Below are 115,343 nucleotides of genomic sequence, written 5' to 3'. Positions count from 1 at the left end.
CTTCTTTCGCATTATTTTCTTTATCATCTAAAATTTCAATTTCTAAAACAATTTTTTGTTGAATATCTATAGGCGGAAGTGGTATTTTAATATCTTTCAATACACTTACCGATGCAACGTTTTGAAGTCCGGCACCATGACTGTTTTCAACAAAGCTATTGGTTATTCCTTCAAGTAAAATTTTTAAAAACGGTGTAGAAATATTATTTAGAGGACGTAACCTTAATAAAGCTTGATTTATAATTCCCTTTTCTCCTTGTGGCGGGAAAATTGCAATCTTTCCAATTGTACCCGAACAACTCATTATTATATCGTTGGGCAAAAGTTCGAATCCTTTCATTTCATTAAATTTTTCTTCATTTATGAAATATCGACCTAAAGAAAAATCATTTTTAATTGCATGTTGTTGTTCGTAAACTTTAAATCCACTTTCAACAAAAATTTCTTTTTTTAATGAGCCTCCAAAAGGACCTCTTTTGAATTCAGCAACATCTTGAAGCGTTTTTATTTCATGTTTAGAATTAGAAATATCAATTGGATTTACTTTTTTTTTTGTAGAAAGTGAAATGTTTTTTTCAAAATCTACACGGTCAAACGTTAACATATCTACCAAATCGTGTCTGGTAACATTTTTTTGCATCGCTTCATCAATTTCAAAATCAAAATCGCCTGCAAAGGCTTTGTAAATATAAGTACTTGCTTTTTCGGGGTTATCAAAAACATCAGCATCAAACATTTGGGTGCAGTCTTCTATGTTTTTGCTTCTTTGTACGGGATGTATGCCTTCGCTTCCTCTACGGTTGCTAAACTCATAACCTAAAAAGCGTTTTTCAGCATTTTTTTCGCCACTTTTAATAAGTACTACTTTTTGTGAGTAAGCAATTATAAAGTAATATAATTTTTCTGTTTCTTTTTCTAAAACTAAAGACCAAAATTCCTTTTCGTTTTTTACTTTTAGTTTCTTGCGGTATTCTTTATAAATTTCGTGTTCAGTAATAACCTTATTAGGTTCTTTTTTTAATAAAGAAACATAATCATCAAACGAAATAGTTTCCCAAACGTGGTTTACATATTTAGTAACTGGTTTTTCAATGCCGTTAAGTGTTACATCTTGATAACTGGTAAAGAATTTTTCTACGGCAATTTTAAGATTAATGCTTTCGTAATTATTTCTTCTTCGTAAAAACAACGTAACGGTGTTTGTCCCTGTTGCCATAAAGGTATTAGAACCTAATTCGGTAATTCCTATAATATCAAAATACTGTAATATAATTTCGCGTGATTTTGAGTAAATACCAGTATTACTTAATATGGAACTAGGTAAAATAATGCCTGCAACACCACCATCTTTTAATAATTGTTTGGTGCGTTCTATAAACAAACATTCAATTTCGGAGCTGTTTTCGGTTAGTTTGTCGTAAAGTTCAAAATCTTTAGTTGTATAGTAATCGGTTGTGGTTCTTTTAAATGAAGATACCGAATACGGCGGGTTTGAAACTATGATGTCAAATTGTCCATTGTCTTGAGGAAAATCTTCTTTAGTTTCTTTTAATAATCCTTTGTATTCTTTGGTGTTTTTAAAACTTCCTAAACCATCACTTAATAAAACATTGGCTAATCCATCTCCATGCAAATAACACCCAACTTTGCCTACTTTAACTAGACGATAATCTTTCTCGATACCATATACAAATTGGGTTGCCCAATCAAAATGGCTACTTTGCCATTTAATAATTTTTTCTTGAGCAATTGGTGTAAACTCATTGTTGGTTTTGGAATTGATTATTTTTTGAATTTCATGCATGCTTTCTGTTAAAAAATGTCCGCTTCCTGCTGCATAATCTATAATATAAGGCAAACTACCTTTAACTAATTTTTCATTAACAATAGAATCTATTGGCAAACTTTTAATGATAAATTGAGCAACTGGAACCGGTGTGAAAAATTGTCCAGATTCCTGTTTTAAACCAGTAGTTAAAAGCAACTCAAAGAAATTTGATAAATATTGCTGCCTTTTGTTATACCTTATTCTAAAACCTTGTAATAATTCAACAACTTCTTTTACAATTTTACCGTTTTCTAAAAAAGATTGTTTGTCAAAAACTTCTTTTATGGCGAATTCATTATTTTTTTCTAATCGGATTTTATTGAATTCTTTTAGTAAATCTTTTTTTATAGAATCGTCCAAATGCTTGTATTTTCTTTCAAAATCAACTTCAGAAAAATCTGTTATTTCTTTTTCTAGAAATTCAAGCATTCCATTTTTGTATAAATCAGAAAGTCTAATTAAAAAACTAACATAAGCATCTTCGCCTTTCAAAGTATCTTTGCCTTCAATCCATTGAAATTTTAATTCGTCATTTGGGCGCGTTGTTTTTTCATCATAAACTTTACACAAAAACAATGTAAATATTTTATTAAAAGCATTAGGCTTATCAGAGACAACATTATGTCTAAGTATTTCTAAAAATTGATTAAAAATTAAACTACTATCAATTTCTTCAATAGGCTTTAATAATTTGGGGGTAAGTGCTTTACTTTCAAAATTATAAGGTTTAACCCAAGTTTCTAAAACACCATTATCTTTCGTTAATTTATTCCATTTTTGATAAAAATCTTTAACATCACCAGTTTTATAATCTTCTTCAATTTTTATAATTTCATTTCGATAAACAATTTCATTTCCTTTTAATTCAGAAGCATAAAGCATGATAATATCTGCTTTATTGCTAAATTTAAAATAGGTAAACAATTGCCCACCGTCTTTTTTTAAACGGGTAAACGCTTTATCGAATTCTTTTCCGTAAGTTTTGCATTCTATTAATAAATATTCGGAGCCATCATCATGGGTTACACAAATGTCTAATCTCCCAGAAAAACCATGTCCGGCTGGATAAACTTTTTCTAATGAAATATTTTCAGGTTTATAGCCTTTTTCCAGTAATTTGTCAACACATTCTAAAACCACCCAATCTTCTGATTTTGTAATGTTTTGAGATTCTTTTTCGCCAACTTTTGTTTTACCTCCAAAATAAAAAGTTTCCTTTTCTAAATCTACTTCAATAGCGTATCCGTTAGAATATTTTTTAATAAATATTCCTGATGCATTTTCTTTAGCGGAAAATTCAAGGATTGAAAGTAGCTTTTTATGAGGCATTAGTTAGGTTTTTGCGAAATTACAAAATACTTAAAATATTTGGCATAAGTTACTGTTTTATTAAAAGTGTTTTTAATTGCTAAATTATGGTTTTTTAACAAAGAAACTAACATTTTGAAATTTACTGGATTTGCGTTAGGGATAGCAGTGAAAATCCTTTTGGTTTTCTTTGATAAGGAACCAGCCTTAAAGAAGATACCTTTAACTTGGATTGTGGATTACTGCCTTTGTAGAAATGACAAAAAACCAAAAGATTGTAATGGATAGCCCGACCCGAAGGGTAACGCCCAAATAGTATTTAAAATACCCGAGTGGCTTATTTTAATTGTGTGAAAACAAAAAAGCATCCCAAATTACTAAGGGATGCTTTTGGTATTTGTTAAGAATGTTATTTATTCTTGGGTAGCTTCTACTTCTAGTCCTGCTTCTGCTGCTGCATCGGCCGCTGCTTCTGCTGCTGCTTCTTCTTCTTCCTCTTCAAATGCGTCAACGGATGCTCTTGAACGTCTTACTAAACAAACCACGGTATTGTCTGGGTGCATAAACTTGAATGCCTTATTCTCCAATGTTGTAATGTACAGTTTATCGCCAATTTTAAGTGGTGAAATGTTTGCCTCAATAAAATCCGGCAAGTTGGCTGGTAATGCTTTTACACGTAAACTACGTCTGTTTTTACGTAAAACACCACCATTTTTAACCCCTTTGGAGCTTCCAACAAAAACAAGTGGAATTTCCATAGAAATTTCTTTGTCTTCAAATAACTGATAAAAATCCACGTGTAAAATTTTATCGGTAACTGGGTGAAATTGAATGTCTTGTAAAATGGCATTGAATTTTTTACCGTTTTCCAGTGCAATCACAACTGTATGCGCATTTGGAGTGTAAACAAGTGATGAGAACGCTAATTCTTCTGCATTGAAATGAACTGGGGTATCTCCTCCGTATAATACGCAAGGAACCTGACCAGCATTACGTAAGGCTTTTGTTGCTTTTTTGCCCACGCTTTCTCTTTGAGATCCGTTGATTGTAATTGATTTCATTTAAAATTATTTATTTATTATTAACTATTATTTATTTTTCACTCCTCTCTTTTGTGAGTCCCGATAGCTATCGGGAGGGAGGGGCTTTTACATTACAAATTTTGAACTTATTGACTTGTTGTTGTGTACTTTTTCCATAACATCGGCAAATAAATTGGCACAACTCAACACTTTAATTTTATCGCTTAAAGGTTTAATGGGAATGGAATCGGTTACTATAAGCTCTTCTAATTTTGAATTGTTTAAATTATCATACGCATTTCCAGATAATATGGGGTGTGTACAAATGGCTCTCACACTTAGGGCGCCACGTTCCATCATTAAATCGGCTGCTTTTGTTAAGGTGCCTGCGGTATCCACCATATCATCAACCAAGACGACATTTTTACCGGTAACATCGCCAATTAATTCCATGTGCGAAATAATATTGGCTTTAGCGCGCTGTTTATAACAAATTACCACATCGCATTCCAATGCTTTTGAATAGGCATAGGCGCGTTTTGAGCCACCCATATCTGGCGATGCGATGGTTAAATTATCCAAATTTAATTTTTGCAGATACGGCAGAAAAATAGTAGAAGCAAATAAATGGTCTACAGGTTTTTCAAAAAAGCCTTGTATTTGGTCTGCGTGCAAGTCCATCGTGATGATTCGGGTTGCACCAGCTGCTTCCAGCATTTTAGCCACTAATTTGGCTGCAATGGGTACTCTCGGTTTATCTTTTCTGTCTTGTCTTGCCCATCCAAAATAAGGTAATACTGCTGTAATATGTCTTGCCGAAGCACGTTTGGCAGCATCAATCATTAACAACATTTCCATTAAATTCTCTGGCCCTGGATTGGTAGAGCCGATAAGGAAAATACGCGTACCTCTAATGGATTCTTCATACGAGGGTTGAAACTCGCCATCGCTATAGGTAGAGGTAATCACATTGCCCAATTCTGCCCCAAAAGCTTTAGCAATTTTCTCTCCCAACACTTTACTTTGGGTACATGCAAAAATTTTTGCTTCGGTAATCACAATGGGCATAGTTAACGTGTTGTTTTATAGTGCAAAAGCACCCCTCATTTTAAATGAGGTGCAAATTTATACATTTATTTTAAGCAAAAAAGCATATTGCCCAGTATTTTTATGAATAATATGGAAAAAATATATATTTTTGCTGTACTGTTTCGGCTCAAGTGGCAATCTTGATAGTTATCGAGAGCCAGAGTCTTAAATTGCTCAAGTGGCGGAATTGGTAGACGCGCCGGATTCAAAATCCGGTTCTTCGGAGTGCGGGTTCGATTCCCGCCTTGAGTACTTTTTTATCATCAAATTATCATAAAAACCTGTAAATTAAATGTTTACAGGTTTTTTAATTTTGTTTCCATTAAAAGGTGGGAAGCCTGACCCCTGGTGGTAACGCCCAAATACTTTTTAAGTGTTTGGGTTTTTGTCGCGAATGTTTTTATAGATTTTAAAACCCAACATAATTAAAACACCTAAAACAAGAATGCCAACAACGCCCCAAACCCAATTGATGGCACTTTTTAAAACCACTAAAAATACGACTGCGAATAGGATAAAGGTGGCACCTTCATTCCAAATACGCATAAAACTGGATGTTTTTTTAACCACATCGTTTTGAAGTTGGGTGTAGTATTGATGGGTTTTTAAGTGATAGATAATAAGCAAACCAACGAATGCCAACTTAACGTGCATCCACGGTTGTTGTAACCAAAAGGGTTGTAAAATGAGAAGCCAAATGGCGAAAATGGTTGCCAATATAGCCGATGGCCATGTGATGATGAACCACAGGCGCTTGGCCATAAGTTTTAATTGTTTCCCCAGAATTTCTTTATCGGGCGATGGTTTTTGAAACGCTTCTATTTGGTAAACAAACAAACGCGGAACGTAAAATAATCCTGCAAACCAAGTAATTACAAAAATAAGATGAAACGCTTTTATATAATTGTAAAATTCCATAACTAAATGGGTTGATTTATTAAAGTTGCCTTCACTTCTCTATTTAAAAAATAAGCGGTTACGATGGTTGAAAGCACATCGGAAATTGGGAAGGAAATCCAAACGCCTAATTCACCATAAAATTTTGGGAGTATTAATATTAACGGAATAAAGAAAAACCCTTGGCGAGTTAAAGTCAATAACAAGGCTGGAAATGCTTTCCCAACAGACTGAAAATAGGCTGCGCCAATAAGTTGGACCGCAATAATGGGGGTTGCCGCAAATACCCAACGCATAGCGCTTGGTGTTTCTTGAATAACCTGCACATTGGTGGTGAACATACGGGTAATAGCTTCAGGAAATACCATTAAAATAATGAATATCCCTGTGGAAAGTACGGCGGCATATTTTATAGCGATGTTGATGGATTGCCGAACCCGTTCGTAATTTTGGGCGCCATAATTAAACCCTGCGATGGGTAAAAATCCTTGCGTAATACCCAATACAGGAAACATGGCGAACATGAGCATTCGCCCAACAATGGCGTACGCCGTTACTGAGGTTTCTCCGCCTAAATCAAACAAAATATTATTCATAAATAAATAGGTAACACTTACCACAGCTTGTCTTGCTAGGGTTACAAACCCTAATGAACCGATTTCTGAAACTATGGAAGTATTCAATCCAAAATGCGTTAAATCTATTTTCAGTTCTGAATTTTTTGATAGAAAAAACCAGTATATATAAATAAAACACAAGATGTATGACAACGACGTAGCCCAAGCAGCACCTTCCATTCCATAGTCCAGCACATTGATGAAAATGTAATCTAAAAGTAAATTACTTACCGATGGAATCATCATGGCATACATGGCGAACTTAGGCTTCCCTTCTGCCCTAATAACGGTATTCCCCATCATGCTCAATGCCAAAAATGGCACTCCATATAACACGATGGTATAGTAAATTTTAGCAGGTTCGAAAATAGCGCCTTTACCTCCAAAAGCTAAAATTATAGCATCGCTATAAATTAACCCAACAACTGCTAAAGTGACTGCAAGCAATATGGTCAGCGTAATTTGATTGCCGAATGTTTTAAGTGCTTTATCGGGACTATCGGCACCCAACGCCCGTGAAATAATGGAAGACCCACCAATACCAATCGCCATACCTAAAGCGGCAATAAAGAATGATACGGGCAGTACCACGTTTATGGCAGCAATGGCTGTGGAACCTATCCAATGTCCAACAAAAATGGTGTCCACCAAAATATTTAAGGACATCACTAAAATACCAATGGAAGCAGGAACCGCCTGTCTAATTAAAATTTTTCCGATGGGCTGTGAACCTAAATCGTGGGAAGATACTCTGGCCATTATAAACTCATAGTTTCAACGGTTGCCCATTCGTTAATCCATTTAGAAAGTAACGTTACCCAAGCATCATCATCATTCAAACAGGGAACTGTTGTAAACTCTTTTCCTCCCATTTCATGGAAAATTTCTTGACCTTCCATGGCAATTTCTTCAAGGGTTTCCAAACAATCGCTCACAAAAGCTGGCGTTACAATCGCCATATTTTTAACGCCTTTTTTTCCTAAGCGCTCAATAGTTCTATCGGTATAAGGTTGCAACCAAGGGTCGAAGCCTAATCTGGATTGAAATGATGTTGAATAGGTTCCTTCTGTAAATTGAAGTTTTTCAGCAACCAATCTTGTAACTTCCAAACACTGGTGGCGGTAGCAAAACTCGTGAGCCTTACTGGGTGTTACACAACAACTACCATCTATTTTACAATGCGATTTGGTAATATCACTTTTACGAATGTGGCGTTCGGGAACTCCATGATAGGAAAACAACAAGTGTTCATAATGATTACCTTCTAAATGTTTTTTTATGGCATTTGAAAGCACTTCAATATAATCAGGTTTATTATAAAATGCCGGAACCGATTCAATTTTTAAGTTTGGAAAGTGTTGTTGACGAAGCTCTTCGGCCAACACCGTAATGGTTTCTGTGGTTGCCATAGCAAATTGTGGGTATAACGGAAACAGCAACACCTCATCAACACCTTTATCAACCAATTCTTGAAGTCCTTTTTTAATAGTCATGCTACCATAACGCATCGCCAAAGCTACTGGAAATTCTACTTGTTTTTGTAGTTTGTTTTGAAGTCTTTCGGACAATACAATTAATGGCGACCCTTCATCCCACCATATTTTTTTATAAGCAGCCGCCGATTGCTTTGGTCGTGTTTTTAATATAATACCTTTTACGAGTGCAGCTCTGGCAATAAAAGGGATGTCTATAACGCGTTCATCCATTAAAAATTCGCCTAAATATTTTTTTACGTCTTTTGGCGTGGGACTATCTGGAGAGCCGAGGTTTACGAGTAATATTCCTTTTTTCATTACAATTTTATTTTTATAAAACACTAATTATGATTTTTCATAATCAATAAATTAGGTTTTCCAAATCAATTTTATGCAATATTATGATAGTTTTTTCGCCAAGTAATTTGCAAAAAACAGAATTGTCTTCGGTGTCTAGAGCAAAAAGCAACTCAAATTTCCCTTTAAATATTTTATCATTTGAGTTAATTACAAGTGTGTCAATTCCTTTATACTGAATTATATCCCATTCCGCATTAATTTCATTTGTAGAATGAATCATAATATTCTTTTCGTCAATCTTAACAATTTTATATGAAATACTATCTAAATAGTCTTTATCCTCATAATATATTTCTTCTAGAATCCAAAGACCATTCATCTTCTCTTTTAATGATTCATTACAGCTTATTAAGGAAATCATTATTAAAAAAAGCAAAGAAATCTTTTTAATCATATTTAGACAATTATTCATATAATAAAAATCAGCTTTTGTTCTCTTCAATTTTTTGTTGATGATATAACTTAGGTCGTTCTTCATTATAGTCGCAATCTTGAAAAATACCGCAAGACGTGCTAGAACGTGCCAACGATTTTGTGTTTGCATTTTTAGATAAGGCTTCAATTTCCGGAGTTAGATATTTCATAATAATAATTTTCTGTTCGAAGTAATTTAAATACATGGCACATCACAAAGATACGATACTACTGGAAATTAATCTACACATTATGGCAACAACGAATCAAACCAAATGCACTAAATTACATCCTTTTAACTGACTTTAAAACCAATAAAATTAAGAAAGCTTAAACGAGTTCATTCAAACCTCGCATTATTTAGTAATTTTGCTTAAAATACATACGCCTTTTATTATGAGAACATTAAAGAATATAATTATAGTATCGTTATTTGCATTAGTTGTAATGAATTGTAAAAACGAAGCAAAACCTGAAGTTAAAACGGTTGAAGTTGCTACAGAAGCTTCCAATTCCATAGACCCAAATGCGCATTATGCCAAAGCAGAATTTACTATAGATGGGATGACCTGCGCTATGGGTTGTGCTAAAACCATTGAAAACAAAATTGCAAAAATGGACGGTGTAAAATCTGCTACGGTAGATTTTGATAGAAAATTGGCCATGGTTGAATATAATGATGCTAAAGTAACCCCTACTTTATTAGAAGAAACCGTTACCAAGGTTTCGGACACCTACAAAGTAAGCAACATGAAAACAGCAAGTGAACTTTCTGGGAACTAAGCATGCAATAAAGATTGCACCGAAGCTTATTTTGCTGAAAAAGATTAAAAACTTCTAAACTATTTAATTTTAACTAGACCCGTCAGTCCCGACGATTCGGGATTAAAAACCTGACGGGTCTTTTAGTTTTTTTATTTCCAATTAAGGGTTTCCATAATGTGCACCATGTCTTTTTGCAAGTAATTTGCTGCTGGTAATATGGAATCGTAATTAGGTTTCGCATTGAAGTATAAAGACCCGATTAAAAAGTGATTCACACTATCGGTTACATAAAACTGAGCTGGAGACGCTACATTTCCCTTAACTTCAGAAAACACACCATATACTTTTCTTTCTTTATTCTCATAAGGAAATACAGGAATTTCTTCTGCTTTAATGGTATGTTCTAAAGTGAATTTTTGGGCATCACGCAAATAATCGATGAGATTTTTTTGGTCGCCATTAATAGCTTTATATGTTAAAAAAACAGTGCCTTTTAAGGTTGGATATTCTATATTGATACCATAACTTTCAGTTGGAGCTGCCAACTTTTTATATTTAATCTTGGTTGCCAACATATTGGTCTCAAAAGAAAAAGGAACATCCACTTTTATATTTTTGTATTGTGGTTGCGGATACTCCAACCTTAAATATCCTTTGGGTTTAGGTATATAATCTTGTCCACATGAACAAAAAATGATGATTATGGACAAAATATAATATGTATGCTTCATTAAGTAATTGTGAATTTTACGAGTTTAATGCGTTTTTTGTCTAAAGCCTCAATAGTGAAAACGTAATTTTTAAAATTTATTTTACTGTTCAGTTTTGGAAAACTGCCAGATATCTCTAAAACAAAACCCGCAATGGTTTCAGCTTCTCCTTTACTATTTTCAAAGACTTCCTCATCTTCAATTTTAATAATTTTATAAAAATCCTTTAAAGCTGTTTTTCCTTCAAATACATAATTATGTTCATCTAATTTTGAATAGGTTAAATCTTCATCATCAAATTCATCACTAATATCGCCCACAATTTCCTCAATAATATCTTCCAAGGAAATAAGCCCCGAAGTACCCCCGTATTCATCTACCACCACGGCTAAGTGTACTTTTTTCTCTTGGAATTCCGCCATTAAATCGTCCAGCTTTTTGTTTTCAGGCACAAAAAAAGGTTCTCTAATTAAAGTCGCCCAATCAAATTGTTTTCGTTCTATATAAGGCAATAAGTCTTTCACATAAAGAATCCCTTTAATGTTATCGATATTATCTTTATAAACTGGGATTCTGGAATACCCATTTTTTGTTATTTCGGGTAAAATCTCGATGTATTTTAAATCGATGTTCAACGCAAAAATATCAATTCGAGGGCGCATAACCTGCTTGGTATCGGTATTGCCAAAAGAGACAATACCTTGTAATATTTTATGCTCCTCTCTGGTAGTATCTTCTTCGCTGGTAAGCTCCAATGCTTGCGAGAGTTGATCGACACTCAAATTCGATTTTTGTTTCCCTAATTTATTGTGTATCGAAATGGTAACACTGCGCATTGGCAAACTTAATGGCGACAGCAGCACATCTAAAACCCGCAACGGGTACGCCATAAAGGTTGCGAACTTTAAATTATTTCTGCTGGCATATATTTTTGGAAGAATCTCACCAAACAACAAAATCAAAAAGGTAATAACAACAACCTCAATTATAAATTTTAATATGGCAGAAGCGATGCCTGAAAATAGACTTTCACTTAAATAAGCGAACAAAATAACAATCCCGATATTTATAAAATTGTTGGCAACCAAAACCGTAGCCAATAATTTTTTTGGACGTTGAAGCAACAATGAAATAATTTGGATACGCTTTGATTTTTCTTCCAATCCCTTTTCAATATCGGTTCTGGAAAGTGAAAACAGCGCCACTTCGGCACCAGAAATAAGCGCAGAACATGCCAACAACAAAAACAATAACACAAAACCAAAAACAATCGATACGTCAATTGCTATCATTAAACTTTTAAAACTCGCAGGGTCAGGATCCAAGTACTTTTGTATTAGTTACACATAGAATTCCCATGGTTTATGGGAACTTTTTTAATTAAAATGGCAAATCGTCCTCTTCCTCTCCAATAGGCTCGGGGGCATCTGGTTGTTTCGCCGCTGGTTTTGCCGGTGTTGGCGTATTTGCCGCATTGCTTTCGCTTTCTTTTTTGGTGGTTAAAAACGTGAAATCGGTACACTGTATTTCGGTTGAATACCTTTCGTTTCCACTTTCATCTTGCCATTTTCTGGTTTTCAATCGGCCTTCCACGTACACTTTGTCGCCTTTGCTTAAATACTTTTCGCAAATTTCGGCAGCTTTATTTCTAACTACAATAGTATGCCATTCTGTATTTGTAACGCGTTCATTGGTTTGCTTGCTGGTGTAGGTTTCATTGGTTGCCAAAGGGAAACGCCCTATGCAATTGCCCCCTTCAAAATAATGCATTTTAACTTCGTCGCCCAAATGCCCAATAAGCATCACTTTATTTAATGTTCCAGACATGATTTTTATTTTTTATAGGATAGCAAAAATACAGAATTGCTTTGCTTTTCTAAGCTTTTCTAAGACTTGCTTTCCGTTTTTTTAAAATTAATAAAAATTTCGATTGCCACCATGTATCTAATCAAAATTAAAACTTTCAATAAAATTTCCAATAAGTATGGGTACTGCATACTCGTGTACCTTATTAATAGAGATTCCGTTTTCCAAATCACCATCCACTTTTACAATCCAAAACTTGGTGTGCAAATGCTGGTGCGATAATTTATGGATGATATCCGCTTCATTATATAAGGACAGTTCAAATAGCTTATCTTTTAATAAAGAATGATTCTTAGCCAGTGTTTTAAAAGCTTCAAAATCATACCCCTTGTTTGTTTCTATTAGCGGAAACTGGTATAAATTTTGCCAAATACCTTTGCCCTCGCGTTGTTCCAAAACGGTTTTTTCATCCGAAGAAATCAAAACCAAAAAATTAAAATGTTTTTTTTTCGCGTTAGCGGATTTGATTTTAACGGGCAATTCGTTGATTCTGTTTTCAGCAAAAGCGATACAACTCGTATTAAAAGGGCATATAGAGCAGTCGGGGTTTTGTGGCTTACATTGGGTGGCACCAAACTCCATAATAGCTTGATTAAAGGTAGCGGGGTCTTTTACATCAATAAGTTCCTGCGCTAATTTTTTAAACTCTTTGGCACCTTTTGACGAGTTTATTGGAGTATCAATACCAAAATAGCGAGAAAGCACTCTATACACATTCCCATCAACTACAGCTGTTGCTTCGCTAAAACATATAGAAGCAATGGCACTTGCAGTATAATCGCCAATGCCTTTAAGCTTTATTAAGTCTTTATGAGTATTTGGAAATTCTCCGTTTAATTCGTTGGCAACATATTTTGCCGTGGCATGTAAATTTCTGGCCCTGGAATAATAACCCAACCCCTGCCATAATTTTAAAACGTCACTTTCTTGAGCGTTGGCCAAATGATTCACAGACGGAAATTCTTGTACAAATTCGTGGTAATATGGCAAGCCTTGCCGCACTTGGGTTTGCTGTAAAATAATTTCTGATAGCCAAATAAAATAAGGGTCTTTGGTTTGCCTCCAAGGAAGCTCTCGGTTGTTGTTTGAGTACCAATGGTTTAGTGTTTTTGAAAAAATCATTAATTAAATTAATTGAATCTGTAAAAATAAACGTTTATAATCTTAAATTTTAATGAATTAGGTTTGAAATATTGAATTTTAAATTCCTATATTTGCATCCCTTTTAGAATTTATAGTAACTTAAAAACAATATATTAAAATGACGAAGGCTGATATAGTAGCAAAAATTTCTGATAAATTAGGAATTGAAAAAGGTGATGTTCAAGCAACTGTTGAAACATTCATGGAAGAAGTAAAATCTTCATTGGAAAGTGGTGATAATGTGTACCTTAGAGGATTTGGTAGCTTTATTATTAAAACAAGAGCTGAAAAAACCGGTAGAAACATTTCAAAAAACACTACCATTAAAATACCATCCCACAACATTCCTGCATTTAAGCCAGCAAAAGTTTTTGTTGAAGGCGTTAAAACAAATGTAGACGTTAAATAAAAATACCAAAGTGCTGTCCCGATAGCTATCGGGATTGTTTCAGTATTAAAACGAATTATTAATTTAAAAAGACACTATTTATGCCAAGTGGTAAAAAACGTAAGAGACATAAGGTTGCAACGCACAAGCGTAAAAAACGTAGACGCGCCAACCGTCACAAAAAGAAAAAATAAGCCCTAAAAAGTAGTTATGAAAGCTACTTTTTTCGGTTAAAAACAACAAAGTTCTTTGAAATGAGTTCATTAAATTTTTAGACACTTTTTGGTGTTTTATGAACTCCACGGATTAATCCCGATAGCTATCGGGACCTGTGAAAAATATTGTATAATCCATCCCGATAAATCGGGATAAAAATTAACTAAATGGATAAAGAATTGATTATTCGATCTAGTTCCGAGCACGTTGATTTTGCCTTATTAAAAGATGGAAAACTTATTGAATTACAGAAAGATGAGGATAGTAACAACTTTTCGGTTGGCGATGTGTTTATAGCCAAAATAAGAAAAGCTGTTCCCGGACTAAATGCTGCATTTGTAAATGTAGGGTATGAAAAAGATGCATTTTTGCATTATCAAGATTTAGGGCCAAAACTGCCTTCACTTTTAAAATTCACAAAAAGTGTAAGCACAGGTAAACTAAAAGATTTTTCTTTAAAAAATTTCCCATTTGAAAAAGATATTGATAAAGACGGCAAAATTATTGACGCCTTAAAATCAAATCAATCGCTATTGGTACAAATAGTAAAAGAACCCATATCAACCAAAGGCCCTAGAATAAGCTCCGAGCTTTCTATTGCCGGTAGATATATTGTTTTAGTACCTTTTTCCAGCCGTATCTCTATTTCACAAAAAATAGAGGACAAAGATGAAAAAGACCGACTAAAACGATTGGTAAAAAGCATTACGCCACCAGGGTTTGGCATTATTGTACGCACCGTAGCACAAGGCAAAAAAGTAGCAGAACTAGATAGAGATTTACAAAATTTGCTCAGTCGTTGGACGGCAATGTGTAAAAAACTGCACAGAGCACATCATCCCAGTAAAGTATTAGGAGAAATGAATAAAGCCTCGTCCATTTTACGAGACATATTCAACGACTCCTTTACAAGTATCCATGTTGATGATGAAGCGCTTTACGTTCAAATTAAAGATTACGTGCAAGAAATTGCACCAAACAAAGAATCAATAGTTAAATTGTATCAGTCTAATGTTCCCATTTTTGAAAAATTCGGAATTGAAAGACAAATTAAAACCTCTTTTGGTAAAACCGTTTCCATGTCTAAAGGTGCGTATCTCATTATAGAACACACTGAAGCACTGCACGTTATAGACGTAAACAGCGGAAACCGGTCCAACAAAGCCAATAACCAAGAGGACACCGCACTGGAAGTTAATTTAATAGCTGCTGCCGAAATGGCGCGCCAATTACGCTTGCGTGATATGGGCGGCATCATTGTAGCAGATTTTATTGATATGAAAAGTGCCGACCACAGGCAAAAACTGTTTAACCACCTTCGCGACGAAATGAGCGATGATAGAGCTAAGCACAAAATATTGCCGCCAAGTAAATTTGGTTTGATACAAATTACAAGACAACGCGTTCGCCCAGAAATGAACATTAAAACCCAGGAAGAAAACCCTGATGAAGTAATGAACGGTTCTGAGGTTGAAGCACCCATAGGAATCGTGCCAAAAATTACGCACGACCTAGAACAACTATTTAAAAAAGACTATAAAAAGCTGACCTTAAACACACATCCTTTTATAGCGGCCTTTTTAACAAAAGGTTTTCCATCAACACGTTCAAAATGGTTTTTTGAACACAAAAAATGGGTTAAAGTTTTACCAAGAGATGCTTACACGTATTTAGAATACCATTTTTTTGATAAAGATGGTAAACAAATTAAATAATTTAAAAACCCCTTGCTTTTTAAAAAGTTAAGGGGTTTTTTGCTTTTCCAGTTTTCCGTTCAAATAAAATAGTCCGATTTTAAAAAAATTAAGCTTAAATTTGAACTAAACCAACCTTTTAGTAAAAGCAAAACGACCATGATAAACTCTACTTTTAATGAGCAATCCCAAATTCTTGAAACTGAATTCAAAGCCGATATAAATGCAGAAGAAGTTCTAGACTATATTAAATCTTTTAAAGACAACACAAGTTACCCAAGAAAATTAAAGGGCATCATCGATGCAAGAAATGCCACCTTTAATTTTTCTTTTAGAGATATAGAATTTTTTAATGATGAAAATAATAAAACCTTAGAAAGTTACGAGATTGCTATATTTGCCATTATCATTGATAGTCCGGAAACAGCCGCTCTTAGCACACTCTATGAGACCATAGCGATCAATGAAAAATATGAATTTAAAGTATTTTCTACCTACGAAGCTGCTTTGCTATGGATAAAAGGCTTTAATTTTTAATAGGGATTTTCCAATTATTTTTTATCACATTACCATGATTATTTGGGCAATTGCTAAAGCACCGCGCTTTTATTCGTGGTTTAATATTTTTATAATATGGAACCCATGAATATAAATATTTCACTGTATCTTTTTAAAAACGTCATTGTGCGGACAAAGGAAAAAGCAATCTGCCAATTTTTATCTTTACCCAAAATTATAGCACTATTGTTTTTAAAAAGGATGCCGCTGCAATCGCTATTGCAAGTGTAGTACTAGCCACAAATTACAGAATTGAATTACTTTACACTTACTCATACCGCCACTAAGCAGGAGCTTAGCTGTAGCAGGGATAAAAACAATACTATTTGAAATTCTTATGAAAACCCAGGTATAACCACCTCGTCTTTGGTTTCTTTCCGGGAAACCAAAGCCACTCCTCCTTGAAAAAAAGGAGGAGAGTTATAATAGCAACTATGATTAATAATTAGAACTGAATTTCAAAAGGAATCGCTACACAATTCCTTCCCTTTTTTCAAGGGAAGGTGTCCGAAGGACGGAAGGGTTCAAAAACCTATAAAATTTCTTTGTTACCCCTTCTACCGCTAAGCTCTTCTTAGTTGCGGCAACAGTGTCTCGTCCTGAAAGTTTCTTGCACTAGAATATTTTCAATCCACAGGATTCGTTACAAAACCACGCATCAAATACATTTTGGATTGTAAAAGCTTCTGTTTTTCTTACTCATAACGCCACTAAGCAGAGCCTAGCGGTAGCAGGGATAAGAACAATACTATTTGAAATTCTTATGAAAACCCAGGTATAACCATCTCGTCTTTGGTTTCTTTTCGGGAAACCAAAGCCACTCCTCCTTGAAAAAAAGGAGGAGAGTTATAATAGCAACTATAATTAATAATTAGAACTGAATTTCAAAAGGAATCCCTACACAATTCCTTCCCTTTTTTCAAGGGAAGGTGTCCGAAGGACGGAAGGGTTCAAAAACCTATAAAATTTCTTTGTTACCCCTTCTACCGCTAAGCTCCGCTTAGTGGCGGCACAGCAAGCAAACTCAACACAAACCCCAGCACAATAAATCTTCAGATTTTTAGAAATTATCTCTATAACGAAGTAGCACTAAACGTATCGCCTTGCGATAAATCGCCCGTATCAAATCCTTTTTTAAACCATCGCATGCGCTGTGCAGAAGTGCCATGTGTGAACGAATCAGGAACCACCCTGCCACTCGATTGCTTTTGCAAACGGTCGTCGCCAATGGCATTCGCGGCATTTAAGGCTTCTTCAAGATCGCCAGATTCCATAATACGTGTCATTTCTTGTGAATGATATGCCCAAACACCTGCCAAAAAATCGGCTTGAAGCTCCACCCTCACGGAGTATTTATTGTATTCTACTTCACTAAGTTGTCCCCTTAATCGTTGCATTTTATCTGAAATTCCCGTGATTTTTTGGATATGGTGCCCAACTTCATGAGCAATGACATACGCTTGGGCAAAGTCTCCCGGAGCATTCATCCGACGTTCCATATCATCAAAAAAACTTAAATCCAAATATAATTTTTCATCGCCCGGACAATAAAAAGGCCCTGTAGCACTAGAAGCCGCCCCACAAGCCGAAGCCACCGAACCTGTGAAAAGCACTAAGGTTGGCTCTCTATAATTATTCAAAAGTTTGTTCCAAACATCTTCTGTATTGGCTAAAATAGTAGCAGAAAATTGCGCTAATTCTTCTTCTTTAGCAGTAGGTTGGTAGGCTTCGGTCGATTCGCTTTGTACAGTTCCACCACTTAATAACTGGGTTATTAAAGTGAGTGGGTTTTTTCCCATTATAAGAGACACCACTAAAAAACCTCCTACTATAAAAAGGCCTACTTTTGAAAAAAGAATCTTAAAAAGCGACCCTAACAACATGGGGTTAAACCCTCCAACACCTTGTCTGGGGCCATTTTGACCTCTGCGGTCTTCAACGTTAGAACTTTGTCTTTTGCCTTGCCATTTCATGTGTTTATATTATTGTTTTTAATCGGTCATCCCGATAGCTATCGGGACTTCCATATAATCATTCCGTTGGGCATCAAAAACCCGTTATGGAAGTTTCATGTTGTTATAAATCAAAAATTAATTAGCCGTACTTTACGGTGCTTCAATTTACAAATAATATCAATTAGTCTTTATACTTTAGAAAAAGTAATTTATAAGACCCAAAAAATATCTTAGCTATAAGACCACTTTCTACGGGGCAAACGCATTAAGACCAATGTCCCTGTTGCTAGATACGAATTTCACTAATTGCCACGAATAAAAGGAGTTTAGCTTTTTTAAAAATTCAATTACAAATCCCACAAAACTTATCTAAATAAGTTCTATAATCGATTAAGTGTAAAATAATTACGCTTTTTAACGATTTTATTTCAATTTCTTTTGCACATCTAATAATATTTTAGAAGTTAGTACCACCAAATCCATTAAACCTACTAACCATGAAAAACATTAAGCGTTTAGTAATTTTAATTACTCTCATATTCTGCGCAATTCTAGTATTATTTTCAGATTTCGAAATTTCAAAACCTGAAAACAATTCAACAATAATTGCGCATAAATAGGGATTTATTTCTTTATTTAAGAGTGTCCCCAATCTGAGTAATACATCGATTTTTAAATTAACGGTAGTTAATGGAAAGATTTATTTTGGTTGGTTAGTGCCCGAATTTTTATTCGGGCATTTTTTTATAATTATATTAGCACGGTCTGCAATCTGCATTTGTTATATTTACCGTTATGAAAATTCTCTATATTCTATGCCTATTGATAAGTACCCAAGTATTCTCGCAAGATGATTCCTTCGCGAAAGAATACTTTAAAAACGGGGATTATGAAAAAGCATTGTTTGAATATAAAAAACTGTATGCACAATCGTCTTCAAACATTAATTATATCACACAAATAATAACCACTTACCAACAATTAGAGCAGTACGCTGAAGCCGAAACCTTCATAACAGAGCTTATCCAACGTGTTGATTATCCTTCTTTTTTGGTTGAGTTAGGCTATAATTACCAACTTAAAAAGGATATGGCCCAGGCAAATCTGAGCTACAGGAAAGCACTGGCCAGTATAGATGAAAATCCGAATAACGTGTTTGCCGTTGCCCGAAGTTTCCAAAACCATACGCTTTTAAACGAAGCCATTATCGCCTATGAAAAAGCGATGGTGTTAAAACCCGATTATAATTTCAATCTACAATTGGCGCAATTATATGGAGAGCAGGGAAACATTGAAAAAATGTTTATAAGTTATATTGATTTTGCCGAAGCGAACCCTCTGTCATTAGGAAATATTAAAAGAGCCATCAACGATTTTATAAGTGAAAAAAGTGAGAATGAAAACAACGTCATCTTCCGAAAAATCATACTTAAAAAACTACAGCAAAAACCTAATCTGCTATGGAACGAGTTGTTAAGTTGGTTGTTTATCCAACAAAAAGATTTCAAAAAAGCATTTGCGCAAGAAAAGGCGATTTTTAACAGGCAACCCGAAAGTTTGCTTAGAATTGAAGAATTGGCCGCCATTGCATCCAACGAAAATGAACTTGACATCGCCAAGGAAATTTACACCTTTATTACAGAAACCGCTCAAGATGCCAATACGCTTTTAGAGGCACATTACAACTTGATGCAGCTCGAAACCAAACAAAGTTCCAAAGAAAATTACCAAGCAATTGATGCCACATATCAAGAATTGTTCAAAAAGTTCGGCACTTTTTCCCAAACTTTAAAACTTCAAATAGCGTATGCCCATTTTTTGGCATTCTATAAAAATGATACTAAAAAAGCAACATCGTTTTTAGAAAAAACATTGGGGTTGCCACTATCAGAATTGCAACAAGCTGAAGTAAAACTGGAATTGGGGGACATTTTGGTTTTACAGGAAAAATTCAATGATGCGCTTATTTACTATACCCAAATCCAGCGGAATTTAAAAAACAGTACCATTTCGCAAGAAGCACGCTATAAAGTAGCAAAAGCCAGTTATTACAAAGGCGATTTTAAATGGGCAGAATCACAACTTAAAATTTTAAAGGCATCCACATCGCAACTCATTGCGAATGATGCGCTCGATTTAAAATTATTGATCACCGATAACAAATACGAAGATTCATTGCAAACCGCTTTAAAATTGTATGCGAAAGCAGATTTGTTATCTTTTCAAAATAGAAATGACGAATCTATTGCATTGTTAAGTAAAATATTAAATGAACATAAAACCGAACCCATCATTCCGCAGGCATTGTTTAAACAAGCTCAATTGTATGAAGATAAAATTCAATTTGATAAAGCTGAAGCCAATTACGAAGCTATTATTGCCAATTACAGAGACGGGATTTTAGTAGATGATGCTTATTTTAAGCTTGCCGAACTTTATGAAAACAAGCTTAACCAACCTGAAAAAGCAAAAGCATTGTACGAAAAAATTATTTTTGACCATGCCGATAGTATTTATTTTGTTGATGCCAGAAAAAAATATCGTGCATTACGGGGAGATGCTATAAACTAGTAATCAGTCGCAGTTTTCAGTCGCAGTCGCAGTTTTCAGAACTTAACAACAAACATCTCAACAACAAACATGATAATTTACAACGTAACTTCAAATATAGACGAAAGCATTCAAGAAGAATGGCTAACATGGATAAAGGAACATATTCCACAAGTATTAGCTACCGGAAAGTTTGAAAAAGCCACTTTAGTTAAGGTTTTAGTGGAAGAAGACATGGGTGGTGTTACATACTCAGTACAATACAAAACAAACTCTAGGGAAGCTTTAGAGGCTTATTACAAAGACGATGCCCCGAAATTAAGAAGTGAAGGATTTAAAAAATTTGGAGACAAAGTGCTCTCCTTTAGAACCGAACTCCAAATTATAGATGAGTATTCAGTAAATTTTAATCCCCCGACCCCGAAGGGGAGAAACAGAAAAAAGAAAAAAGAGTAAAGAAAACAGAAAAGAAACCATTAATTCATCCAAATAAGCATCCCCCCTTCGGGGGTTAGGGGGCTTTTAACATACAAAATCCTGTGGTACACAACCCAAACCAACATCAAGTAAAAGCAAAAAAACATTTAGGTCAACATTTTTTAAATGATGAAACCATTGCTCAAAAAATTGCCGATACACTTTCTTTAAATGGTTATAAAACGGTTTTGGAAATTGGCCCGGGCATGGGTATGCTTACCAAATATTTGCTGCAAAAAGAGGTAACCACCTATGTGATTGAGATTGACACAGAATCGGTAGCCTATTTACAAGCAAATTATTTGAATCTGGCATCCAGAATTATTGAAAAAGACTTTTTAAAATATGATCTAAACCACGTTTTTAAAGGAGAGGCTTTTGCCATTATTGGCAATTTTCCTTATAACATCTCCACACAAATTGTTTTTAAAACGTTGGAAATGCGCAATCAAATTCCTGAGTTTTCAGGCATGTTCCAAAAAGAAGTGGCAGAACGTATTTGCTCAAAAGAAGGCAGTAAAGTGTACGGCATTTTATCTGTATTAGTACAAGCATTCTATAATGCCGAGTATGTATTCACCGTACCCCCAAATGTGTTTAATCCTCCACCAAAAGTAGATTCTGGCGTACTGCGACTGACCCGAAAAGCAGATTATTCATTGCCTTGTGATGAAGCCTTATTTTTCAAAGTGGTAAAAACAGCATTTCAACAGCGCAGGAAAACAATTCGTAACAGTTTAAAAACATTGAATTTAAGCGATAATTTAAGAGAAGATAGTATCTTTGACAAACGTCCGGAACAATTAAATGTACAGCAGTTTATACAGCTTACCCAGTTAATTGAAAACGACATGTAAACGCTATATTTTGGCAGAAGAATTAGATAACATACCATTTGAGTTGACTGAAGATTTAATAAATCAGGTTGAACGTCTTATCGAATTAAAACAAGATAAGGCGCTTCAAAAGCTTTTAAATGATTTTCACCACGCCGATATTGCCGATATTTTAGATGAATTGGATTTGGCAGAAGCTGTTTACATCATCAAGCTTCTGGATTCTGAAACGACTGCCGATATTTTAATGGAACTCGATGAAGACAATCGGGAAAAAGTTTTAAGAAATCTGTCCTCCAAAGAAATTGCCGATGAAATTGGCGAGCTGGATACCGATGATGCTGCCGATATCATTTCAGAATTACCCGAGGAACGTAAACGGGAAGTAATCTCGCATATTGAAGACGAAGACCATAAAGCAGAAATTCAAGAATTGCTGGCTTATGATGAAGATACTGCGGGTGGACTGATGGCAAAAGAGCTGGTAAAGGTTTACGAAACCTGGACTGTTGCAGGCTGTTTACGCCGGATAAGGGGGCAAGCCAAAGAAGTAACCCGGGTACACTCCATTTATGTGGTGGATAAGCAAAACAGATTGGTGGGACGCTTATCGTTAAAAGACCTTATTGTTGCTAAAAGCGAACAAAAAATAGCCGATATTTATATTTCAAGTGTAGATAGCGTGAATGTGCACGATGATGCCGAAGACGTTGCCAAAGTAATGCAGAAGTACGATTTGGAAGCCATTCCGGTAGTAGATAACAATCAAAAACTTTTAGGAAGGATCACGATTGACGACATTGTGGACGTCATGAAAGAGGAAGCCGAAAAAGATTATCAGTTAGCAGCAGGTATTACTGCCGATGTTGAAGCAGATGATAGTATTTGGGAACTCACCAAAGCCCGTTTGCCATGGCTGCTTATAGGCATGTTTGGGGGTATTGGGGCAGCAACTATTATAACTAACTTTCAATCGGTATTAAACGATTATAAAATTTTATTAAGTTTTGTGCCACTTATTCAAGCAACCGCAGGAAACGTGGGTGTACAATCCTCCGCCATCATCGTGCAAGGTTTGGCAAACGATTCTATTGATGGCAACCTGTTAAAAAGACTTTTAAAGGAATTTTTGTTAGGCTTGGTCAATGGGCTCGCCATTGCATTTATTGTTTTATTAATCAGTCATTTTGCGTTCCACACCACTTACTTGGAATCGTTGACTATATGTGTCGCATTAATTTCAGTTATTATCATGGCTGCATTAATAGGCACCTTCATCCCCATATTTTTAGACAAACGCGGTATCGATGCCGCAGTAGCCACCGGCCCATTTATCACCACCAGCAATGATATTTTCGGAATCTTATTATACTTTTTAATAGCCAAAGCTATTCTTGGGTTTTGAATGATTTAGGGCTTTGTCACAATTTACCTTTAATAAAGAAAGCAAAGTATTAGCGAAAAATTTCCAGACCTCAACATGAGATTCCCTCCTTTACTTCGACTCCGCTCTGCATAAACTTAGGAATGACAAACCTAGTTAATGTGAATAATGGATAACCCTATTGAGCCGAAAATGTCCCTTCCCCAACCCTAAAGGGTGATACATTTTCTACATTTCAGGAATTTTTCCACCCTTTAGGGAGAGGAAAAAGAAAAATTCAATCTTAATTTTCTTATCCGTTATTCACGTTAGTTATCAAAATACCAATTGAACAAATCGGTCCTGATCCCAAAATTAAACCAAACCGTATTGTTTTTAAATGTGCTGGCTGTTTCGGCTTCGGGGTTAAAATTCCTAACGGTTATATCGGTAAATAGTTTTAAATTGGTTGCCGGATTGATCAAATAACCCGCTTGTATATTGCCATTAAATATTTTGGTTTTTAGCCCTTGCCCAACTTTTACGCCCGTATCAAACGGTCGGTCGTTATAATTTCTATAAATATCGCCTCCATAACTAAAATTATCTGTTCCGTTATTATAATCCAATCCCCTTACTCCAAAAATCAATTTCGCATCTGCAAACCAACGCTTGTAATGGTAACGGCCAATTAAAATGGTTTCGCTAAAATTGGCACCCCAAAGATGCGCCATGGATTGATTGTTATGGGCATAATTTAGCACAATGGTATTATGCGAATACGTATAAGGCCTAACACGGTTATATTCCATTTGCAACAATAAATTTTCAACCTTAAAGGCGTTGTAATACTTTACCCCTAATTGATACCCATATTTGTTTTTCCAGCTTTTTTCTCCACCTTTTATATCACTCAATGAAAATTCATCCAAAATAAACTGGCTGTACATATTAACGTTATCATTAAACTTGTATTTTCCCGATGCACCCAAAAGCGCATTTCCGGCACCTTGCCCAGTTTCAAACTCGATGGCCCTATAAAATATAATGGGGTTTAAATAATTAACATCAAAACCTCTATTGTTACTGTTGGTCCATAACACCGATTCAAACAAACCGATATTTAATTTCTTTGAAACATTCCAACTTAAATAATGGTTGGCAATATATTTTGTTAAAAACGCTTTATCTGCTACCACTTCTGGTCGTACATCTTTTAACCACATCCAGGTATTGGTGTATTTAATTTTCCAAAAAGTGGTATTCAATTTCAAAAATGGATGCGGACTCGCCACATCACTTAATAGCAACGAGCGATAACCATCGCCAATAAAATTTTTGCCATGCCCAAATTGGATGTTTAAAAACTTAGCCGGTGCATACGATAAATAGGCTTCTGCCACAGGATAATCATAAGAATCTGTTTTGAAACGTTTTGCAATTCCACGGCCGGGAATAATAGCAGGATCGGGACCAAACGCTTTTAAGCTTTCTGCATATTGGTTTACATAGTCGGCAAACCGACCTTGGCTTTCAAAAACGGCTGAGTAAAAATTGAACTTCTTGCCCAATCCCCCTTGCACTAAAACCCCGCGTGTATTATTGTATGTGGAGTTAAAATCGGCATCGGTATCTTTCCCAACTTCCAAATCTAAAATCGGGTCTATGGTAAACCAATAATCGGTTCCTTGCAATTGCACCAAATGTTCGTTCCACAACTTTCTTCCTGCCCACGTATCCGTTTCCTTTTGCAATTTTTCTTTTTCAGTTTTAAAATCATAATACTTCGAAACGTCCTCATAAACAAGTGGTTTTGAAGCGGTGTGACTATTGGTTCCGACAAGATTCATGTTTCTATCAAACCTCGAATAATCGCTATGGATAAAGGGAATATTTAACTGACTGCCATAAGCCTTATTATCAAAGATTTTGAGTGATTTGTTTACACTATCAAACTCTGCCTTGGCTTGCTGTTCTTGTTTTGATATGGCATTCTGTTTCGCCAAATTTTGGGTTCCTTCCGTTTGATCGACCAACGGAATTTTTATGGGCAACGTATATTGTTTGTAGGTTTTTCTGCCATTATAGGTTGCTGGTTGTATTTTCGGAAACGCTGAAAACACACGTTTTACTTCGGTTTTCAAGGTATCATACATGGCTTCAATATAAATTATTTTAAATACGCCTGCTGTATCCACTTCAAAAATGACTACTACCTCGCCTTTGTAGTTTTCTTTGATAACATGTTCCGGTACTTTAAAATTATCATAAATAAGGGCATACACATTGGCATCAAAACACTTTTGCAATGCGGTTATTTGCAAACTATCACATTTTGGAAAAACCGGAGGCTTCTCATATAATGCATGATCCTGAGCATAGGAGTTATATTGAACTAAAAGTAGGAGTAGCACCATGTATCTTTTCATGAAAATAGATTAAGTATTTATTTTGGGCTGAAAGATACTATATTTTTTATTAGATTCTTTCTTTGCTGAAAGGCACTAATTCGTTTTTAATCATTGTTGTCCAGTAAAGAATTAAGACCGCTTCGCTGTTAGAATAAAGAATAAAGACTTGGTCGTAACTAACTGATAAACAATCTAATTATTTTTTTTTAATTTTTGAATCCTAAATCTTTATTAGGATTTCAAAACTAGGTCAAAAGCCCGAAAATTGATTGAACCACCTTAAAAAATAGAACAAACTATAGTTTGTAAACATTTTTATCGGACAACACTGGTTTTTAATATTAAAATTGCTCCTTAAATTTAGGAAAAAAACCTTTGTTTTGTAAGTTCAAGTAAGAAGTGATATAGATTAATTCAACATTTTTACGAAAGATCCTAAAATTTGAAACAGGCACGGCCCACCCCTAGCCCCTCCCAAGAGGGGAAGGTTGCGTAGGGCATTTGGATTTACACAATTTATCAAAAGTATGCGTAAACAATAAGTGCCATAGATTAATTCGAAACTGTTACGAACGTTTCTAAAAATTTGAACCATAAACTATAGGTACTCCCCTCCTTGGAGGGGTAAGGGGGTGGGTTTTACTCAACCTGAAAAACTATAGGCAAATTGTAAATAACGCCCACATTTTTATCACGTTGTTTCCCGGGTGTCATTTCTGGAATGCTATTGATAACACGTTCTGCTTCTTTCTCTAAATCAGGATGGGTACCCCTTACCTGAATATCTGTGACATGACCAGTTTTATCAATTTTAAATTGCGTGCGAATGACTTGTTTACCTGAGAGACCTAACTCACTGCCTAAACCTGTATCAAACTTTTTTTGAACCAACTTCGTAATTTTATCGGACATACATTTACGTTTTTCGTCGTTTGACTTCTTGTTTTCGCAACCTGGATAAATTGGTACGTGTTCTATAGCTTCAAAAGGGAAATTTTCGGGATGTGCTGGCTTTTCCACAAGTGTAAAATCTCTTGGATCAAGCGGTTGAGCAACTTGCGTCGTTGGTTTATCTGGCTTTTCGAAAATATCGGGAGTTGTATCAGGACCTTCCTTATATGTATCTGTCGGTTTATTAGGTTTCTGTTTGACTAGCTCGTCTAACACCGCAACTTTTGGTCTAATTATTGGGATATCCACATAAAAGGTTTTTTCTGATTCTACTGTAGGACATCCGTAATTTGGAATTGTAGTTTCAAACCTCATCTCTAACATCCCATAGGCTGCCAGTAAACAGACAATTAACCCTACTTGGAAGTAAAGGGTGGAGTTTTTTCGTAAATTTACATCATGCTTTTGCGATTTTTTCACGATTTGATCATTTTGTCGGATGAGTTCGTGGGTTTTCTTTGGATTGCCCATAATAATTATAGTTTAAATGTTAATATTATGATAAAGTCTCAATAAGCATACCAAAAAAGAAATCCCGTTACAAATTTTGCAACGGGATTTTATATTTTAAAATTCCTTCTTTTATACTAGGAAAAATTAATCTTGTACTTGAAAAACAATTGGTAACGAATAAGGTACAGTTACCGCTTTACCGCGTTGTTTTCCTGGTTGCATTTTTGGAAGTAACCCAATAACACGAGCAGCTTCTTTTTCTAAACCTGGGTGTGGTGCTCTAGCGCGAATACCTACTACTTCACCTGTTTTATCAATTTTAAAAATAACATTAATACGTTGTCTTCCAGATAAACCTAATTCACTGGCCAAATCCGTATTAAATTTTTTATTCACAAATTCTTGAATTTTATCAGACATGCATTTTTTCTTGGCATCGTTGTTACCGCCTTCGCATCCTGGAAACACGGGTACATTTTCAATAACCGCAAAAGGTACTTCAAGATCTTCTTCAACTTCAACCACTTTTACAGCCTCTACCTTTACAATTTTTTGTTCTTGATTAGATTCGGTAGATTCGATAACAGTCTCTTTCACTTCTTTCTCATCTTCTACAATCTGAATCACTTCAGGAGCAGCTGGTGGAGGTGGTGGAGGTGGAGGTGTTTGTAATTGTTCCGTAATGGGGATTTCCTCTTCCAATTCTTGGTCCATATTCAACTGGCCAATATCGATGGCTTCTTTATCGTAAGTTTTGTAATTGATAGCGAAATTGGTTAAAAATAACATTAATGCTAAACCAATGGCGAAGTAAAGTGAGCTGTTGCGCCCAACATTTGCTTGAGGATTTTTTTTAGGTTCCATAATTTAAACGTGTTTCAAGATTGCTAAAATAACTATTTATTTATCAAATACGCAAGCGTTTATCGCTTTTTAATATTTTTTGGATTTTTAACTGCCAAAATCAATACAGTGAATAATACACCGCTGGTATTTGCTATAACATCATACATGTCGGATGACCGATAGGATGTTAGTGCTCCCTGTAATACCTCAATAACTATACCAAATACCACAGAAAAAAGTGCTGCATATAATAATGCCCGCCGTTTTTTGAATTTGAATGTATGCAAAAGTGTGTTAAACCATAACATGGCCAGCACTGAATACGATAAAAAATGGAATATTTTATCCCCGTAAGATAGACCTACATTGGGCAATTTATTAAGCTTAACTAAGCATACTGTTGCTAAAGTTAAGGTATACAGTATACTTAAAAAGAATATTGATTTTTTAAGCACCGATGAGTGTTTTATAGGCATCGGCAGACAAAAGATGTTCTACTTCTGAAAGGTCTGAGCATTTCAACTTTATCATCCAACCATCGCCGTAAGGATCGGTGTTCACTTTTTCTGGCTCATCCTCTAAAGCCTCATTGAATTCTATGATTTTACCTGTTAACGGCAAAAATAAATCTGATACGGTTTTTACGGCTTCTACCGTTCCAAAAATAGCCTCGGCATCCAAGGTTTCATCCACGGTTTCAACTTCTACATATACAATATCGCCCAATTCGCTTTGTGCAAAATCTGTAATGCCTATGGCAGCAATGTCGCCGTCCATACGGATCCACTCGTGGTCTTTGGTGTATTTTAATTCTGATGGGATGTTCATGTTATTGTTTTAAATTCGTTTATTCCACAAATGTATTTATTCAAATTCTAAATTCAAATAGATTGGCTGTTAATTACCAAAATTATATCTGATGGTAAATCCAGACCTGATGGTTGTTTGAGGGAACGCCGTTGATATGGCATATTCTGAAAAGGTATAATCAAAATAAAAGATACCTGTCAGGTTTTTACTAAACGCATAATCTGCCGAATATTTTAAACCCCAAATGGTTTGGCCCGAGGTAATTTGATTGTTATCTAAATCTAAATACCTGATTATGGTTTTGTTGTCCCTTACTGAAATATCGGCTTTCATGTTCAAATCGCTGATGATCCGTTTACTTGGTCCTGCCAAATTGGAATTGATGCGCAAATCCTTAATTCTATAGCCTAAGCCCAATACATATTCCATACCTTGAACTTCGGTCATTAAATTATTGTCGAAGCTTAATGATAACAAGCGGTCCTTTTGAACTTCGAGCAAAATTTTAACGGAGTTCTTCATTTCAAAATCTATTCGCACTAACGGACTGAACATTTCAGTTAAGTTAATGTTACTGAGCAAAGTCTGGTTTTTATAATTACCTGATTGGTTTTTAACTTCGGCAGGTTGGTTATCATAATCGATACTAAAATCTGGCTGCACATAATCTAAATTAGACTGAAATTGGTTGATGGTGTACGTTGAACGGTAGCCATGGGTTAAAGAGAATCGTTTAAAATTCTTTTTGAACCATTCATACTTCATAAAGCCTGTGTATTTTAAATCCCAGTTCGGAATGGGCACATCTCTAAAAGCACTGGTTTTAACGCTACTGGCGTTTTGACCCGAATAGGCCGCCAAAAATGCCGGCAATAATACGGTCTGACTGTTTTTGCCAAAGCCTTTTGGATAACCATCAGCATCTACATCATTTACATCGGTGCCATTTTGTGCTGCTAATCGTTGTGCAATAATAAGTCTATTGGTTCTAAAATCATTAAACGCTGCAGAGGTTGTTTCATCACTTTTATTAAATGCGGTTGTAATCAGAAGCGTTGAAATATTGAAATTGCCAAAGGTGTTTGGGGTCAATGATTCGTATTCATATTGGCCCCCATTATCGTTCACTCTAAAGTTTTCGGTATAGTTTTCATAATAGGTTCTATTTCCAACGATATCAATCTTCAAGTCTTTTAGGGGTTCCAAACTCGCCGAAACGTCCAATTGCTTGGTATTGGTTGTGGTGTACTGCTGGTTGAAATCTTGGAACAAGGTTAACCAACCGCGTCTTGCCGCTAAATCCCTAATATCGCTCTGGCTTCCAAAAGTGAACCCTAAGGATGGTTTTAATGTGCCTATAAAACCGGGCGTTTGTAAATAGCCCGGTAAAAAGGTGCCATTATTTTCAGAATAATTTACTTGAATTCGTTTGATACTGGTTAAAATATCAATTCCAGCGTTTAATAATTTAGTAGTAGATTGGTCCTTGATTTTTGGTGGTGGGCTGTTTTGTTTTGGCCCAGGGGGTGTACCTTGTGGCGCCGTACGAGCCCGTGCTCTGGAAATAGGTTTTTTAACCAGCCCGATATATTTATACAACCTATTCATATCTAAAGTAGTATTGATATTATGGGTGTTGGCGTTTTGAACGGTGTTACCCAAATCGTAGGTCTGACCATCCAATTCCAACTCACCATACAAATCGGAGCCTTTTTGCCATTGAAAATTACCACTGTATTGATAGGTGGCATTTAAAAAGTTGAAGGTTGGAATTTTATTGATAGGCAACTCGTAAGTGATACCCAAATTTTGTGATTGTCTATTTGGGTCGCCCACATCAAGAAATCCGTCCCAAACATCCAAGGTTTCATCTTGTTCCCCATTTATGATATTATCCTTGAAATAATTACGGACAATATTATTATTGGCTGCAACAAAATTTAATTGTAACGCTTTTGTAATGTTGTAATTAATGGTGTACTGAAAATCGAACGTGTAGTTTCGCCTAAACAATTCTTCAATGCCAATGTTGGACCCCCCAAGGTCTATCTCTCTAAATTTCTGTCTGTTGAACTGTCTGTTTATATCTGAATTGACGGTAAAACTTGTTGGCAGTAAATTTAAATTAAAGTCCTTTAAAATTTTCCAGTATTTACCGGTAAACAGCGAATCATTCTTTTTGAAGGGTTCAATAGTTAAAGGATTAAAATTGTATGCATAATTGGCGCCCATACGTACCGTTTTGTTTACGGCATTTTCAATTTCAAAATTTCGGTGCTCTACTTTATTATAGGAGTAATTGAACGTTACATTCTCAACATCGTAAAAACGTGGTTTGGCTTCGGTGGTTCTGGTTTTTCTAACCCCAATAAAATTGATGCTTTTGCGCTTTGTGTAATCTTCCGATTGTTCTTTTATGGCTTCACGATCTGAATTGGTATTAGCTGCCTCTAAACGGGAATCTAAAGTTAAATCTTTATAAAACGCATCATATTTTGGGGTTATCAATTCTTCGCTTTGGCCGTAATTGAAAGGCACTTGAATGCCCCATTTTTTAGGCAACAATTGCCCCACATTGATATTGGTAACCACATCATATTGCTTAACATCCTCCAAACGACGTTGGCTGGGGCCCTGCTCAATACTGCCAAAGCCCGAAGTGCTCTGTCTTCCGGTGGCACTGATGTTCATTAAATCGGCAAGGTTGGTGTCTAAGCTTACCACAGCTGCCCAACCCCCTTCGTTATCCATATCGGACAAACGCAGTTCGTTAAACCAAGCTTGGGCACAAACGGGCGATACCGGCGGAGGCCCATCATTTAAACCATTTGGAATACCATTTTTTACTCCGACCATTAACGTTCTAATATCACCAAAATTAGGGTTCCCTTTTATGGTAACGCGATGTTGGCCCATGGTATAGGTTGAAAATTCAGAAACTGGTGTATCCACTAATTTCCCATCAATAACATCATAAAACTTTTGAGGTTCATTGGGCAGCGAGGGATTGGCTATTTCCAACGCTTTAATTTTCCCTAAAACAGCTATGGGCAAGTTAATTTCGTTCTCTTCTGGCCAAAGTCCGGTTCTGGTGGTGGATTCAGAAATCTTCAAAGGCACTTCTATTTCATAATAATTTTCTGTAAGGTCGTTGCCCAAACGGATAAACCCTACCACCGTACTGCTATTTGGTATGCCTGTTCCTTCTTCTTGAAGATGCATAAACATACGCATGCGCTTATATTGGCGCATATCTAAATTGATGTTTTTATAAACCCCTCTAGAGTCTTGTGATTCTAAATTACAGACGTTTACCACCAACGATTGCTCATTTTGCTGAACCACGGTATTATTGTTAAACAATTTCTCAGGTTCAATTCCCGGTGGTCTTTCATAGCTGCCTTCATTTTCAATGGTTCCTATAACGCCCACTGAAAAGTCGGTGTCATCATCGGCAGGATTATCTTTGTTGGGTTGCAGTGTTTGTGTGTAGCGTCTCCATTCACTTCTTACCAAATCCAAGGTGCCAAAACGGAACACGGTAGGTTCAGCAAATTCCTTAAGAAAAACACGTGTAAAACGAACGGATCTTAAATCGCTGATCCCTCCTACAGATTTTCTCAGGCTCCCTTCCACCGGGATTCTAAACAGGTACCATCTAACATTTGGATTCTGCCCGTTGGGAAGCACACGCGGTCTATCTTTAAAATCCACTAAATATTCCTTTAATGGATTATTATTGGGAAGGTTGTCAAAATCCGCTTTTGAAGTCGGTAAATTTTGTCTTGTAATGGGCAACTCATATTCGTAATAGCTATCAATCGTGTTCATGGTATTATCACGGTTAATATCTTCTACATCGGGTTGCGTATTGGCACCTCTATCGGTATTTGAAAAGGTATCAGGGGTATTGCCTTCAACACCATTGTACTTTTTATAGCGATCAAAAATATTTCCGGTAGCATTTAAAAAGTAGGTGTAATTATCTTTTGAGGGGTCGGGCCCAAAACCAGCGCCAAATTTCAATATTTCTTCTGCATCATCATACCCATCGTACCCAACATCTTGATTGGTACGTTCTTGTCCTGTAGAATCAAACACATACACCAAAGATTGGTTTTGAGGCACTACCGTGCCCCAAGCGGTAACGGGAAGCAAATCAATATTTCCGTCTTTTGGCAAACCGTTCTCATACATTTTTTTACCATCTTTTATAATATCTTCTGAAATATTACCAAGGTTGAACACTAATTTACCTCCTGGATTCGATGGGTTTTCTTGAAATGGGTCTTGTAGCCAAAACTCGATATACTCGACATTTTGTTGTTCAAAATCGGTTGATGTCAATTGGCGGGTAATGCCTGCCCAAGAACTATTTGGGTTATTGATAACATCGTTTGTTGTTGAAGGGTCAAAATTATAAGGACCTCTTTCGGTTGGGTAATACGCCAGATCCAAGGTGTTCAATACGGTGTTTTGCCCCTGTACCAAATCCCTGTCGGGAAATAATTCATTTATAAACACACGACTGGTGAATAAGCCTGACAAATCGTTGGCCGAAATGCCATTGGGCCGTTGGCCACTATAAAAGATGGGATCGATACTGTACCAGTTTAACAGCGCCCTTCCATAGCCGTTTTGGATGCCATTATTATCGTCGCCAGGAGATCCTATTAAATCCAAAGGCCTGCTGGAAAGAAACCAAGACTGTTGCGATTTTAAATCGATGGAGTTTTGTGTGCCTTCAAAATCATCAACATAAGACGTTGCTTCACCATTTAAGTTGGTGCCCTTTGGGGCGCCTGGTGCCAAATATGCAAATTCCCCGCGTAATGACAGATTCGATTCCACATCGGTATCAATATTGGGTAACATATTTGCCAATCGTGTTAAAAACGGCACTTTGGTAGAATAGTTGCCATTAAAACCAAAAATAGTGTTGTTTATAGACTCGGTGCCATAATTTGCTTTTTGGGTGATGGGGCGCTCGTTCAAATTTAAAAGGGTTCCGCCCAGCACAAAGTTTTCGTTAAACTTGTGCTCCACATTAATACCGGTGAAACGCCTGGTTTGCTGTCCAAAAACAGCATTGTTTTCTGTTGAAACTTCTATGGGTGTATTGGAAGCTTTTAAAGCTTCATCCAAAATTTGGACACGCCCTAACTGATAGTTTACGGTATAATCAATCCCTTCAACCAACAATCGCCCTCCAGCGGTAACCCGGACAGAGCCTCTTGGCACATTGAAAGCCCCAATAGGAATACCATCGCCACCCGAAGATTTATAACGCCCTTTTAGTTTGAACTTATTTTTTTCAACAGCTTCCAAAGCTTTGGTTTTTGTTTCTTTATACAGCACATCGTACACGTACTTTGCTTGGTTTTCATTGTAAGTGCTTGTGGTATTGTAATCTTCGCTATTGTTAATTGATAGCTTATTAAAAAGATATTCTCCAAAAGGTTCTGCGTTTGGGAAAATTATTTTTCCGCTTTGCGATAATACCGTGATGCCTTCTACATAATCAAAAAAACCATCTCCTTTTGATTGCGGGTCATTGTTAAAGTTCAATTTATCCAAACTAAAAACCCGTAATAGAGGTGTTTCCTGTAAAGGATCTTCATTAGTTCCCGGTGGTGGAAATGGTGTAGAACCTACAGGTTTTATGTAATTTAATGGTGATGCCTCGTTGTAAAAAATATTTAGTTTAAAATCGTCTTGACTTAAATTATACGCACCTGTATCGTAAATGTTTTTCATCATCAAATCCCAAACAGGTTGGTTTACATTGGTGATGCTGCTTTTTAGCATTTTTAATATTAAATTGCTATTGACTACCGATGTTACTTGCCCGGAACCGTTGGTGGTTACATTGGTAGCATCTACACCATCGTTGGCAAACTCACCTACTTGGTACACTTGCCCGCCTAATGTATATTGAAATGCTACAGCTAATACCTCATCGTTGTTCAACCTTTGGTTTAAGGAAATGTATCCCAACTGGGTATTCAAAACATATTCTTGCCCATTTATTAACTTTCTGGCATTTTCTAACTTAGCATAGTCAAACCCTTCGCGCACATTGGGTACGGTGATGCCCGCTTGTACGGTTGCCACATCTCTAATGGCGGTGGTAATTTGCGAACCAGCACCGCCAATATTGGTCGGGTCGAACGCATTGTTCTTATTATTGGGAAATGCTGTAGGTGTGGCAGTAATGGCTACGGCAGATCCCACTTTACTTGGGTCGGACTCCCCAATATCTTGCAATGCCACCAAATTCCTAACATTATCTGTTCTATTGCTTCTGTTGGTTACCCAAACCTCAAGTCGTGTTATTTGTAAACCACCATTATTTATGTATGGATACGTAGATAAGGATTTATCATAAGTGTCCCTAAAATATTGTGCCAAGAAAAAATGACGGTTTTCATCATAATCCCTAATAAAAAGTTCAAACTCTTCCAAAGTGCCACCGCCTTGTGCTACCACGGTATTGGCTTGTGATTTTTGTTCAGAAAACACCCCGGTAACAGTGGTTTTACCAAACTGCAATTGTGCTTTAACACCAAACAAGCTTTGCGCCCCCGTAATTAACGAACTGTTAAGTGGCATGCTTACATTACCGACTTCTATTTTCTGAATGATATCATCCTCGGTTGGCGTATATTCCAGCTTGATAAGGTTTTGAAAATCGAAAGTAGATTGGGTATCGTAATTAGCGGTTACTTGCAGGCGCGTCCCTACTTTGCCCATTAAGCTTAAACTGATGCGTTGGTCAAAATCAAAAGTAAAATTACTCCTGTTTCGTGGTGAAAATGATGGATTATCTTGTTTTGAAAACAGAATTCCTAAATCCATTTCTACGGAACCTTGCGGCACCACTTCAATGGTATTACCTCCAAAAATGGATTCAAAAAAATCTGACTTTACATAAAACTCAGGCAGTAGATTTTTCTGTGCCTCATCTTTATCCCCTTTTTTACCATCAAATGCATCGATCTTTTCTTTATAATAGGCTTTTACACTTTCTTTGGCCACTAAGGCATAATATTCCTTGGGGGTTAAAATAACGGGGTAGTTGATATTAAAACTGCCGATTTTCTCGGTGTATATATAACGATTTGTAAGTGCGTCGTAGGTGTATTTTGACTCTATACTATTAGGGTCGGGCGTTTTGATAGTGCCCAAATCAAACCCCGTTTTAACCGAATCTTGTTCTGTGGGCTGTTGTGCCCAAGCAGCGACCGAAAATAAAAAAACAACAACTAACGTATAGTGCTTTTTAATTGTCCAAATGGGCGTAGGAATATAAAAATCGAGGTTAGTTATATTCAAAATCTATTATAAGTTTTTTAAAGCTTGTTTAATTATAGTTTCAACAGTAGCATCTGGTTGCGCCATCACAATTTTATCTACAACACGTTCTGCCTGCTTTCTAATAAAACCAAGCACTTCTAAAGCAGATAACGCTTCATCTTTATTGGTATTGCCTTTAGAAACAGAAACTTCATCAATATCATAAATCTTTAAAACTTTATCTTTCAAATCGATAATCACGCGTTGTGCGGTTTTTGCCCCAATACCTTTTATTCCCTGAATTAAACCGATATCGTTGGATGCAATACCTTCTATAACCTGTTTTGGTGTTAACGAAGATAACATGGTACGGGCAATACTTGCCCCAATACCACTGACCGAGATCAATAATCTGAATATTTCGCGTTCTGCCAATGATGAAAACCCATAAAGGGTATGCGAATCTTCTTTAACTTGAAGGTGCGTAAATAATTTTAAATAGTCTCCAACCGGAATTTGGGAATAGGTATGAAGCGAAATATGAAGCACATATCCCACCCCATTACAATCAATAACAACATCGGTTGGATTTTTTTCTACAAGTTTTCCTTGAATATGTGTAATCATTTATAGGAATTGGTTAAAAAATCAAATGTAACAAAATTATTCCCAACAGAATTACTTCGCATTTCCCTTTTCTACTTCTTGTTTTTCTTTTTGTTGCGCATCAATTACCGCAATGGCAGTCATATTTACAATTTCATCCACATTGGCTCCAAGTTGCAGGATATGGACCGGTTTGCGCATGCCCATCATAATGGGGCCAATGGATACGGCTTCGTTCAGTTCCTTCAATAATTTATAAGTGATATTTGCCGCATCCAAACTTGGGAATATTAAGGTATTCACTTTTTTACCAACTAATTTTGAAAACGGAAACCGTTCTTGAAGCATTTCTGAGTTTAAAGCAAAATCTGTTTGCAGCTCGCCATCTACTATCATATCAGGATAATATCTGTGCAAATGCGCTACGGCTTCCCGTACTTTTAAAGCACTTTCGTTTGAGGACGATCCAAAATTTGAATACGAGATCATGGCCATAACAGGTTCCATACCAAACATTTTTACCACTTGTGCCGTCATTTGGGCTATTTTGGTAAGGTCTCTGGAAGTAGGATTGATGTTTATGGAAGTGTCGCTTAAAAATATGGGACCACGTTTGGTCATCATTAAATTGGTTGTAGCCACACGCGATGTGCCCTTTGCCATACCTATAAGTTCCAACATAGGTTTTACTACCGATGGATAATTTCGGGAATACCCCGAAATTAGGGCATCTGCATCGCCTTCATTCACCATCATGGCCGCAAAATAGTTACGTTCGCGCATCAAGCGTTGTGCCGAATAATAGGTTACACCCCGTCGTTTACGCTGTTCCCAATATACTTTAGCGTACTTGTTTTTTCTATCGTTTTCTTCTTCGGTTTTTGGGTCAATTATAAGTACATTGGCATCAAATTCAATTTCAGCCATCAATTCTTTAATGGTTTCAATTCTACCCAATAAAATAGGAATCGCAATGCCTTCTTCATAAACTATTTGAGCAGCTTTCATTACCGCTAGTTGGTCAGCTTCAGCAAAAACAACACGTTTAGGATCCGTTTTTGCGCGGTTGAACAACAATCGTATAAGTTTGTTGTCATTGCCCAAACGCTCCCTTAGTTCGTCTTTGTATTTTTCCCAATCTAAAATGGGTTCTTTTGCAACACCGCTTTCCATGGCGGCTTTTGCTACGGCTGGAGGCACTTCAACAATTAAGCGGGGATCGAAAGGTTTCGGGATGATGTAGTCCTTACCAAAAGTTAAACGGGTTTCGCCATAGGCAATGTTAACTTGTTCCGGCACCGATTCTTTAGCTAACCTAGCCAATGCTTTTACGGCGGCCATTTTCATTTCCTCGTTAATTTTTGTGGCTCTAACATCTAAAGCGCCACGGAAAATGAACGGAAATCCAAGGACGTTGTTTACCTGGTTAGGATGGTCCGAACGCCCCGTTGCCATAATAATATCTTTACGGGTGGCGATGGCGATATCGTATTTTATTTCCGGATCTGGATTTGCCATGGCGAACACGATCGGGTTTTTTGCCATAGACAGCAGCATTTCCGGCGATACAATGTTCGCCATGGAAAGACCGATAAAAACATCGGCATCTATCATGGCTTCATCAAGCGTATCAATTTTTCTATGGGTGGCATATTCTGCTTTTTCGGCAGACAGTTGTTCCCTATCGTCTCTAATAACGCCTTTACTATCCAACATCACCATATTTTCGCGCTTTGCACCACAAGCTTGGTATAACCGCGAACAAGAAATAGCGGCAGCGCCCGCGCCACTAATAACAATTTTTACTTCGTCTAGTTTCTTTTTAGCAATTTCAACGGCATTGATCAAAGCGGCAGCCGATATAATAGCGGTTCCATGTTGGTCGTCGTGCATCACAGGGATGTCCAATTCCGCTTTTAAACGTCTTTCAATTTCAAAAGCCTCGGGTGCTTTGATGTCTTCCAAATTAATGCCCCCAAAAGTCGGGGCAATATTTTTTACGGTAGCGATAAATTCCTCTACATTTTCGGTGTCCACTTCAATATCGAACACATCAATATCAGCAAATATTTTAAAAAGCAAACCCTTTCCTTCCATAACGGGTTTTGAAGCTTCCGGACCAATATTCCCCAAACCCAAAACCGCTGTACCGTTTGATATCACAGCCACTAAATTGCCTTTTGCCGTGTATTTATAAGCGTTGTTCTTATCTTTTTCAATTTCTAAACAGGGCGCCGCTACACCGGGCGAATAGGCGAGTGCCAGATCGCGTTGGGTGGCGTATTTTTTGGTTGGAACCACTTTAATTTTACCTGGAGTGGGTTTTGCGTGGTATATAAGGGCTTCTCGTCGTTTGCTTGCTTCGCTCATGGAAATAATTGGTTAACATAACGAACAAAGATAACAATCCTATGATTTTAAGCACTATCCTTTTAATGGAATGTCCTGTTCTTTTTTAGGTGGTGTTTAGCCTTTAAAAATAGTATTTCTTATTGTTTACGAAAATATAAAATCAGTAAGGTTTTAAACACCTATTTTCCAAACGCCTTTTTCTAAAAATGCAGCAATAGTTTGGCGGTTTGCTTTGAATCGTGACATGGTAACACACACAGACTTCCTTTCACGAAATAATCAAAAAAATACCGTGAACAAAGTCAAAATAACCTGATTTGTTCACGATTTATACGCTTTTAAAATCCGATACCTATTTCCGGTATTTATTCATGTCCAAAATAGGTTGGGTAAAAAGGAATAATTTTTTGTTTTACTTTTTGTAACTTTGGATATAAAATTTTAAAAGATGACAACTATAACTATAAAAAGCGGTCTAAAAAAGAGCAATTACACCTTCAACACTCCTTTACAGGCCATCGAGGATATGTTTGCAGAAATGGGAATGGTTATGCTACAACCTATAGAAAACCAAGAGATTTTAGAACGAACTGAAAAACATTTTAAGCAAAACAAAGACAGAGCCATTGATTCTTATGATGACATTTAAGAAAACATGAAAGTTTTTGAAGAAAAAGGCGTAAGACAGTATTTGGGAAAAAGAAATATCTTAACCCAATATCAACAAGCCAAAGAAAATTTTGAAGCAGGACGTTTTCAGCAAATCCAGTTAAAAAAAAGACAACCAAAAAATTTCAAGGATTACAGTTTCGCATTACCAAAAAATACCGAGCTTTCGGCTATTTTAAAACATCCGAACAATTTATAGTTACCGAAATTTCCGATCATCAATGATTTTTGTTTTCAAAACTAAGTACGCTGTACATTTACATAAATGATGGGCTTGCTCTATAAGAAAGACCCTTCTCTATTCCAAATCTTCAACCTAAGCGTACACCATTTGTTTTTCCAATCGAAATATTTAAAAAAAACTGAAACACCTTCTTCAATGAGTTAAAAATCAATTTCATTTAGCTCAAATATAACTCGAAAAGAAACTAAATTTGAACCAAAATCCATAATTGAAACTTCAGATTTAAATGGAAATATCTTTAAAGCCTCATAATTAATGCGTCTAAAATATTTATTTTTAATAGTGTTTATGTGGGGGCTGAGTTTCCCCACTCAAGCACAAGTCATTAAAAAAGACAGCACTCAGATTTATGAGAAAATTAAAACCTATTCCAAACGAAATACATTCACAAAAACCCTTCACAAACTTATTTTTAAATCTTCTGGCAATAAGAATGATAAAAGAACTAATATAAAATCAGACAAACATTATGCGTCATTACAGGGCAAACCCATAAGGCACATCTATATTGAAACTTTAGATCCTTTTGGTTTTTCAGTTGAAGATTCTACCCGAAAACCCGAAAACTGGATGGCTAAATTAGGGAATCGTGCCCACATTAAATCCAAAAATTTTGCCATTGGAAATTTATTGCTCTTTAAAGAAAACACTCCCTTAGACACCCTACTGTTGAACGAGTCTGAAAGACTCATACGTTCCCAAAGTTTTATTAGAAGTGTAAAAATTGATGCAGAGACATCAAATAAAACCTCAGATTCTGTTGATATCAAAATCAGGGTATTGGATTCTTGGAGTTTGATTCCTAAAGGTTCCATTTCGCCATCTAAAATTAATATCCTGCTTAAAGAACGTAATTTTTTAGGACTTGGACATGAATTTAACAATGGCATAGAAAAAAGGTTTGACAACAACAATACGGGCTATCGATTTGAGTACATTGTGCCCACTATAAAAAACACGTATATTAGAACAGAAATCAAGTACCGTGTTGATCTTGAGGGTTTTTACCGAAAAAGCCTGAATATAGAAAGAACTTTTTTCTCGCCATTAACAAGGTGGGCGGGCGGTTTATATTTAGATGAACAGTTTCGCCAAGATTCATTACCAAGTTCCCAAAACAACTTTAGCTATCAAAATTTTAAATATGGAACCAATGATTTGTGGGCAGGACATGCTTTCAATATTTTAGATGGAAAAACCATAGCGGAACGCACCACCAATCTTATAACGTCTTTACGATATGTTCATGTTGATTATAGAGAGTCTCCTAGTACAGCATACGATTCCATTAATTTTTTCTCGAATGAAAATTTTTATTTAGGAAGTATAGGCATTGCCTCCAGACAGTTTATTGAAGACCATTATATTTTTAGGGATGGGATTATTGAGGATGTTCCGATTGGTTTTGTAGCAACATTAACATCGGGATATCAGCGAAAAAATCAAGAAAACCGGTATTATCTTGGAACAAACATTACGGTTTCAAATTATTTAAAATGGGGCTATCTCAGTGGATCCATAGGTTATGAAACTTTTTTTAACCACGCTAAGCCAGAACAATCCGCTATTAACATTGGGGCAACTTATTTTACTAACTTGATGGATTTGGGCACTAAATGGAAAATGAGACAATTTATAAAGCCACAGCTTATTTTAGGGTTTGACAGATTAAACACACTTGGAGATCGTGTCTCTTTAAATGAGAACATACAACCATTAGGATACAATCGAAATTTATTTAGAGGCAATTACAACGCTGGTATTCCTGGTTTTAACGCTGATATTTATGGCACTAAAAAATTACTTTTAGCTATGCAAATCCAATTTTATTCACCGTGGGATCTTTTAGGTTTTAGGCTAAATCCTTACTTAAATTTTACAACTGGCCTACTGGGAAATAAGTCCACTTCAATTTTTGATAGTAAAATTTATTCTTCTTTTGGCATAGGATTTATCATAAGGAACGATTATTTGGTATTTAGTTCTTTTCAATTGTCACTATCTTATTATCCCCAAATTCCAGGGCAAGGAAACAATATTTTTAAAACCAACTCTTTTGAAACGGAGGATTTTGGATTTCAATCGGTTAATATTGGAAAACCTAGCACGCTGTTATATCCTTAGTGATTATTGTTCGGTAAAGAGACACAAGACCGCTGCGCTGATAGAATCAAGAACAAAGACTTGATTGTAACTAACTGATAAGCAGTTTTATTTTTTTAATTTTCGGAAGCTCAAAATTTCTATAGGATTAAAAACTGGCCAAAAAATCAACTAAAGAGTGAAATTCCCTAATGATTGAGCCATTGACAGTGTTTAAACATTTTTATCAGGTAATTAATACGGATTCTTAATCTTTTAAAAAATCTATATTGCGTTTTAAACCAGAAAATTTAGTGCGCTTTACAGCGGAAGCTTTGAATACTTTTTTGAAAGTGCCTTCAGTTATTTCGTCCCAATCTTTTTTGGTGATGGACAATAATTCGGGATGCGGATTGAATAATGGCTCCTTATGCGATTTAGAAAACCGATTCCATGGGCATACATCTTGACATACATCGCAACCGAACATCCAATCGTCCATTTTTCCTTTAAACTCCGTGGGGATATTTTCTTTTAATTCGATGGTAAAGTATGATATACATTTACTTCCATCTACTACATACGGTTCTGCAATGGCTTGGGTTGGGCAAGCATCAATGCAGGTAGTACATGTGCCACAATGGTTGGTTGTGGGTAAATCGTATTCCAACTCTAAATCGACAATCAATTCAGCAATAAAATAAAATGAACCTACTTGTTGCGTTAGTAAATTACTGTGTTTACCAATCCAACCCAAACCTGATTTTGCTGCCCAAGTTTTGTCCAGAACTGGAGCAGAATCTACAAAAGCACGACCATGAACTTCGCCAATTTCTTCTTGAATGAAGTGTAAAAGTAATTTTAATTTATTATTACTGAAGAATTAATACGGATCAATAAAAACATCTATTTCAGATGGTGTTATTTTAGGGTTTGCCCCTTCACTTTGAGCCACCATAGCACCAACGGCACATGCAAAATCTATTGACTCCTGAGGATTCACTTTATTTAGTAATTGACTTATCAAAGATCCTAAAAATGAATCACCAGCGCCAACTGTATCAATCACTTTTATAAGATAACCGCTGTTATAATAAAATTTGTCATCATACAATAAAACAGCACCATGATGCCCTTTGGTTACGCAAATGTGTTTGGTTTTTGTTTTTTCAGAAATGTACCGAATATTCTGCTCCATAGACCGGTATTTAGAATCTAAATATCCACTAACTTCATATAATTCATCATCATTAAACTTAATAAAATCGGCTTTATTCATTAATTGAATTAAAAGCTCTTTGGTGTAATAAGGAGGCCTTAAATTAAGGTCAAATATTTTATATTTTGCAAACTCTATAAGCTTAAACAACGTGTTTCGAGAACTATCGTCTCGAGCTACAAGGCTACCAAAAACAAACGCATCAGAAGTTTTAACAGCCGCTTTATTAATTTCGGTTAATCTTATTTTATCCCAAGCTCTGGGATATTTAATATCGTACGATGCTGAACCCTTTTCATTTAGCATCACTTTTACTTTGCCTGTTTTATATTCATTAAGAACCTGAACACAACTGGTATTAATACCACAGTCTTTAAGATATTGCATAATTTTGGCTCCACTTTCACCTTTCCCAATAGCACTTATCATTGTGACATCATTGTCAAAAGAATTTAATCTATTGGCCACATTTAAAGGCGCGCCACCAATTTTTTTGTGCGTTGGGAATACATCCCATAATACTTCTCCAAAACACGTAACTTTTGCCATGACTTTAATTTTAAAATAATTCCAGAAGAAGTTTAAACCTCTTCTGGAATTAAAACTAACTCAAAAAACTAAACAAAACAATTAATATCCAGGGTTTTGATCATAAAGACCTCCAGTAAAATCTATCTCTCTTTGTGGTATTGGATAATACTCATCACGACCTGCTGTAAATTTCGCATTCGCAAGAAAATCTTTTCTTGTTTTTTCAACAGCTAAATACGCATTAAGTACTGGTTCGGCCATTCCCCATCTAACTAAATCAAAGAATCTAGGTCCTTCCATACCAAATTCTAAACGTCTTTCAAACATTAAAGCCTTCCAAGCATTAGCTTTAGTCATTCCCATAGGGTACATACCTACATTATAAACGTTTGAAGCTCCGGCAGCTATTTGTCTTTGCGTACTTGCGGCTGCACGTGTTCTAATTTGATTAATAATGGTTATACCTGCATCTACTTGATTTAATTGAATTAATGCTTCCGCTTTAAACAATAGCACGTCTGCATAACGAATAAAATCGATATTTTTAGAAGTTCCAACAAATGGACCTTCTTTTACGTAACATGAACAATCTGGTGCTTGTTGCTCTTTCATATTTCCAAAATATCCGTAAACACCTGGGTCTCTTGCCCAACTGAAATTGTAAATCATGTCACCAGTATTATTTACTGTGTTACGATATTTAAATGGACGACCAGGTATTCCAACTGTGTGATCGATTCTTGGATCCAAAGTAATTCCAGCAGCTAATGGTGTTTTTCCACTGCCATCTACAACATTAAAAATGCTTGTATTATTAAAAGTATCTAACAATGGTAGCCCTAATGCATCCGTTTGGAACGCATTTACCATATTTTGGCTAGCCAAATGGAATCCACAACATCCATACAATCCTGTACCATGTGGTGAGTTTAACCCAGTAACAAAACTTGTTCTACCCACAGTTGTACCATCATTTATAGAAAATTGTACTGCCCAAATAGATTCTGGCCCATTATCAAAACCATCTAAAAAATTATTTCCATAATCTGCTTCTAAAGCACCTGTAACATCATCAGCATAATCAATAACTTCTTGTAATTTAGAAGGGTTTATATTAGTTACCTGATGGGTATCATTTTGCTCGTATGCTTGGTACAAACGTAGTTTAGCTAAATAAGCAGCAGCGGCATTTTTATCGGCTCTACCAACTTGATCTTGAGATTGTGACAACGTGTTATAGGCAAACAAGAAATCGTCTGCTATTTTATTCCATAAAGCATCATTATCAATATCATTGGACGTTGATGCTTTCTCCTCAGCGGTCATATCTTCTGTTATATAAGGTATTTTTTTGAAAATCAGTTTTAACATAAAATGACAGTGCGCTCTTAAAAACCTAAGTTCAGCTTGTCTGATAGCTTTGTTTGGATAGTCTCCATCTGGAATGATGTTAATTACAGATAAGGCAAAATTAGCTCTTGAAATGGCTCTATAATAAAGTGTCCAAGTTCTTGGTGTCATCCAGTCGCCCTGATCTGCCGCAGTAAGATTATATTGCTCATATTTATCTACAATATCAACATCACCACGACCTCCGCCGCCTTTATAAGCGTCATCGGAACGCACGCTGCCGTAAACCCATTGAGAGGTTAATGGCCCAACCATATCATCGTTACCGATTGCAGCATAAGCAGCTATAACTAATGCCTCTGCATTATCAGCCGTTGCAACATTTTCACTAGAGAGCACACCCTCTGGTTCGTATTCTAAAAAATCTTTGCTGCATGCAGACAATATTATTGTTGCAATTAAACAGCCAATTATATTTATATTTTTTTTCATGACTTTTTTATTTTAAAAATTAATGTTTAAACCAACAGATAATGTTGTAGGTACTGGGATTCTATTTACATCTATACGTTCTGGATCTGAACCTATATAGCCTTTAGGTGTAAACCAAAATAGATTCTCTCCTTGACAGTAAACACGTAACCCTGTCATTCCTGCCAATTTACTTATAGAACTTTCAGGAAAAGAATATCCTAATTGCATAGTTCGTAATTTAAAATAGGAATTTTTTCTGTAAACATAGTCGTTATCACCACCAATATTATTTACTAACGATAATGAAGGAACATCGGTGCTAGTATTGGTTGGTGTCCATGAATTGAAAACACCAGGGCCAGCATTTTCACGACCTTGCGTGAAATTATTCCAGAAAATATATGGATCGGTTCCTATTCTACCTGCAACTCCTGAACCAAACAATGAAAAGTCAAAGTTTTTGTAGTTTAAATCTATTCTAATTCCATATTCAAGATCAGGTACTGTAGTTCCAATAAAATCTCTATCATCACCATCTATCTTTCCATCATTATTTAGGTCAACAAACTTGACACCTCCTGGTCTCGCATTACTTGTTTGCACGCCGCCGTTTGGATGCGCATCAACTTCAGCCTGACTTTGAAATAATCCATCCGTTTTGTACCCAAATATTGAAAACACAGAATGTCCTAAGATGGAATTATCCGCTGTCCCAGGAAATCCTGCAAGAACATCTGCCGGTAAATAGGTGATTTCATCTTTAAAGGCTCCAAAATTTGTAGAAACCGTAAAACTAAAATCATTATCATAAGATTTAGAATAACTTAAAGCTAATTCCCAACCTTTTGTTGAAGTAGAAGCACCATTTAACACACGTTGTTGACCTTCACCTAATACAGATGGAATAGGTGGTGTAGTTAAAATATCACTCGTTTTTCTAGTAAAATAATCGAAGGAACCACTAACTGCTCTATCAAATAAACTAAAATCAACACCATAGTTGTATTCTTTAGTTGTTTCCCATTTTAAATCTGGATTTTCAGCTTGTGTAGAAACAAATCCAGATGGTAAAGTACCCGTGTTATTACCATTTATGTCATAAGCAGTACCAACATTTTGATAAATTTCGAAAAATCCACCTGAAAGTTGTGCTTGATTTTGTCCATACCTTGACTCATATAATCCAAAACGAGCTATATTACCAATTTCTTGGTTACCTACTTCACCATATCCAACACGAAGTTTTAAATCTGAAATAACATCTGTTTTTGGGAAGAAATCCTCATTGGTAATTTTCCACCCAACTGTAGCCGCTGGAAAAATACCATATCTGTTATTTTTACCAAATCGTGAAGAACCATCTCTACGTAAAGTGAACGTTGCCAAATATTTATCGGCATAAGAATAATTCAATTTTCCAAATTGTGAAAGCAAACTATATGCAGTAGAAATACCATTACTAGTTCGAGCACCAGTAGCTGCATTTAATACAAAATATGATTCTGATTCTACAGCAAAATCATCTGCTTGCAAGAATAATGTATCAAAATTCTCGTTAACGGATTCAACTCCTAAAATAACTCCAAATTTACTTTCTCCAAACTCTAAATTATAATTTAAAACATTAGAAAAAACTAATGAAGAAAATTTATTGGTATCATAAATAAGTCTATTCGTGCCTCTGGTAATAAATCCGTTATTTACCTTTGGCTCAATATTTTTCCTTTTAAAATCACTAAAATCAATACCCAAAGTAGATCGGAATGTTAAATTCTCCATTAATTGCAATTCGGCATAAACGCTTCCAAAGAAATTATTTTTTGTGGCATTATCCCATCTATTTAAATATTGCATTAATACAGGGTTGTTACGGTCAGAATATCCAGCTCCTAATGGTCCAGCAAAATCGCCATTGGCATCATAAACAGGAATTGTTGGTGCCAAAGTAATAGCTAATCCTGGTGTTGGAGCGCTCCCAACATCTGGGGAAGCTAAGGTCTCATCAGATGTTGAAAATTGAGTATTCATACCAAACTTAAGTTTATCATTAAATAACTTGGTAGAACCATTAATCTTAGCTGTATACCTATCATAATTAGTGTTTTTAAGCATGCCAGTGTTTTTTAAATACCCCATATTAATAAGTAAAGCCGATTTTTCACTACTTGCAGAAACCGTTACTTCGTTATTGAATACATAACCTGGTTCATAAGTTGCATCTTGCCAATCGGTATCTCCAACAGGCACGTTAGTATCACCACCAACAAATGGCTTAACGGTAACGCTGTTAAGAACAGGATTGCTAAAATCACCATTCCAATCGAAATTGTAAATTTCTCCATATCCACCATTAGGATCTGCACCATCATTAACAGATGCTTGCCATAATGCCTGACCTCGTTGTTGCGCATTTAACATATCATAACGTTGTTTTTTCTCTGATTGAACAGATACGTTTGAGTTTATACTCACAGTTACTCTTTCTCCTTTTTCCCCAGTTTTTGTTGTAACTACAATAACACCATTTGCAGCTCTTGAACCATAAAGAGAGGAAGCCGATGCATCTTTTAGTATTTGAATAGACTCAATAGCATTCGGGTTTAAACTTGCAAAAACTTCCTGACGCTTCGTAGGTACACCATCTATAACGTACAATGGGTCGTTATTACCTAATGTAGTAACACCACGAATTAATATTCTGCTATTTAACCCCGTTGGGTCTCCAGATTTTTCAACAAATAAACCAGGTACTCGACCTTGAAGTGCTTGCATGGCATTACCAGAGCTTAAACTTTGCCCTTCAACTGGAGCTAAATCTACTACAGTTATAGCGCCAGTAATATCTACTTTACGTTCTTTACCATAACCTGTTACTACAACCGCATCTAGTTCGGCTGCATCTATTTCCATTACAACGTCTATTACAGAACGTCCACTTATTTGTATTTGTTGAGTTTTAAAGCCTATATAACTAAAAACCAATATCGCATTTGTATCAATATTTTCCAACACATAATTACCGTCAAAATCTGTAGCGGCACCTTGAGCTGTGCCAGATACAATAACAGACACTCCGGGTAGTGGCATTCCGTCCTCTTGCGAGGTAACAGTACCTTTTACCTGAGCTTGCGCCAAAATGCTCATAAGAGCAAATACAGGCAGAAATAAAAGTTGTTTTAATTTCATTTTAATTTAATTTAGTTAATATTTAGTTTGTGAATTTCAATGTTGCCAAGAATAAATTCTTGGTCTTTAGGTTCAATACTTAGTTCGCTGAATGGTGAGTTCGGAAAAAATATTTCTGTCATTACTGTTTCTCCATTATCAAAAAACAGTTCTATGGATGTTTTATCAAGAATGATCGTACCCGATATATTGACATTAGTTGAAGTTCTTTTAGCAACAGAAACATGATCTGCAAATTTTTCTGAAAAATCTGTTTTACCAGATTTTCTTCTATCTACAAAAAAGTTTTTGTCACTATGGTTATATCCAAAAGCTAAGGTGTCGCCTTCTTTATTAGTAAGTTTAAAAGCAAAACTTTTATTTTTTATATCTGAAATTTCAAAATTAATTTCGGCACTTGCTAAATTGATAGCTTTAGAATCTATAAGTTTTGTATCAATTTTAATATCTATAGTCTCTTTTTTAAATTTAGTGCTTCTATAATTAGTTAATTCATTTACAGGTTGAAATAGTAATTTATAACTAGCATTTACTTTTTGAAGTTCAATTTGTCTTGCTACTGTCATAGCACTTCTCCATGTTTCAGTAGGTACTACATTGGCGTATTCCCAATTAGACATCCATCCGATAAATAATTTTCTGCCATTGGAATCGGGTATATTAGACCAAGTCACTCCTGCATAATTGTCTCTTCCATAATCTATCCATATAGATTTATGTTCAGAAGTATTTAAGTCATTTTCAAAAGAGGCATCAATCTTAAATTGGTTTCCATCAAAATCGCCAACAAAATATTGGGTGGCGCTTCCACTATTTGGTCCACCGGGATTAATACTAACTAACAACACCCATTTAACCTCATCTGTTCCTTGAACTACCATTGGAAAGAAATCTGGACATTCCCAAACACCTCCGTGTGCTCCTATTCCTGCACCAAAATCAGATTCCAATTTCCAATCTTTTAGATTTGAAGAGCTATAAAATATTATTTTTTGACCAGCAGCCAATACCATAAGCCATTTATCGTGAATAGAATCCCAAATCATTTTTGGGTCTCTAAAATCTTTAATGCCTGGGTTTTTAATTACTGGATTTTCAGAATATTTAGTAAACGTTTGTCCTTCATCTAAAGAATATGCAATGGCTTGAGATTGGTAATTAATTTTACCAGCTTTTTCACCATCCATATCATGATAAGTAAACATGGCTATTATAGGCTCAATACCATTTTTGGAAAACCCTGAGCTATTATTAACATCTACAACCGAACTTCCTGAAAAGATGTACCCCTTTTCATCTGGGTATATGGCTATGGGCATTTCTTTCCATGTTACCATGTCTGTACTTATGGCGTGTCCCCAATGCATAGGTCCCCAAGTATTTCCATCTGGATAATGTTGAAAATATAAATGGTAATAACCATTATAATAAAACATGCCATTAGGATCGTTCATCCAACCAGACTTAGGTGTGAAATGAAAGTTAGGACGATAAAGTTCTTCTTCTGTATAAGATACATAGTCCGTTTCTTCAACATTTTGTTTCTTTTGCCCTTTATCCTTGCATCCCATAAGAAAGGATACAACCATAAGCATTAAAATTAGATTGGATTTTGTTGAGGTTTTCATTTTATTCATCATTATTTAATTAGTTTTTTACTTAATTCCTCTAAGGGAATCCCTTTCGTTTCTGGCATCATAAATATTACAAATAGCAATTGGAATCCCATCATAATGGTAAAGAACAGAAAAACCATACCTGCTCCTATTGTAGAAAATAATACGGGAACTAAAGAAGGTACAACAGCTGCCAATACCCAATGTACGGAGCTGCCAAATGATTGCCCAGATCCTCTTAAATGATTCGGGAAAATTTCTGAAATAAACACCCAAATAACCGTGCCCTGCCCAATGGCGTGTGCCGCAATAAACATGAACAAAAAGATGGGCATAAAACTGCCTTCCCAATTCAAAAAGAATGCAGCCGATACTAAAGACAATGAAATAATATATCCAAAGGAACATATATACATGAGTTGCTTTCTTCCTAATCTATCAATTAGAAAAATTCCTAAAAGTGTAAAAAGCAAGTTTGTAACGCCTACGCCAATACTGCTTAAAAGTGCCGAACTTTCCGCCAATCCTGCTTCTGTTAAAATTCTAGGTGCATAATAAAGCAAGGCGTTGATACCTGATAATTGATTAAAAAAAGCTATTAAAAAAGCGAGCATAAGTGGAAATCTATACTTCTTTAAAAATATATTTTCATTAGGTACCGTGTTTTCCATCTCCTCCTTAATCTCTAGCATAAGTTTTTCAGGATCTTGATCTGGATTGATAATTTTAAGTACACCTATGGCTTCACTATTTCTAAATTTAGTGAGCAGCCACCGTGGACTTTTTGGTATAGTAAATGCAAATACGGTGTAAATTGCGGCAGGAAACGCTTCTACACCTACCATCCATCGCCAAGCGTTTTCACCTATATTATTTAACAAGTAATTAGATAGAAAAGCCACAAGAATACCAAACACAATATTGAACTGGTAAAGCCCTACTAGCTTCCCTCTATCTTTTGCCGGGGCAATTTCTGATATGTAAGCTGGAGCCGCAACAGTGGATGCCCCAACCCCTAAGCCTCCTATAAATCTAAAAAATGCAAAAGTTATGGGATCATTAGCAAAAGCCGACCCAACCGCAGAAATGGTATATAAAACACCAATCCATATTAAAGTATTTTTACGTCCTATTTTATTAGTAGGTATGCCCCCAAAAAAAGCACCCACAACGGTGCCCCATAATGCCATACCTATAACAACTACGCCATGGAACATATCTGAAGACCCCCACAATAACTGTAATTTTTTTTCCGCGCCTGAAATAACAACGGTATCAAATCCAAATAAGAAACCTGCAAGCGCTGCGGTAATGGACCATATAAGTATCTTTCTGTTCATGTGGTGGTGTATTTAGTTTCGTGTTCACAAGGTACTTTTATACACCGATGCCGTATTTCAGATATGTATCAAAACAGTATGAAATTGTTAAGCAATCGTTAAAATTTACACAAACTATTGATTATCAAAGTAATGGTGTGCAATTATTTTTAACACAACATTTAGATATTCAAAATTGTTACATCTTTTGTTCAAAATTGTTACCTATAAGTATTTAAAGCAGGTATCAATTTCTTAAAAAATACCCCTCACAAGTAACAATTAGATTATTTCTTGTTTAAAAAATAATAAAATCATAAAAAGACAGCTGTATTTTTACAATAATAACAATAAAAAGAAAGGCAAAAGCCAACCAATTATTCTCTAAAGGCTTTGGGTGATTTATTGAATTTATTTTTGAAGCTTGTAGAAAAATAATTCGGAGAAGAAAATCCGGTAGCATAGGCTATTTCAGATATTGTTAATGGCGTATTCAGTAGCATTTCTTTTGCTTTTTCCAATCGTGTATTTTGGATATAGTCGCTAATGTTTACGCCCATAATGGCCTTCATTTTTCTGTAAAGCTGAATTCGAGAGATATTTAGATCGCTGGCTAAATTTTCAACAGAAAATTTAGAATTGTCTACATTCTTATTTATTATTTTATTCAGCGTCGAAACAAATTCTTGCTCCATAGATCCAAAATTGCTGGAGGCATCTATATTATGGACGTTATTAACAAAATAGTACCTAAGCTTTTCGCGATTATAAATAAGTGTTTTTATAGATTGGGCCAAAATGGCAAAACTAAATGGTTTAGTAAGATATAAATCTGCTCCAACCTCCAAGCCTTTAATATAAGATTCTTTATTATTTAATGCTGTTAAAATGATGGTAGGGATGTGAGACGTTCTTAAATCTTTCTTCAAAATTTCACAAATATCGAAGCCACTTTTTTCAGGCAAACTAATATCGCATATAATAATATCCGGTATAAGCTCTAAGGCCTTTTCAATAGCGTCCGTACCATCAGATACTTGTACACTATATTCCAAAGATAATTTTCCTTTCAAAAAGTTTACCAAATCGAGGTTGTCTTCAATAATTAAAACAGAATAGTGATCTTCATCATTCAAAACCAATGGTTCGCTGATAATGTCGTCTTCATAATCTAAATGCGAACTTAAAAGCGAACTATCAACAATATCAATCTCATTAATAATTTCATCGGGATCTAAATGCACATGATCTTTATATAGGGTAATTATAAATTCGGCGCCATGCTTAGAAATAACTTCAATGGTTCCTTTATGCATTTCGACAAATTCTTTAGACAGATGCAACCCGATTCCCGAACTTGCATTATTATTATTGGACCCTTGAAAGAAGGTGCGAAACACTTTATCCATTTCTTTTTTTGGTATGCCGATCCCAGAATCTTTAAAATGTATTTTTACAAAATTACTATCAAATACATCTTTTATATCTATAGAAATCGTACCGTTGTTAGGTGTGAATTTAAAGGCGTTCGATAGTAAGTTAAAATACACTTTATCCATTAAATTTCTATCCACATAAACCTCTAAATCTTCATTATTCGTGTTAATCGTAAAATTAATGTTTCGCTTTTGTGCTTCGCGTTTAAAATCTTTAAAAATGACATTTGAAAATTGATATAAATTTGTTTTTGAAGCTCTTAATACAAACTTACGGTCTTCAACCTTTCTAAAATCAAGAAGTTGATTAATCAATCGTAACAATCGTTTCGAGTTATTATATATTAAACCGACCTCATTTAAAAGTTTGTTATCCCTTATTACTTTGTTTTCTGTTAATGCTTCTGTTGAAGATAAAATAAGTGTAATAGGTGTTTTAAATTCATGGGACAATCCTGTAAAAAAATTAACCCTGGCCTCATTACTGATTTTAACCTCTTCTGCTATTTTCTTAATTTGGTTCCGCTGAATGGTAATTTTCTTGTTTTGCAATTCCAATTTCCTTTTTTTCTTTCTAATGCTTTTTGCTGAATAAATGCTATATGCCGCTAAAAGAAGACTGGTTATTAATAGACCCAAAAGAACTTTTAAGATGTTGCTTTGTGTGGAATAAGTTTTTTCTTGTAATTTAATTCTATCTTGTTGGCTTTCTATGTCATTTTGTTGCTTCGTAATTTTATCGAATTGGTTCTTCAAAATGCTAGCATTTCTTGAATCAATAACCGTTGTTCCAAGTATGTTTTTTTTAGCTACTGCTTTGCCATTCAGTATCTCAATGGCAAGCTTAATCGCTTCATCTCCGCCGGTGGGGTATAATAGAGTTGCCATTAAAACTTCATCTTGAACAAGTTCAACACCGCCGTTTGGACCGTTTAAACCATCAACCCCAATTATTTTGATAGTTTTTTCGAGACGTTTTTCTTTTAAAACTTCCCATGCGCCTAAAGCCATTCTATCATTATGAGCAAATATGTAATCGACATTCTTAATGCTATCTAAAATTTTAGATAAGCTATCTTTTATTGAATAACTTTCCCAGTTTCCTTGGATTGTTTTCACTACACTTAAATTAGGGATATCGTTAATAATATTATTGAATCCGGAACTGCGTTCTGATGCGGGCGAAGAACCCAATAGCCCTTTAATTTCAATAATATTTTTAGGTTCTGTAGTTAAAGAAGCCAAATAATTTGCGGCATTAGTACCAATTTGATAATTATCCGCACCCAAATAAGCTGTATAATTTTCACCATTGATTTTTCTATCGACTATTAAAACTGGAATGCCTTTTTTAAAAGCTTTTTCCACTATAGGTGTTATAGGCGCTGCTTGTACAGGTGAAACAATCAAAATATCAACATTTTCAGCTATTAATGCTTCAATATCTTTAATTTGATCTGTAATATCATCTTGTCCTTCTAAAATTTTCAATTCAATCTCTGGATAAAAAGCAGCTTGAATTTTCATGGCTTGATTCATTGATTTTCGCCATTCATCATTAATACCTGTTTGAGAAAACCCTATAGTATATTTTTGGGTTTCGGTATTACTACATGACAAGGAAAATAAAAGAATTGATACTAAAATAAATTTAAATAAAAGATGGAACCAGTTTGCTTTCATTACAAGTAAAGTAGTGTTGATATTATGAAATAACATTGAAGATAATCATTTCTTTCATAAAAAAAATACCAGACAATACATTCATTCGGATTTAATCATTTAAAAGACTGCCTAAAAATTTATTTCAAGAAATCAATATTCCTCTTTAAACCAGAAAATTTAGTGCGCTTTACTGCAGACTTTTGAAACACTTTTTTGAAGGTGTCCTCGGTAATGTCCAGCCAATCTTTTTTGGTCATGGATAATAATTCTGGATGTGCATTAAATAACGGTTCACTATGTGATTTTGAGAATTTATTCCATGGGCATACATCTTGACACACATCGCAACCAAATACCCAATCATCAAATTTACCTTTAAATTCTGATGGTATATTCTCTTTTAATTCTATAGTGAAATAGGAAATACATTTACTACCATCAACCACATACGGCTCTGTAATGGCTTGTGTTGGGCAAGCGTCCATACAGGCGGTACAGGTGCCACAATGGTCGGTTGTTACAGAATCGTATTCCAATTCCAAATCGACAATCAATTCGGCAATAAAATAGAAAGATCCGACTTGCTGTGTCAACAAATTACTGTGTTTACCAATCCATCCCAAACCTGATTTGGCTGCCCAAGCTTTGTCCAGAACGGGAGCAGAATCTACAAAGGCACGTCCATGAACGTCGCCAATTTCCTCTTGAATAAAGCGTAAAAGTGATTTTAATTTATCTTTAATAATGAAATGATAATCGGTTCCATAGGCGTATTTGGACAACTTAAAGGTGTTTTCTACTTGCCTTTCTTCTGGGTAATAATTCAATAATAATGAAATGACCGATTTGGAATCTTCAACCAGTTTTGTGGGATCTAAACGCTTGTCAAAATGGTTTTCCATGTACTGCATTTCCCCATGCATGTTATTATTTAACCATTTTTCCAACCTTGGTGCTTCTACTTCTAAAAACTGTGCCTTACTGATACCACAAGACAAAAAACCGAGGCGTTTGGCTTCGGTTTTGATGAGATTTGTATGTGCAGATATATTTGTCAATATTAAAAAGTTATTTCACAGAGGTTCACAGAGAAAATACAAAGATTCACAGAGGTTCGCAACAGTTTCTCCCCTTTGGGGAGATTAAGAGGGGCTTTTTAAAACAACCCACCTTGAACTGCCCCTTTAATTTTTCCTAAGTGTTTATACGCTAACTCGGTTACTTCGCGCCCACGCGGGGTTCGCATGATAAAACCTTGCTGTATTAAAAAAGGTTCGTAAACCTCCTCAATGGTTTCGGCGCTTTCGCTTACTGCGGTTGCCAAAGTAGAAATACCAACAGGACCGCCTTTAAATTTTTCTATGATGGTCGTTAAAATTTTATTATCCATTTCATCCAACCCAAAAGCATCTACATGCAATGCTTCCAAGGCATATTTTGCAATTTTAATATCAATGCTTCCATTGCCTTTTATTTGGGCAAAATCCCGAACACGACGTAATAAGGCATTGGCAATACGTGGTGTGCCTCGGCTTCTGCCAGCAATTTCTATGGCTGCCTCCATGGTGATGGCTACATTTAATATGGAAGCACTACGTTGAACAATAGTGGTTAAAAGTTCGGTATTGTAATATTGCAATCTGCTTTGAATCCCGAAACGTGCTCGCATGGGCGCCGTCAATAAGCCCGAACGCGTGGTAGCACCAACCAAGGTAAACGGATTCAAATTGATTTGGACCGAACGCGCATTAGGCCCTGATTCTATCATGATATCAATCTTGTAATCTTCCATCGCAGAATATAAATATTCTTCCACAATAGGGCTCAATCGATGGATTTCATCAATAAAAAGCACATCACGTTCATCAAGATTGGTAAGCAACCCCGCTAAATCTCCTGGTTTATCCAATACAGGGCCCGATGTTATTTTTATGCCAACATTCAACTCATTAGCTAAAATATATGCCAATGTTGTTTTCCCCAGTCCCGGAGGGCCGTGAAATAAGGTGTGGTCCAATGCTTCGTTGCGTAAATTGGCTGCCTGAACAAATATTTGAAGATTCTCCAACACTTGGTCCTGACCCGTAAAATCATCAAAAGATAAGGGTCTTAACTTTTTTTCGACGTCCAGTTCTTCTGGAGTGAAGTTTTCGTTTGTTGGGTCTAGGTTTTCGTTCATACACATTCCTTTGAAAACAGGAATCTTTTTAATTATTAGATCAATATATCTACTTTACCAATAGTGGTGTAAACCAACAAGGTTTTGAAAACCTTGCAGGTTAATCACGCAAATATAAAGAAAAAGACCTTTGTAATAGATGTTTCACTACAAAGGTCTTAGGGTTAATTATTAAAGTCTGAAATTGGCGGGACATTCTGCGAAAGCAGGAATCTTTTCAGTGATAGGAGTGGATTCCTGCCTACGCAGGAATGACAAACGTAAAGAAAAAGCCTTTCGCAGAAGGAAAGGCTTTTAATTATGTTTATGGGTTCTCGAGAATGAGATTCCTGCTTTCGCAGGAATTTGTTTAATTCAAAATCGTAAACTCACAACGACGGTTAATATCATATTCCGCTTCTGTACAAATTCCTTCTTTAACACATCTGTTAAGTGGTTGGGTTTCGCCGTAACCGATACTTTTTAAGCGGTTTCGGTTGATGCCTTGGCTTACCAAATATTCCAAAGTGGAAGCTGCACGACGTTTGGACAGATCCAAGTTATATTGATCAACACCTCTGGCATCGGTGTGTGCCGACACTTCTATTTCCATGGACGGGTATTTTTTCATTAAATCTACCAGCACATTTAAAGTAGTGGCCGCATCGGCGCGGATATTCGATTTATCAAAATCAAAATAGATTTTATCCAATTCTACTTGTACAATATCGTTTTCCTTTTGTTTAACGGGTTCTTCCGCATCTACAAACGACTCCAATATTAAATAAATATTGTGCTGCACTTTTCCTTGGCTATCGGTTGAAAACTCCACTTGCTGCGGAATATACGCTTTACGAGTGCCTTTGATTATATATTTTTTGTTGGGTTCAATTTTGAACAAATAATCTGCCTGGTCGCCCACAATGGAATCTTGAAGTACATTTCCAGCATCATCAGACAACGTTACCAAGGTACCCGGAAGCAAAGCATTTGTGTTTTTAGCCCGAACAAGACCTTCAACCAAATACTTGGTCAACATGTTTTCTTCCCTTCCAAAGCCGTACAACCTATCGAACCCGCTTCTGTTTGAAGATACATATCCCTTATTTTCATTTTCTTTAACGGCATAGGCAAAATCGTCCAAGCTTGTGTTGATGGAACTTCCTAAGTTTACGGGTTTATCGAAACTTCCGTTAACGGAATTACATCTAAAAACATCCAATCCGCCATAACCCAAATGCCCATCGGATGCAAAATACAGCACATCCAAATCGCTTATAAAAGGAAATTGCTCACGGTGTTTGGTATTGATATTTGCCCCTAAATTTTCGGGCGTTCCAAAAGTTCCATCGTCATTGATAGCCACTTTATAAATATCGAAACCACCAAGAGTTCCTGGCATGTCGCTAGAAAAATAAAGTGTTTTTCCGTCTTTACCAATGCTGGGGTGTTCGCAACTGTATGCGTTGGAGTTGAATGGCAATTCTTTAACATTCGTCCATTTTCCATCTACTAATTCTGCCTTGAAAATTTGAACATGCGCTATTCTTTCATCATCGGTTTTAGTACGTGTCTGGTTGGTTCTGTTAAAATACATGGTTTTACCATCCTTACTGAAGGTTGCACTGCTTTCGTGGGAATCGGTATTGATTTCATCTGAAAAAGGCATCACATTTTCCAACTTTCCGTTAGCGGTTAAATTGCCATAATATAAATCCAAATAAGGTAATTTATTCCAAGAATACGATGGGTTTTCGGTGTTTCTGGTAGAAGCAAAAGCCACTTTATCATCACCATAAAAAGACATGCCAAAATCGCTGTTTGTAGCAGTATCATTTGTAATCTGCTCTAGCTTAAAAGTATGTGGTGTTGTTTTTTCAACCATCTCTATAAAGGCAGGCGTATTGATGCGTTGGTTATAGTATCTGCTTAAATGCGCATCGGCTTCCTTATAATCTTTAACCCCTTTTAAAGCTTGGGCGAACCTAAAATGGAATTCAATATCTATGGAATCGCCATAAGTAACAAACAGCTCTCTATAGGTTTTAATCGCCTTTTGAAGGTTGGTATTGTAGTAATAACTATCGCCTAAATTTTGTAGCACTTCTTGGGTACGGTCTTTGGTTTCGTACATTTCGGCCGCTTCAATATATGCTCTCATTTCAAAAAGTTTATTCGCTCTTTTTAAGTTTCCTTTTTGTGCCAGTGCCATGCCACTAACTAATAAAAGGCTTGCAAGTATGTATATGTGTTTTTTCATTTCTTTGTAGTCTTTATGGTTAGAAGAATCTAGGTGAACGATCGTAGCCGCCTTTTAGTCCGAATAGATCAATGTCAAACAAAATGAACAGTTCGTGAGAACCTGAATTATAATTGCCTAGGTTACTGGTTGTAAAATCGTAAGCATATCCTATTTTTAAATCTGGCAACACTCTAAAACTCACAAGTCCACTAATGGCATCATCCAAACGGTAGCCTAAACCAGCTTCCAATTTTTCATTAATTAAAACATTTGCCGTAATATCCAACGCTAAAGGTGCCCCTTGAACCGCCTTCGCCATAAACGCCGGTTTGAACTTTAGATCTCGGTTGATGTCGAAAACATAACCGCCCGTTACATAATAATGGATACTTTGAACGCCCGTTGCTTTTACGCCGTTTTCGGTTTCGATATGTTTAGAGTTCAACATATTTGGAGCCGATAGGCCGATATAATAATTATCGGTGAAATAAAAGGCACCGATTCCTATATTCGGGAAGGTTTGACTGATGTTTTCGTTAAAAGCCACATCTGTAGAAGTATTACCTGATTGCAGATTAAACCCATCAAAATTTACATTAAAAAATGTGAATCCAGCCTTAAGGCCCAATGACAGCTTACCGCCTTCCAACCCCATGGGCAACACGTAGGCAAAATCGGCATAAATGTTATTTTCCTGGACCACATCACCTATATTATCGTTTGTAAACGAAATTCCCGCCTCTATTTTCTCGTTGATGGGTGTGTGGGCAAAAAAAGTACCTGTTTTGGGTGCGCCTTCCATACCAACCCATTGGGTTCTGTATAGGCCTCCCAAATTCAAAATGGCTTGATCTGCCGTTGCATAAGCAGGGTTTATAACGCTCATATTGTACATATACTGTGTAAATTGAGGGTCTTGCTGCGCAAAACTTTGTAAGGACACTAATGTCAAACTTATAAATGCAGCTATTTTATGATATATATTTAAATTTTTCATCGTTTCTAAATTTTGATTTATCTATAAATTATCTGCTTAAGTATAAACGTCCTTGTGCTGGCTTATTTTTACCATCATTATAATTGAATATATAGAAATAAACACCCACGGGAAGATCCCCTTTAATCAATGTTCTTGCCTGATTGGATGTGCCATCAAAACGCGGACTCGAAGCGTTTCCTTTAAAAACAATGTTTCCATATCTGTTGTAAATTTCCATTTCAAAATTAGGATATATGATATCTAAATTATTGTAATCGAAGGTATCATTAACAGCATCTCCATTTGGCGAAAACCCATCTGGCAAGGCTATTCTACCACATGAGGTAACATTTGGCATAACCTCTAAACGGATGCTACTTTCACAACCTGTAGAGGCATCAAATAATACAGCATAATACGTGGCACCGTAGCTCAATAATGAACTACTTGCCAATGGTGTACCGCCCGTTTGTGTATCGTACCAGATAACATTATCTGTATTGGAATTGTATTGTGAAATGTTTAAGGTTAAGTTTAAAATTGTAGGACCATCATTGATACACAATTCAAGATTTGGATTTATTTGCGTTGGTGTTGCAACATCATTAACAGTGGCAGTAATTTGAACATATTTTGATGACTCGCAGCCAGAAGCCGTAGTTTGTCTTGCAAAATAATCTTCCCCATCCACTAATGCCTCCGTGGCATTTAAAGGCATTGACAAGGAGGCATCTGCATACCAACTTATAGTTCCTGTTACGCTAATTGATGCATCTAAATCTGAAACCTTTGGATTATCAGCTTTACAGAATTCCGGATTTAAATTTAAAGCAACCGGTACAGGGCTATCACTAACAGTTACCGTTATTTGCGCACTCGAATCTAAAGTACATGGAGATGTGGCAGTCACTAAATAAGTATATATTCCTGCGGTATCTACCAAGGGATCAAACGCTCCTGTAGCGCTTGCTAAAGCAGGCGACCAAGTGCCACCCGTTTGCGCGCTAGTACCTAAAAAGGTGAATAAGTCTGTAATTCCCTCTATGACACAAACATTAACGGTGTTATCTGCTCCTGCATTTGCTGCTGGCGTTACCGTTACGGTTACTTGACTCGTATCCGTTCCACAACTATTTGTTAATGAATACGTGTATATTCCAGATGCATCCACCAAAGGATCGAAAACACCTGAACCGCTAGCCATGGCTGGCGACCAAGTGCCTCCTAAATCGGCTGCACCTATTAGCGTGAATAAATCGGTGGTTCCATTCGTGCTGCACACCTCTAAAGTAGTATCTGTTCCTGCATTTAAGGGCGGTTCGATAGTTATTGTAATGGTTGAGCTTGAATCCATACAAGGGGAAGATGCCGTTACTAAATACGTAAATTGATAATCTCCAGGTATTACTCCAATGGCATTCAACGTATTGCCTACTAATATTCCTATACCGTTGTCATTACTCCAAGTACCACCAGTATCTTGTGTGCCATCCAATCCCATAAATAAATCTATGGCATTGTTAGTATTACAAGCTACAATGGCTGTTGCATTTGGATTTCCTGCGTTTGGTGATAGGTAAATTATTGCCGTTACCGGAGTTCTTACAGAAGATTCACAACCTGTTGTGGCATTCGTTTGAGTTGCATAATACAGTTGTCCGTCAACTAATGCTGTAGTTCCCATTAAAGGTGTTCCGCCTGTTGAAACATTATACCATTGAATGGCTGTTCCTGTGGCGACTAACTCTGCAACGGTTGCTGTATCACAAAATTCTTGAGGTGATGCAGCGGGTGGTGCTGGTGAATCGTTTATTACAATAGTTACCATTACATTGACATCATCACAATTTCCTATCGCAGCAACATCATAAGTAAAATTATAAGTATTTGCTGAAAGTCCTTCAATAGTAACTAAATTCCCATTTAAAGCACCTGAAGCATCATCATCACTCCAAGTTCCTGTTTGGTCTTCACCTGTAAGTAAGGAGTACAGATCCACTGTTTGACTTGTTGTGATGTTTGAAATACAAAATTCAGCCAGTGGATTTGCAGTACCCGATTCTGGTGCGTCCACAATTGTTATTGTAACTGTGGTGCTATTTGTACAAGTATTAGCATCCGTAATGTTATAAGTAAAATTATAAACCCCTATTGTTAATAGGGATAAATTAACATTGTTCAGCGTTAAAGCATTAGAGATGCCATCATCTGTCCAAGTGCCTCCTGAATCAACCGGTCCGCTTAATAAAGTAAACAAGTCGAAAGCGGTGTTGTTCAATAGTGGGTCATTTTCACAAAATGGCGGCGGATTATTTGGGGTCCCTGTATTAGGCAATGGATTTATTATGACTTGAACCGTAACCAATTCATCATCGCAACTTCCTATGGCAGCAACATCATAAGTAAAATTATAGGTGTTGGCTGTAAGCGAAGATAAATTTACTGGATTAGGAGTAGTAGCCCCCGTATTATCGGTCCCAATATACCAAGTACCTGTTTGATCCTCGCCTTCTAAAAGTGTAAACAAATCAAAACTTGCAGGTGCCGTTGCTTCACAAAATTCAGCTGCCGGATTTGGCGTTCCAGATTCTGGGGCGTCATCAATAACGATGGTAACCGTGGTGCTGTTTGAGCAACCATTGCCATCTGTTACAGTATAAGTGAAATCAAAAGTTCCTATGGCCAAAGTTGATAGATCAACATTGTTCAGCGTTAAAGCATTAGAGGTACCATCATCTGTCCAAGTGCCTCCTGAATCAACCGGTCCGCTTAATAAAGTAAACAAATCAAAAGCGGTGTTGTTCAATAATGGGTCATTTTCACAAAATGGCGGCGGATTATTTGGGGTCCCTGTATTAGGCAATGGATTTATTATGACTTGAACCGTAACCAATTCATCATCGCAACTTCCTATGGCAGCAACATCATAAGTAAAATTATAGGTGTTGGCTGTAAGCGAAGATAAATTTACTGTATTAGGCGTTTTAGCCCCCGTATTATCGGTCCCAATATACCAAGTACCTGTTTGATCCTCGCCTTCTAAAAGTGTAAACAAATCAAAACTTGCAGGTGCCGTTGCTTCACAAAATTCAGCTGCCGGATTTGGCGTTCCAGATTCTGGGGCAGGTTCAATGGTTATTGTTATGGTTTCATCATCTGTACACGTTCCATTATCAACCGTATAAGTAAAATTATATGGACTTCCTGCTACCGTAAAGCCAGTAATGTCTAAATTCAAAGGATCAGGAACGGTTGTATTGCTTGCATCTGTCCAAGTACCTCCATTATCTTGTGAGCCATCTAAAGCATCAAATAAATCAAAAGGTGAATTAGCTGTTAATTCATTTTCACAAAATGTTTGATTTACTGCAACACCTGCATTGGGGTCTGGCAAAATAATAACTTGCACCGTAGTTGATTCCTCTAGACAAGGGTTTGGCAATCCATTTTGGGTATATGTAAAATTATAGGTGTTTGGAGCGAACCCTGTTAAATCTATTGGACTATTAATAGGAGGATCTGTGCTTAAAGTTCCTTGAGTCCATTGACCACCTGCATCCTGACCACTTAATAAAGCAAACAAATTGAATGCAGCAGGAGCTGTAGACTCACAAAAAGTGACTGGACTTAAATCAGTTCCCGATGAAAACGATTCATAAATAGCAATGGTAACATTAGACGCTGTTTGGGGGCACGCACCATTTGCAGGAACTGTATAAGTGAATGTATAAATATTTGGTGGCGATGTTGAAATATCAATCGTGCCTTGAAAACCATTGGTTGTCGTGATGGGCCCTGTCCAAGTTCCGTTGTTATCTGGAGAGCCTCCTAGTGCATCGAACAAATCGAACGGTGTTGGTGGCAGATTATCTTCACAATAATCCAATGTAGTTGATGTGCCTGGATCATAAGGATCATTTATAGTTACGGTAACTGGCACCGCATTGCTGCTACAATTAATATCATTAACCTGCACATAATAGATTCCATTGACCAAAGGTTCCGATGCTTGTAAAATTGGAGGCACTGGTTTTCCTAAAGCATCAACTTGATCATACCAATTATATGTGCCTGTAGTACCTGGATTTAAATTTCCAATTGTAGGATTAGCATCTGAACAATATTCCTGGGATGGTGGAGGTGTTGGATCTGGAGGTGAAATAGATTGTATTGACTTTCCAAACTTAATCTGACTTGTGCAAGGTGTTGGAGTTGTTCCATCACTAAAAACAATAAATAAATTTACAACACCATTTGTAATAGCATCTGTAGTATTAGCTTGGTTAGTTAACGCAGCGTTGTAATAAACCCTTACTGATCCTCCTACTGGAACATAACCAACTAATGCATCATCAATATAATTTTGAATAGTTGCATTATCATTGCTACAGTAAAACTTATCTAAAGAAGCTCCTATTGGAGGCACAGGATCTACTTGGAAAGTTACCGTAACGGATTGTCTTGTTCCGCAATTACCCGCATTATTACCTGCATAATAGATGCCTTGCGGAACTAATCCGCTTGAACTATACCTAATTCCACCTGTTGCTGCGCTATACCAAACCGCACCTGGCGCATAGTCAGTACTTAAATTCGCAAAAGTATAACCTCCTCCGTTACAAATAGGAGGTGGATTTGAATTTGTTACAGTAGGGCACTGGGCACTAGCCACCATAGTACCCCAAAGAAATACCATGATATAGATTGCAAAAAATTTTGCATACCTAAATGAGAAGTTTTTTTTCATAATGATAGATTAGTTAAATAGCACATTCACAGTAAAATTGATAATAATGGGTTCAAAAAGATCTTATACTTTAAATATTTATGGTGCAATTTAACTGATTTTTTTGTATTTCAACGATTATTTTATAATTATTTTGCATTTCATCGAAAAAAAAAGCTTTTAAACGAAAAAAGCCCACCTTTGAAAGGTGGGCTTTTTCTATTTTACCAATTAAATATTTTAATGCTGAAGTTCTTCTTCGCCTTCTTTTAAGGGAATATTCTGTGGAACGAAATCTACATCATGCCCCGGTTTACTATAATCATAAGCCCAACGGTGCACATGTGGAATATCTCCTGGCCAGTTCCCATGAATATGCTCTACAGGAGCTGTCCATTCCAAAGTAGTTGATTTCCAAGGATTTTGAACGGTTTTTTTACCATAAAACATACTACTGAAAAAGTTATATAGATAGATGATCTGTACCACTCCGCCAATCAAGGCAAAAATTGTAATGATGACATTCACATTTGCTAAATCGTCAAATAATGGAAAGTTGGTGTTTGTATAATAACGACGTGGCAAACCTGCCATTCCTATAAAATGCATGGGGAAAAATACACCGTAAGCACAAACTGCGGTCACCCAAAAATGGATATAGCCTAAGTTTTTGTTCAGCATACGGCCAAACATTTTGGGATACCAATGGTAAATTCCTGCAAACATGCCGTAAAGTGCCGATATACCCATTACTAAATGGAAATGCGCTACCACGAAATAGGTATCATGCACGTTAATATCCAAAGCACTATCGCCTAAAATAATTCCTGTTAAACCACCTGTTATAAATGTGGACACAAATCCTATGGAGAATAACATGGCGGGATTCAACTGTAAATTACCTTTCCAAAGTGTTGTGATCCAGTTGAATGCCTTTACAGCAGACGGAATCGCAATCAATAAGGTTGTGAATGTAAATACCGACCCTAAAAATGGATTCATTCCGGAAATAAACATATGGTGCCCCCAAACAACAGTCGATAAAAAGGCGATGGCCAATATAGAAGCGATCATGGCACGGTAACCAAATATGGGCTTGCGCGAGTTTGATGCCAAAATTTCGGACACTATACCCATGGCGGGTAAGATTACAATATAAACTTCAGGATGTCCTAAAAACCAAAACAAGTGCTCAAATAATACAGGCGAACCACCTTGATAGTGTAATACTTCGCCTTGAATAAATATATCGGATAAGAAAAAGGATGTTCCAAAACTTCTGTCCATGATCAATAATAAAGCAGCCGACAATAATACCGGGAATGATACAACACCTATGATAGCTGTTACAAAAAATGCCCAAATTGTAAGTGGCAATCTTGTCATGGACATGCCTTTGGTACGCAAATTAATAACTGTAACAATATAGTTGAGCGACCCCATTAAAGATGACGCAATAAAGATAGCCATAGAAACCAACCATAAGGTCATGCCCATACCTGACCCTCCTTGTGCCATTGGCAAAGCACTTAATGGTGGATAGATGGTCCATCCAGCTGCAGCAGGGCCTGCTTCAACAAATAATGAGAGCACCATGATTATACTAGATAGGAAGAATAACCAATAAGAAATCATATTCAAGAACCCCGATGCCATATCGCGCGCACCGATTTGCAATGGAATTAACAGGTTACTAAATGTACCGCTCAATCCGGCAGTCAATACAAAGAATACCATGATGGTACCATGTATGGTAACCAATGCTAAATAAATATCTGCATCCATAACGCCCTCAGGAGCCCATTTACCTAATAATGCTTCAAACAATAGATTAGGTTGCTCTGGCCATGCAATTTGCATACGGAACATCATAGACATTAAAACTCCAATAACACCCATAATAGTACCTGTAACCAGGTACTGTTTGGCAATCATTTTATGGTCTTGACTAAATATATATTTAGTAACAAAAGTTTCTTTATGATGATGTCCGTGGTCGTCGTGAGCGTCGTGAGCGTGAATATCTTCGTGTGCTGACATAATCTTATATCGTTTTTATCTTTTAAATTAATTAACTAGAGAATTTTTGAATACCTTTTGCTCCTTTATCCAAGCATCATACTCATCTTGCGTTTCCACTATAATCTTCATTTGCATGTTATAATGCGATTTGCCGCAAATTTTATTACATAATAGTAGGTAATCAAATTCGTAAGGATCTAAAGCCGTTCCACCTTTTTCAACCAGTGCTTTACTTTTCTCAACTCTAATGTTATTAATATGTGCCACTTTTTCAACCATTTCCGGTGTTTGTCTCATTTCTGCCGTAGTAATCGTTGGGGTATAACCAAATTGGGTTATCATACCTGGAACACAGTTCATTTGTGCCCTGAAGTGCGGCATATAGGCAGAATGCAAAACATCTTGCGAACGCATTTTGAATAGCACAGGCTTACCTACGGGCAAATGCAACTCTTTAGTGATAATATCATCTTGTGCATTTGGATCTGCTTCATCCAAACCTAAAACGTTGGCTCTATCAATGTCTATTAAACGCACATTCGCTTTCCCTAATGTATTGTCCTGTCCTGCATAACGTACGGTCCAGTTAAACTGTTGTGCATATAATTCTATTACCAATGGATCATCACTTTCATCAATACTGGTTATGCTAATCCATGTACTTAATCCGTAAATAATCAAGCCTGCCAGAACAATTACGGGAATAATGGTCCAAATAAATTCCAGTTTATTGTTATCGGCAAAGAATAACGCTTTTTTACCTTTTTCCCCTTTATATTTAAAAGCGAAATAGTGCAATAGGAATTGCGTAATGGTTTGCACAAAAAAGATAATAACCAATGAAATAACCATTAAATTATCAATGGTAGGGCCGTGTTCGGATGCCGAATTGGAAAGTAAAGGCAAATCGCCCCATTTAACAAAACACACAATGGTAATGATATAAATGAACGCTAAAAAGCCCATCATTAAATATCCATTTATTGTATTATCCTTGTCGTTGGCAATTTGGGAATTCTCGACTTTAGCCTGTGCCAAATCAAAAATCTTTATCATTTGCCAAATGGCAACCAAAATAAATACTAAAACTATAATTGTTAATAAAGCAGTCATTTGTATCGTTCGTCTTTATTTATATCTTAATTAATAATGGAAATGTTCACTTTCTTTTCTAAAAGGATATCCTTTTACAAGTAACGGCGCTTTTGTGAATGCAGTAAATACTACAAACATGAATAATCCTGCAAACAATAATATAGCACTGATTTCTGGAATACCAATAAACCATCTGTCGCCCACTGTAGCCGGCATAATCATAACAAATATATCTATGTAATGTCCAAACAATATTATTAAACCTGATATGACCACAAACCAAGGGATGCGTTTATAGTCGGCGTTCATCAACATTAAAATTGGGAACACAAAGTTCAACACCACCATCCCTAGGAATAGTAATTGATAATCGCCAAAACGTGTTATAAAATAAGTGACCTCTTCAGGAATATTTGAATACCAGATAAGCATGAACTGTGAAAACCATAAGTAGGTCCAGAAAATACTGAAAGCGAACATGTATTTAGCAACATCGTGCAAATGGTTTTCGTTAACAAATTCTAAATAGTTTCTGGATTTTAGGTAGATGGTAACAAGAGCAATAACCGTAATGCCACTTACAAACATACTTGCAAACACATACCAACCAAACAATGTTGAGAACCAATGTGGATCTACACTCATGATCCAATCCCAAGACATCATGGATTCTGTATATATAAAGAATACCAAGAAACCTGCCGCTATTCTAAATGACTTTTTAAAGTTCTTGGTATCTTCAGCAGTATCTTGTGCTATGGAGAATTTACGAGCAAAGTGACGGTATAAGCTCCACCCTGTAATAAATATTAACCCACGAATAACAAACCAAGGCAAGTTTAAAAAGCCCGATTTTCCTGCTATTAGCTTATCGTGAGCTACAACTTCAGGGTCCATCCAAACAAATAAATTATAGTGTCCAATGGTTCCAGATGCAATAGCGATTCCTAATACAATTAAAGTTCCGGGCAATACATAGGCTGTAATACCTTCCATGACCCTAAACAATACGGGAGACCATCCTGCTTGTGATGCGATTTGAATGGCATAAAAAGCCAAAACCCCTAAAGCAATCATCATAAAGAAAAAGGCCGCCACATAAAGTGCAGACCATGGCCTGTTTGCTATTTGATGCTGAACATGTTCTGCATGCTCATCGCCATGGTGCGCATCTGCCGTTTGATGGCCAACATCAGCCAACGCATCATGGGCGTTAGGCTCATGTGCATCATCAGAATGATCTTCTACAGCAGCAGCAGCATGCGCTTTAGTAGGTGCTTTATGGCCACCACCATGGTGCGCAACTTCTTCTGCAAGCATTTCTTTTACTTCTTCCAAAGATTTATGGGATGTCATAAAACCATATCCCAAACCTAATGCGCCTAATATCATTAGAATGAAAGAAAATGTCTTTAACTTATTTGAAAATGTATACATATCTATATAATAATCTTATCTATCTTACTTTTCTAATTGAGCCTTTAATTCCAAAACATAAGCAACTACTTGCCAACGCTCTTCCTCTTTCAACTGGTTCGCATAACTGCCCATTGCATTTTTCCCATAATAAATAGTATGGTAAATACTCCCTTCGTTTATGGCTCTACCAACATCATCATAACTTGGAATTCCCAATATTTTTTCACGCTTAACTAAGTTTCCTTGTCCATCACCCTTACCGCCATGGCAAATGGCGCAATAGATATCAAATAATACTTTCCCTTTTTCTAAATCTACCGCAGTGGAATCCAATGGGCTTTTTAAGGTTTCTTTTGCCACCATGTAGCCTTGGGTGGAATTTTCAATATCAAAAGGCACATTTCCTCTAGCTATAGAGCCTTCAGCAGGCAACTGTGCTTCCATGCCATTTTCAAATGCTGCTTCGCCGTATGTTTCATATCCTGCAGATTCATACATATTAGGCATATATTGATAGTTTGGCGCTGAATCTTTTTTACACGACACAGCTACCAAAGCCACTGCCAATACTAATGTTTTAATTAAGCTTTTCATCATCATTAATGCGCTTTATTAATTAAATTGATCTCAACTGCTCCCGTTTCTTTAAGCAAACTTGTTAGTTCGTTTTCATTACCGTCAACGGCAATTTCCATTAAAAAATGATCGTCGGTTGTTCTTGGATCTGGATTTTCGGCTTTTTTAAATGGCCACATCCTGCTGCGCATGTAAAAGGTCATGACCATTAAATGCGCCGCAAAAAACACCGTTAACTCAAACATGATAGGTACAAAGGCCGGACAATTTTCCAAATAGCTAAAACTTGGTTTGCCCCCAATGTCTTGAGGCCAATCTTCAATCATCATATAGTTCATCATCACTATTGCAACGGTTAAACCAATTAAACCATATATGAATGCTGTAATGGCAATGCGCGTAGGCTCCAATCCCATCGCTTTGTCTAGTCCGTGAACCGGAAACGGCGTATATATTTCTTCGATGTGATATCTTTCTGCCTTAACCTTTTTAACAGCCGACATTAATATATCATCATCTGTATAAATAGCGTGAATAACTTTTGAAGCTTCCATGGACTATGTTTAGTTTATTAGTTTTTTAGCTTGTCCAGACCAATCATCACGTTCTGCCCTTCCTGGGAAAGAACCTGTAATATCATCCAACAAGTCATATTCTCTTTTGGTCATCTTACTTACTTGGGCATAGGTAAAAATACCAATGCTGTTAAGCACTTTTTCCATTTTTGGGCCAATGCCGCTGATAACCTTTAAATCATCAGGAGTTTGTAATGTTGGGTCAAATTTACCAACGCCCTGCAATAAATTATCCAATTTCTCCGCTTTATCTTGATTTGGCCTTGCAGTTGTGGTCTGTTCTGGAATTTTAAAATTTGATGTTCTGGCATCCACTCCTGCACCCACTAAACTTCCACCTGATTCTCTAATCCGTTTGTAACGTTCGCCAGAAGATTTTAAAATGGTTTTAACCTCTGCCTGTGCTATTACCGGGAATGTTCTTGAGTACAATAAGAACAATACGAAGAAGAAGCCAATGGTTCCAATAAAAATTCCTATGTCTACAAATGTTGGCGAGAACATGGTCCATGACGATGGTAAGTAATCTCGGTGCAATGAGGTTACTATAATTACAAAACGCTCAAACCACATCCCTATATTCACTATAATAGAGATGAAAAATGAGAACATAATACTGGTTCTTAATTTTTTGAACCACATAAACTGCGGCGAGAACACGTTAAAGGTCATCATGGACCAGTAAGCCCACCAGTAAGGGCCGGTTGCCCTGTTTAAGAAAGCGTATTGTTCATATTCAACACCCGAATACCAAGCAATGAACAACTCCGTGATATATGCCACACCAACAATGGAACCCGTAATCATGATGACGATGTTCATTAATTCGATGTGCTGTACGGTAATATAATCTTCAAGGTTACACACTTTTCTCATAATAATAAGAAGCGTATTTACCATGGCGAATCCTGAGAATACCGCTCCTGCAACGAAGTACGGAGGGAATATGGTGGTGTGCCAACCTGGAATGACCGAGGTAGCAAAGTCAAATGATACAATAGTATGCACAGAAAGTACCAGAGGAGTTGCCAAACCTGCAAGTACCAAAGATACTTCTTCAAAACGTTGCCAATCTTTAGCACGACCAGACCATCCAAAACTTAATAATGAATAGATTTTCTTTTGGAAGGGTTTGATGGCCCTATCGCGCAACATGGCGAAATCCGGTAACAATCCGGTCCACCAGAACACCATTGATACGGATAAATAGGTTGAAATGGCAAACACGTCCCAGAGCAATGGCGAGTTAAAGTTTACCCATAGCGAACCGAATTGATTTGGAATAGGCAATACCCAATATGCCAACCATGGGCGACCCATGTGAATGATTGGGAACAGGCCAGCTTGAATTACCGAAAAGATGGTCATCGCTTCCGCAGAACGGTTAATGGCCATCCGCCATTTTTGACGGAACAGTAAAAGTACCGCAGAAATAAGTGTTCCTGCGTGCCCGATACCAACCCACCAAACGAAGTTAGTAATATCCCAAGCCCAGCCTACGGTTTTATTTAAACCCCACGTTCCAATTCCTGTAGAAACGGTATAAATAATACAACCTATTCCCCAAAGGAAAGCTGCTAGTGCTATAGAAAATACTATCCACCATTGTTTATTGGCTTTTCCTTCAACAGGTCTTGCCACATCCACAGATACATCGTGGTATGATTTTTCGCCTGTAACTAAAGGTCTTCTAATAGGTGCTTCGTAATGAGACGCCATAATTATATAATTGATTCTTTAATTAGATTTATGCTTCATTTGTATTTCTCACTTTGGTTTGATACATCACGTTTGGTTTAACCCCGACGCTTTCTAACAAGTGATACATACGATTATCTTCTTTAAGTTTTACAACTTTACTTTCCTTATCGTTGATGTCTCCAAAAACCATGGCACCATTGCCACAGGCTGCAGAACATGCTGTTTGGAATTCGCCATCTTTAATTTCACGTCCATCGCGTTTTGCATCCAGGATTGTTTTTTGTGTTTTTTGGATACACATAGAACATTTTTCCATTACCCCACGAGAACGCACCACCACATCTGGATTCAATACCATACGCCCTAAATCATCATTCATATGGTAGTCGAACTCATCATTGCCATTATACAAGAACCAGTTAAAACGGCGCACTTTATAAGGACAATTGTTAGCACAATATCTAGTGCCCACACAACGGTTATATATCATTTGACTTTGGCCTTGACGCCCATGCACAGGTGCGCCAACTGGACAAACCGTCTCGCAGGGCGCATGGTTGCAATGCTGGCACATAACGGGTTGGAAAGCTACTTGTGGATTCACAGATGCATGTTCCATTTCTCTAAATTCACTTAATGAGTTTCCTAAACCAGAAATATTTTCTTTCTTTTCATTGTCTCCAATAAATGATTCTTCAGAAGAGTAATATCTGTCAATCCTCAACCAGTGCATATCACGGCTACGGCGTACTTCGGTTTTACCAACCACAGGCACGTTGTTTTCAGCATGGCAAGCAATAACGCACGCACCACATCCGGTACACGCATTTAAATCGATTGACAAATTGAAATGATGCCCAATGGAACGATCAAAAGAATCCCACAAATCAACATCTGGCGATGTTACGGGAGTTTCAACATGATTTAAAGAAACTTTGGCAACTTTATTCCAACCGTGTTCATGATCTTCTTTATCGTAAGTGTTAAATATCTCTAAAGTCGTTTCCTTTATAATGTCGCCACGCCCCATTAATGTGTTTTGCAACTGCACACAAGCAAATTCATGTTCTCCGGCCACAGGCTCAATAGTTACATTTTGCACACTATTAAAACCATGGTACACTGTGTATGCATTAACGCCTGTTTGCATCTCTTCTTTTAAGCCAGCAGTTCTACCATAACCAAATGATAAACCAACAGACCCTTTGGCCTGTCCTGGTTGAATGATAACCGGTACTGTGATACTTGTACCGTTTACAGTTATTTTGGCATAACTTCCATTTAACGCGCCATTGGCAACATGCCTGTTAGTTAAACCAACCGCATCAGCATCGGCTTTTGAGATGGTTAAATAGTTTTCCCAAGATGTTCTTGTAATGGGGTCTGGAAACTCTTGCAACCATGGGTTGTTGGCTTGTTGCCCATCACCCATACCTACTTTGGTATATAATGATAATTCTAAACCGGATTTTTTTGCTGAGGCAGCCAAAGCATTCGCAGCATTTCCTCCTGAAGTAACTGATAATGCAGAAGTGCCAACAATATTTGTTGTTGTTTTAGGAGATGTGGTGGTGGTGTTTCCACTCTTATCTTCATCTTTAATTCCAACACCAACGGCAACATCATGAATGATACCTCCAACAAAAGTCTTGTTTTTCTTATCGTTTAATGCCGTCGAAGTAGTTTCCACTGTTTTGCTTGAAGAACCATTTAATACGCCCATGGAAGATCCATGAACAAACACCCCATCATGTAAAGCTTGGTTGAATGGATTCCCTCCTAAAATGCTTGAATTCCAAGTATCTTTGATGTAATCGTGGTAAGAAACATTGTTCCCTGTCCATTTTAACAAGCTCTCTTGAAATTGTCTGGTATTAAATAATGGACGGATAGTAGGTTGTATTAACGCATAATGTCCTTTTTTCAATTCAGCATCGCCCCAAGATTCTAAATAATGGGGCGCTGCTGCAATGTATTGTACTTTTGTAGACGTTTCATCAACTTTCATTGAGAACGCTATCGATAATTCTGTTTTTTTCAATCCTTCAGCAAAATCTGAAGCATTTGGTAAGCTGTACATTGGATTAACACCACTCATAATAATGGCGCCCACCTTACCTGCCTTCATATCGGCAACTAAAGTTAAAACAGCCTCATCGCTGCCTTGCCTTGTTTTTATAGGTGTTTTAGCATCAAAAGCTTCACTAGCTAAAAAAACATTGATTTCCAATGCAACGGTTTGTGCATTGACATCATTGATTCCTGTAACCACAACCCCTTTACTACCAGCTTTCTTTAAATGGGCTGCCGTATTTTTAACAGCATCCTCTACACTTGCGGGTAAACTACCTGAAACAGAACCACCAACTACATAACTATATAATTTAGCTAATGCTATTTTTTGTTCGCTAGGTGTTAATGGCACACGCTTATCGGCATTCGCACCTGTTAACGACATATTAGATTCAAACTGGATGTGACGAGACATTTTTCCTTCTTGAGGAATACGTCCTTTTGCATATCCAGCATCAAATCCGCCACCTTGCCAATCGCCCAAAAAGTCGGCACCAACAGATACAATGGTCATCGCTTTAGAGAAATCGTAATTAGCTAAAGCACGTTCTCCATATTTGGCTTGGTAAGCATCCAAGGCAGCCGATTCTGAAATGGCATCGTAAACGACATGACGAACATTACCGTATTTTTCTTTAAATTCTGAAATCAACTTAGATGTAGAAGGGCTCGCAAAAGTTTGTGTCAATAACACAATTTCTTTTCCATCGGCCTTTAAGTCGGTTAATTTTTGATTGGTTTCTATATCAAATGTACTCCAAGAGATAGAAGCACCTTCTTTTTTGGGCACTTGCACCCTTAGGCTGTCATACAAGCCTAAAACCGAAGCATTCACTCTAGCATTCGCATTACCGCCAGTAGCTGCCAAAGTGTTGTTTTCAATTTTAATTGGACGGCCTTCACGCGTTTTTACCAATACACTAGCAAAATCGAATCCATCTGCAATGGTGGTTGCGTAATAGTTGGCAACACCAGGAATAATTTCTTGAGGCTGCACTACATAAGGAATAGATTTAACAACAGGGCCTTCACAAGCCGCCAAGGAAGCCGCCGCGGTACTAAACCCTACATATTTTAAGAAATCGCGACGTGTTGTAGAGGTTGATTCCAATGTGTTTTTATCTCCTAAAAATGCATCAGTAGGAATTTGTTCTACAAACTCGTTTTGTTTTAGCGTCTCAACAATAGAGCTAGTCTCGTTTAGCTCTTCAACACTTTTCCAGTATTTCTTGTTTGATGACATAATTATTTACGATTTTTAATTTTGATTTACGATTTGATTTACGATTTTTGATTTACGATTTACGATTCCTATTCTTGGTGTTTGATTTTTTCAATCGTAATTCCGCAATCGTAATTCTTAAATTTAATAATGGCATTTACCACATTCTAAGCCACCCATTTCAGCCTCGGTTACTTCTTTAACTCCATATTTCTTAGCCAATTGCTCATGTATTTTTTCATAATAAGCATTGTCTTTCAAATTAACATTGGTGGTTCTATGGCAATCAATACACCATCCCATGGTTAACGGTGCAAATTGTGAAACCACTTCCATTTCTTGGATAGGCCCATGGCAAGTTTGACACTCTACACCCGCCACTGTAACGTGTTGTGAGTGATTAAAGTAAACAAAATCCGGTAAATTATGAATGCGGATCCATTTTACAGGTTGTGAATTTCCTGTATATTTTTGTTCGGCATCATCCCATCCCGCAGCTTTGTATAGTTTTTTGATTTCGCCATCGTAGAAATCTTTAGAATACTCGGGAGTGGTTTCCCCTTTGTATTCATATATGGATTTATGGCAGTTCATACACACATTTAAAGATGGAATCCCTGAAGTTTTGCTAACTCTAGCAGAAGAGTGGCAGTATTTACAATCAATACCATTATCGCCGGCATGGATTTTATGTGAAAAATGGATAGGCTGTACAGGTTGGTATCCTTGGTCTATGCCAATTTGCATAAAAAACCCGTAAACAAAATAAGCACTTGCCAATAAAAAGAAAATAGCGGTAACCAACATTAAAAATTGGTTTTTTACGAAAGCTTGCCAAAGTGGTGTTCTTTTGGTTTCTTCTGGCAACTCTATATTTTGGGCAGAAGCAAAACGACGTAATGTTTTGTTTACTACATATAATCCTGCTGCCAATAATATAAAAAGGATTGCTAAAGCACCTAATATAAGTTCGTTTGAAATACCTCCTTTGTTTGCCGTATTATTTGTTGCGCCTGCACCACCTGTAGAAGCAGGAGCTTCAGCTTTAACTTCAGCGGTATAGGCAAGTATATTATCAATATCTTCATTGGACAATTGCGGAAACGCTGTCATGGCAGCACCACCAAACTCGTTATACACTTTGTTTGCGTAAGCGTCGCCCGATTTAATAACTCCAGAGCTATTATGGATCCAATTGTAAATCCAATCTTTATCCAAACCTTGCTCATCAGCTAAACGTGCCTCTACATTACGCAACGCTGGGCCTGTCATTTTTTTGTCCAATTGATGACAAGCAGCACAATTGGCATTAAATAATGATTTTCCTTTTGCTGGATCTCCCCCTTGAGCAGAAAGAGCGGTTGTAAACGCTAATAAAATAATTAAGCCTAAACTAAGAATGCTTTTACCTAATTTACGGTGAATCACCTTTCTCATATTGTTGGTTATATTAACTTCTATACTTTGGTATGACTTTTGTCATTTAATAAATGAAAAAAATACAGTTAAAAAAATCTCTCGCAAAAGTAATACTTAAAGTCGATTTGAGAAATCTTAGATAAGTGATATTGATAATTTAGAGAGATTCTAAATAATAAAAACGGCTTGATTTAAGTTTATAACGTATACATTTGTATAAATATATTTGAAAATGAAATCATTGAATTTAAAAATAAGTGTTTTAAGCCTTTTCGCTTGTGTCCTAGCGTCAAATTATGGGCGTGCCCAACAAGGCAATGTGACCATAAATCAGGACAAAAAAATAGCCACTTTGTTGGATATTAAGAAAGAAATGAATAAAAACGATACCGATTCTGACAGATATAAAATACAAATATATAATGGCAACAGGTCTGGAGCCGGCACTGCAATAAAGGAATTTGGTGACTCATTTTCTGATTGGCGTGCAACCGATACTTATGAACCTCCAAATTTTAAAGTTTGGGTAGGTAATTTTAGAACGCGTTTAGAAGCCGATAGAGCCTTGAAGAAAATTAAAAGCAAATTTCCTGCGGCATTTATTTTTAGACCGAAGAAATGATGGATGTTAAGATGTTTAGATGTTTAGATGTTTAGATGTTTAGATCTTTAGATGTTTAGAAAAATACAAAAGCCATTATTAACTATTTGAATTAACTATTTGATTTTTGTCCCCGCTAGCCCCCGCTAGCGCTCGTTTGTAACGAGTGCCGTAACTGTTGTGCAATTTAGGAAAGCACTCGTTGCATACGAGCGCCAACAGGGGGGCTTAATATGGGTAGCTTAATACCAAGAGATAAAATCGTGCCTTTAGGTACGAAATAGGATATCTACCAAAGATTGACATTTTTAATGTATGTTTTATATCCTGTACCTAATAAAGGCACAGAAAACAATGTTTTAATATGATGCTGCCCATATTTAAGTCCCTAATGGAACTAGTTAAATGGGTTCAATATTGATTTTTTCCATGATAAGAGATGGCTTTAGCCGAAAACACAAAACGAAGAAAGCGACCATTTTGGTCGCTTTCTTCGTTTTGTGAATGTTGATTTTTTATTTAAGTTTCTTTTTAACCTCAACTTGGTGGAAAGCTTCAATAATATCGCCTTCTTGAATATCGTTGTAGTTTTTAATTTGCATACCGCAATCAAAACCTTTGGTTACTTCTTTAGCATCATCTTTAAATCGTTTTAACGACGCCAGTTCACCCGTAAACACAACCACGCCATCCCTAATCAAACGAATGCCCGCGTTTCTAACAATTTTTCCGCTGGTTACCATACAACCGGCAATGCTGCCAATTTTGGTCACTTTAAATATCTCTCTTATTTCTGCCGTACCTAAAATCTCTTCTTTAAACTCTGGCGATAACATGCCTTCCATGGCATCTTTAAGATCGTTGATGGCATCATAGATAATCGAGTATGTTCTGATATCGATTTCTTCTTTATCGGCAATGGATCTTGCATTCCCTACGGGCCTTACATTAAACCCAATAATAATGGCATCGGAAGCTGAGGCCAACAACACATCACTTTCGGTAATGGCACCCACACCTTTGTGTAGGATATTCACTTGAATTTCTTCAGTCGATAATTTTTGGAATGAATCGGTCAATGCTTCCACAGAACCATCCACATCACCTTTAAGGATGATATTCAATTCTTGGAAATCGCCCAATGCAATACGACGGCCAATTTCATCCAACGTAATATGACGTTGCGTTCTAACGGATTGTTCGCGTTGTAATTGTGCGCGTTTGGAAGCTATTTGTTTCGCTTCACGTTCGTCTTCAAATACATTGAATTTATCTCCCGCTTGTGGTGCACCATCCAATCCTAATATAGAAACTGGCGTTGAAGGACCCGCAGTAACCACGTTATTACCACGTTCATCGTGCATGGCTTTTACCTTACCACTATTTTTTCCAGCCAATACATAATCACCAACTTTCAGCATACCTGCTTGCACTAAAATAGTAGCAACATATCCACGTCCTTTATCTAAAAACGCTTCAACAACAGTACCTAGCGCTGGTTTATTAGGGTTTGCTTTCAGCTCTAATAATTCGGCTTCAAGCAATACTTTTTCCAATAATTCCTTAACGCCTGTACCTACTTTTGCTGAAATATCGTGCGATTGGATTTTACCTCCCCAATCTTCCACCAATAAATTCATTTGTGCCAATCCTTCTTTTATTTTTTCAGGATTTGCCGCAGGTTTATCGATTTTATTGATAGCAAAAACAATAGGGACCCCAGCGGCTTGCGCATGGGCAATGGCCTCTTTTGTTTGTGGCATGATGTCATCATCTGCCGCCGCCACAATAATGGCAATATCGGTTACTTGGGCACCACGGGCACGCATGGCGGTAAACGCTTCATGACCCGGTGTATCTAAAAACGCGATTTTTTGCCCATTGTCCAATTCCACACCGTAGGCGCCTATATGCTGTGTAATACCACCCGATTCTCCAGCAATTACATTTTCTTTACGTATGTAATCCAGAAGTGATGTTTTACCATGGTCTACATGGCCCATTACGGTTACAATGGGCGCTCTTGGTTTTAAATCTTCTTCTTTATCTTTATAGATCTCAATAGATTCTTCTATGTTGGCAGTTACAAACTCTACCTCATATCCAAATTCTTCGGCAACAATAGATAAGGTTTCAGCATCTAAACGCTGATTCATGGTTACCATCATTCCAAGTGACATACAAGCCGAAATAATTTGGGTAACCGGTACATCCATCATGGTTGCAACCTCGCTAGCTGTAACAAACTCCGTTACTTTCAGGATTTTGCTTTCTGCTGCTTCTTGCTCTAAATTCCGTTCGGTTTGATCTCTGTGCTGGTCTCTTTTATCCCGTCTATATTTGGCACCTTTTCCTTTTGAGGATTTTCCTTGAAGCTTTTCAAGTGTTTCGCGCACTTGCTTTTTTACATCCTCATCACTGGGATCTTCTTTAACGATTGGACGTCTTGCTTGGCCTGGTTTCCCTTTAAAGCGGTCGTTGCTCCCCCTGTTGTCTCCGCCTTTGTTATCATTGGATTGATTTGGCCCACCAACTTTACTGATGCGGCGGCGTTTCTTCTTATTGGCTGAGGCTGCGGCATCACCAGGTTTAGCCTCCGGTTTTTTGTCTTCTTTCTTCTTCTTGGGCTTGTTAAACTGCGATAAATCTATTTTATCTCCCGCTATTTTTGGCCCACTAAGTACTTGATATTTGGTTTTTACCCTTTCTTCAGGGATTAATTCCCCGTTGGAATTGGTTACCTGCTTTTTAGGTTCAACATCTTTTTTAGCTTCTGGCACCGCTTGCTGTTTGGTTTCAGTGCTATCTGCTTTAACTTCTTCTTTAGCTTTCTGAACAATTTTTTGTTTTACGGCCTCTTCTTGAACATCTGGTTTTTCAGTAGCCTTTTCTTCGTCTGCCACAGGGGTTTGTAGTGCAGGCTCCTTTTGCTTAGTAGGTACTGCTACCTCAGGCTTTTTTGGGTTTAAATCAATTTTACCAACTTGTTTGGGTCCAGAAAGTGTTTTGGTGGCTTTAATTACTTCTTCTCTTCTGGCTGATTCTTTTTGTTTTTCTTCAATTTCACGTTCCCGTTGCTCACGCAGTACCTCTTTCTCTTTCAATTTAGCCTCCCCAACTTCTTTGGATGCCACTTTTTTATTGGCATCCGTTTGGAATTCATTTGAAAGGATGGTATGTACTTCCTCTGATATTTTGGTGTTAGGGCTTTTCTCAATATCAACGCCCTTTGATTCTAAAAAATCAACGGCACGGTCAATAGAAATATTGAGTTCTCGTAATACTTTATTTAATCTAACTGTTTCAGCCATAAATTGCCTTTAAAATACTCAAATATAGTTATTCTTCAAATTCTTCCCTAAGAATTCTAATAACCTCTTTAATTGTTTCTTCTTCTAAATCTGTTCTTTTAACCAAATCCACTACATCTTGCTCTAAAATGCTTTTTGCAGTATCCAATCCAGCCTTACTAAATTCTTCAATAATCCATCCTTCTATTTCGTCTGAGAACTCCCTTAGCTCTACATCTTCTTCCGCACCTTCCCTAAACACATCAATATCATAACCAGTAAGTTGACCCGCCAAACGGATGTTGTGCCCACCTCTACCAATGGCTTTACTTACCTCTTCTGGTTTTAAAATAACCTCGGCGCGTTTTGTTTCTTCATTAATTTTTATTGAAGTTACGCGAGCAGGACTCAACGCCCTGGTAATATATAGTTGTAAATTATTGGTATAATTGATAACATCGATATTTTCATTGCCCAATTCACGTACAATACCGTGAATTCTAGAGCCTTTCATACCCACACAAGCTCCAACAGGGTCAATTCTATCATCATAGGAGTCTACAGCAACTTTTGCTTTCTCGCCTGGTATTCTCACCACATTTTTAATGGTAATCAAACCATCGAAGACTTCTGGTATTTCTTGTTCAAAAAGTTTCTCTAAAAATGCAGGGGAACTTCTAGACATAATAATGGTCGGTTTTGCACCTTTTAACTCCACACTATCTATAACTCCTCGTACGTTATCGCCTTTTCTAAAGAAATCCGAAGGGATTTGTTTTTCTTTTGGAAGTACAATTTCGTTACCTTCATCATCCAATAAAATAACCGCTCTGTGACGAATATGGTGCACCTCGGCCGTATAAATTTCGCCTATTAAATCTTTAAATTGCTTGAAAATGATGGTATTATCATGTTCATGTATTTTAGAGATCAGGTTTTGGCGCAATGCCAAAATAGCGCGTCTTCCTAAATGGATCAGTTTCACCTCTTCAGACACTTCTTCGCCAACCTCAAAATCCGGCTCAATTTTACGTGCTTCAGAAAGCGAAACCTCTTGGTTTGGTTCTTCCACCTCGCCATCGGCAACCACCACTCTATTTCTCCAAATTTCCAAATCGCCTTTATCAGGATTTACAATAATGTCGAAATTATCATCATCGCCATATTTCTTTTTTAAGGCGCTTCTAAACACATCTTCTAAAATGGCCATTAACGTGACTCTGTCAATTAGCTTATCGTCCTTGAATTCTGAAAAAGATTCTATTAACGCGATATTCTCCATAACTCTTTTTGAATTAAAATTTTATCATAACTTTTGCTTCTACAATATCTTCGTAAGCGATAGTCGCTTGCTTTTTTACCGTTACTTTCCCTTTGCCAACTGGTTTAGGTTCCCTAACTTTCCATTCCAATGTAATATCTGTTTCGGTGGCTTTTGCAAGCGTGCCTTCCAGTTTTTCTGAAGTTGTTCTTACAGTTAGCTCTCTTTTCAGATTTTTTTTGTACTGTCTTTTATTTACCAATGGCGTTGTGGCACCGGCGGACATGACTTCTAAAGAAAAATCATGTTCTTCTCTATCAATATTATGTTCAATGGCTCTGCTGATAAACATACAGTCTTCAACCAAAACACCTTTATCGCCATCTATGACTATGTTAATATGGTTATCGCCTTGAATCGAAAAATCAATTAAAAACAAATCCGGTCTTTCAACCAAAGCTGCATCCAATAAATCTTTAACGGTGTTTTTAAACATTTTTTATTATAAAAAGAGGGGACTTTCCGTCCCCTCTTAACTTAATTTCGCCTTTCAACGGTGCAAATATATAATATTTTATTGATTTTTAAAGTAATATTTTATAAATTTAGAATCAACTTACCTTATAAACCATAAGTTAAGCCGCATTAAAAACTTCCTATTTTTTGGAAATTATTCATGTAAATTGCATCAAAAAATTATTATAAAAGCCAAACCCGAACCTATGAAAAAAATTCTTGTCCCAACCGACTTTTCCAATCAAGCCGAAAATGCTTTAAAAGTGGCGGCCCAATTAGCTAAAAAGCATGCATCTGATATTCATTTGTTGCATATTCTTGAAATACCATTGCACAAAGTGGATGCATTGAGTACTTACAACAACTTGCCCGAAGCGGTGTACTTTATGAAGTTGGCACACAAACAATTTGAAGATTTAAAGGATAAAGACTACTTACAGGGCATAAAAATATTCGAGCATGTGGAATTTGATGAAATATTTAAGGGAGTTTTCCATGTTTGCAAAAAGCAACATATCGATTTGGTAATTATGGGGTCCAACGGTGCCAGCGGGTTAAAAGAAATGCTGATTGGAAGCAATACCGAAAAAGTGGTTCGCACCTGTGAAACACCCGTTATGGTTATTAAAAAAGGGCATGGCATTTTTAACCCTAAAAACTTTGTGTTTGCCTCAGATTTTAGGGACGAGTGCAAGCCAACGTTTGAAAAAGCTATTAAATTTGCTGATATGTTTGGTTCTAAAATACATTTGCTAATGGTAAATACCCCTACTAATTTTATGAGCTCCAACGATGCCGAAAATAGAATGAAAAGCTTTATTAAATCGTTTGATTTCCCCAATTATACCAGTAATATTTACAATGATATTAGCATTGAACAAGGCATTATGAATTTTTCGCAATCCATTGGTGCCGACTTAATTGGCATGAGCACCCATGGCAGACAAGGCATTTCGCATTTCTTTAATGGCAGTATTAGCGAAGATTTGGTAAACCACGCCAAACGACCTGTGATTACTTTTAAGATTTAAATGTTTATCCCGCAAAGGGCGTTGGGTTAAGAAACGTCAGTACCTGTTTTTGTGTAGTAAAGCGGAACAAAACTTCTCGATATACTTCGTTATTGGGTGTACGCCAAATTTCCCTTTTTTGGGAATTCGTCCGGTAACAAATATGGTTTCCATTAACGATCGTGAATAAAGTTGAAAACCTGCGAGGTAAGGTGCTAAATATTGGAGAATTCATAAAAAATAGTTCGTTCTGTTTTTTGTTGACATTTTAGTTCCGCCAAGGTTCAAAACCCTCGCAGAGATAGTAAAATAAGACTTTCTGTTATTGAACTCATTTTAAAAATTCATTATTGAATACAAAAAAACGATGTTCTAAATTTTAAACATCATTATAATCTACCACAATTGTAGAGGTAATAGGTTGTGCTTGACAGGTTAAAATTAAACCTTCGTCAATATCACTATCGGTTAAAATATTGTTATGAAGCATATTGGCCTCACCTTCAGTAAGTCTAGCAATACAGCTACTACAAATACCTCCTTGGCAAGAGTAAGGGGCATCAATACCTTCATCTAAGGCAGCTTCCAGTACGGTGCTTTTTTGAGACATTGTAAAGAGAAACTCTTTCTTTTTTATTATAACGGTTATTTTTGTACTGCCATCTACTGTGTTTTTTATAGTATCAGTAGGGGCTGAAACTTTAAATAGTTCAAAATGAATATTGTTTTTATTTATATCATATTCTTGTAAAACTTCTGAAACAGCAGTTATCATAGCTTCTTGCCCACATAAGTAAAATGCATCGACAATAATACCTTTATATTTATTTTCGATAAAGAATTTTACTGTGTTTTTTTCAATTCGACCAAATAAAGCATTCTCCTCCTCACTTTGGCTAAAGACAAATTCAAAATTAAACTGATTTGGATATTTTAGATTAAGATCTAGTAATTCTGCATAAAAAATAGTGTCTTTAGGTGTTTTATTACCATAAATTAAAATAAATTTGCTTAAAGGCTCTTCTTCTAAAACGGTCTTTATAATGCTCATGATTGGAGTAATACCACTACCAGCAGCAAAACCTACAATAATTCTTGCTGTTGATTTAATTGGCTCGAAAACAAAACGTCCTTTTGGTGGAGCTACCTCCAAAACATCATTAGCTTTTAACAGGGTATTTGCATAAACTGAAAATAATCCGTTTTCAACTTTTTTAATAGCGACTTTTAGTTCATTGCTTTTTGGAGAAACACATAACGAATAATCTCTACGAATTTCCTTTCCTTCCATTTTGGTTTTAAGCGTGATGTACTGCCCTGCTTTAAAGGCAAAAATTTCATCTAAATTTGGAGGCACATTAAAACTAACGATTACAGCGTTATCAGTATCTTTAATAACTTTCTTTATTGTTAGTTGGTGAAATTGTGACATAATTTTCATTTAACATTCATGTGCTTCCGAGTTAAGAAGTAAGGCTTATCTTAATACTCTTAATCATTATTGTCCGACTTAAGATTAAAGACCGCTTCGCTAGTCCCGATAGCTATCGGGAAAAGAACATAGACTTGATTCTAACTAACTGACAAACAACAAAAAATACATTATTGATTTTTTAAACAACGTAATTTTTATATTCCCAATAAAGCAAGGCATCTTAATATAAAAACCATGTAAATACAAAGAAACCAATACTTTAAGAAAGTAAAAACTGTTTTTAATCGGACAACACTGACTCTTAATAAATAAACTTCTTATTATTCATGGGAAACCATTAAAATGATCTCAATACTTTATTTCTTCTTTGCCTTTTTATTAAATGGGTTCAATAGCTTTCTAACGGAAGGAGATGAGATGTACCACAGTAAAAAACCACTCAAAACCGTTATTAACCCTAAAACAGAAAATATCCTTAAAAGGGTATTGTTAAAGTTATCTCTTCCTTCATAATCCATTGTATGTGTCATCCATAAAAAATCAAAAATACGCCAGTTGCGATGTCTTACAGTTTGAAATTTGCCATCATTAATAGATATATATGCTTTTAGCGCTTCATCATTTGAATAAGAAACTACATACGCTGGCAATTTCCCTATATCCTTTCTTTGGCGAAATTCATGATGGTTATCGGTCTCAGTCAATACGTCAATTGATGCCACTTTTAAATCATCCCTCATTCTTTTTTTAGCAATATATAATGCTTCATCCTTAGTAATTCCATTTTTTGGATTACCTGTTTTAGCATCAAAGAGTTTACTTTCGTTCAACCAATAATAGGGCTTGTCCGCAATATTTAACAATTCCAATGAAGTAATAGCTTCGTTTGATTGTAATTCGGTTGGGCCAATCAAATTACCAAATGATGTTTTTAACATCGATTCCTTCATAAATTGGTCGCCATGGATTTCATCAATATCAGTCCAACTAAAATATAAACCACTTATTGTCCACATAAGGAATTGTATGCCCAAAAACAGGCCCAAATAGCGATGGACCTTTCTTATTTTTGATGCTGTATGTCTATTTACCATAATTGTTTTTGTTTTTTTGTAAATAAAAGAACATAGCACTACTTCCAATAAAGTAGCGCTATGGAACTTTGGTTAAATTAGTATCCTCCTTGTGTTTGTACCATCCCTGATGCGTTAATTTCTTCAATTGGAATGGGGTAAATAGTTTGATAATTATCAAACTTAATCGTTATTTTGTCTAATGGTATATTTTCATGATCTGATGCAACACGAGTAATGTCCTTACCTCTTCTAATATAATCATATACACCATGACCTTCTACTGCTAGCTCTTTTCTTCTTTCAATAGCGATTTCATCTACAAGGGCATCTCCAGTTAACGTTGATAAAGTATAGGATGCGCTTCTTCGTTGTGTAAGTTCAAATAGGTAGCTTGCTCCGTCCCCGTTACTTCTCGCTGCGGCTTCGGCAGCAATCAGAAAAACTTCTGATAAACGAATGACAACAACATTATGAGACCCCTCTTGGGCAACATCTAAATACTTTGCATAGCTTAATGCGTCAGTAGTTTCTCTATCCTCTTGGAAAAATTGGCCTCGTGGGTCATCAGCAAATTGGGTCAATAAGGTTTTAAATGAAAGTGTTGCCAAAATATCTTCTTGTCCTCCATTATCGTCTGTTAATTGGGCGCTTATAGCACTACTTCCTACAGAGTTATTTATATGAATTAAATCTAGTTCAAATAAAGATTCTGAATTAAAAGGATCTCTTGTAAAATTAGATATATTCATTAAGCTACCAGTTCCCATTGTTGAGATAACTTTTTCTGCATAGATGAGCGAATTGGCCCAATCTTCTTGATATAAATAAGTTCTTGCCAATAATGCTTGCACAGCTGTTTTATTAATGAATCTTGAATTTTCGACAGGACTCAATAAAGCTTCAGCAGCTTTATAATCGGTAATTACTTGCGCATATACATCTGCAACAGTACCTCTTTCTATTATTGCTTCCCCGGTAACTTCAACAACCAAAGGAATTCCTTGAGACGACCCATTACCTATTATCCATGGATAGGAAAATGTTCTTACCAAATCAAAGTGAATCATAGCTCTTAAGGCCAATGCTTCTCCTTTTATTCTGTTACGCTCACCATCATCTCCAGGTACTTCATCAATTTTTGCTAAGAGAATATTAAGATTATTCAATGCCTTATAGCAAGAACTCCACATGTTAAAAGCATTTCCATTTAATATGGCAGTTTCACTATATTCATATTCTATCCTTAAAGGATTTCTCTCATTTAAACTAGGCTTGATGGCTCTAAAATCAGTGCCTTTCATGTCAGCGCGTAAATAAAGTCCTGCACCCAAATAGCTTGTTCCAGCAATCTCGTTATATACTCCCATTAAAACACCATTTGCCTTTTTTACATTAGAGAATACTATTGTTTCATTTATTTGATCGTCAGGAAATTTTTCCAATACATTCTCACAAGAGCTAAGCAATATACTCATTACCAACAAGCACACTATTGTTTTTATATTTTTCATCATTTTTCTCCTTTTATTTTGTTAATAATTATTATTAAAAATCAAGCTTTAAACCCAAAGTAAAACTTCTAGCTGTTGGGATCTGATAAAAATTCACTCCATTTATCGAAGATTCTGGGTCATAACCGTCTAGCTCTGTTGATAGAAATACATTATTTATTAAAGCATACAAGTTTATAGACTGTATATACTTACTAGTAATAGGTACGTTATATCCAAGACGTATGTTTTTAAGTTTTAAATAATCTGCACTATACAAATATCTTGTTGATATAGAGTTGGATCCGTTAGTGGCACCATTTATTCTTACAGGAACATTTGTATTGTTATTTGTTGGAGTCCATCTATTTAATTGATTTGTTGTTACGGTATATTGAGGTCTCGCCCCATCATCATCTCTTTTATACGAGGTTAAATCATATACACTACCCCCTATTCCATAAGTGAATAAAAAATTAAAGCTCCAGTTCTTATATGTGATTTCATTGGAAAAACCACCTTGAACGTCCTGTGTTGCTTGACCAAAAATACCGTAACCAGCTTCTTGATAGTTCTCTGTAATTGATCCTGTTCTATTTCCATTATCATCTAAAACATACCATTGGGCACTACCGGTTTCTGGATTCACTCCTTTATAATCTCTTAGATAAAAAGAATTAAAATCTTCTCCTTCTCGACGAATAATAGGGTATTCATCATAGTTTCTAGAAGTAATAATAATATCGCTAGGCAATTGAGTAATCTTATTTTTTAAAGTACTCGTATTGATAGTAGTATTCCATGTAAAATCTTCTTGTTCTATAATATTAGCTCCTAATGAAAACTCAAGCCCACTATTCTCCATACTACCATAATTTCTTAACGCAGTATTAAACCCACTAATAGAAGATATTGGTACGTCTAATAATATATTATCGGTTTTTTTATTAAAATACTCCACAGTTATCGCATACTTATCAAACAACTGAAAATCAAATCCTATATTGAAGTTTTTACTTGTTTCCCAAGATAAATTTTCGTTGGCAACTTGAGATAGTTGTACTCCTGCATCTTCTCCATAGCCATTTCCTCCACTAAAAAAAGGAAGATGTGCATATAGTTGAGATGGTAAGTTCCCATTTGTACCATAACTCGCTCTTAATTTCATATCTTGAAAAACACCGTCCTTTCCCTCCATAAAATTCTCTTGACTTATTCTCCAAGCACCAGAAATTGCCCAAAAATTACCCCATCTTGAATTAATTCCAAACCTTGAAGAACCATCTCGTCGAAAACTTCCACTTAAATAATACTTTTTATCTAAGTCATAGTTAACCTGTGAAAGAAAAGAAACTAAACCATAACCTGTCTCATTACCTGAAAAACCCCAATTTCCGTTAACTCCATTTGGCGCTAGTAAATTGTCATCCAATACATCATATCCATCTATTCCAATCCACTTAGCCTTAGTGTCTTCTATTTCAAAACCAGCTAAGGCGCTAACCGTGTGTTTTTCATTAAATACTTTATCATAATTTACAATATTGGAACTTGTTATTTTGAATCCTTCTTGTTTATATTGCCCCGTTGCTCCATTCCATTGTCCTGCACCTGAGCCAAATTGGCTATTGTCATAACTAACTTCATCTGTTGAGTAATGTTCTATGCCAAATGTGGATTTGAATGATAAATTTTCATTAAAATCCAATTTTCCCCAAAAAGTTCCTCTGGTTCTAAATTCATCATTTGTAAACACTCCTAATGCCAATAAAGCAGAGGGATTGGAATTTGCGTCCAATTGGTTTGGCAAATCGGCGTACGAACCATCATCGTTTCTTATACGGGCTACTGGTGGAACCATACGTGCCATATAATAAGGGTTTAATGAGAATGCCCTCTCATAAGTTGCTCCCCTTTTTCTTAAAGCCATCGATAAATTAGCACCGAAACTCACATAGTCATTTGCCTTGTTTTCCAAATTAATTCTACCTGAATAACGTTTCAAATCAGACCCTACAAATGTTCCTTCTTGGTCTAAATATTCACCTGAAACAAAAAATTTGAACGTATCTGAACCCCCACTGGCAGTAAGGTTGTATTTTTGAGTTACACCATTTCTTGAAATATCTCCAATCCAATCACTATTATATGCCGTAGTTCCATATAACTGTTCGTAGTTTGTAGTAGCTTCAGCAACATAAGAGTTATAAAGGGTTGAATTAGCATAAACACCTTTAAAATCGCTATTATCATTATTCACAATTAGCCTGTTCACATCACCTTCCAACCATAATTCTTTATATTGCTCTCCGTTAACTAGGTTTTCCATGCTTAAGTTATTGGCAAAACCTAATTGAGAAGTAAATGAAAATTTAGTTTTTCCACTTTGCCCTCGTTTTGTTGTGATGATAATTACACCGTTAGCTGCTCGAGAACCGTATAAGGAAGCTGCCGCTGCATCTTTTAATACGGTAAGAGTTGCGATATCGTTGGGGTTGATACTGGTTAAAGGGTTCTCTGCTTGAATACTTCCATTACTTTCTCCTCCCCAAGCTCTTAAAGTGGCATCCGAGTTAATCACCACACCATCAACTACGTATAAAGGTTGAGATGACCCATTTACCGAACCAACCCCTCTAATCCGAATATTTGATGGTCCTCCTGGTTGTCCGGTAGTAGCAATCTGGACTCCAGCAACATTACCCTGTAATCCCTCCTCAAAACTACTAGTAGCTTCTCTAACAATTGCTTCAGTTTTAACAGTTTGTGCAGATCCTGTAAAACTGCTTTTTTTAGAGGTTCCATAAGCAGTTACCACAACTTCGTCTAATTGGTTATCTACTTCCATTGTCACATTAAGAATGTTTGATTCTCCTACTGTAAATTCTAATGATTTGAATCCTACATAAGAAAAAATCAAAACCTTACCCTTACTAACATCGATAGTGTAGTTACCGTCAAAATCTGATTGTGCTCCTTTAGTTGTTCCTTTTACAATAATATTTACTCCAGGTAAAGGTATCCCTGAATTGTCGGTAACAGTTCCTGTAATTGTTTTTTCTTGAATGTTAATTATGGTATCTGTATACATTGAATTTGCATAAACAGAGCTGAAATTTATATTGATCACTACAAGAAACGTAATCAATATATAATCTCTAAAATTCCTTTTTTTCTTAAAAACGGAATTGATGTTGTTAATTTTATTCATAAGCTTGTGTTTTATAGTTAGTTATTATTGCTGTAAGGTATAGTAGTTCTTTTTATAACAATTTTTAGTTTATCCTCTTATTTAATTGTCCATTTCATGTGTTTATATTTATTGTTTTTTAATTGTCACATGCTGTTCGCTATTAATCATTTCGTTGGGTGATAATACTTTTAACATGCTCGTTTCATGTGTTTATATTTATTGTTTTTTGACGGTCACATGGTGCTTCCATATAATCATTCACTTGGGTATCGAGAGTTCGTTATGGAAGTTTCATATATTGTATTAATTAACATAAATTTTACTCTGAATTAAACTCCTTTCCATAAGAAAATTATGAGTGAAATCAAAAATGAACTTTCATTTGTCCAAATTTATTCTTATTTTTAATACCTAACAAGACTAAGTAAGTAAGTTATTGATGTTTATGGGTAATCAAATAGAATTAAGACATATTCGATATTTTTTAGCTGTAGCTGAAGAATTGCACTTTAGAAAAGCTGCGGAGCGATTATACATTTCCCAACCAGGGTTGAGCAGGCAAATAAAACAAATGGAAGATGATTTGGGAATTAAATTATTTGAACGAAATAACAGAAAAGTAAACTTGACCAAGGTCGGACTGTATCTTCAAACTGAACTTTCAAGAAAATTAAAAAATTTAGATCATATTTTCAACCACGCTAAATTACTTCATGAAGGAAAGAATGGTATTTTAAATCTAGGCTATGTAGGCTCTGCCATGCATAAAATTATCCCCGATTTACTATTGAAGTTTAAGAAAGACCACCCAAATGTTCTATTCAATTTAAAAGAAATGGACAATAATAAACAAATAGAAAATTTATTTTTGCAAAATATTGATGTAAGCTTCACAAGGTTAGAAAGGGTTTCAAGAGATCTAAATATTCAGCAAGTTTTAAAAGAACCGTTTTGTTTAGTTCTTCCAAAAGATTATCCAATAGATAGTACAAATTTTAAAGACATTTCTCAATTTAAAAATGAATCTTTTATTCTGTTTGACCAAGAATTCAGTCCGTCTTATTACAAAAAGGTAATGCAAATTTTTGACGATAGTGGGTTTACCCCTCAAATTTCCCATAATACCATCCATGCAAGCACCATTTACAAATTAGTTGAAAATAAATTAGGCATTGCTATAGTTCCAAAATCTTTACAACTTAAATTTTATAAAAACGTGAAGTTTATTGAATTGGATAAAATACCTCAACGAACAATTTTATCCATTGTATGGGATGATAACAATACAAATCCCATTTTAGAAATTTTATTGAACTATTTTAAATGAAAAAGTTTAAATGGGTTCAATTTCCAATCCTTTAAAAAAAACTTTCTCTATTTGATTTATACCAAAAGAATAAGGGATGAATGCATAGGAACTAATTGGTTTTGTGAGTATTATATTGGCATATTTACCAATTGTTATTGAACCCACTTTATTTTCCAATCCCATGGCATAAGCACCGTTAATTGTCGCAGCATTTATTGCTTCCTCAGGAGTCATTTTCATTTTAATACATGCCGTAGAAACTACAAAATTCATGTTTCCTGAAGGTGCAGACCCAGGATTGAAATCGGTTGCTAAAGCTAGTGGCAAACCCATATCTATCATTTTGCGGGCAGGTGTATATGGAATACTCAAAAAATACGAACAACCTGGTAATGCTACGGGCATAGTATTGGTTCCCATTAAGGCTTCAATATCCTCATCACGCATTACTTCTAAATGATCAACAGATAGCGCATTATATGCTATTCCTATTTGAACCCCTCCAATAGCAGTAAATTGATTGACATGGATTTTAGGTCTCAAATCATAACTCTTTGCTGCTTTTAAAATTAATTCAGTGTCTGCAACATTAAAATAGCCCGTTTCGCAAAAAACATCAACATAATCAGCCAGTCTGTTCTCGGCTATCTTTGGCATTATTTCATCAATAAGCAGTTTCAAATAGCCTTGTTTATTTCCTTTGTATTGTAAAGGAACGGCGTGTGCTCCTAAAAAAGTTGCCTTTATTTCAATAGGATAAGTATCTTTTAACCGTTTAATAACATGAAGCATTTTTAACTCAGCATGTATTGTTAGCCCATATCCAGATTTAATTTCCACGGCACCTGTACCCATTTTCATGAGTTCTTCTAAACGAATTTTACTTTGCCGATAAAGTTCCGCCTCAGATGTTTCTTGAAGTTTCTTTGCAGAATTTAAAATTCCACCACCGCGATTAGCGATTTTTTCATAACTCATGCCTTTAATCCTATCTACAAACTCACCTTCACGATTACCAGCGTAAACCAAATGTGTATGTGAATCGCACCAAGATGGGAGCATGATCTTTCCGGTAGCATCAATTATTTTGAATGTTTGCAAAATTGGGCAAGAAGCCATAGTACCAAAATCATAAATTAAACCATCCTTAACTACCAAATAAGCATTCTTAATACTAGGTAGTTCATTCATTTGCTTTCCAGAAACAAAGGTAATTGGATCTTTACGTACTTGCAGTAATTCCTTAATATTTATAAAAAGTAAGTCCACTAAAAAAGAGTCTTAAGTATTTCATTTTCTACCAAATAGGGAATGGTAACTTTTAAACTTGGGGTGCGCTCCATTTCTCTTTTTATAGCAAATATGGCTTCGCTATTTCTTGCCCAGCTACGCCTAGCAATCCCATTATTTACATCATAAAACAACATGTTTTTTAAACGCTTACTAGCTTCTTTTGTTCCGTCCAATACCATTCCAAAGCCTCCGTTTATTACTTCACCCCAACCAACACCACCGCCATTATGGATGGAAACCCAAGTTGCGCCTCTAAAACTATCCCCTATTACATTGTGAATAGCCATATCTGCTGTAAATTTACTCCCATCATAAATATTTGATGTTTCTCTGTACGGTGAATCTGTACCACTTACATCATGATGATCTCTACCCAAAACAACATGTCCAATTTTTTCTTGCGAAATAGCATGGTTAAAAGCATCAGCTATTTTAGCGCGCCCTTCAGCATCAGCATATAAAATCCGTGCTTGTGAGCCTACTACCATTTTATTCTTTTTAGCATCTTTTATCCAAGTAATATTGTCTTGCATCTGTAATTTAATTTCTTCTGGAGAATTGTCCATGATTTCCTGTAATACTTCTATTGCAATCTGGTCTGTATGGTCTAAATCTTCTGGTTTTCCTGAGGCACAAACCCAACGGAAGGGCCCAAACCCATAATCAAAACACATGGGGCCCAAAATATCCTGAACATAGGATGGGTATTTAAAGTCGATATTATTATCGGCCATCACAACAGCACCTGCACGGGATGCTTCTAATAAAAAGGCGTTTCCATAATCGAAAAAATAAGTACCTCTAGCTGTATGCTTATTTATAGCATGTACGTGTCGGCGTAAGCTGCTCTGTACTTTTTCCTTAAATACATCTGGTTCTTCTCGAATTAAACGGTTGGCTTCATCAAAAGAAACATCTACAGGATAATAGCCTCCTGTCCAAGGAATATGTAAAGAGGTTTGATCAGACCCTAGATGAATAAATATATTTTCTACATAAAAGCGCTCCCAAACATCTATGATATTTCCAATAAAGGCAATGGATACAACCTCACTGTTTTCTTGAGCTTGTTTAACTCGACTTACAAGATTTTCTAAATTATCTACCAAAACATCCACCCAACCTTGTTTGTGGCGTTTAATTGCTGCTTTTGAATTTACTTCTGCACAAATAGTTATACATTTTGCTATGTTTCCTGCTTTAGGTTGTGCGCCACTCATCCCCCCTAATCCAGATGTTAAGAATATTTTTCCTAAAGGCGATTCTCCTTTAGGCAATATTTTACGAAAGGCATTCATTATTGTTATGGTTGTACCGTGTACAATACCCTGAGGGCCAATATACATAAATGAGCCCGCTGTCATTTGCCCATATTGTGTAACTCCAAGCGCATTGAATTTCTCCCAATCATCGGGTTGTGAATAATTAGGAATCATCATTCCGTTGGTTACAATTACTCTAGGAGCCTCTTTAGATGAAGGAAATAAGCCCATGGGGTGACCAGAATACAGATGTAATGTTTGTGTATTGCTCATTGTTGCTAAATATTTCATTGTAAGCAAATACTGCGCCCAGTTTTGAAACACGGCTCCGTTACCTCCATAAGTAATTAATTCTTCTGGATGTTGGGCTACTGCAGGGTCCAAGTTATTTTGGATCATGAGCATAATAGCCGCTGCTTGGGAAGACTTTGCAGGATATTCTGAAACTGCTCTTGCATATATTTTGTAGTCAGGCTTGAATCTGTACATGTAAATTCTACCATATTCTGTTAACTCTTCTGCAAACTCAACAGCCAACTCTTTATGCCATTCAGTAGGAAAATAACGCAATGCATTTCTTATTGCTAATTGTTTTTCTTCTTTTGATAAAATATCTTTTCGCTTGGGCGCTCTATTCACATCTGCAGGATATTCTCTTTTCGCAGGGAGTCCAGATGGGATTCCTTGTAATATGAGTTCTTTAAAGTTCATGTTTTTCTATTTAACTATTAAAGATTTATTTTTCACTAATTTGATCATGGCGTAGATGTCGTCTTTCAATATACGATCATCTTCTAATTTTACTACTTTTTCTCTGATGATTTTGAAATTTTCTTCAATGATATCAGAGAATTTATTTGGTCTTCTAAATTCCATTGCTTGCGCAGCATACATCAATTCAATAGCCAAAATCTTTTCAATATTCTCTAAAATTTGATTGAATTTACGCCCAGAAATACTTCCCATGGACACATGGTCCTCTTGTCCTAATGAAGTTGGAATACTATCTGCCGAAGGCGGAAAACATAATGATTTATTTTCTGCAACCAAAGCAGCGGTTGTGTATTGTGGTATCATAAACCCTGAATTTAATCCACCACCGGATGTTAATAATCTTGGTAATCCATATTTACCTTCCAACAACAAATAACACCGTCTGTCAGATATATTTCCTAACTCAGAAGCTGCAATAGAATTGTAATCCAGTGCCATCGCTAAGGGCTGTCCGTGAAAATTTCCGCCAGAAATAGCTTCTGTTTCACTTAACACAATTGGGTTGTCTGTAACCGAATTCATCTCAATTTCAGCCAATTCATTTAAATGATAGTAGGCATTTCTAGAAGCTCCGTGTACTTGCGGTATACAGCGTAAAGAATAAGGATCTTGAACGCGATCACATTCTAAATGATTTTCTACATTTTGGGAACCGTCCAATAACATACGAAGCCGTTCGGCAACTTTTAAATTGCCTTGAAATGGACGAATTTTATGTAAGGCCTCTTTAAAAGGTGAGGCACTTCCTTGAAAGCCCTCTAAACTCATTGCTCCAGCAACATCAGCTAGATCCAATAAGTATTCCATTTTTTTAAGTCCAACAATAGTATGTGCTAAAATAAATTGTGTCCCATTAATCAAACCTAAGCCTTCTTTAGCTTCCAATTTTAACGGTTTTAAATTTTTATTAGCCAATACTTCTTTCGCAGGAACAATATCATTGCCAACCCAAAACTCGCCTTCCCCTAACAATGGTAAAAAGAGATGGGACAAAGGTGCTAAATCTCCCGAAGCACCTACAGAGCCTTGTTCAGGAACAATTGGTAATAAATCCTGCTCAATAAAATATAAAATACGTTCGATCAATTCTAGGCGAACACCTGAAAACCCTTGGCATAAAGCATGCACTTTGCAAATCATCATGATTTTTGACAATTGCTTATCTATGGGATTTCCTACACCAACCGCATGAGTAATCAATAAGTTTTCTTGAAGCTTACTGGTTTCTTCTGGCGTAATTTGTACATCACATAAAGGTCCAAAACCTGTATTTATTCCATAAACAGCTATGTTTCCATTGGCCATGGTCTCCACTTTGCTTCTACAATCGTTTACCTTTTTAATAGTATCATTTGTTAAAACTCCTTTTAAATCGCCATTTGCTAAGGCTATAACTTTCTCAACCGAAAGTTGTTCCATTCCATAATTAAACATATAGTACATAAAATTTTATTCACAGCAAGGTAATCCTATTCCTCATACTTAACAATATTAAGTATGTTGGTTATTGATAACCATACATTATCAAAGAAGCCAATATAGAAACTGTGTTTCCAGTTTGTTTATCCCAACAAATACGGCTCATTAACATTTTCTTGGGGACCCAATATATTCTCATTGGACTACCTAATAAATTTGGGACTAATTCTTTTAACGCATTTTTTTGACATTGGGTATTTTGGACATACTATACGAGACTGGACAAAAAGGTGTAAGATTTGAAGTTGGAAAAATTACATTAAAAAATTTCTTGAAACCGACTATCCTCGAGGCAGAGCCATAGAGGTATTTCGCCGGTTTCATTTTGGCCTTGGGGCCAAAAACTGAAATTTTATATTTTGCCCCACCCGGAATTGCGAAAAGGCAATTCCGACCTCCCAAAAGGGGAGGTAAATTCGGAAACGTAACGAGTGCCGTCAACCAATAAACCGTAGTAAAACTTACAAAATACAAGTCTTGCTTATTATGAAATTTATACTTTCTGCTCATACCCAAAAATACAAATAGTTTTTGGAGAGTATTACGGTCAACAGTAAAAAGGTTTGTTCCTTTAATTGATTAAAATTTGATTAGTCAAGTTTTTTCAATTTGTACAAACCATAAATAATTAATTTCTATTAATTTAAGAAACTGTTTTTATAACGGTAAAAAAGCAACCGTTTTTCGAACGGTAAAAAAAAAAGAAAAACACTTTATTTTAAATTCGTTGACTAAATGTTGGCTAGATAAGAAGCAAAAAAACCGTAATATCTTTATAATTAGGATATTACGGTTTTACAAAGTACTGAGGACGGGACTTGAACCCGTACAGCCTAATGGCCATTGGATTTTAAGTCCAACGTGTCTACCAATTCCACCACCTCAGCATTGGTATGTTTTAGGAAAGTTTCAGAGCGAAAAACGGGATTCGAACCCGCGACCCTCACCTTGGCAAGGTGATGCTCTACCCCTGAGCTACTTTCGCAATTATTTATGAACGTACAATATTGCTATTGCGGATGCAAATTTAAAATTTTTATACTAAAACCAAAGACTTTTTATAAATTAAATAAAATTTATTTTATGCTCTTTTTTTCTTAACCAACATGCGCTTAATTTCGTTAAGCTTCATGAGTGCTTCTACGGGCGTAAGTGTATCAATATCAATATGTAAAATCTCTTCTTTTATATTTTCAAGCAAAGGATCATCTAAATTGAAGAAACTTAATTGCATCTCATCTTTTAGTGATTTTACATTATCAGTTAATTCCTCACTGGAATGCGACTTTTCTAATTTCTTTAAAATCTGATTCGCTCTATGCAATACTTGTTGTGGCATACCTGCCATTTTAGCCACATGAATACCAAAACTATGGGCACTTCCGCCGGCAACCAATTTTCTTAAAAAAAGTACATTATCTTTAAGTTCCTTCACAGATACATTAAAATTTTTAATACGATTAAAGGTTTCGGTCATTTCATTAAGTTCATGATAATGCGTAGCAAATAAGGTTTTTGGTTTTGCTGGATGTTCATGCAAATACTCACTAATAGCCCAAGCTATTGAAATACCATCATAGGTACTGGTACCACGACCAATTTCATCCAGCAACACCAAACTTCTATCGGAAATATTATTTAATATGGAAGCGGTTTCATTCATTTCTACCATAAAAGTAGATTCGCCCATCGAGATATTATCACTGGCTCCTACTCTAGTGAAAATTTTATCAACCAATCCAATTCTGGCTGCTTTTGCAGGCACAAAACTTCCTATTTGAGCCAACAAAACCATGAGTGCGGTTTGACGTAAAATAGCCGATTTACCAGACATATTTGGTCCAGTAATCATGATGATTTGCTGCGTTTCTCTATCTAAAAAAACATTATTGGAAATATATGGTTCCCCAATAGGCAATTGCTTTTCAATAACGGGGTGGCGACCCTCTTTAATATCCAAGTCGAATGAATCATCGATGGTTGGATATACATAGTTATTCTCGTTTGCCAACTGTGCAAACCCACACAAACAATCCAATTGTCCAATTAAATAGGCATTTTGCTGTACTGGTTTTATATATTGATTCAACCAACCTACCAATTCCGAAAACAACTGTTGTTCTATAGTTAAAATCCGATCTTCAGCCCCTAATATTTTGGCTTCATATTCCTTTAATTCCTCGGTAATATAACGTTCTGCATTTACTAAAGTTTGCTTTCTTACCCATGCTTCCGGCACTTTATCTTTATGGGTATTCCTCACTTCAATATAATAGCCAAAAACGTTGTTGGAATCAATTTTTAAAGAAGTAATGCCCGTTCGCTCGCTTTCGCGTTGCAGCATTTTGTCCAAATAATCTTTCCCGGATTTTGATAAACCCCGTAATTCATCCAATTCCGAAGAAAATCCAGTCGCAATAGATTTTCCTTTTAACACATTAACGGGTGCATCTTCGTTAAGCATTTCCTTGATTTTCTCTCGAAGCACATCGCATCCTTGTAACGTATCGCCAATAATTTTAAGCGATTCATTTTTACAATTTGAAGCCAACGATTTTATAGGAACAATAGCTTCTAAAGAGTTTTTAAGTTGAATGACCTCACGCGGATTTACTTTCCCCGTTGCCACTTTAGAAATTAGGCGTTCTAAATCACCAATATGCTTGATGTGATTTTGGATTTTTTGATGCGTCGCCGTTTCAATGGTAAAAAAATCGACTACTTCATGACGCTGTTTTATTTTATCGACGTTCTTTAACGGCAGTGCCAACCAACGTTTTAACATACGCCCGCCCATGGGCGAAATGGTTTTATCAATAATATGCAACAGCGTTACCGCATTGTTGTTGGTAGAATTGTAAAGCTCTAAATTCCTGATGGTGAACTTATCCATCCACACATAAGCGTCCTCGGCAATTCTTGAAATAGAGGCAATATGCTGTAACTTTCTATGTTGCGTTTCGCCCAAATAATGAAGAATGGAACCTGATGCAATAATGCCTTCATATAAATCTTCAATTCCAAACCCTTTAAGTGTTTTTGTGTCGAAATGTTTAATCAGGGTTTCGTAAGCATAATCGGTTTGATATACCCACTCTTCCATATAAAATGTATGAAAGTCTTTGCCGAAAGTATCATTAAAAGTGCTGCGGTTTCGTTTGGAAACAAGCACTTCACTCGGACTGAAATTTTGAAGCAACTTATCAATGTACTCCACATTTCCTTGAGACGTTAAAAACTCGCCTGTTGAAATATCCAAAAAAGACACGCCTATATATTTTTTATCGAAATGTACCGAACATAAAAAATTGTTGGATTTAGACACCAATACCTCATCATTTAACGCCACACCAGGCGTTACCAATTCGGTAACACCACGTTTTACGATGTCTTTGGTAAGCTTTGGGTCTTCCAATTGATCGCAAATAGCAACACGCTCGCCCGCTTTTACCAATTTGGGCAAATAGGTGTTTAAGGAATGGTGCGGAAACCCTGCCAACTCAATTTCACTCTCGCTACCAGCACCGCGTTTGGTTAAAATAATGCCTAAAATACCTGCCGTTTTAATAGCATCAGCACCAAAGGTTTCATAAAAATCGCCCACACGAAACAATAATAAAGCATCGGGATACTTTACCTTTATGGCATTGTACTGTTTCATTAAGGGTGTTACTTTTTTCATAGTTTTGGCCCCCTAACCCCCAAAAGGGGACTCTTACTCGGGCGTGGTAAAAGTTTTGCTGTTTTATAAAAATTAGTAAGTTTGCTAATGTAACTAATTTTCTATTTTTTTTGAACCTGAAATTTTAGAAGTTATAGATAATTATTCACAATTATATATTGAAATATTGCCATGAATACACGAATAATTTTCAACGAAATTGCCCATCGAGCTTATCATTCTTTATTATTGCCAGAATTTAAATCAATAAATACGTTTCAATAAACGTAGGTTGCATGAATAGATTTTCTTTATTATATTATCTTTGAAATAAATGAAATAACAATGCAGGGCTTAATAAATGATAGATTAGAGGATTTAAAAAAACTTTGTCGGGCTTATGATGTCAAGACTATGCACGTTTTTGGCTCTGTTTGCACAGATAAATTTAAAGATACAAGTGATATTGATATATTAATTTCATTTAAAGACATTTCAATTGAAAAATATACAGATAATTATTTTGAATTACACCATAAATTAAAAGAATTATTTAATCGCAAAATCGATTTATTGACTGAAAACTCCTTATCAAACCCCTATTTAATCGAAAGTATTGAGGAAACTAAACAATTACTTTATGCAGCGTGAAATTTTAAAATATTTGCTTGATGTGCAAGAATCAATAAATTCAATTTATGATTACTTGGGTAGTAAACAAGACTTTGGTGTTTACAAATCTAACAAACTACTAAGAAGAGGTATTGAAAGAGAATTAGAAATTATTGGAGAAGCTATTAACAGGATTTTAAAATTTGATGACACTATTGATATTTCAAACTCAAGACGTATTGTTGATTTGAGAAATTGGGTAATACATGGTTATGATAAGGTGGACAACGTGATTATCTGGGGATAATCTCGAAAGATTTGCCTAAGCTCAAAGAACAAGTTGATACATTAATAAGTAATGCTACAAAATAATTTCAAGTTGATTTTTCTATGTCCGAAAAACAATACTGACTAAACTAAACAAGCATCTAAAACTTGCGAAAACTAAAAAACAGTGAACTGGACCGATTGAGTGTCGACGATTTTAAATCGGTTACTAAAACGCCCATCATTATTGTTTTGGATAATATTAGAAGCCTGAACAATATCGGTTCGGTATTCCGCACCAGTGATGCTTTTTTAATTGAAAAAATCTATCTCTGTGGTATTACGGCAACACCACCACACAAAGACATCCATAAAACAGCATTGGGAAGTACCGAGACCGTGGATTGGGAATATGCTGAAAACACGATGGATTTAATTGAAAAACTAAAAGCTGAAAACATAAAAGTATGCTCAGTTGAACAAGCTGAAAATGCTATGATGCTCAACAACTTTACACCTAAACAACAAACAACTTACGCCCTGGTTTTTGGCAACGAAGTAAAAGGCGTTGCCCAAAATGTGGTTTCGGCAAGCGACGTGGTATTGGAAATTCCACAATATGGCACAAAGCATTCATTGAATATTTCGGTGAGTTGCGGGATCGTTGTTTGGGATGTTTTTTCTAAGCTAAATGTAAAAAGTTAAAAATACGAAGTTTTTTGTTTTGTCATTCCTGCAAAGGCAGGAATCTATTGATAATTGAAACTAAATGTGGGTTTCTATCTTTGCAGGAATGACAGTTTTATTGATTTTTACAAACAATTCAGCTTCATTTTAAACTTAAAAAAATTAACTTCGCTTATCCGTGGATAAATCATTTAAGAAACGGACCCATTTATCTAAGGTTCAATCAAAATAATTAGAAAAAAAATGAAAAAAGCTATTATTCTACTATTATTTTTGTCAGGTACTTTTACCTCTAAATCCCAAGAAAATATTTTGGTCAATACCAATTCCACTCAGATTATTTTAAAAGTTGATGCCGATAAAAATTTGACTTTTGAATATTATGGCAAAAAACTGAACAGAATTGATGATCTTTTCAATACCAATACAAATACCGGTGCCGATGCATATCCAGCATTTGGCATTCGTCCTGATAAAACAATTGCCATTAGAGCCAAACATGCCAACCTCGATTTAACCTTGGTGCTAAAATACCAATCGCATGAGGTTTATGATATGGATACGAATGTGGACTTAACCACCATCCACTTAAAAGATGAAATCTATCCATTTTATGTCGATATAAAATACAAAACATTCAAAGCTGAGGATGTTATTGAAATGTGGACCGAAATTTCACATACTGAAAAAAATAGCGTAACCCTATTTAATTATGCATCTGCTTATTTAGCATTTAAAGAACCCACTACCTATATCTCGCATTTTCATGGCAACTGGGGAACTGAATTTACCATGGAGGAGTTCCAATTGAAACGTGGTAAGTTTTCCATTGAAAGCAAAGAAGGCATTCGAAGTTCAACCAAGGATAATGCGTCGTTTTTTCTAGGCCTAGGCAGTGCACTTTCTGAAAACAAGGGCGATGTTATTGCAGGCGCTTTAGCTTGGACTGGCAACTTCGACATCTCATTTGCGCACGATGAGTTTTCAACAATAAATATAACAGCCGGTATTAATAATTATGCTTCAGAATACACCTTGGATAAAGGGAAAAAATTCATCACTCCTGCTTTAATCCTTACATATAGTAATGAAGGTAAAGGACAAGCCAGTCGCAACTTGCACCGCTATGCCCGAAAATATAAAATGGTTGGGGGCGGTGAGGAACGCAAAATCCTCCTTAACAGCTGGGAAGGTGTTTATTTTGACTTTAATGAGGATAAAATTATCGATCTCATTGACGATACTGCCAGTATTGGCGGGGAACTTTTTGTATTGGATGATGGATGGTTTGGCAACAAATACTCAAGAGACAAAGCAGATCAGGGTCTTGGCGACTGGCAGGTTTCTAAAAAGAAACTCCCAAATGGCATTGAAAAACTGATTGACGAATCGGAAAACCGTGGCATTAAATTCGGGATTTGGGTAGAGCCTGAAATGGCAAATACTTCTAGTGAACTGTATGAAAACCATCCAGATTGGGTGTTACAGAATGCTGGCAGAGAACTTGTAAAAGGCAGAGGAAAAACGCAAGTTGTTCTGGACTTATCCAACCCGAAGGTGCAAGATTTTGTTTTCAATACCGTGAACGATTTGTTAAATAAAAATCCACATATCGACTATATTAAATGGGATGCCAATGCCGCTATTTCAAATTACGGATCCACCTATCTTTCAAAAGAGAAACAATCCCATTTATATATTGATTATCATTCAGGATTGCAAAGTGTACTGAAGCGTCTGCGCGAAAAACACCCAAATATTATTATGCAAGCCTGTGCAAGTGGCGGGGGGCGCACAAATTATGGCTTCCTGCAATACTTTAGTGAATTTTGGCCTAGCGATAATACCGATGCGCTCCAACGTATTTATATACAGTGGGGAATGTCGCATGTTTTTCCCGCAATTACCATGGCTTCTCATGTAAGTGCTTCTCCCAACCATCAAACAAAAAGAGAAATCCCTATTAAATTCCGCTTTGATGTTGCGATGACCGGCCGCTTAGGCCTGGAATTACAACCCAAAAATATGACAGACGAAGAAAAGGCCTTTTCAAAAGCTGCAATTAGTGTCTATAAAGACATCAGGCCTATTATTCAGTTCGGGGATCTTTATCGCATTGTTTCCCCTTATCAAAATAAAAGATTGGCTTCACTCATTTATGTGGATGAACAAAAGAAAAACGCCGTGTTCTTTGCTTATTATCTGGAAAAACAAGTAAAGGAAACGCTTCCCTATTTTAAATTTCAAGGGCTCGACCCCACTACTAACTACACCATAAATGAAATAAACAAATATGCTGAGAGAAAAGTCTTTGGGGCAGACGACAAAACGTTCTCGGGCAGTTTCTTAATGAATACCGGAGTAAAACTCAATTTATCAAATGAATATGATAGCGTTATACTTCATTTAACCGCGAAATAGATTAACCTAAAAATAGGTGGCAAAAAAACCAAAGAAACCCTGGCCTACCAAAGATGTGATGACCCAGATTTATGAAAAGAGTCTTTGGGGTGGTGCAGCATTCGGTTTTTATTCTGGAAGCGGTTCGCATGATCCGGAAATTATAGACCCCTATTTAAAAGTGCTCATTTCCTTTTTAGAATCCCACAATAACAACTTGGTAGTCTGTGATTTAGGTTGTGGCGATTTTAATGTTGGAAAACACCTTACTGAATACGCCAAAAAATATATCGCCATAGATATTGTTGAAAATCTTATAATTAGAAACAAAAATTTATACAAAGCAGACCACTTAGAGTTTCAGTGTTTGGATATTATTGAAGATAATCTTCCGTTTGGAGACTGCATTATATTAAGACAGGTTTTACAACATTTATCTAATAAAGACATAGAAAAAGTCATAAAAAAAATAGCTGCTTATAAATATATTATTCTAACGGAACACATTCCGTTGGGCGACTTTGTTCCCAACAAAGATATTATTTCGGGGCAAGGCATTCGGCTAAAACAAAACAGTGGTGTTAACATATTGGAAGCTCCTTTTAATTTAAAGATCAAGGGCCAAAAACGACTTGCTGAGTATATTTTAGAAAATAGCAAAGGGCGTATTGTAACAACGTTGTTTGAAGTGTTTTAAGTAGTATTCTTATCAAAATCAAACCATTTAAAGCCATCTCAAAATTTATTTGTATTTTTATTTCAAGCCATTTCTATTAAAAAAACCTTTGTCCATATATAAAAATGCCATAAAATGTCGTTTAAATAACTTAAAACAATCTACTGTGGAAAATATAAATCGAATTCTAATAAAATCTTTTGTCCTTTTTATATGCGTTGCTTTAATAAGTTGCAGCAATGATGGCAACAATGAACCTCTTATACCTGAACGGGAATATTCAGAACAACTAAACGTATCCTATGGTACCAATGAACGCCACAAAATGGACGTGTATTTGCCCGAAAACCGAACGTCCCAGACCAAAGTTGTGGTTGCCATACACGGTGGAGGTTTTTTTACCGGAGTAAAAGAAGACATCAACATACCCGTAAAAAAACTGGTGGAAAATGGGTTTGCCGTTATTAATATGACCTATAGATTGGTTGATACTACGGGCCTTTTTCAAGAACCAATTATACATCAACCCAGTGACATAACAATTTTACAACAGCTTCAGGACATTCGGCTGGCCATTGATTTTGCATTGAATAAAAGCAAAAAGTGGAACGTAAGCCAAACTAAATGGGCCATGTTTGGGCATAGTGCCGGCGCTACATTAGCATTGCTATACACCCATAGCGACTTCAACAACGATGGGCAAATTAAGGCGGTGGGCAACCTAGCTGGAGCCTTGGATTTTGGCTTTACCGACGAATCGGAATTTGATCTGTTAGATCCTAAAGTTGTAGAACTTCTCTATCGGACAATAGGTGCAGAACCCATTAATGAAAATAAACTGGCATATATGGCAAAAAGCCCATATTGGGTTACTTTCAACAATGAGAATCCGAAACCTACCATAAACATACTGCCTGAAAACAACAACACTGGTGGCGGAAACGTTGATAGCGAAGAAAAATACATCGCTTATAGAGATTTGCTAAATAACAAACAAGTAGCAAACCAATATGTGGTGGTTATGGGGTCTGACCACGGTTTTAGCCAACCCGGTAAATGGGAAGAAGCCGCTAAAAACCTTTCCAGTTTCTTTAAAAATCAGATGTGAAAATTCTAAAAATTCGATTTCTCTCAAATATTTATTGCGGTTTATAGGAATAAAAAACTTTTTTGACAAGGACAAAAACGTGTTGTATTGAAAGTTTTTTTATACAATTTAGTTTGATTCCTAATTTAAAATATATAACTTTGTTTATATGTGCTGAATTTGTTTCAGTATCAAACATTATAGTTCATTAAAACACAACCATATCTTAAAAGTCGGAAACAATACGACAAAAATTTGTATGAATCATATTTTGTACATATATTTGTACTTTATTAAATACAATATTATGCAAATAACAACTGTTTCTGATTTTAGGAAAGACATTAAGACTTACTTGGACAGAGTTGTAAAAAACTTTGAGACTTTGATTATAAATCGAGGAAAAGATTCCGGAATTGTAGTTATGTCTTTGCAAGAGTATAATTCATTAATGGCTACAAATCACGAATTATCCTCACGAAAAAACGAATTAAGATTAGATTCGGCGATTGACAAACTAAAGAATGGAGTAACTTTCAATAAAGACTTAATCGAAAATTGAATGAAATATGTATTCGTTGACGAGTCTTGGGAAGATTATTTGTATTGGCAAAAAACGGACAAGAAAAAACTCAAGAAAATAAATGAACTTCTGAAAGACATTGCTCGAAACCCTTTTGATGGAATTGGAAAACCAGAACCTTTAAAACACAAATACGCTGGATTTTGGTCAAGGCGAATTGATAGTGAACATAGACTGATTTACCAATATAAAGAAGGTGAGATACTAATTGCAAAATGCAGATTTCATTATAACTGAAAAAAGCACTGTTACCAAACGAGACGATAAGCGCAACCCAAAACTCACTCCCCACAAACCTCCCTCAAAACCCACAAATAATCACTTCTATCCTCCATAAAATCCTTATTGGAAATATCAATGATTTTTACGTTAAAGTCGGTTTGGGTTTTAACTGTAATGTATCAATTGCATTTATTACTTAATTCCACTATATTTGTTTGATAGATAATTCTAAAGATAAAAATTATGACTTTAGTAATAGACAAATCAAATTCCAAAAATATCGCAAAACTTTTAACGGAAAAACTTAAAAAAAAACCTAAAAAGGGAAATTTAGCTAAACATCATGGGAAACTAAAAAGAAATTTAGATGGTTTAAAATATCAAATTGAAATTCGATTAAATGAAGATTGATTTTATTGCAGACACTAATTTTTTAGTTTATGTACTTGAAGGAAACCCCATTGTTGCCCCTTTTTTGGATTATAATTTTGGAATATCATTCATATCCGAAGTAGAGCTACTTGGTTTTAAAGGAATTTCAAGGACAGAAGAAGCTAAATTAAAAGAATTAATAAAAGATTGTTTTAATATTGAATGGAACACAAAAATTAAGGAACAAACTATTGAGTTGAGAAAAAAATATAATGTAAAATTACCCGACGCTATAATTGCTGCTACTTCATTAGTTTATGGAATTCCACTTGTAACCGCCGATAAAGGATATTCGAAAATTGATGAAATAGATTTAATATTGATTGCCTTTTAAATTTTATGCTTCCGCTACCGTTATGCTTGTCTTAGTCGCGGTATCATTTTCAAAAACTCACTTCCTCCCACAAACTTCTTCCAAAACCCATAAATAGTCACTTCTATCATCCATAAAATCCTTATTGGAAATATCAATGATTTTTACATTAAAATCCGTTTGGGTTTTTAAAAACTCTAAATAACCGGAGTTTATTTTTTCAAGATAGTCGTTGTCGATATTCTGTTCGTAATCACGGCCACGTTTTTTAATATTTTCTTGCAAACGTGCGGTGTTTTGATATAGATAAATGTACAGATCGGGCTTTCGTAAATCTTTATACATTAAATAAAAGAGTTTTCTATAGAGTTTAAACTCGTCTTCCTGTAAGGTAATTTTCGAGAATATGAGCGATTTAAACACATCATAATCGCTCACCATAAAATCCTTAAACAAATCAAGCTGCGATAAATCGTCAGAAATTTGCTGGTACCTATCGGCAAGAAAAGACATTTCCAACGGAAAGGCATATCGCGCTGCATCGTTATAAAACTTGGGTAAAAACGGATTGTCTGCAAACCGTTCCAGTATAAGTTTCGCATTAAAATCGTGGGCAATTTTAGTGGCTAAACTGGTTTTTCCAGCGCCAATATTGCCTTCAATGGCAATAAAATTATATTTAGAAAAATCATAGCCTTTACTTGGGTTTTTCAACCAGATATTTATGGGTTCTAAAACGCTGTCATCAACACATCCTTCTAATAAAAAAGCGACTTCTTTATGTAGTTTTGGGTGTTTTATTTTCGGAGCGATATCGTTTAAAGGCAATAACACAAATCTACGGTTTTGCATTTCTGGATGTGGCACTTGCAAGGTTTCGGTATTGACCACACCATCTTCAAGCAAAATAATATCCAAATCGATGGTGCGCGCTTCATAAGTGTCTCTTTTGGTGCGAACGCGCCCTAAATCCGTTTCAATGGCCAATAATTCCTGTAATACGTTTTCGGGTTCCAAATGACTTTCCAAAACCAAACAGGCATTTAAAAAATCGTCGCTTATAAAACCAAAAGCTGGTGATTTATACACTTTGGAAATGCGTGTGATAGTCCCAATTCTAACATGGATGAAATCAATGGCATCTTGAAGGTTTTTGAACTTGTCCCCTTTGTTGCTCCCTAATGCTATGTAATACGTTTGTGCAGTAACCATAAGTAACGGCAAAATAAGTAAAACAAATTTTATTCCTTTATATTTACAGAAAAGATTTGTTCACAAATAATTCTCGATACCATGCTCCTAATGTCGCATCACTCGAAATGACCAAAAACCGCAAATGACCTTACAAGACAAACTTGCTGCACAACGCATTTACATGGTTCTTGGCGCTTTGTTTATAACTTCGCTGGTAGTCTCCAATTTAATTTTTCAGAAGTTTTTTTATTGGTATCCATTTCATCTTGAAATTTTTGGGGCCAAACTTTTTGAGCTTTCCGTTGGCATTTTACCGTACCCCGTTACCTTTTTAATAACCGATTTAATAAGCGAGATTTATGGTAAAAAACGTGCGAACGATATTGTGGTGGTTGGTATTTTTGCCTCACTGTTTTCACTTTTAATAGTATTTGTATCCAACTTTGTTCCTGCCACCAGTTGGTCTCCAGTAAATGACGGTTTGTTTTCAACCGTGTTTGGAAATACCGTATTAGCGGTTTTTGCGAGTATGATGGCTTATTTGTTCGCACAGTTTGTCGATATTCAAATTTACCATTTCTGGAAACGAGCCACCAAAGGCAAACACCTGTGGCTGCGCAATAATTTCTCTACGTTTTCATCACAATTTGTAGATACTTTAACCATTTTATTGTTATTGTGCTGGTTTGGCATTATTGAATGGAGCAAATTTAAAGGCTTGCTCGTTGCAGGTTTCATCTTTAAAGCCCTCATTGCTTTATTAGATACGCCATTTTTATATTTAGGCGTCTATTTGTTTAAAAAACGCTTCAAACTAAAAGCAAATGAAGAAATTGAGCTTATTTAAAGCTATAAATCTTTACTAAATTTTGGCTTTGCGCCAACCTTTTCGTTATTTTTGTTCCAATCTACTATAACCCCATCTATGAAAAAAGCACTTAAAATTACCGGAATTTCCCTCCTTATTATTGTAGCACTTTTAGTTGCTGCTCCTTTTATATTCCAATCGCAAATTAAGGACATTGTAAAACGCTTCATCAACGAAAACCTAAATGCCCAAGTGGATTTTAGCGAGGTGGATTTAAGTTTTATAAAAAGTTTTCCACAAGCGCAGGTTAGTGTAAGCGATTTGGCGATTACCAATTTTGAGCCTTTTAAAAACGATACTTTGGTGAGTGCTAAAAGCATTGCCTTTACCATGTCTATCAAAGAGTTGTTCAAAAAAGCGGACGACCCCATTGTGGTCAATTCCATTTATGCCGATCAAGTATTGCTGAATTTAAAAACCAATGTGTCCGGTGCTACCAATTATGATATTACCAAAGAAAAAGATAACGCTCCTACTGAATCTGGCAGTTTCGCTTTCGACATTAAAGAGTATCAAATAAAAAACAGTACCATCAATTATTTAAGTGACGAATCTAAATTGTATTTTAAAATTTCCGAATTCAACCATGAAGGCAAAGGAACATTTTCAGCTGAAAAATCGGAACTGGACACCAAAACCAATGCCAAGGTAAGTTTCACCATGGATAGCACCAACTATTTAAACAACAACCCCATAAAACTGGATGCTTTAATTGGCTTGGATCTAGAAAACAGTAAATATACTTTTAAGGAAAATAAAGGATTCATCAATCAATTGCCTATAAAATTTGATGGCTTTGTGCAAATGCTCGAAGCTGGCCAAGAAGTGGATATTACGTTTGAAAACCCCGAATCTTCCTTTAAAAACTTTTTAGCGGTGATACCCGAAACCTATTCCAAAAACATAGAAAACGTTGAAACTACGGGCGATTTTAAAGTGAAAGGGGTTATAAAAGGCATGGTTACCGACGAAACCATTCCAACATTGGACATCAGCATAAAATCTAACAACGCCTCGTTTAAATACCCTTCCTTACCAAAAAGTGTTCAAAACATCGTTATTGATACCGAAATTAAAAATACGACCGGTAAAACCGAAGACACGTATGTGGACATAAAAACATTGGATTTTAAGATTGACCAAGATGTTTTTAAATCGTCTGCAACCCTAAAAAACATCACGGGCAATATGTTGGTAAACGCTGATATTGATGGGGTTATCAATTTAGGGAACATTGCCAAAGTATATCCCGTCGATCTAAAAACACAACTCAGTGGTATTTTAAAAGCCAAAGTAAATACAGCTTTTGATATGGATGCCATTGAAAAAAATGCCTACGAGCGCATCAAAAATAGCGGAAGCATGAGTTTAAGCAATTTTAAATATACTTCGGAAGGTTTTAAAAATCCATTTCAAATCTCGGATGCTGCCATTACATTCAACCCGGAAACCGTTTCGTTGAACAGCTTTAACGCCCAAACCGGTAAAACCGATTTAAATGCTACAGGAACTATTAAAAACCTGTTGGGTTTTATGTTTAGCAACAAAACTTTGCAGGGTAACTTTAATTTGAACTCGGATACTTTTGCGGTTAATGACTTTATGAGTGATGAAGCACCAGCTACTACCGAAAACAAAGCAGGAGCTAAAAAACCAGCGGCCAAAAAGGAATCCTTAAAAATTCCTGCGTTTTTGGATTGCACCATAAACGCACAGGCCAACACCGTTATTTACGATAATTTACAGCTTAAAAATGCCAAAGGCACATTAATTATTAAAGATGAACAGGTACAGTTGCAAAATTTTACCACCAATTTATTTGATGGTATGTTGGCGGTTTCGGGGCTGGTTTCAACCAAAAGCGATACGCCCACTTTTAATATGGATTTGAATATCAATGGTTTTGATATTGCTAAATCGTTTCAGGGCATGGAGCTGTTCCAAAATTTAGCACCCTTAATGAAGGTTATAGAAGGAAAACTAAACACCACACTAAATTTAAAAGGTAATTTAACTGATGATTTTACGCCCAATTTAAGCAGCTTGTCGGGTGGTGCTTTAGCCGAAGTTCTATCGTCCACCATCAATCCATCAAATGCCGAGGTATTGAACAAATTAGGTAATTCCTTAAGTTTTATAGACTTCAAAAAAATCAATTTAAACGATTTAAAAACAAAATTGGAATTCAATAACGGGAAAGTAAGCGTTAAACCGTTCCGCATCAAATATCAAGATATCGATATTGAAGTGGCCGGTTCGCATGGTTTTGACAAAACCATGGCTTATAGTGCCGTGTTCAATATCCCCGCAAAATATTTAGGTAACGAAGTAAACAACCTGATTGCTAAAATTGATGATGCTTCAACAAAAAATATCACCATTCCCATTACGGCAACTATTGGCGGTACATTTACCAGTCCGAACGTGAAAACCGATTTAACAAGCGGTGTTTCCAACCTAACCAAACAATTGGTTGAAATACAAAAACAAAAATTGCTTAACCAAGGAAAAGAGAAAGTAAGCGGGATGCTTGGTGATTTAATATCTGGCAATAAAGCTAAAAAAGACTCTACCTCAACGGCACAAAAAAATACTGTAAAAGATGTACTTGGTGGTATTGTTGAAGGCACTAAACCAACCACTACAACCGATTCTACTAAAACCAAAACAAATACCCCGGCTAAAGAGGCCGTTAAAAATGTACTAGGTGGCATATTAAGTGGTAAGAAAAAAGCAAAAGACACAGTTAAATAGACTACAAAACTCCTTTTTTGCGTGTTTTTGCAAGAAACTAGTATATTTATTAGGTTTTCTCGATAAAAATGTTAAGTTGTAGGTTATAGAATCTATAACTTAAAAATAATATATGAGGCAATTAAAGATTACGAAACAAGTTACCAACAGAGAATCCAAGTCACTTGACAAATATCTTCAAGACATTAGTAAAATAGGATTGATTACAGCCGATGAGGAGGTAGAATTAGCACAACGCATCAGGCAGGGAGATCAAGAAGCTCTAGATAAACTCACCACCGCTAACTTACGTTTTGTAGTTTCAGTTTCAAAACAATATCAAAACCAAGGCTTAACATTGCCCGATTTAATAAACGAAGGCAATGCTGGTTTAGTAAAAGCAGCTAAACGTTTTGATGAAACCAGAGGTTTTAAATTTATATCGTATGCTGTTTGGTGGATTCGTCAAGCCATTCTTCAAGCTTTGGCGGAACAATCCCGAATAGTTAGATTACCTTTGAACAAAATAGGCTCCATCAATAAAATAAACAAAGCCTATTCGTTTTTGGAACAAGCGCATGAAAGACCACCAAGTGCCGAAGAAATTGCCAATAATTTAGATCTGACAATCAGCGACGTGAAGCAGTCCATGAAAATTTCTGGAAGACACGTTTCTATGGATGCTCCTTTAAAGGAAGGCGAAACCTCAACACTTTATGATGTGGTGAATGCCAGTGAATCTCCGCGTCCGGATGTTAATTTGATGAAGGATTCGTTAAATATTGAAATCAACCGCGCACTAAATTTGTTATCGGACAAAGAAGCAGAGGTTATTCGGAATTATTATGGCATCAGTAACTCACAACCCATGAGCCTTGAAGAAATAGGCGAAGCCTTTGGATTGACCCGCGAGCGTGTGAGACAAATAAAAGAAAAAGGTATTCGTAGATTGCGCCATACTTCAAAAAGCAAAGTGTTAAAAACGTATTTAGGATAATCCTAAAACAAACAATTAAAACCCATACATGTTAAAAATCATCATTAAAGAAGGCGAAAATATAGAACGCGCCTTAAAGCGCTATAAACGGAAACACCGTAATATTAAAGTGATGCAAAATTTAAGAGAAGCCCAGTTTTTCACAAAACCATCTGTAAAGAGACGTCGTGAAATCCAAAAAGCCTCTTATATCCAAAATTTAAGAGATCAAGAAGATATATAGACGTTACACGTTACAAATAAAAGATTCCCATTAACTTCAAAAGTGTTGATGGGATTTTTTTTGGGCGTTACCGCAAGGGTCGCGCTTTCAGCTATATCTTTTTTTCGTACCTCAAAAAAGGATGCCGCCTCAATCGCTAACGCACATTCTAACATTCAATAACCCTCACGTTATAACTTAGTGCATAATTTTTCTATTTCCAATGGGATAATCTTCGTAATTGAGTGAATTGATAAAATCGAAATTTCATTTTATATTTGTGTAAACCTACCGCATAGCGGTTATAGTATTGTAATCATAGGATATTTACCAACAAACGATTCCCGTAGGGGATACACAAAATAAAACCTCTCCAGATGAAACCAGGAACCTTTACTCAAATGTATGTACAATTTGTATTTGCAGTCAAAAACCGCGAAGCCCTATTGCACAAAAATATCCAAAGCAGGGTATTTGAGTATATGAGTGGTATTATTACAGAAATGAAGCACAAATCAATCGTGGTTAATGGTGTGGCAGACCATGCCCACATTCTTATAGGGCTACATCCGTCAACATCCGTATCAGATACTGTATATGCCATTAAAAGGAGTTCTTCCCTGTTCATCAACAAGGAAAAATTATGTCCCGGAAAATTTGCATGGCAAGAAGGTTATGGTAGCTTTACCTACGGACGTTCTCAATTAGATACCGTTTACAATTATATAATCAATCAAGAAAAACACCATAAAAAAATGTCATTTAGGGAAGAATACATCCAATTTCTTAAAAATTTTGAATTGGAATATGATGAAAGGTTTCTTTTCGATTTTATGGATGGTGTGTAACTCCTACGGAGTATTGTGCATGTATATTATTGTTTCTACAATACTTTATGCCCTACGGGCAAAATTTTCCTCAAAAAATATAAGGGTACAGTTTAACTGATGGCATTCAGTTACCCAAATTAGTTGTGTTTCAAGTTTATATTGAGCTAAGAAGAAAGTCTTTAAATACAGAGCAATCAAGATTTCCAATTTATTATAATAGAAACCCATAAGTAATCGCTAACGTGATTTTCTTATATTACCTTAAATCCGCAAGCGAATGTTGAAAAGAAAGTTGAAAAGTCAGTAAAACCAGTGCTTTAAAGACTTTTCACTTTC

General features: G+C 36.1%; 81 protein-coding genes, 3 tRNA genes and 1 pseudogene (1 of these 85 running past the window's edge). 30 read left to right on the top strand and 55 right to left on the bottom strand.

The window, feature by feature from the left end; translation table 11 throughout:
* From ACU1LP_RS04770 to ACU1LP_RS04760, 3 genes are all read right to left on the bottom strand, one after another.
* Positions 1-3,157, bottom strand: the 5' portion of a protein-coding gene (locus ACU1LP_RS04770; RefSeq protein WP_445734133.1) for a restriction endonuclease subunit S. It extends 614 nt beyond the left edge of the window; 3,157 of the gene's 3,771 nt are visible here — the first part of the coding sequence; it begins with the start codon at positions 3,155-3,157; its stop codon lies beyond the left edge, outside the window.
* 392 nt (positions 3,158-3,549) lie between these two features.
* On the bottom strand, positions 3,550-4,197 hold the full coding sequence (locus ACU1LP_RS04765) for a 50S ribosomal protein L25/general stress protein Ctc (protein WP_445734134.1): 648 nt from the start codon (positions 4,195-4,197) through the stop codon (positions 3,550-3,552).
* 87 nt (positions 4,198-4,284) lie between these two features.
* Complete coding sequence (locus tag ACU1LP_RS04760) at positions 4,285-5,226, bottom strand: ribose-phosphate pyrophosphokinase (RefSeq protein WP_445734135.1); 942 nt, start codon at positions 5,224-5,226, stop codon at positions 4,285-4,287.
* A gap of 193 nt (positions 5,227-5,419) precedes the next feature.
* Here ACU1LP_RS04760 and ACU1LP_RS04755 point away from each other — a divergent pair.
* Positions 5,420-5,499: transfer RNA gene (locus ACU1LP_RS04755), tRNA-Leu, on the top strand.
* A 117-nt stretch (positions 5,500-5,616) separates the two neighbouring features.
* Here the strand turns inward: ACU1LP_RS04755 and ACU1LP_RS04750 are convergent.
* From ACU1LP_RS04750 to ACU1LP_RS04730, 5 genes are read right to left on the bottom strand one after another with little or no spacing between them, the layout of a single operon-like run.
* A complete protein-coding gene (locus ACU1LP_RS04750) occupies positions 5,617-6,165 on the bottom strand; it encodes a CopD family protein (RefSeq protein WP_445734136.1) in 549 nt (182 codons plus the stop codon).
* A 2-nt stretch (positions 6,166-6,167) separates the two neighbouring features.
* A complete protein-coding gene (locus ACU1LP_RS04745; protein ID WP_445735713.1) occupies positions 6,168-7,520 on the bottom strand; it encodes an MATE family efflux transporter in 1,353 nt (450 codons plus the stop codon).
* The gene (gene hemH / locus ACU1LP_RS04740) at positions 7,520-8,554 is read right to left on the bottom strand and encodes a ferrochelatase (protein WP_445735712.1); all 1,035 of its coding nucleotides are present in this window, start codon (positions 8,552-8,554) and stop codon (positions 7,520-7,522) included. Before hemH ends, ACU1LP_RS04745 begins: the two co-directional genes overlap by 1 nt.
* 43 nt (positions 8,555-8,597) lie before the next feature.
* Positions 8,598-8,990, bottom strand: a complete 393-nt coding sequence (locus ACU1LP_RS04735; RefSeq protein WP_445735711.1) for a hypothetical protein — start codon at positions 8,988-8,990, stop codon at positions 8,598-8,600.
* 28 nt (positions 8,991-9,018) lie between these two features.
* Complete coding sequence (locus tag ACU1LP_RS04730; protein WP_445735710.1) at positions 9,019-9,180, bottom strand: hypothetical protein; 162 nt, start codon at positions 9,178-9,180, stop codon at positions 9,019-9,021.
* 226 nt (positions 9,181-9,406) lie between these two features.
* Between ACU1LP_RS04730 and ACU1LP_RS04725 the strand changes: the two genes are divergently transcribed.
* Positions 9,407-9,793, top strand: a complete 387-nt coding sequence (locus ACU1LP_RS04725; protein ID WP_445735709.1) for a heavy-metal-associated domain-containing protein — start codon at positions 9,407-9,409, stop codon at positions 9,791-9,793.
* 131 nt (positions 9,794-9,924) lie between these two features.
* On the opposite strand, the gene gldD is transcribed toward ACU1LP_RS04725, so the two are convergent.
* The 4 genes from gldD to mutY all read right to left on the bottom strand — a co-directional run bounded on the left by gldD (position 9,925) and on the right by mutY (position 13,473).
* Positions 9,925-10,506 carry a gliding motility lipoprotein GldD gene (gldD, locus tag ACU1LP_RS04720; RefSeq protein ID WP_445735708.1) on the bottom strand — a complete coding sequence of 194 codons (582 nt, stop codon included), beginning with the start codon at positions 10,504-10,506 and terminating at the stop codon, positions 9,925-9,927.
* Positions 10,506-11,810, bottom strand: a complete 1,305-nt coding sequence (locus tag ACU1LP_RS04715) for a gliding motility-associated protein GldE (RefSeq protein WP_445735707.1) — start codon at positions 11,808-11,810, stop codon at positions 10,506-10,508. The genes gldD and ACU1LP_RS04715 overlap by 1 nt, the downstream gene beginning before the upstream one ends.
* 55 nt (positions 11,811-11,865) lie before the next feature.
* The gene (locus tag ACU1LP_RS04710; protein ID WP_445735706.1) at positions 11,866-12,312 is read right to left on the bottom strand and encodes a single-stranded DNA-binding protein; all 447 of its coding nucleotides are present in this window, start codon (positions 12,310-12,312) and stop codon (positions 11,866-11,868) included.
* 117 nt (positions 12,313-12,429) lie between these two features.
* Positions 12,430-13,473 carry an A/G-specific adenine glycosylase gene (gene mutY, locus ACU1LP_RS04705; RefSeq protein ID WP_445735705.1) on the bottom strand — a complete coding sequence of 348 codons (1,044 nt, stop codon included), beginning with the start codon at positions 13,471-13,473 and terminating at the stop codon, positions 12,430-12,432.
* 139 nt (positions 13,474-13,612) lie between these two features.
* Here mutY and ACU1LP_RS04700 point away from each other — a divergent pair, with 139 nt between their 5' ends.
* The 3 genes from ACU1LP_RS04700 (at position 13,613) to ACU1LP_RS04690 (ending at position 16,329) form a co-directional block, all read left to right on the top strand.
* Positions 13,613-13,903: an HU family DNA-binding protein gene (locus ACU1LP_RS04700; RefSeq protein ID WP_117173525.1), complete on the top strand. Its 291-nt coding sequence runs from the start codon at positions 13,613-13,615 to the stop codon at positions 13,901-13,903.
* Between the two features lie 362 nt (positions 13,904-14,265).
* On the top strand, positions 14,266-15,813 hold the full coding sequence (locus tag ACU1LP_RS04695) for an Rne/Rng family ribonuclease (protein ID WP_445735704.1): 1,548 nt from the start codon (positions 14,266-14,268) through the stop codon (positions 15,811-15,813).
* A gap of 138 nt (positions 15,814-15,951) precedes the next feature.
* Positions 15,952-16,329 carry a hypothetical protein gene (locus tag ACU1LP_RS04690; protein WP_445735703.1) on the top strand — a complete coding sequence of 126 codons (378 nt, stop codon included), beginning with the start codon at positions 15,952-15,954 and terminating at the stop codon, positions 16,327-16,329.
* Between the two features lie 1,094 nt (positions 16,330-17,423).
* Here ACU1LP_RS04690 and ypfJ read toward each other — a convergent pair.
* Positions 17,424-18,323, bottom strand: coding sequence for a KPN_02809 family neutral zinc metallopeptidase (ypfJ, locus tag ACU1LP_RS04685; protein ID WP_445735702.1), 900 nt, complete (start codon positions 18,321-18,323; stop codon positions 17,424-17,426).
* 777 nt (positions 18,324-19,100) lie between these two features.
* Between ypfJ and ACU1LP_RS04680 the strand changes: the two genes are divergently transcribed.
* From ACU1LP_RS04680 to mgtE, 4 genes are all read left to right on the top strand, one after another.
* Positions 19,101-20,876 carry a tetratricopeptide repeat protein gene (locus ACU1LP_RS04680; protein WP_445735701.1) on the top strand — a complete coding sequence of 592 codons (1,776 nt, stop codon included), beginning with the start codon at positions 19,101-19,103 and terminating at the stop codon, positions 20,874-20,876.
* 69 nt (positions 20,877-20,945) lie between these two features.
* Complete coding sequence (locus tag ACU1LP_RS04675; RefSeq protein WP_445735700.1) at positions 20,946-21,311, top strand: DUF4286 family protein; 366 nt, start codon at positions 20,946-20,948, stop codon at positions 21,309-21,311.
* A gap of 83 nt (positions 21,312-21,394) precedes the next feature.
* Positions 21,395-22,189: a 16S rRNA (adenine(1518)-N(6)/adenine(1519)-N(6))-dimethyltransferase RsmA gene (rsmA, locus tag ACU1LP_RS04670; RefSeq protein WP_445734651.1), complete on the top strand. Its 795-nt coding sequence runs from the start codon at positions 21,395-21,397 to the stop codon at positions 22,187-22,189.
* Between the two features lie 10 nt (positions 22,190-22,199).
* The gene (mgtE, locus tag ACU1LP_RS04665; protein ID WP_445734652.1) at positions 22,200-23,573 is read left to right on the top strand and encodes a magnesium transporter; all 1,374 of its coding nucleotides are present in this window, start codon (positions 22,200-22,202) and stop codon (positions 23,571-23,573) included.
* A gap of 287 nt (positions 23,574-23,860) precedes the next feature.
* On the opposite strand, the gene ACU1LP_RS04660 is transcribed toward mgtE, so the two are convergent.
* The 8 genes from ACU1LP_RS04660 to ACU1LP_RS04625 form a co-directional block, all read right to left on the bottom strand.
* Positions 23,861-25,960 carry a gliding motility protein RemB gene (locus tag ACU1LP_RS04660; RefSeq protein ID WP_445735699.1) on the bottom strand — a complete coding sequence of 700 codons (2,100 nt, stop codon included), beginning with the start codon at positions 25,958-25,960 and terminating at the stop codon, positions 23,861-23,863.
* Positions 25,961-26,581: 621 nt separating this feature from the next.
* Positions 26,582-27,364 carry an energy transducer TonB gene (locus tag ACU1LP_RS04655; protein ID WP_445734863.1) on the bottom strand — a complete coding sequence of 261 codons (783 nt, stop codon included), beginning with the start codon at positions 27,362-27,364 and terminating at the stop codon, positions 26,582-26,584.
* Positions 27,365-27,490: 126 nt separating this feature from the next.
* On the bottom strand, positions 27,491-28,210 hold the full coding sequence (locus ACU1LP_RS04650; RefSeq protein ID WP_445735698.1) for an energy transducer TonB: 720 nt from the start codon (positions 28,208-28,210) through the stop codon (positions 27,491-27,493).
* Between the two features lie 59 nt (positions 28,211-28,269).
* Positions 28,270-28,647, bottom strand: coding sequence for a VanZ family protein (locus ACU1LP_RS04645; RefSeq protein ID WP_445735697.1), 378 nt, complete (start codon positions 28,645-28,647; stop codon positions 28,270-28,272).
* Positions 28,640-29,020, bottom strand: a complete 381-nt coding sequence (gene gcvH / locus ACU1LP_RS04640) for a glycine cleavage system protein GcvH (protein ID WP_445735696.1) — start codon at positions 29,018-29,020, stop codon at positions 28,640-28,642. The genes ACU1LP_RS04645 and gcvH overlap by 8 nt, the downstream gene beginning before the upstream one ends.
* Positions 29,021-29,089: 69 nt before the next feature.
* Positions 29,090-36,337 carry a T9SS outer membrane translocon Sov/SprA gene (gene sov, locus ACU1LP_RS04635; protein ID WP_445735695.1) on the bottom strand — a complete coding sequence of 2,416 codons (7,248 nt, stop codon included), beginning with the start codon at positions 36,335-36,337 and terminating at the stop codon, positions 29,090-29,092.
* 6 nt (positions 36,338-36,343) lie between these two features.
* Entirely contained in the window at positions 36,344-36,925 is a 582-nt protein-coding gene (gene ruvA, locus ACU1LP_RS04630; RefSeq protein WP_445731869.1) for a Holliday junction branch migration protein RuvA, read from the bottom strand.
* Between the two features lie 51 nt (positions 36,926-36,976).
* A complete protein-coding gene (locus ACU1LP_RS04625; protein WP_445731870.1) occupies positions 36,977-39,274 on the bottom strand; it encodes an NADP-dependent malic enzyme in 2,298 nt (765 codons plus the stop codon).
* Between the two features lie 430 nt (positions 39,275-39,704).
* Here ACU1LP_RS04625 and ACU1LP_RS04620 point away from each other — a divergent pair, with 430 nt between their 5' ends.
* From ACU1LP_RS04620 to ACU1LP_RS04610, 3 genes are all read left to right on the top strand, one after another.
* Positions 39,705-39,905 carry a hypothetical protein gene (locus ACU1LP_RS04620; protein WP_445735694.1) on the top strand — a complete coding sequence of 67 codons (201 nt, stop codon included), beginning with the start codon at positions 39,705-39,707 and terminating at the stop codon, positions 39,903-39,905.
* Positions 39,906-39,911: 6 nt separating this feature from the next.
* The gene (locus tag ACU1LP_RS04615) at positions 39,912-40,124 is read left to right on the top strand and encodes a hypothetical protein (RefSeq protein WP_445735693.1); all 213 of its coding nucleotides are present in this window, start codon (positions 39,912-39,914) and stop codon (positions 40,122-40,124) included.
* Positions 40,125-40,424: 300 nt separating this feature from the next.
* The gene (locus tag ACU1LP_RS04610; protein ID WP_445735692.1) at positions 40,425-42,293 is read left to right on the top strand and encodes a hypothetical protein; all 1,869 of its coding nucleotides are present in this window, start codon (positions 40,425-40,427) and stop codon (positions 42,291-42,293) included.
* A gap of 226 nt (positions 42,294-42,519) precedes the next feature.
* Here the strand turns inward: ACU1LP_RS04610 and queG (ACU1LP_RS04605) are convergent.
* The 20 genes and pseudogenes from queG (ACU1LP_RS04605) to ACU1LP_RS04510 form a co-directional block, all read right to left on the bottom strand.
* A pseudogene (gene queG / locus ACU1LP_RS04605) lies at positions 42,520-43,134 on the bottom strand (tRNA epoxyqueuosine(34) reductase QueG); the annotation flags it as partial.
* The gene (locus tag ACU1LP_RS04600; RefSeq protein WP_445735691.1) at positions 43,135-44,019 is read right to left on the bottom strand and encodes a carbohydrate kinase family protein; all 885 of its coding nucleotides are present in this window, start codon (positions 44,017-44,019) and stop codon (positions 43,135-43,137) included. It abuts the pseudogene before it with no gap.
* Between the two features lie 81 nt (positions 44,020-44,100).
* Complete coding sequence (locus ACU1LP_RS04595) at positions 44,101-45,795, bottom strand: RagB/SusD family nutrient uptake outer membrane protein (RefSeq protein WP_445735690.1); 1,695 nt, start codon at positions 45,793-45,795, stop codon at positions 44,101-44,103.
* Positions 45,796-45,855: 60 nt separating this feature from the next.
* On the bottom strand, positions 45,856-49,011 hold the full coding sequence (locus ACU1LP_RS04590) for a SusC/RagA family TonB-linked outer membrane protein (RefSeq protein WP_445735689.1): 3,156 nt from the start codon (positions 49,009-49,011) through the stop codon (positions 45,856-45,858).
* A gap of 11 nt (positions 49,012-49,022) precedes the next feature.
* Positions 49,023-50,639: a glycoside hydrolase family 32 protein gene (locus ACU1LP_RS04585; protein ID WP_445735688.1), complete on the bottom strand. Its 1,617-nt coding sequence runs from the start codon at positions 50,637-50,639 to the stop codon at positions 49,023-49,025.
* A gap of 11 nt (positions 50,640-50,650) precedes the next feature.
* Complete coding sequence (locus tag ACU1LP_RS04580) at positions 50,651-51,967, bottom strand: sugar porter family MFS transporter (RefSeq protein WP_445735687.1); 1,317 nt, start codon at positions 51,965-51,967, stop codon at positions 50,651-50,653.
* A gap of 356 nt (positions 51,968-52,323) precedes the next feature.
* Positions 52,324-55,065, bottom strand: coding sequence for a substrate-binding domain-containing protein (locus ACU1LP_RS04575; RefSeq protein WP_445735686.1), 2,742 nt, complete (start codon positions 55,063-55,065; stop codon positions 52,324-52,326).
* A 119-nt stretch (positions 55,066-55,184) separates the two neighbouring features.
* Positions 55,185-56,105 carry a tRNA epoxyqueuosine(34) reductase QueG gene (queG, locus tag ACU1LP_RS04570; RefSeq protein WP_445734538.1) on the bottom strand — a complete coding sequence of 307 codons (921 nt, stop codon included), beginning with the start codon at positions 56,103-56,105 and terminating at the stop codon, positions 55,185-55,187.
* Between the two features lie 98 nt (positions 56,106-56,203).
* On the bottom strand, positions 56,204-57,226 hold the full coding sequence (gene ruvB / locus ACU1LP_RS04565; protein ID WP_445734539.1) for a Holliday junction branch migration DNA helicase RuvB: 1,023 nt from the start codon (positions 57,224-57,226) through the stop codon (positions 56,204-56,206).
* 349 nt (positions 57,227-57,575) lie between these two features.
* A complete protein-coding gene (locus ACU1LP_RS04560; RefSeq protein WP_445735685.1) occupies positions 57,576-59,465 on the bottom strand; it encodes an OmpA family protein in 1,890 nt (629 codons plus the stop codon).
* A gap of 19 nt (positions 59,466-59,484) precedes the next feature.
* Positions 59,485-60,444 carry a PorP/SprF family type IX secretion system membrane protein gene (locus tag ACU1LP_RS04555; RefSeq protein WP_445735684.1) on the bottom strand — a complete coding sequence of 320 codons (960 nt, stop codon included), beginning with the start codon at positions 60,442-60,444 and terminating at the stop codon, positions 59,485-59,487.
* A 28-nt stretch (positions 60,445-60,472) separates the two neighbouring features.
* On the bottom strand, positions 60,473-65,173 hold the full coding sequence (locus ACU1LP_RS04550) for an Ig-like domain-containing protein (RefSeq protein WP_445735683.1): 4,701 nt from the start codon (positions 65,171-65,173) through the stop codon (positions 60,473-60,475).
* Between the two features lie 219 nt (positions 65,174-65,392).
* Positions 65,393-67,192 carry a cytochrome c oxidase subunit I gene (locus ACU1LP_RS04545; RefSeq protein WP_445735682.1) on the bottom strand — a complete coding sequence of 600 codons (1,800 nt, stop codon included), beginning with the start codon at positions 67,190-67,192 and terminating at the stop codon, positions 65,393-65,395.
* 27 nt (positions 67,193-67,219) lie between these two features.
* Positions 67,220-68,287, bottom strand: coding sequence for a cytochrome c oxidase subunit II (locus tag ACU1LP_RS04540; RefSeq protein WP_445733714.1), 1,068 nt, complete (start codon positions 68,285-68,287; stop codon positions 67,220-67,222).
* Positions 68,288-68,317: 30 nt separating this feature from the next.
* A complete protein-coding gene (locus ACU1LP_RS04535; RefSeq protein WP_445733715.1) occupies positions 68,318-69,706 on the bottom strand; it encodes a quinol:cytochrome C oxidoreductase in 1,389 nt (462 codons plus the stop codon).
* A gap of 24 nt (positions 69,707-69,730) precedes the next feature.
* Positions 69,731-70,282 (bottom strand): c-type cytochrome, encoded by a 552-nt coding sequence (locus tag ACU1LP_RS04530; protein ID WP_445733723.1) that lies wholly within the window; start codon positions 70,280-70,282, stop codon positions 69,731-69,733.
* A gap of 5 nt (positions 70,283-70,287) precedes the next feature.
* Positions 70,288-70,818, bottom strand: a complete 531-nt coding sequence (locus ACU1LP_RS04525) for a DUF3341 domain-containing protein (RefSeq protein WP_445733716.1) — start codon at positions 70,816-70,818, stop codon at positions 70,288-70,290.
* Between the two features lie 9 nt (positions 70,819-70,827).
* Positions 70,828-72,558 carry an NrfD/PsrC family molybdoenzyme membrane anchor subunit gene (gene nrfD / locus ACU1LP_RS04520; protein WP_445733717.1) on the bottom strand — a complete coding sequence of 577 codons (1,731 nt, stop codon included), beginning with the start codon at positions 72,556-72,558 and terminating at the stop codon, positions 70,828-70,830.
* A 28-nt stretch (positions 72,559-72,586) separates the two neighbouring features.
* Entirely contained in the window at positions 72,587-75,856 is a 3,270-nt protein-coding gene (locus tag ACU1LP_RS04515) for a TAT-variant-translocated molybdopterin oxidoreductase (RefSeq protein ID WP_445733718.1), read from the bottom strand.
* A gap of 123 nt (positions 75,857-75,979) precedes the next feature.
* Positions 75,980-77,272: a cytochrome c3 family protein gene (locus ACU1LP_RS04510; RefSeq protein ID WP_445733719.1), complete on the bottom strand. Its 1,293-nt coding sequence runs from the start codon at positions 77,270-77,272 to the stop codon at positions 75,980-75,982.
* 214 nt (positions 77,273-77,486) lie between these two features.
* Here ACU1LP_RS04510 and ACU1LP_RS04505 point away from each other — a divergent pair, with 214 nt between their 5' ends.
* The gene (locus ACU1LP_RS04505; RefSeq protein WP_445733720.1) at positions 77,487-77,876 is read left to right on the top strand and encodes an SPOR domain-containing protein; all 390 of its coding nucleotides are present in this window, start codon (positions 77,487-77,489) and stop codon (positions 77,874-77,876) included.
* Positions 77,877-78,370: 494 nt separating this feature from the next.
* On the opposite strand, the gene infB is transcribed toward ACU1LP_RS04505, so the two are convergent.
* From infB to rimP, 3 genes are read right to left on the bottom strand one after another with little or no spacing between them, the layout of a single operon-like run.
* Complete coding sequence (gene infB, locus ACU1LP_RS04500; RefSeq protein ID WP_445733721.1) at positions 78,371-81,166, bottom strand: translation initiation factor IF-2; 2,796 nt, start codon at positions 81,164-81,166, stop codon at positions 78,371-78,373.
* Positions 81,167-81,194: 28 nt separating this feature from the next.
* Positions 81,195-82,427 carry a transcription termination factor NusA gene (gene nusA / locus ACU1LP_RS04495; protein WP_445735681.1) on the bottom strand — a complete coding sequence of 411 codons (1,233 nt, stop codon included), beginning with the start codon at positions 82,425-82,427 and terminating at the stop codon, positions 81,195-81,197.
* Between the two features lie 13 nt (positions 82,428-82,440).
* A complete protein-coding gene (rimP, locus tag ACU1LP_RS04490; RefSeq protein WP_445735032.1) occupies positions 82,441-82,902 on the bottom strand; it encodes a ribosome assembly cofactor RimP in 462 nt (153 codons plus the stop codon).
* Between the two features lie 226 nt (positions 82,903-83,128).
* Here rimP and ACU1LP_RS04485 point away from each other — a divergent pair, with 226 nt between their 5' ends.
* Positions 83,129-83,953, top strand: a complete 825-nt coding sequence (locus tag ACU1LP_RS04485) for a universal stress protein (RefSeq protein ID WP_445735680.1) — start codon at positions 83,129-83,131, stop codon at positions 83,951-83,953.
* A gap of 358 nt (positions 83,954-84,311) precedes the next feature.
* Here ACU1LP_RS04485 and ACU1LP_RS04480 read toward each other — a convergent pair whose 3' ends face one another.
* The 4 genes from ACU1LP_RS04480 to ACU1LP_RS04465 all read right to left on the bottom strand — a co-directional run bounded on the left by ACU1LP_RS04480 (position 84,312) and on the right by ACU1LP_RS04465 (position 91,144).
* Positions 84,312-85,364 carry a 2Fe-2S iron-sulfur cluster-binding protein gene (locus tag ACU1LP_RS04480; RefSeq protein WP_445735679.1) on the bottom strand — a complete coding sequence of 351 codons (1,053 nt, stop codon included), beginning with the start codon at positions 85,362-85,364 and terminating at the stop codon, positions 84,312-84,314.
* 359 nt (positions 85,365-85,723) lie between these two features.
* Positions 85,724-86,461: a PepSY domain-containing protein gene (locus tag ACU1LP_RS04475; protein ID WP_445735678.1), complete on the bottom strand. Its 738-nt coding sequence runs from the start codon at positions 86,459-86,461 to the stop codon at positions 85,724-85,726.
* Between the two features lie 77 nt (positions 86,462-86,538).
* Complete coding sequence (locus ACU1LP_RS04470) at positions 86,539-87,957, bottom strand: RagB/SusD family nutrient uptake outer membrane protein (RefSeq protein WP_445735677.1); 1,419 nt, start codon at positions 87,955-87,957, stop codon at positions 86,539-86,541.
* A gap of 31 nt (positions 87,958-87,988) precedes the next feature.
* On the bottom strand, positions 87,989-91,144 hold the full coding sequence (locus ACU1LP_RS04465; protein ID WP_445735676.1) for a SusC/RagA family TonB-linked outer membrane protein: 3,156 nt from the start codon (positions 91,142-91,144) through the stop codon (positions 87,989-87,991).
* Between the two features lie 427 nt (positions 91,145-91,571).
* Here ACU1LP_RS04465 and ACU1LP_RS04460 point away from each other — a divergent pair, with 427 nt between their 5' ends.
* Positions 91,572-92,453 (top strand): LysR family transcriptional regulator, encoded by an 882-nt coding sequence (locus ACU1LP_RS04460; protein ID WP_445734116.1) that lies wholly within the window; start codon positions 91,572-91,574, stop codon positions 92,451-92,453.
* Positions 92,454-92,459: 6 nt separating this feature from the next.
* Here the strand turns inward: ACU1LP_RS04460 and hutI are convergent, their stop codons facing one another.
* The 6 genes from hutI to mutS all read right to left on the bottom strand — a co-directional run bounded on the left by hutI (position 92,460) and on the right by mutS (position 100,925).
* Entirely contained in the window at positions 92,460-93,704 is a 1,245-nt protein-coding gene (gene hutI, locus ACU1LP_RS04455) for an imidazolonepropionase (protein WP_445734115.1), read from the bottom strand.
* Entirely contained in the window at positions 93,704-95,701 is a 1,998-nt protein-coding gene (locus ACU1LP_RS04450) for a urocanate hydratase (RefSeq protein ID WP_445734114.1), read from the bottom strand. Before ACU1LP_RS04450 ends, hutI begins: the two co-directional genes overlap by 1 nt.
* A gap of 6 nt (positions 95,702-95,707) precedes the next feature.
* Positions 95,708-97,198, bottom strand: a complete 1,491-nt coding sequence (hutH, locus tag ACU1LP_RS04445) for a histidine ammonia-lyase (protein WP_445734113.1) — start codon at positions 97,196-97,198, stop codon at positions 95,708-95,710.
* A gap of 848 nt (positions 97,199-98,046) precedes the next feature.
* Positions 98,047-98,130: transfer RNA gene (locus ACU1LP_RS04440), tRNA-Leu, on the bottom strand.
* Between the two features lie 26 nt (positions 98,131-98,156).
* Positions 98,157-98,228 (bottom strand) — tRNA-Gly (locus ACU1LP_RS04435).
* A 96-nt stretch (positions 98,229-98,324) separates the two neighbouring features.
* Positions 98,325-100,925 (bottom strand): DNA mismatch repair protein MutS, encoded by a 2,601-nt coding sequence (mutS, locus tag ACU1LP_RS04430; protein WP_445735675.1) that lies wholly within the window; start codon positions 100,923-100,925, stop codon positions 98,325-98,327.
* Positions 100,926-101,249: 324 nt separating this feature from the next.
* Here mutS and ACU1LP_RS04425 point away from each other — a divergent pair, with 324 nt between their 5' ends.
* From ACU1LP_RS04425 to ACU1LP_RS04380, 10 genes are all read left to right on the top strand, one after another.
* The gene (locus tag ACU1LP_RS04425; RefSeq protein WP_445735674.1) at positions 101,250-101,555 is read left to right on the top strand and encodes a nucleotidyltransferase family protein; all 306 of its coding nucleotides are present in this window, start codon (positions 101,250-101,252) and stop codon (positions 101,553-101,555) included.
* Positions 101,545-101,823: a HepT-like ribonuclease domain-containing protein gene (locus tag ACU1LP_RS04420; RefSeq protein WP_445731629.1), complete on the top strand. Its 279-nt coding sequence runs from the start codon at positions 101,545-101,547 to the stop codon at positions 101,821-101,823. The genes ACU1LP_RS04425 and ACU1LP_RS04420 overlap by 11 nt, the downstream gene beginning before the upstream one ends.
* Before the next feature lie 128 nt (positions 101,824-101,951).
* Positions 101,952-102,488 carry an RNA methyltransferase gene (locus tag ACU1LP_RS04415; RefSeq protein ID WP_445731628.1) on the top strand — a complete coding sequence of 179 codons (537 nt, stop codon included), beginning with the start codon at positions 101,952-101,954 and terminating at the stop codon, positions 102,486-102,488.
* A 225-nt stretch (positions 102,489-102,713) separates the two neighbouring features.
* Positions 102,714-104,891 (top strand): alpha-galactosidase, encoded by a 2,178-nt coding sequence (locus tag ACU1LP_RS04410; protein ID WP_445735673.1) that lies wholly within the window; start codon positions 102,714-102,716, stop codon positions 104,889-104,891.
* 16 nt (positions 104,892-104,907) lie between these two features.
* Positions 104,908-105,567, top strand: coding sequence for a class I SAM-dependent methyltransferase (locus ACU1LP_RS04405; protein WP_445735672.1), 660 nt, complete (start codon positions 104,908-104,910; stop codon positions 105,565-105,567).
* Between the two features lie 145 nt (positions 105,568-105,712).
* Positions 105,713-106,654 (top strand): carboxylesterase family protein, encoded by a 942-nt coding sequence (locus ACU1LP_RS04400; protein ID WP_445735671.1) that lies wholly within the window; start codon positions 105,713-105,715, stop codon positions 106,652-106,654.
* 286 nt (positions 106,655-106,940) lie between these two features.
* Positions 106,941-107,195, top strand: coding sequence for a type II toxin-antitoxin system Phd/YefM family antitoxin (locus ACU1LP_RS04395; RefSeq protein WP_445731624.1), 255 nt, complete (start codon positions 106,941-106,943; stop codon positions 107,193-107,195).
* On the top strand, positions 107,196-107,453 hold the full coding sequence (locus ACU1LP_RS04390) for a Txe/YoeB family addiction module toxin (RefSeq protein WP_445731623.1): 258 nt from the start codon (positions 107,196-107,198) through the stop codon (positions 107,451-107,453).
* A gap of 228 nt (positions 107,454-107,681) precedes the next feature.
* Positions 107,682-107,849, top strand: a complete 168-nt coding sequence (locus tag ACU1LP_RS04385) for a hypothetical protein (RefSeq protein ID WP_445735670.1) — start codon at positions 107,682-107,684, stop codon at positions 107,847-107,849.
* Positions 107,839-108,204 (top strand): type II toxin-antitoxin system VapC family toxin, encoded by a 366-nt coding sequence (locus ACU1LP_RS04380; protein WP_445731622.1) that lies wholly within the window; start codon positions 107,839-107,841, stop codon positions 108,202-108,204. The genes ACU1LP_RS04385 and ACU1LP_RS04380 overlap by 11 nt, the downstream gene beginning before the upstream one ends.
* Positions 108,205-108,261: 57 nt before the next feature.
* Here ACU1LP_RS04380 and folK read toward each other — a convergent pair whose 3' ends face one another.
* Complete coding sequence (folK, locus tag ACU1LP_RS04375; RefSeq protein WP_445735714.1) at positions 108,262-109,395, bottom strand: 2-amino-4-hydroxy-6-hydroxymethyldihydropteridine diphosphokinase; 1,134 nt, start codon at positions 109,393-109,395, stop codon at positions 108,262-108,264.
* A 124-nt stretch (positions 109,396-109,519) separates the two neighbouring features.
* On the opposite strand from folK, the gene ACU1LP_RS04370 reads away from it, so the two are divergent.
* The 5 genes from ACU1LP_RS04370 to tnpA all read left to right on the top strand — a co-directional run bounded on the left by ACU1LP_RS04370 (position 109,520) and on the right by tnpA (position 115,025).
* Positions 109,520-110,224, top strand: coding sequence for a queuosine precursor transporter (locus tag ACU1LP_RS04370; RefSeq protein WP_445731621.1), 705 nt, complete (start codon positions 109,520-109,522; stop codon positions 110,222-110,224).
* Positions 110,225-110,302: 78 nt separating this feature from the next.
* Positions 110,303-112,999 (top strand): AsmA family protein, encoded by a 2,697-nt coding sequence (locus ACU1LP_RS04365; protein WP_445735669.1) that lies wholly within the window; start codon positions 110,303-110,305, stop codon positions 112,997-112,999.
* 112 nt (positions 113,000-113,111) lie between these two features.
* Positions 113,112-113,975 (top strand): sigma-70 family RNA polymerase sigma factor, encoded by an 864-nt coding sequence (locus tag ACU1LP_RS04360; RefSeq protein WP_445731332.1) that lies wholly within the window; start codon positions 113,112-113,114, stop codon positions 113,973-113,975.
* Positions 113,976-114,003: 28 nt separating this feature from the next.
* Complete coding sequence (gene rpsU, locus ACU1LP_RS04355) at positions 114,004-114,198, top strand: 30S ribosomal protein S21 (protein ID WP_445731331.1); 195 nt, start codon at positions 114,004-114,006, stop codon at positions 114,196-114,198.
* A 356-nt stretch (positions 114,199-114,554) separates the two neighbouring features.
* Positions 114,555-115,025: an IS200/IS605 family transposase gene (tnpA, locus tag ACU1LP_RS04350; protein ID WP_445731330.1), complete on the top strand. Its 471-nt coding sequence runs from the start codon at positions 114,555-114,557 to the stop codon at positions 115,023-115,025.
* Positions 115,026-115,343 lie beyond the last annotated feature (318 nt).

The sequence above is a fragment of the Mariniflexile sp. genome (genome assembly GCF_052728615.1).
Note: the sequence above shows the minus strand (reverse complement) of the source record. Positions and strands in the feature narration are given on the sequence as shown.

What these genes read in the sequence shown, in the direction of transcription:
- ACU1LP_RS04765 (WP_445734134.1), bottom strand. Translation starts at nt 4,197, where the DNA reads ATGAAATCAATTACAATCAACGGATCTCAAAGAGAAAGCGTGGGCAAA.
- ACU1LP_RS04760 (WP_445734135.1), bottom strand. Translation starts at nt 5,226, where the DNA reads ATGCCCATTGTGATTACCGAAGCAAAAATTTTTGCATGTACCCAAAGT.
- ACU1LP_RS04750 (WP_445734136.1), bottom strand. Translation starts at nt 6,165, where the DNA reads ATGGAATTTTACAATTATATAAAAGCGTTTCATCTTATTTTTGTAATT.
- ACU1LP_RS04745 (WP_445735713.1), bottom strand. Translation starts at nt 7,520, where the DNA reads ATGGCCAGAGTATCTTCCCACGATTTAGGTTCACAGCCCATCGGAAAA.
- hemH (WP_445735712.1), bottom strand. Translation starts at nt 8,554, where the DNA reads ATGAAAAAAGGAATATTACTCGTAAACCTCGGCTCTCCAGATAGTCCC.
- ACU1LP_RS04735 (WP_445735711.1), bottom strand. Translation starts at nt 8,990, where the DNA reads ATGATTAAAAAGATTTCTTTGCTTTTTTTAATAATGATTTCCTTAATA.
- ACU1LP_RS04730 (WP_445735710.1), bottom strand. Translation starts at nt 9,180, where the DNA reads ATGAAATATCTAACTCCGGAAATTGAAGCCTTATCTAAAAATGCAAAC.
- ACU1LP_RS04725 (WP_445735709.1), top strand. Translation starts at nt 9,407, where the DNA reads ATGAGAACATTAAAGAATATAATTATAGTATCGTTATTTGCATTAGTT.
- gldD (WP_445735708.1), bottom strand. Translation starts at nt 10,506, where the DNA reads ATGAAGCATACATATTATATTTTGTCCATAATCATCATTTTTTGTTCA.
- ACU1LP_RS04710 (WP_445735706.1), bottom strand. Translation starts at nt 12,312, where the DNA reads ATGTCTGGAACATTAAATAAAGTGATGCTTATTGGGCATTTGGGCGAC.
- mutY (WP_445735705.1), bottom strand. Translation starts at nt 13,473, where the DNA reads ATGATTTTTTCAAAAACACTAAACCATTGGTACTCAAACAACAACCGA.
- ACU1LP_RS04700 (WP_117173525.1), top strand. Translation starts at nt 13,613, where the DNA reads ATGACGAAGGCTGATATAGTAGCAAAAATTTCTGATAAATTAGGAATT.
- ACU1LP_RS04695 (WP_445735704.1), top strand. Translation starts at nt 14,266, where the DNA reads ATGGATAAAGAATTGATTATTCGATCTAGTTCCGAGCACGTTGATTTT.
- ACU1LP_RS04690 (WP_445735703.1), top strand. Translation starts at nt 15,952, where the DNA reads ATGATAAACTCTACTTTTAATGAGCAATCCCAAATTCTTGAAACTGAA.
- ypfJ (WP_445735702.1), bottom strand. Translation starts at nt 18,323, where the DNA reads ATGAAATGGCAAGGCAAAAGACAAAGTTCTAACGTTGAAGACCGCAGA.
- ACU1LP_RS04680 (WP_445735701.1), top strand. Translation starts at nt 19,101, where the DNA reads ATGAAAATTCTCTATATTCTATGCCTATTGATAAGTACCCAAGTATTC.
- ACU1LP_RS04675 (WP_445735700.1), top strand. Translation starts at nt 20,946, where the DNA reads ATGATAATTTACAACGTAACTTCAAATATAGACGAAAGCATTCAAGAA.
- ACU1LP_RS04660 (WP_445735699.1), bottom strand. Translation starts at nt 25,960, where the DNA reads ATGAAAAGATACATGGTGCTACTCCTACTTTTAGTTCAATATAACTCC.
- ACU1LP_RS04655 (WP_445734863.1), bottom strand. Translation starts at nt 27,364, where the DNA reads ATGGGCAATCCAAAGAAAACCCACGAACTCATCCGACAAAATGATCAA.
- ACU1LP_RS04650 (WP_445735698.1), bottom strand. Translation starts at nt 28,210, where the DNA reads ATGGAACCTAAAAAAAATCCTCAAGCAAATGTTGGGCGCAACAGCTCA.
- gcvH (WP_445735696.1), bottom strand. Translation starts at nt 29,020, where the DNA reads ATGAACATCCCATCAGAATTAAAATACACCAAAGACCACGAGTGGATC.
- ruvA (WP_445731869.1), bottom strand. Translation starts at nt 36,925, where the DNA reads ATGATTACACATATTCAAGGAAAACTTGTAGAAAAAAATCCAACCGAT.
- ACU1LP_RS04625 (WP_445731870.1), bottom strand. Translation starts at nt 39,274, where the DNA reads ATGAGCGAAGCAAGCAAACGACGAGAAGCCCTTATATACCACGCAAAA.
- ACU1LP_RS04620 (WP_445735694.1), top strand. Translation starts at nt 39,705, where the DNA reads ATGACAACTATAACTATAAAAAGCGGTCTAAAAAAGAGCAATTACACC.
- ACU1LP_RS04615 (WP_445735693.1), top strand. Translation starts at nt 39,912, where the DNA reads ATGAAAGTTTTTGAAGAAAAAGGCGTAAGACAGTATTTGGGAAAAAGA.
- ACU1LP_RS04610 (WP_445735692.1), top strand. Translation starts at nt 40,425, where the DNA reads ATGCGTCTAAAATATTTATTTTTAATAGTGTTTATGTGGGGGCTGAGT.
- ACU1LP_RS04600 (WP_445735691.1), bottom strand. Translation starts at nt 44,019, where the DNA reads ATGGCAAAAGTTACGTGTTTTGGAGAAGTATTATGGGATGTATTCCCA.
- ACU1LP_RS04590 (WP_445735689.1), bottom strand. Translation starts at nt 49,011, where the DNA reads ATGAAATTAAAACAACTTTTATTTCTGCCTGTATTTGCTCTTATGAGC.
- ACU1LP_RS04585 (WP_445735688.1), bottom strand. Translation starts at nt 50,639, where the DNA reads ATGAAAACCTCAACAAAATCCAATCTAATTTTAATGCTTATGGTTGTA.
- ACU1LP_RS04580 (WP_445735687.1), bottom strand. Translation starts at nt 51,967, where the DNA reads ATGAACAGAAAGATACTTATATGGTCCATTACCGCAGCGCTTGCAGGT.
- ACU1LP_RS04575 (WP_445735686.1), bottom strand. Translation starts at nt 55,065, where the DNA reads ATGAAAGCAAACTGGTTCCATCTTTTATTTAAATTTATTTTAGTATCA.
- ruvB (WP_445734539.1), bottom strand. Translation starts at nt 57,226, where the DNA reads ATGAACGAAAACCTAGACCCAACAAACGAAAACTTCACTCCAGAAGAA.
- ACU1LP_RS04560 (WP_445735685.1), bottom strand. Translation starts at nt 59,465, where the DNA reads ATGAAAAAACACATATACATACTTGCAAGCCTTTTATTAGTTAGTGGC.
- ACU1LP_RS04555 (WP_445735684.1), bottom strand. Translation starts at nt 60,444, where the DNA reads ATGAAAAATTTAAATATATATCATAAAATAGCTGCATTTATAAGTTTG.
- ACU1LP_RS04550 (WP_445735683.1), bottom strand. Translation starts at nt 65,173, where the DNA reads ATGAAAAAAAACTTCTCATTTAGGTATGCAAAATTTTTTGCAATCTAT.
- ACU1LP_RS04545 (WP_445735682.1), bottom strand. Translation starts at nt 67,192, where the DNA reads ATGTCAGCACACGAAGATATTCACGCTCACGACGCTCACGACGACCAC.
- ACU1LP_RS04540 (WP_445733714.1), bottom strand. Translation starts at nt 68,287, where the DNA reads ATGACTGCTTTATTAACAATTATAGTTTTAGTATTTATTTTGGTTGCC.
- ACU1LP_RS04535 (WP_445733715.1), bottom strand. Translation starts at nt 69,706, where the DNA reads ATGTATACATTTTCAAATAAGTTAAAGACATTTTCTTTCATTCTAATG.
- ACU1LP_RS04530 (WP_445733723.1), bottom strand. Translation starts at nt 70,282, where the DNA reads ATGAAAAGCTTAATTAAAACATTAGTATTGGCAGTGGCTTTGGTAGCT.
- ACU1LP_RS04525 (WP_445733716.1), bottom strand. Translation starts at nt 70,818, where the DNA reads ATGGAAGCTTCAAAAGTTATTCACGCTATTTATACAGATGATGATATA.
- nrfD (WP_445733717.1), bottom strand. Translation starts at nt 72,558, where the DNA reads ATGGCGTCTCATTACGAAGCACCTATTAGAAGACCTTTAGTTACAGGC.
- ACU1LP_RS04515 (WP_445733718.1), bottom strand. Translation starts at nt 75,856, where the DNA reads ATGTCATCAAACAAGAAATACTGGAAAAGTGTTGAAGAGCTAAACGAG.
- ACU1LP_RS04510 (WP_445733719.1), bottom strand. Translation starts at nt 77,272, where the DNA reads ATGAGAAAGGTGATTCACCGTAAATTAGGTAAAAGCATTCTTAGTTTA.
- ACU1LP_RS04505 (WP_445733720.1), top strand. Translation starts at nt 77,487, where the DNA reads ATGAAATCATTGAATTTAAAAATAAGTGTTTTAAGCCTTTTCGCTTGT.
- infB (WP_445733721.1), bottom strand. Translation starts at nt 81,166, where the DNA reads ATGGCTGAAACAGTTAGATTAAATAAAGTATTACGAGAACTCAATATT.
- nusA (WP_445735681.1), bottom strand. Translation starts at nt 82,427, where the DNA reads ATGGAGAATATCGCGTTAATAGAATCTTTTTCAGAATTCAAGGACGAT.
- rimP (WP_445735032.1), bottom strand. Translation starts at nt 82,902, where the DNA reads ATGTTTAAAAACACCGTTAAAGATTTATTGGATGCAGCTTTGGTTGAA.
- ACU1LP_RS04485 (WP_445735680.1), top strand. Translation starts at nt 83,129, where the DNA reads ATGAAAAAAATTCTTGTCCCAACCGACTTTTCCAATCAAGCCGAAAAT.
- ACU1LP_RS04480 (WP_445735679.1), bottom strand. Translation starts at nt 85,364, where the DNA reads ATGTCACAATTTCACCAACTAACAATAAAGAAAGTTATTAAAGATACT.
- ACU1LP_RS04475 (WP_445735678.1), bottom strand. Translation starts at nt 86,461, where the DNA reads ATGGTAAATAGACATACAGCATCAAAAATAAGAAAGGTCCATCGCTAT.
- ACU1LP_RS04470 (WP_445735677.1), bottom strand. Translation starts at nt 87,957, where the DNA reads ATGATGAAAAATATAAAAACAATAGTGTGCTTGTTGGTAATGAGTATA.
- ACU1LP_RS04465 (WP_445735676.1), bottom strand. Translation starts at nt 91,144, where the DNA reads ATGAATAAAATTAACAACATCAATTCCGTTTTTAAGAAAAAAAGGAAT.
- ACU1LP_RS04460 (WP_445734116.1), top strand. Translation starts at nt 91,572, where the DNA reads ATGGGTAATCAAATAGAATTAAGACATATTCGATATTTTTTAGCTGTA.
- ACU1LP_RS04450 (WP_445734114.1), bottom strand. Translation starts at nt 95,701, where the DNA reads ATGAACTTTAAAGAACTCATATTACAAGGAATCCCATCTGGACTCCCT.
- hutH (WP_445734113.1), bottom strand. Translation starts at nt 97,198, where the DNA reads ATGTTTAATTATGGAATGGAACAACTTTCGGTTGAGAAAGTTATAGCC.
- mutS (WP_445735675.1), bottom strand. Translation starts at nt 100,925, where the DNA reads ATGAAAAAAGTAACACCCTTAATGAAACAGTACAATGCCATAAAGGTA.
- ACU1LP_RS04425 (WP_445735674.1), top strand. Translation starts at nt 101,250, where the DNA reads ATGCAGGGCTTAATAAATGATAGATTAGAGGATTTAAAAAAACTTTGT.
- ACU1LP_RS04420 (WP_445731629.1), top strand. Translation starts at nt 101,545, where the DNA reads ATGCAGCGTGAAATTTTAAAATATTTGCTTGATGTGCAAGAATCAATA.
- ACU1LP_RS04410 (WP_445735673.1), top strand. Translation starts at nt 102,714, where the DNA reads ATGAAAAAAGCTATTATTCTACTATTATTTTTGTCAGGTACTTTTACC.
- ACU1LP_RS04395 (WP_445731624.1), top strand. Translation starts at nt 106,941, where the DNA reads ATGCAAATAACAACTGTTTCTGATTTTAGGAAAGACATTAAGACTTAC.
- ACU1LP_RS04390 (WP_445731623.1), top strand. Translation starts at nt 107,196, where the DNA reads ATGAAATATGTATTCGTTGACGAGTCTTGGGAAGATTATTTGTATTGG.
- ACU1LP_RS04385 (WP_445735670.1), top strand. Translation starts at nt 107,682, where the DNA reads ATGACTTTAGTAATAGACAAATCAAATTCCAAAAATATCGCAAAACTT.
- ACU1LP_RS04380 (WP_445731622.1), top strand. Translation starts at nt 107,839, where the DNA reads ATGAAGATTGATTTTATTGCAGACACTAATTTTTTAGTTTATGTACTT.
- folK (WP_445735714.1), bottom strand. Translation starts at nt 109,395, where the DNA reads ATGGTTACTGCACAAACGTATTACATAGCATTAGGGAGCAACAAAGGG.
- ACU1LP_RS04370 (WP_445731621.1), top strand. Translation starts at nt 109,520, where the DNA reads ATGACCTTACAAGACAAACTTGCTGCACAACGCATTTACATGGTTCTT.
- ACU1LP_RS04365 (WP_445735669.1), top strand. Translation starts at nt 110,303, where the DNA reads ATGAAAAAAGCACTTAAAATTACCGGAATTTCCCTCCTTATTATTGTA.
- ACU1LP_RS04360 (WP_445731332.1), top strand. Translation starts at nt 113,112, where the DNA reads ATGAGGCAATTAAAGATTACGAAACAAGTTACCAACAGAGAATCCAAG.
- rpsU (WP_445731331.1), top strand. Translation starts at nt 114,004, where the DNA reads ATGTTAAAAATCATCATTAAAGAAGGCGAAAATATAGAACGCGCCTTA.
- tnpA (WP_445731330.1), top strand. Translation starts at nt 114,555, where the DNA reads ATGAAACCAGGAACCTTTACTCAAATGTATGTACAATTTGTATTTGCA.